The organism is Coprococcus sp. AF102-57, assembly GCF_027686195.1.
Classification (GTDB): domain Bacteria; phylum Bacillota; class Clostridia; order Lachnospirales; family Lachnospiraceae; genus Allocoprococcus; species Allocoprococcus comes.
Genome location: NZ_JAQCSY010000006.1, coordinates 1 through 115,343 on the forward strand (window position 1 = coordinate 1; position 115,343 = coordinate 115,343).

Consider the following 115,343-nt stretch of genomic DNA (forward strand, 5'->3'; position numbering starts at 1 on the left):
CGGTGGTTCGAATCCACCTCCGCCCATTGCATATTTAGAAAAAATGTGCTATAATGAGATATCATCGCGGGATGGAGCAGTCTGGTAGCTCGTCGGGCTCATAACCCGAAGGTCGTAGGTTCAAATCCTGCTCCCGCAATTCACACATTAGTGTGTATGCCCAGATAGCTCAGTCGGTAGAGCAGAGGACTGAAAATCCTCGTGTCACTGGTTCGATTCCGGTTCTGGGCACTGTCTTCGAAAGAAGGCAAGCTGTATAACAGATGGAGCATTAGCTCAGGTGGTAGAGCACTTGACTTTTAATCAAGTTGTCCGGGGTTCGAATCCCCGATGCTTCATGATTTAGAAGATGTAAATCCTGTATAAATTGGGTTTACATCTTTTTTCGTTTTATAGAAAATTTAATATGCACCAAGTAAATTTTTGCTAGTAAAATAGAATGATATCAGGGTCAAAAGGTCAGAAAGCCGATGCAAGCTTGCCTGCAAGAGGATTTTTGACATCTTGACCCCAACATCATAGAATTTGATAAGAGGGAGCAGGATATGAAATCAGCAGCAGAATTAGAAAAAAATTTGATGAGTATCAATCGAAGAAGCTATCCAGCTTACAAAGATTTGATAGGAAGCTATCAGTTTCAGGGATACCAGCTCAATATCGATCATGTACAAGGAGATCCATTTGCTTCTCCGTCAAAGCTGAGTATTCAGGTAAAGAAAATCCAGGCAGGATTTCCAGAAGAATATTATAAAGAAGAACACAGAAGAATTGCACTTCAGGATTATCTGACAAGACAATTCGGAAAAGCTGTTTCCAAATTCATTTTCCAGGCAAAGGGTTCCGGGAAAAGTGGATTGATTGGGATAAGCCACTGTGGACAGGAGGTTCTGGACAGGACTGCATTTGAAATTAAGGATGGAGATCTTCTGGTACGGTTTGAAGTTGGATTTCCGGCAAATGGACGGACGATCAATGCATTTGAACTGAGGAAGATTTTGTTTGAGTATCTTCCGGAAATAGTTGACAGATCTTTATATTATAAGAACCTGAATCAGCAGGAAGTGAAAAAGTGTATAGAACTTGCGGAAGATCAACATTATATAAGAAGAGAACTGACAAAGCGGAGACTTATTGCATTTGTGGCAAATGGTTCTATACTGCCAAGAGAAAGCGGTGTATCACAGAAGCCTATGAAAGGTGCAATTGCTTTTGAAGCACCGGAAAGTATGGAAGTAGAGATGGAACTTCCACACCGGGGTAAAATAAAAGGAATGGGAATCCCGGAAGGAATTACTTTGATCGTGGGTGGAGGATATCATGGGAAATCAACACTTCTGAAGGCACTTGAACAGGGAATTTACAATCACGTCGCCGGAGATGGAAGAGAATACGTGATTACTTCGGATACTGCGATGAAGATCCGGGCCGAGGACGGAAGATGTGTATCCCATATCAATATTTCACCGTTTATCAATGATCTGCCGAATAAGAAAGATACAGTAAATTTTTCCACAGAGGATGCCAGTGGTTCGACTTCGCAGGCTGCAAATGTGGTAGAAGCGGTACAGTCAGGTGCAAAATGTCTTTTGATCGATGAAGACACCTGTGCGACGAACTTTATGGTCAGGGATGAGCTGATGCAGGCTGTTGTATCCGGCGAACAGGAACCGATTACACCATTTACTCTTCAGGCAGGTAACCTGTATCAAAAGCAGGGAATTTCTATTATTCTGGTGGCCGGAAGTTCTGGATCTTATTTTTACATTGCTGATCATGTGTTGCAGATGGATAATTACCGAACGTACGATATCACAGAAAAAGTGAAAACGGTGATTGGTGAAAAAAGTGAGACCGGAGAGAAAAAGGTTCCGGTTGATGTAGATGTCTTATTTGATAAAGATCATCACAGAAGCTTAAAGGCCGGAAAAATGGAAAAGAAGAGAGATCAGGTGAAGATAAAACAGTTTGGTAAAGATTCATTTTCTATTGGAAGAGAAAATGTGGATCTGAAATATGTAGAACAAATCCTGGATGCAGAACAGACAACGGCATTAGCGTACTGCCTGAAGAATCTGCTGGAAGAAATGGAACGGAAGGAACAGGATGTTGATCTTTGCGTGGAAAAGCTTTGGAGTCAGATTAAGAAGCAGGGTCTGGCATCCCTTTGCAAAGGAAGTTATGTTTCTGTAGCGATGGCACAGATCCGTAAACAGGATATTTACGCATGCCTGAACAGATATCGGGGATTTATCGGATAAGATTAAAGAATTTGGAGGAGAAGATCCGTGAGGAGATGGAAGAAAATTTTAAGTGCATCGCTGGTGGCAGTGATGGTTGGAAGTCTTGGAATGACCGCATTTGCAGAAGATACATCAGTAAATGAACCAATTGATACAACGGTCAGCAATTATAATCTGACAGAGGAAGAGACTTCCGGAAAAAATCAAGAAGAAATTGAAGCCTTGCAGAAGCAGAAAATCAATGAAGTAACACAGCAGGCATATGATATGAAGATTGCCAGCAATGAGCTGGAGAACTGGCCGGAAGGACCGGCTACTTACGGAGAGGCTGGGATTGTCATGGAGGCAAAAAGCGGTGCGATCCTTTATGCGAAAAACATTGACGGAAAGGCTTATCCTGCCAGTATTACAAAGATTTTAACGGCACTTGTCGCATTGGAAAACGGCAATCTTGATGACAAGATCACGATTACACAGAATAGTGTGGATTGTGTAGCAGAGGGGGATGCTTATATCGGAATGATCGCGGGGGAGGAAATTTCTTTAAATGATGCGCTTCACGCACTTCTGATGGCATCTGCAAATGAAGTTGCTTATGCGATTGCTGAAAATGTGGGTGGTTTAGGATATGATGGCTTTATTGCAAAGATGAATGAACGCGCAAAAGAGCTGGGAGCAGTAAATTCTGATTTTGAAAATCCGAATGGGCTGAATGCGCAGAACCATTATACGACGGCACGTGATATGGCACTTATTACACAGGAACTGCTTGAAAATCATGAAGAATTCAAGACGATTGCCCAGACACAGCAGTATACGATCGGTGCAACCAATCTGGTAAATCAGGCGAGAACCTTTCAGCAGAGTGATCTGATGTTTTACGAGGGAAACGACTATTATTATCCAAAGACAATAGCCGGAAAAACCGGTTATACGGATGAAGCACTTAACACACTGGTATCCTGTGCAGCAGATGACAATCTGGAGCTGATCAGTGTTGTCTTGAAGACACATGGGAAAAATGTATACCCAGACTCCGTCAATTTACTGGAGTATGGATTTAATAATTTCGCAAAATATACGATTGCGGATTATGAAGACTCCGCAGATTTTAAAGAAATTGATCCGAATGCATATGTTGTACTTCCGGAAAATGTAAATTTCCAAAGCCTGGATTACGAAATTACGCAGGATGACACGAACAGCAGCACCGGAACAGTAACTTATACTTATCAGGGCAATCCGGTCGGAAAAGCAGCTGTGACATTAAGTGATGAATATCTGCAGAAGGATAACACAGAAAATGAAGCACAGGTGTCCGGCGATAAGTCAGACAGTGAAACACAAAAGCAGGCTCAGAGTACAATACCACGAGAGGTAATCCTTGTAATCTGTGTGATTGCAGCAGTACTCATTCTTATTATTGTATGGAGGGCTGTTCTGAAACATTTGAGAAAGAAGAAAGTGGAAACAAACAGAAAGCGCAGAAGAGAAGTTGACAAAGATTAACGTCTGGTCAGTCAAATATAAGGAAAGAATCACGAAATCCCGCAGAACCCCTTGACGAAGCAAGGGGTTCTTTATTATAATAACCTAGAAATGGTGAAAAAAGATCAAAAGACATTGACGAAGACAGTAAGGTTTATTTGAAAGGTAAAGCGAACCGGAGATGGTGGAAGACCGGTGCAAGTAGGGTAGATCTGAACATCACTTCCGAGTTGCAGTAACTGAAAGCAATCTGGCGAGTAAGTTCTGACGGTTATTTCCCCCGTTACAGGAAACTCATATGCTGGTATGCAGTAACAGGTGGTTAACGATGTACAGACTTTCGTCCTTTTACGGGTGAAAGTCTTTTTTAATTTTGCAGGAAATTCCAAGTACTTCCTGCAAAATTAAGGGCACTACATGCCGGGGCACATTTTTCTATATACCCAAAAATGCATACAAAGTCATTGATTCAGAAAGGAGCTTATCATGGCTAAGTACAAAAAAGTGGATACAGACCTGAAGTTTGTAGACAGAGAAAAAGAAGTTGAAAAATTCTGGAATGAAGAAGATATTTTCAAGAAAAGTATGGAGAACCGTAAAGAAGGAGAAACTTATACTTTCTACGATGGACCTCCGACAGCAAATGGAAAACCGCATATCGGACACGTTCTTACCCGTGTAATCAAAGATATGATCCCGAGATACCGTACAATGAAGGGCTACATGGTTCCGCGTAAGGCAGGATGGGATACTCACGGACTGCCGGTAGAGCTGGAAGTAGAAAAGCTGCTCGGCCTTGATGGAAAAGATCAGATTGAAAAATATGGTGTAGAACCATTTATCAATAAATGTAAAGAAAGTGTCTGGAAATACAAAGGAATGTGGGAAGATTTCTCTTCTACAGTAGGTTTCTGGGCAGATATGGAAAATCCATATGTTACTTATGATAATAACTTTATCGAGTCTGAATGGTGGGCTCTGAAGAAAATCTGGGATAAGGGACTCCTTTACAAAGGATTTAAGATCGTTCCGTATTGTCCACGTTGTGGAACACCACTTTCAGCACAGGAAGTTGCACAGGGATATAAGGACGTCAAAGAACGTTCTGCTATCGTTCGTTTCAAAGTGAAAGACGAAGATGCATACATCCTTGCATGGACAACCACACCTTGGACTCTTCCGTCTAATATCGCACTCTGCGTAAACCCGGAAGAAGATTACGCCAAAGTAAAATGTGCAGACGGATATACTTATTATATGGCATGCGCTCTGCTTGACACCATTCTTGGGAAATTTGCAGAAGAAGACAAACCGGCATACGAAGTTCTGGAAACTTACAAAGGAAAAGATCTGGAATACAAAGAATATGAACCGCTTTACCAGTGTGCATATGACTGCGCAGCAAAACAGAAAAAGAAAGCATTCTTTGTTACCTGTGATGATTATGTAACTCTGACAGATGGTACTGGTGTTGTTCATCTGGCACCAGCATTTGGTGAAGATGATGCGAAAGTAGGACGCAAATATGACCTTCCATTCGTACAGCTCGTTGACGAGAAAGGGGATATGGGCGAGACAACTCCATTTGCAGGACTTTTCGTAAAGAAAGCAGATCCGGAAGTACTTAAAGATCTGGATGCTCGTGGACTGCTCTTCGATGCTCCGAAGTTTGAACACAGTTATCCACACTGCTGGAGATGTGATACTCCACTGATCTACTATGCAAGAGAATCATGGTTCATCAAGATGACAGAAGTTAAAGATGACCTGATCGCAAATAACAATACTATCAACTGGATCCCGGAAAGCATTGGTAAAGGACGTTTTGGTGACTGGCTTGAAAATGTTCAGGACTGGGGTATCAGCCGTAACCGTTACTGGGGAACTCCACTGAATATCTGGGAATGCGAATGCGGATGCCAGCACTCGATCGGAAGCATTGAAGAACTGAAATCCATGTCAGACAACTGCCCGGATGATATCGAGCTTCACCGTCCATATATTGACGATGTAACAATCAAGTGTCCGAAGTGTGGAAAACAGATGCACCGTGTACCGGAAGTTATCGACTGCTGGTTCGACAGCGGATCCATGCCGTTTGCACAGCATCACTATCCATTTGAAAATAAAGAAGTATTTGAACAGCAGTTCCCGGCTCAGTTCATTTCTGAAGCCGTCGACCAGACAAGAGGATGGTTCTATTCTCTGCTGGCAATTTCAACCCTGATCTTCAACAAAGCACCATACCAGAACGTAATCGTTCTCGGACATGTACAGGATGAAAATGGTCAGAAGATGAGTAAATCCAAAGGAAATGCGGTTGATCCGTTTGATGCTTTGGAGACATACGGTGCAGATGCGATCCGCTGGTATTTCTATGTAAACAGTGCACCGTGGCTGCCGAACCGTTTTCATGGAAAAGCGGTTATGGAAGGACAGAGAAAGTTCATGGGAACACTCTGGAACACCTATGCATTCTTCGTATTGTATGCCAATATTGATGATTTTGATGCAACAAAATATGCACTTGAATATGACAAATTATCTGTAATGGATAAATGGCTCTTGTCAAAACTGAATACACTGATCAAGACAGTAGATAATCATCTTGCAAATTACCGGATTCCGGAAGCTGCAAGAGCACTTCAGGACTTCGTAGATGATATGAGTAACTGGTATGTAAGACGAAGCCGCGAACGTTTCTGGGCAAAAGGAATGGAACAGGATAAGATCAATGCTTACATGACTCTTTATACAGCACTCGTTACTGTATCAAAGGTTGCAGCACCGATGATCCCGTTCATGACCGAAGAAATTTATCAGAACCTGGTAAGAAGCGTAGATGAAAATGCTCCGGAAAGTATCCACCTTTGTGATTATCCGGTTGCAAATGAAGCTTATATCGATAAGACTCTGGAAGAGAACATGGATGAAGTCCTGAAGATCGTTGTAATGGGACGTGCATGCCGTAATACAGCCAACATCAAGAACCGTCAGCCGATCGGAAAGATGTTCGTAAAAGGTGCTTCCGATCTGCCGGAGTTCTATCAGGATATCGTGACAGATGAGCTGAATGTAAAAGAAATCGAACTTACAGATGATGTTCGTGCATTTACTTCTTATACATTTAAACCACAATTAAAGACAGTTGGACCAAAATATGGTAAATTGTTAGGTGGAATCAAGAATGAACTCAGCAATTTGGACGGAAATGCTGCTATGGACGAACTGAATGCGACAGGTGTTCTGAAGCTTCAGGTAAATGGACAGGAAATTGAACTTGCAAAAGAAGACCTTCTGATCGACATGGCACAGATGGAAGGATATGTATCTGAGAGTGACTATGGTATCACCGTTGTACTGGATACAAACCTGACAGAAGAACTTCTGACGGAAGGATTTGTACGTGAGATCATCAGCAAGATCCAGACTATGCGTAAGGAAGCCGGATTTGAAGTTATGGATAAGATCAAGGTAACTTACGACGGAAGCGAAAAGGCAGAAAAAGTATTTGCAGAGTATGCAGAGCAGATCGGACAGGAGACACTTGCGGTAGCAGTTGAAAAGGCTGAACCTGCAGGCTATGTGAAAGACTGGAAGATCAACGGTGAAGCTGTAAATATGGGCGTAGAAAAGCAGGGAGAATAATCCCTGCCGCTGCGCAAAAATGAGAAGGGAATATAGGCATGTACAGTAAAAGATTTGAAAAAGAAACTTTTAAAAATGATGTGAAAGAAAATGTGCGGACACTGTATCGTAAAGAGATTGAAGAAGCAACTCCGCAGCAGATTTTCCAGGCAGTATCTTATGCAGTAAAAGAAGCAATTGTAGATGACTGGCTTGCGACACAGAAAACATACGAAAAAGAAGATCCAAAGACCGTATATTATATGTCAATGGAATTTCTTATGGGACGTGCACTTGGCAACAACCTGATCAACATGACTGCATATAAAGAAGTAAAAGAAGCCCTTGATGAGATGGGCATTGATCTGAATGTGGTAGAAGATCAGGAACCGGATGCGGCACTTGGTAATGGTGGTCTTGGACGTCTTGCAGCTTGCTTCCTGGATTCACTTGCATCTCTTGGATACGCAGCTTACGGCTGTGGAATCCGTTACCGCTACGGTATGTTCAAACAGAAGATCAAAGATGGCTATCAGGTAGAAGTGCCGGATAACTGGCTCAAAGATGGCAATCCGTTTGAAATCCGCCGTGACGAGTATGCAAAGGAAGTCCGTTTTGGTGGTACCATTCGTGTACAGTATAATGAACAGACCAAGAAAGAAGATTTCATCCAGGAAAATTATGAATCCGTACTTGCTATTCCATATGATATGCCGATTGTAGGATATGGCAACCACGTAGTTAACACACTGCGTATCTGGGATGCACAGGCAATCACAGACTTTAAACTGGATGCATTTGACAGAGGAGAATACCATAAAGCGATCGAGCAGGAAAACCTTGCAAAAACGATCGTAGAGGTTCTTTATCCAAATGACAACCACTATGCAGGAAAAGAGCTTCGTCTGAAACAGCAGTACTTCTTTGTATCTGCCAGTCTTCAGGTTATGCTTGAAAAATATAAAAAGAAACACAAAGATGTACGCAAGCTGTATGAAAAAGTTACGATCCAGATGAACGATACTCACCCAACTGTAGCAGTTGCAGAGCTGATGCGTCTGCTCATTGACCAGGAAGGTCTTGGATGGGATGAAGCATGGGAAGTAACAACAAAGACGGTTGCTTACACCAACCATACGATCATGTCAGAAGCACTTGAAAAATGGCCGATCGATCTGTTCTCAAGACTGCTTCCGCGTGTATACCAGATCGTACAGGAAATTAACCGCCGTTTTGTAGAACAGGTTCGCCGTATGTATCCGGGCAATGAAGATAAAGTCCGTAAGATGGCTATCCTGATGGACGGTCAGGTAAGAATGGCACATATGGCTATTATTGCAGGCTACTCCGTAAATGGTGTTGCAAGACTTCATACAGAGATTCTGAAACATCAGGAATTAAAAGATTTCTACGAAATGATGCCGGAGAAATTCAACAACAAGACCAATGGTATCACACAGAGAAGATTCCTTCTTCATGGAAACCCGCTGCTTGCAGACTGGGTAACAGACCACATCGGAGACGGCTGGATCACAGATCTGTCCCAGATGTCAAAATTAAAACCGCTTGCAGATGATCCGAAGGCAAGAGCAGAATTTATGGATATCAAATACAAGAACAAAGAACGTCTTGCAAAATATATTCTGGAACACAATGGAGTAGAGATCGATCCGAGATCTATTTATGATGTACAGGTTAAGCGTCTTCATGAATATAAGAGACAGCTTCTTAATATTCTGCATGTAATGTATCTGTACAACCAGATCAAAGAACATCCGGAGATGTCCTTCTATCCGAGAACATTTATCTTTGGTGCAAAAGCTTCCGCAGGATATGTCCGTGCAAAAGAGATCATCAAACTGATCAACTCTGTAGCAGATGTGGTAAATAATGACCTGAGCATCAATGGAAAGCTGAAAGTCGTATTTATCGAAGATTACCGCGTATCCAACGCAGAATGGATCTTCGCGGCAGCAGATGTCAGCGAACAGATTTCTACCGCTTCCAAAGAAGCTTCCGGAACAGGTAACATGAAGTTCATGCTGAACGGTGCACCGACACTTGGAACTATGGATGGAGCCAATGTAGAGATCGTAGAAGAAGTTGGAATTGAAAATGCATTTATTTTCGGCCTCAGTTCTGACGAAGTTATCAACTATGAGAATAATGGCGGATATAACCCGCAGGAGATCTACTTCAATGACTGGGATATTAAGAGAGTCGTTGACCAGTTGATGGATGGAACTTATTCACATGGTGACCATGAGATGTTCCGCGACCTGTATAATTCACTTCTGAATACACAGGGTGGAGACAGACCGGACAGATACTTTATCCTGAAAGACTTCCGCTCTTATGCAGAAGCACAGAAGAAAGTGGAAGAAGCTTACAAAGATCCGGATCGTTGGGCTAAGATGGCACTTCTGAATACAGCAAGCTGTGGTAAATTTACTTCAGACAGAACCATTCAGGAATATGTTGATAATATCTGGAAACTGGATTATGTTACAGTTAAACCAGAAGCATAATCAGTCAAAACCTCTCATACAGTGGTATGGGAGGTTTTATTATGCGAAAATACTTCAGACAGGCAGGCTATTTTGCTGCCATTCTTATATTACTTCCGTATGTGGTTACGATTCTGCTGAATGGCAGAAGCAGTTTGGCGCAGGACAATGGGACAAGCCCGTATGTGACCGTAAAAAGTGACGAAAAGAACAGAAAAATTTCACTGGATGAATATGGGATCGGGATTCTGGCTAAAGAAATTGAGGGAGATGCGGAGGAGGAAGCGTTAAAGGCACAGGCAGTGTTGATCCGGACCAGCATTTACAAAAGCATCCAGGATGAGGGCACCAGCACTGTCCTGACGAAGGAATACTGGACCAGGCAGCAGATGGAGAGCAACTGGGGAGCAGATCATTATGGAGAATATTATGAGAAGATGAAAGCTGCGTGGGATGAGACAAGGGGACAGGTTCTGATGTATGACGGAAGGCTGATTCTGACACCGTATCACCGGTTAAGCAACGGAAAAACAAGGTCTGGAAATGAAGTGTTTGGTTCGGAAGAGTATCCGTATCTTCAGAGCAGGGAATGTCCCGAAGATGTGGAGGCAAAAGAGGAGATGACAGTGTCCATGATCCAGGGAAGCGACATGGAAGTGACAGGAACAGACAGTGCCGGGTATGTGACAGAGGTCCGTTGTGGCAGTGAAACAGTAAATGGTGAAGAATTCCGGAGAACCTACCATCTTGCCTCGTCATGTTTTGCGCTTCAGGATTATGACGGGAAGACAAGGGTTACGGCAAAGGGAATCGGGCACGGTCTTGGGATGAGCCAGTACACGGCAAAGAAGATGGCAGAGGAAGGAAAATCCTGTGAAGAAATTCTGCAATATTTTTTCACTGATGTCAGTCTGGAAGAGGTCACGGATATTGTGATCGAAAAAAACGAAAAGGGAGAATAAGTTAGTCAGTTTCTGGCAAAAATATTGTCAGAGGTGATAAAATATGAATAAAAAGCAGCAGTCCTCTAATAAGAGGAGAAAAAGAGCGTCGATCGGTCTTGCGGTCTGCTTTGCCGCTGCTATTGTGCTTACAGGAGCCTATACATGGAGAAATTACCGGGCAAATGTGAAGGATGAGCAGGCAAAGATCGAGGAAGAACAGCAGGCGAAAGAGGAAGAAATCAAAAGAAATACGGAAGAGACAACCAGTATTGCAAAGAAAGCGCTGGAAGATGAAGAACCTGTGACAAAAGAGGACAGCCAGGCTGCAAATACGGCAGTAGATGGAAGTACAGAGAACCGGATGGATACATGGGAGACGGACAGCACGCAGACCGCAGGAACGGCAATGAACCTGAATTTCGGGGAGGACAGCCAGCTTCTGTGGCCGGTGGACGGCAATGTGCTGATGAGCTACAGTATGGATAAAACCGTATATTTTTCTACATTGGACCAGTACCGATATAATCCGGCGATGATCATATCCGGTGCGGTGAACGATAACGTGATCGCAGCAGCACCGGGTCTTGTAAAATCCATTGATAACTTTGCGCAGACAGGAATCACGGTGACACTGGATATGGGGAATGGCTACGAGTGCATGTACGGACAGCTCAAGGAAGTGCAGGTGAAAGTCGGTGATTATCTGGAAGCGGGAAATGTGATCGGATATCTGGAGATTCCGACCAAGTATTACAGTCTGGAAGGCTGCAATCTGTATTTCGAGATGTTAAAAGATGGTCAGCCGGTCAATCCGATGGACTATCTGGCTGAAGAATAAGAGCAGAAGAAAGGAAGAGGGGCTTTTTGGTCCCTCTTTGAAGCAATGAATTATACATATATTTTAAAATGCAAGGATGAAACATTATATACTGGGTGGACGAATGATATTGAGAAGCGTCTGGAAGCGCATAATGCCGGGAAAGGCGCAAAATACACCAGATCCCGGAGACCGGTAGAGCTGGTATATCTGGAACAGTTTGAGACGAAGGAAGAGGCGATGCGGCGGGAGTATGCGATCAAGCATATGACGCGGAGGGCGAAGCTTGGACTGGTGATGAACTATAAAGAGACGGGGCAGTAAGGCATGAAACAGGAGAAGCAGATTAGCTTCTCCTGTCGGCATTTTGTGCAGAATAAAAAATTACTTTCGCAGCTTTAGTGGGGCGAGATTTCTGGATTTTTCGAGGATGCAAGGTTTACAATAAAGAATACATTACAACAAAGTGGCATGCACTTCCGCCCATCACGAAGAGGTGGAAGATTTCGTGGCTGCCAAAATTCTTATGCTTATTGTTGAAAATCGGAAGCTTCAGTGCATAGATCACACCGCCGATTGTGTAAATGATTCCGCCGGCGAGAAGCCATCCGAATTCTGTACGTGTCAGATTGTTGAGGATCTGACTGAATGCGAGGACACAGATCCATCCCATACTAATGTAGAGGACGGAGGATACCCATTTCGGGCAGAATACCCAGAACCCTTTAATAATAATTCCGGTGATTGCAATACCCCATACAAGTGCGAGCATGATAAGTCCGGTTCTGCGTTCCAGTACCAGCAGGCAGATCGGTGTGTAGCTTCCGGCGATCAGTACGAAGATCATCATATGGTCGATCTTTTTCAGGATCGTGTTGACACGTTCGGAAAGATCAAAGGTATGGTAGGTTGTGCTTGCGGCGTATAAAAAAATCAGGCTGATTGCATAGATTGCAAGCGAGATCAGGTAAATCCGGCTCGGTTCGTGGGCTGCTTTTATTAAAAGTGGAAATGCGGCGAAAATTGCCATCAGCATGCCGATAAAATGTGTGATTGCACTTCCTGGATCTTTAATATGTTTCTTTTTCATCACAAATCCCTCCTTAGAGATGAATAATTAAAACCATTACATGTAGTAATCAATACTACATTAAGTATATGAGTATATTATACCGTTTATGCATAAAATGCAAGTGAAAATTGACTTTTTAAAAATTATTTGTTAGAATATAACGCGAATGTTACGATGCTCTTTACTTGTATTGTCACCAAGTAAGGAGTTTTTTATTGTGCATTGCGACGGATAAGGAAGTTGGCGCAAGCGACCGCCGCAGGCGTGAGAATGCGCCCCGGCAGAGTTTATATGATGGAGTTTAAGGTCATATTTGTAATTGGTATTGTAGTAGAAAGGATAATGGATGGAAACAGTTAGATTTGAAGAAATGGGACTTTCGGAAGAGATTCAGAAAGCAGTAAGATACATGGGATTTGAGGAGGCTTCACCGATTCAGGCAAAGGCAATTCCGGCAATGATTAGCGGGATCGATTTGATCGGGCAGGCACAGACCGGAACCGGTAAGACCGCAGCATTTGGAATCCCGATTCTGGAAAAGGTAGACCCGAAGCTGAAAAAGCTGCAAGCGATCGTTCTCTGCCCGACCAGAGAGCTTGCAATCCAGGTGGCAGACGAGATCCGCAACCTGTCCAGATATATGCATGGAATTAAGGTTCTGCCGATTTACGGAGGACAGGATATCGTAAAGCAGATCCGTTCCTTAAAGAGTGGAACACAGATCGTCATAGGAACTCCAGGGCGTGTGATGGACCACATGCGCAGAAAGACGATGAAGCTGGATTTTGTACACACGGTTGTGCTTGATGAAGCAGATGAAATGCTGAATATGGGATTCCGTGAGGATATCGAATTTGTATTAAGTGGTGTTCCTGAGGAGCGCCAGACCGTGCTTTTCTCAGCAACCATGCCGAAGCCGATCATGGAGATTACGAAGAAATTCCAGAATAACGCAAAAGTGATCAAAGTTACAAAAAAGGAACTGACTGTTCCGAATATTGAGCAGTATTATTATGATGTAAAGCCGAAGAAGAAAGAGGAAGTTCTTTCCAGACTTCTTGATATTTATTCACCAAGGCTTTCGGTTGTATTCTGTAATACGAAGAAGCAGGTGGATCTTCTGGTAAATGCACTTCTCGGACGCGGATATTTTGCGGCAGGACTTCACGGGGATATGAAGCAGGAACAGAGAGACCGCGTGATGCAGGGCTTTCGGACCGGTAAGACAGAGATCCTGATAGCAACGGATGTGGCGGCCCGTGGAATTGATGTAGATGAAGTGGAAGCAGTATTTAATTATGATCTCCCGCAGGATGATGAATATTATGTACACCGTATCGGGCGTACCGGACGCGCAGGACGCGAAGGAAGAGCATTTTCTTTCGTATCAGGAAAAGAAGTTTACAAACTGAAAGAGATCCAGAGATACTGCAAGACGAAGATCTATGCACAGAAAGTTCCGTCACTGAATGACGTTGCGAATACTAAGATGGAAAATATTCTGGATGATGTGGAGCGTGTGATCGAGCAGGAAGATCTGGACATGATGATCAATGCCATCGAAGAACGTGTCAATAATTCTGAATTTACAGCAATGGATATGGCGGCTGCATTTTTAAAGATCTGCTGTGGAATGACAGAGGATAACAAAAATACAGAGGAAAATGACTGGGAATTTGGAGATACCGGTGCAGGTGAGGACGGAATGGTACGTCTGTTCATCAATATTGGAAAGAAGCAGAGAGTACGTCCGGGAGATATTCTTGGTGCAATCGCCGGGGAAAGCGGAATGGATGGAAAGCTGATCGGAACGATTGATATGTATGATAAGTATACATTTGTTGAGGTGCCGAGGGAATATGCCCGTGAGGTACTGAATGCGATGAAGAATGTGAAAATTAAAGGGAAGACGGTGGCTGTGGAGCCGGCGAACCAGAAATAGGAGGTCGAGCCAGCTCGAATGCGCTGCGCTACTTCTCGCTGTAGGCTGTCGCCTAATAGGGATAAATAGAAGAGCCCCTGGAAGAATGAATAAATTCGTTCTTCCAGGGGCTCTTCTATTTATCCCTGCTCGGCTTGTAGCTTAGCCAAAGTAGCGTTTGAGTAATCCTTCGAATGCTTTTCCGTGTCTTGCTTCGTCTCTTGCCATTTCATGAACTGTGTCATGGATCGCATCGAGGTTTGCAGCTTTTGCACGTTTTGCAAGGTCAAATTTGCCTGCTGTTGCACCGTGTTCTGCTTCTACTCTCATTTCAAGGTTCTTCTTTGTGCTGTCTGTTACAACTTCGCCAAGAAGTTCTGCGAATTTAGCAGCGTGTTCTGCTTCTTCGTGAGCAGCTTTTTCCCAGTAAAGTCCGATTTCCGGATAGCCTTCTCTGTGAGCTACTCTTGCCATTGCAAGATACATTCCTACTTCTGAACATTCACCTTCAAAGTTTGCTCTGAGGTCGGCAAGGATGTCTTCGCTTACGCCTTTAGCTACTCCAACTACATGCTCTGCAGCCCATTCTCTTTCGCCTTCTTTTACTTCTGTGAACTTGTCAGCGCCTACGCCACATACTGGACATTTCTCCGGTGCTGCTTCGCCTTCGTATACATAACCACATACTGTACAAACAAATTTCTTCATAATAATAATCTCCTTTTCTTTTTTTGATAGTATATTTGATTTCTTTTAGTTAGCAATATTAGTAACTGTTACTGATATTAAGATAACATATACATCCTTCTTTGTCAACTATAATTGATAAGTTTTTTCAAAATTTCTGAATTTATACTACATAGTCAGGATTTTCTTAAACAATCACCGCAGATACCGTAGAAAAGCATGGTGTGTGATTCAATCTGACCGTCGAAACTTTCGGATGCGAGATGGTTGATCTTATCCATGTGATCAAAATCCATATCAATCATTCGCTTGCAGCACTTGCAATAGAAATGATAATGCGGATTGGTACGTGCATCAAAACGATCGCCGCCATCGGGTGTTGTAATTTTAATTGCCTCGCCTATGTCGGCAAGCAGATTTAAATTGCGGTAAACGGTTCCGAGACTGATATTTGGAAATTCTTCTTTGATATGCATATATACAGTATCTGCTGTTGGATGTGTTGTAACAGAGGAAAGATAATCCTTAATTGCCTCACGCTGTCTGCTGTATTTTAAACTTGCCATTGATGTCACCTCCTACAAATAGATAATAATAATAATTACTAAAATCATATTATAATAATATTCTTATAATGTCAATAAAAAATTGTATATTGAATAAAAGAATAAAAAATGGAAATACTGTTAAGCGAGATGTAATAATTTGTAACAAATATGACGAAAAAACAAAGTGTATAAAGAACGGTGTAGAACTGTGTACTACGAAATAACTGAGGAAAACTTGACAATGTGAAATTTGATTGATATAATATCACCGTAACAAATGTAACAATTCTGTAATATTTACAAAAGATAAGAATACATGAAGGAGGGAGATTTATGCATTCAAATCTAAAAAAAGGATTGTTCCTGGTTACTTTTCTGGGGATGACAGTATCTCCGGGAATTTCGGTTATGGCAGCAGATGGAGACACCGCAGAAGCTGCAAAGATGCCGGGCGTAGGGATAGAAGCGGTATTGAATGATCTTTATTCTCAGAACAGGGAGATTAAAGCTGAGGATTATCTGGTACCGGAAAATAAGGGTGAGTATTTAGATATGGCATTTGCCAATGTAACAAGTTTTCTGTATGTCAGAAGCGAACCGACGAAGGAAAGTGAATATGTCGGAAAGCTGTATCCGGGATACGCGGCGAAGATCACAGGTCCTGTGGGAGAATGGACGGCAGTTGAATCGGGAGATGTCACCGGATATGTAAAAACAGAATATATACTGACAGGAGCAGAGGCGCAGACGTATGCGGAGAATCTGGTAACGGAAGCGCAGCAGGAAGGAAAAGAAGAAGCAGAAGCATTTAACTATGCAGTGTCCAGGGAATCCGAAGAAGCGCAGATGACGCAGGAAGTCCAGGGGAATGTACAGCAGACGGAGACTACAGAGGTTTCCGCACAACCGGCGTCAAATGGACAGGCGATCGTTGATTATGCATGCCAGTTCATTGGGAATCCGTATGTCTGGGGCGGCACAAGTCTGACAGATGGGGCAGACTGTTCCGGATTTGTACAATCAGTATTTGCGCATTTTGGAATCAGTCTTCCACGGACAACGTATGACCAGATTAATGCAGGCGTGGAGGTAAGCTATGATCAGGCGATGCCGGGAGATCTGATCTGTTATGATGGCCACATCGGAATTTATATTGGGAACGGTCAGATCGTCAATGCACAGAACCCGGAACAGGGAATCGGTATTTCACCGGCGACTTATACGACAATTCTTTCAGTAAGAAGAATCGTGTAAAAGCTTGGAAACACCAGTGAAAGCAGGCATTTGAAAAATGCGAAAATGCTGAATATCCGTGGGTTATCCACATTGTCCACATAAAAACATACGTTTTTTGTGGAAAACGGGGGAAAATATTTTACAAAAGCAAAGAAACCTTAATATCCGAGCAATACAGTCGGATATTAAGGTTGTTTTTTGGGATAAATGGTATTATAATAAGGGATACGAAAAGCAAAGGAGGAAGAAAGATGGCAGTCGAAGTAACAAAAACAATGACAATTGGCGAATTGCTTCAGGTAGCTCCACAGACAGCACCGGTTCTTATGGAAGTTGGAATGCATTGTCTTGGATGCCCGGCTTCACAGGGTGAGTCTCTTGAAGAAGCAGCAATGGTTCATGGAATTGATGCAGATCTTCTTATCGCAAAGATCAACGCACTCTTAGCAGCTGAAGCATAGACCGTGAATAAATAAAAGATATAATTTAACGGGGACGACAGATCATTAATCTGCCGTCCCCGTCTTTTTTCGCCAAGTTAAAAATTGTGGATTTGTCTATTATTTAAATGAAGTCAGAGTCTGTATTGCGTTTTTGGCAAGGATCATATCACAGTGTTCTTCCAGAAATGCAAGTGATATACCACCACCCTGTTCCGGTGAACCATACTCGGAGAGCATATTACAGATCCGGTTAAAATCAGAAGACGGATGCTCCCCCTGTGCAAGTGTCAGGATGTACATGTTCTCTGCTTCATCCTTGTAAAGTGTGTTCGGACCATCATACATCTCAGCTAAAAAATGACTGGCATGAATCACACTGTCAAGTCTTGAGAAAGAGAAAAGCCGGACCGGTGGAACAGAAGGTTCAGCAGGAGCTGCTTCTTTGGCTTCTGAAGCAGGAGCCTGTTCCTGGACCGGAGTATCGGCAAGTGCTTCCGGGTTCTCCGGGAGCTGGGATACAGCCTCTTTCATCTGGCGGAGAATGTCGAGAAAATCTTCGGCTCCGTCAAGTTTTTTCAGATGTTCCAACACGGATTTGTGCTTATCAGCAGCTTCGTCCGCAGGAGTAGGTGTGAATCTGGAAAAACGGGTATCCAGTTCATCCGGATCATCAACTTTGGTTATATTCAGAACGATAGAATCACCGGCGGTCGGGATTGCTTCGATCATCAGTGGCAGATTGTCGCTTTCGAATCCAAATTCAGAAGCGGCCTGCTGCATCATCTCGCGGAATAAAGACTTTGCCTTCTCGGAGCCGTAAGCAAGCTCGCTGAGCTTTAACTGTCTCTGGGCGAGATCATCACGGGTAAGTGTGCAGCGGATCTGATTATCATTTATCTTTTCTATCTTCATAAAGTATCACTTCCTATTCAATCAAAAATCTATCTGAACAATTACTAATAGTATAAACAAAAAACGGAACGATGTAAACAAAATAAAAAATAAAAAATGCTTGCTTTTTTATAAACTCTTTCTTATAATGGCGTTACAGGAAAATAAGACAGACCAGTCAATCGCACAAATCTTGAATTTATCATACGCATTTCGCACACAGCGTACAGAATCAAGTACATTCAGGTCATATCAGACGATTTATCAACAGAACCTAACAATTGAACCGAAGTATGGACAGTGATCATTTTCTTGTCATCGGAAAAAGCACAGGAGAAGTAATATATCACAAGTGTTGCCTTATGGTCGCTTTTTGCCGTAAAAACTGTCTGACTCAAGGGGGAAATATGGACGAGCAAGAGAAAAAGTATCAGGATTTATTTACGGAACTGACAAATTATGAGCGTAGCGGTGTCCGAATGCAGATGAATGGCTTTCCGGCAAGTCCGCTTCAGATCGTGTCAGCGCATATGGTAAGAGAAGAAAGTAATTATATGCGGGATTATATTCTGGATGAACAGGGAATGATCCGGGAACTGGATTTTAACAGTATAGAAACAGACCATTCACAGGTGGAATGAAAAAAGCAGAGCCCCCTCGCCAGGACATGACCTGTGGGGAATGGAAATAGTTTTCAGATGTGTACAAATGTCAGATATATGTGGTATAATAACCTAAAGTATGCGCATATTACAAGCTTAGTTAAGCTGTGAAAATATGCTGCAAACAGGAGGTGTCATGTGGACGAAAGAAGAATGACCAATGAGCAAAGGGAAAGAGAGCGCAGACGCAAAGCTGCGGCAGCAAGAAAAGCTGCTGCAAGATACGAGGATCCGGGCGTAGGTTATCAGAGACGGAGAAGAGCAAGAAAAAGACGTCGCCGTGTCAGAAACGTGTGTATTGCATTGCTGGTGATCTTTATAGTTGTCATTGGGCTTGCCGGTGGAACAATATACTGGATAAAGTATGGGCCGACAAAAGAAACATATGATTTGAATAAATATTTTGGAATTACGGCAAAGTCGCAGATGGGTGTAACGATCAACAACGAGGTACTGGATGCTCAGGCAATTACAGAAGGTGGAACTGCATATCTGTCTTATAACTTTGTACAGGATTATATCAGCGATCGTTTCTACTGGGATTCCAATGAGCATATACTTTTGTATACACTGCCGAGAGATATGGTAAAGGCAGCGGCAGACAGTAAGGACTATTCTGTTTCAGATACTGTGAACAGTGAGGATTATACAATTGTAAAGACAGAAGGAGATACAGCATATATTGCACTGGATTTCCTGCAGAAATATGCAAATTTTGACTACGAAGTTTATAAAGATCCGGCAAGAGTCGTGATCACCAGTAAGTTTGGAGAGCGTCAGACGGCAAAGGTTAAGGATGATTCCCAGGTAAGGATTCTGGGAGGTGTAAAAAGTCCGGTGCTCGAAGAAGTGAAAAAGGGAGATAAGCTTACGGTTCTTGAAGATGTAAGTGACTGGAAAAAAGTCTGTACAAAGTCCGGAATTGTCGGGTATATTCAGAAGTCAAAGCTGAAGGATGCCAAGAAAGAGACAATCTCAAGAGAATTTGAGGAACCGGATTATACAGGAATCAAGAAAGATTACAAGATCAATCTGGTATGGCATCAGGTCACAAGTGAAGCTGCCAACGAAGGGATTGAAGATGCGCTTGCAGCTACAAAAGGACTCAATACGATTTCCCCTACATGGTTCAGTGTAACGGATAATTCCGGAAATATCAGTTCCATTGCAAGTACAGACTATGTGGATTATGCACATCAGTGTGGACTGGAAGTATGGGCGCTGGTGGATAATTTTGACCAGAATGTAGACGATATGGAGCTGCTCAGTCATACTTCAAGCAGGGAGAATCTGGAGAATCAGCTGGTAAATGCAGCACTTCAGAATGGAATTGACGGAATCAACGTGGATTTTGAACAGATACCGACGGATGTCGGAGAGCATTACATTCAGTTTATCCGGGAGCTTTCTGTGCTGTGCCGGGTGAACAATCTGGTCCTTTCTGTAGATAATTATGTGCCGAAGGGTTATAACACACATTATCACAGAGAAGAACAGGGGGTTATGGCAGATTATGTGATCATTATGGGATATGATGAACATTTTGCCGGTTCCTATGAAGCAGGTTCTGTGGCATCTTACAATTATGTAAAAGAGGGAATTGAAGAAACCCTGCGGGATGTACCGGCAGATAAGGTGATCAATGCAGTGCCATTCTATACAAGGCTGTGGAATGAGACACCGAAGACGGACGAAGAGCGTGCGGAAGATCAGGGAACCGAGGCTGCAAGCTATTCAATGAAAGTTACCAGCGAAGCACTTGGCATGGAAGAAGCGGCACAGCGGGTAAGCGAAGCCGGAGCAACTGTGACATGGGATGATACGGCGAAGCAGAACTATGCAGAGTGGCAGGGAGATAACGATTCAACCTACAGGATCTGGCTGGAGGATGCTTCTTCACTTGAAGTCAAACTCGGACTTATGAAGGACAATAATCTGGCAGGAACGGCGGCATGGAAACTTGGATTTGAGACTTCCGATATCTGGGATCTGATTCAGAAATATGTAAACTGATTACATAATGAGAAAGGTATAGAAAAGAGCTTTCCATGCATATATTTGTAAAAATATATGCAGGAGGCTCTTTTTTTGAATAAAAAAATCAGTGAAATGGTAAAAAGGGGGAAAACTATTTTCAAGAGCAAAATAAAGTGGATTCTGGCTCTTATTTTACTGACGGGATGTATTTATGGCAGCTATACATTAAGCAGGTATACCGAGGCGGATCAGGTGGAGGCAAAGCAGGCTCAGGTAATCCTGGATGCCGGACACGGGGGAAGTGATCCGGGAAAAATCGGGCTGAATAACCTTCTGGAAAAGGATATCAATCTGGCGATTACTGAGAAAGTGAAAAAATGTCTGGAAAAGGAAAAGATAACAGCAGAGCTTACAAGAAAAGAGGATAAAGGGCTTGTAACAACAGGAGACGGAAGTAAAAAGACAGAAGATATGCAGGCAAGAGTGAAGATGATCAACGAGACGAAACCTGTCCTTACAGTGAGTATCCATCAGAACAGCTATGAAGACCCGGAAATTCATGGAGCGCAGGTGTTTTATTATAGCCATTCCCGGGAAGGAGAGGCTGTTGCGAAAATCCTGCAGGAAAGTTTGCAGGAGATTGATCCGGAAAATCACAGGCAGGCAAAAGCAAATGAGACCTATTATCTTCTGAGGCGTACAAAAGTGCCTACGGTGATCGTGGAATGCGGTTTTCTGACTAATCCGGAAGAGGCAGAAAAATTGTCGGGAGAAGAATATCAGGAGCAGGTTGCAGAAGCTGTTGCAAAAGGAATCGCAAAATGTCTGGAATACCTGAACGAGTATGGAAATTAAAATTGCCATGCCATGTGGATAATGCTATAATGAAACACATGGAAACAATAATAAAAAAAATAGACAGAAACCAAATAGATCAGGAGATTATGGAAGAAGCCGGTTCAATCCTGAAGAACGGCGGTCTGGTGGCATTTCCGACAGAGACAGTCTACGGACTGGGGGCAAATGCGCTTGATGAGGAGGCAGCGAAAAAGACCTATGCAGCAAAAGGACGCCCGTCAGACAACCCGCTTATCGTCCATATTGCGAGACTGGAGGATCTGGGTGCGATCGTTGAATCTGTACCACTTATTGTAGATGAGATCGCGGCACATTTCTGGCCAGGGCCACTTACGATGATTTTCAATAAGAACGAAAAAGTTCCGCTGGGAACAACCGGTGGTCTGGAAACGGTCGCTGTGCGTATGCCGGATGATGAGATTGCCCGTGAGCTGATCCTTGCAGGAGGCGGATATGTATCAGCACCAAGTGCCAACACATCCGGAAGACCGAGCCCGACGACAGCACAGCATGTGGCAGAGGATTTAAGTGGCAAGATCGAGATGATCCTGGATGGAGGAAGTGTAGATATCGGAGTAGAGTCTACGATTCTGGATATGACGGTGACTCCACCGATGATCCTGAGACCGGGAGCGATCACAAAAGAGATGTTAAGTGAAGTGATCGGTGAGGTGGCTGTGGATGAAACTTTGATTTCAGAGAACAGCACAAAAGCACCGAAAGCACCGGGAATGAAGTACCGTCACTACGCGCCGAAGGCAGAGATGATCATTGTTGATGGAGAGCCTGAAGAGGCTGTTCGGGCGATCAAGCAGATTGCTTACGAGCAGGTAAGACTTGGATATAAGGTGGGGATCATTGCGTCTAATGAATCGGTTGATCAGTATACGACCGGTGTAGTAAAATGCATAGGTTCCCGTGTGAATGAAAAGACGGTTGCGAGAAACCTTTATAAAGTCCTACGTGAATTTGATGAAGAGGAAGTTGATTACATTTACAGTGAAGCATTTCCGGAGGCAGGTATCGGAACTGCGATCATGAACCGGCTGGGCAAAGCAGCAGGACATCATGTACTGCAGGCATCTGAGATCACGAAGCTTCAGGATTACCGCAGGATCGTATTTGTGAGCAACAGCGCGAACTGTCGTGCTCCGATCGCAGCAGCAATTCTGAAAAAGCAGCCGCTTTTCCAGGAATACGAGGTGTGTGCGAGAGGACTTGTGGTTCTCTTCCCGGAGCCACTGAATCCGAGAGCAGAAGAACTTCTGGCGAGACATCATATTGAGACAGAAGGATATGAGACTGTTGCATTATCAGAAGAGGAATTTGGGGAAGATACGCTTGTTCTGGCAATGCAGGACAGTATCAAACAAAAGATACAGAATGATTATCCGGGAAAAGGACAGGTCTATACACTATGTGAATTTGTAAATGGAAGTAAAGAGATTCCGTCTGTATATGGTCAGACACAGGAACAGTATGAGCAGATGTATGAGCTGATCCAGGGGTATGTCAAAAAACTTGCCAATAAGTTAAACGAGGAGGCAAAAAACAAATGTCAAATGTACACGTAATGGATCATCCGCTGATCCAGCACAAAATCGGGATTATCAGAAGAGAGGAAACAGGTTCAAAGGATTTCAGAATGATGATCGGTGAGATCGCAATGCTGATGTGCTATGAGGCAACCAGAGATCTGAAATTACAGGATGTCGAGATCCAGACACCGATCTGCAAGATGACAGCAAAAGAGCTTGCAGGAAAGAAGCTTGCTGTTGTTCCGATCCTGAGAGCAGGACTTGGAATGGTAGAAGGTATGCTTGCGATGATTCCGGCTGCAAAGGTAGGTCATATCGGTCTGTTCCGTGATCCGAAAACTCTTGAACCGGTAGAATACTACTGCAAACTTCCGGCTGACTGTGAAGAAAGAGAAGTATTTGTAGTAGATCCGATGCTTGCTACGGGAGGATCCTGTATCGCAGCGATCCAGATGCTGAAGAACAGAGGCGTAAAAAATATCCGTTTTATGTGTATTATTGCAGCACCGGAAGGAGTAAAGAAGCTTCAGGAAGCTCATCCGGATGTTGAAGTGTATATTGGAGCATTGGATGAAAAGTTAAATGAACATGGATATATTGTTCCGGGGCTCGGAGATGCCGGAGACCGTATTTTCGGAACAAAATAGAGGAAACGATCATGAGTGGAAAAAGACAGGATTATATTTCCTGGGATGAATATTTTATGGGAGTTGCCATTCTCTCGGGAAGACGGTCAAAAGATCCGAATACCCAGGTGGGATGCTGTATCGTAAGTGCAGATAACAAAATTCTGTCAATGGGATACAACGGTCTGCCACGAGGCTGTTCGGATGATGAATTTCCGTGGGAACGGGAAGGTGAGGATCCGCTGAAGACAAAGTATGTATACACCGTACACAGTGAACTGAATGCAATCTTGAATTACAGTGGAGGAAGTCTTGAAGGAGCCAAACTTTATGTATCGCTTTTTCCGTGCAATGAATGCGCAAAAGCGATCATTCAGAGTGGAATCAAAGAAGTAATTTATGATTCAGACAAGTATGCAGATACAACTTCTGTAAAAGCATCTAAAATGATGTTTGACTGTGCCGGGGTGCGATACCATCAGTATCACCGGACCGGGCGAAAAGTGGAAATTGAATTATAAAAGATATGTGGAAGTGCCATTGGACTGCGAAGTGCAGACAGTGGCGCTCTTTTTTTCGTAGGAACTTCTTTTCAAAGGTAAAAAACATATCTGTGTGAAAAAGTTCATAAGATAGAGCAGGAGGTGGCGGAGCATGAAAAGAAGAGGATCATGGCAGATAAACTTTATTGTCAGGGCTTTGACAGGAATGGGCAGTATTTTTCTGGTTAATCAATGGATGGACTATAGAAACATTCCTGTTTCTGTCGGACTAAATGTCCTGTCATTTTTTGTGTCCGGATGTCTTGGAATTCCGGGAGTTGCCATGCTTTATGGGATTATGTTTTATCAGTTTATGTAGGTGTTGCGCAAAACGTTTTTTTCTGGTTTAAAGCTATGGACAAAGGGAAAAGTGGCGCATATAATACGTCTTACAAGAGAGGCAAAGCAATAAGTTAGAAAATCAAAAAATCAGTTTCAGCAGTATTTATATTCTGATAAATACTGTGTCAAAAAAGGAATGCAAACGTGTTCCGTCATATGCTATTCGGCATTTGATTCAAAGTTTGAAAGAAAAAGGGCGGACATGCCGGAAAGGAGCAGAGCAAAGAATCGACAGAGAAATTTTAATTTGTGATCCAGAAGAAGAGTATGTCAGAAGACTTGCGGAGGCGCTGCTTTTGAAAAAAGAGGTGACAGCAGGAGTGCGAATCTGTTCGTCGCCGGAAATGGTACAGGAGTTACTGAAGATTGGTCTGATAAAGGTATTGTTGATCAGTGAGGATGTTCCATATGAAAAAAGAAAGCAGATTTTTACCGGGAAGAGAATTATTCTGACGAGACAGCATTGTGTGGATCTGGGAGAGGAGGAAACGGAGCTTCGGAAATATCAGCCGGTTGACGGACTGATGACCGGGATTTTAAAAGGACTTCAGGAGGAGAAGTTTCCGGGATCGTGTGCGGATAACGGAAATGGAAGAATCCTTGGAGTATATTCACCGGTTCACAGAATTGGAAAGACAACGTTTTCACTGAAACTTGGGAAAGCACTGGCACAGTCAGAGGACGTGCTGTATCTGAATCTGGAAACCTATGCAGGCATGGGAGGATATTTCCGGGATCAGGATGCTCCTGATCTGGCAAATGTTCTTTATTATGCAAAACAGGAAAGAGATGATATCGGGATACGGATTGCATCCATGGTAAAAAGAATGGGTGATCTGGACTATATCCCGCCAATGAAAGTATGGACAGATCTTCGTGCTGTGCATACAGAGGAATGGAAAACTTTATTTGAAAGACTGATCAGCCAAAGTGTATACAGCGTGATCATTCTGGATATCGGAAATGGGATGGAGGATGTATTTCAGATGTTAAGGCTGTGTGACCAGATTCTCATGCCGTGTGCGGAGGATGTATATGCGATGGCAAAAATTGCGCAGTACCAGCATATGTTGAAGGTACTGCGGTATCAGGAGCTGGAGTCGCGTACCATGTATATCAATATGGGGAAAAATATGCGTCAGACAGTAAAAGAAACAGTTGAGTTATTAAAAGAAAGTACAGAAAAGAGGTTCTTCTATGCGGAGGGCAGAACAACTTCATGAAGAAATTCTGGCGCAGATGGATCTGTCGAAGGAAGCAAGCGATGAAGAGCTGCTGGAACTGATTCACAGGATACTGGAAGAAAAATCGAAAGAAGAGTTCATTCCGCTTGGAGAAAAGGCAATTCTCGGGAGAGAGCTTTTTAACGCGTTCAGGAAGCTGGATATCTTGCAGGAGCTGATCGAGGATGAAGAGATTACGGAAATTATGATCAATGGAACGCAGCCGATTTTCATCGAGCGTAACGGAAGGATTTATGAAACCGATAAAAAGTTTCTTTCAAAGGGAAAGCTTGAAGATGTGGTTCAGCAGATGGTAGCAGGCTGTAACAGGGTTGTCAATGAGGCAACACCGATCGTAGATGCGAGACTGGAGGATGGATCCAGAGTAAATGTGGTACTGCCGCCGGTTGCGCTCAATGGACCGATCGTCACGATCAGAAAGTTTCCGAAAAGCAGGATTACGATGGAGACGATGATCGATACAGGCTCTATCGGAAAAGAAGCGGCAGCAATGCTGATCCAGGCCGTGAAGGCAAAGTATAACATTTTTATCAGCGGAGGGACAGGATCAGGAAAGACAACCTTTCTGAATGTATTGTCGGATTTTATTCCGAAAGAAGAACGTATTATTACCATTGAGGACAGCGCGGAACTGCAGATCACAGGGATTCCCAATCTGGTGCGGCTTGAAGCACGGAATGCAAATGTAGAAGGAACAGGGGAGATCAATATCCGTGATCTGATCAGGACAGCGCTCCGGATGCGACCGGAGAGGATTATTGTCGGTGAAGTCAGAGGAGAAGAAGCACTGGATATGTTACAGGCATTTAATACAGGTCATGACGGGTCGATCAGTACCGGTCATGCGAACAGTCCGGATGATATGATGAGCAGACTGTCTACAATGGTACTGATGGGGATTAAACTTCCGCTGGAAGCAGTTATGCGTCAGATCGCTTCCGGAATCGATATCCTGGTACATCTGGGACGCCTTCGGGACAAGAGCAGGAAAGTATTGGAAATCATGGAGGTATTGGGATATGAAAAAGGAGAAATCAGGCTTCAACCGTTATTTTCCTTTCAGGAGACGGGAAGTAAGGATGGAAAAATCCAGGGGGAGTGGGTGAAAAGGTCCACACTTACACGGACGGAAAAACTTATGGCGGCAGGGTATCAGCCGGAAGGAGTATGCCCTGGCAATAACGGAAAGTATTCTTCTGGTGTTCCTGATCGCCATGCTGTTCTATTCAAGACTATGGATGATGGCAGTGCTTTTTCCTCTGGGAATGAAGTATTACGAAAGGATGATCTGTCAGGTGGAGGAAAAAGGGAAGAGACGTTTTGAAAGACAGTTCCAGGATGCGCTTCAATCACTGGAAGCGCAGCTGAATGTGGGATACTCTATGGAGAACGCGATCAAAGAGGTACAGAGAGACCTGCAGATCATGTATGACAGGCATACACTTATTGTACGGGAATTTACGTATATGGTAAGGCAGCTGAATCTGAACGTAACCGCGGAAGCTGCCTGGAAGGATTTTGCTGCAAGAGTAGCACTTCCGGAGGTGGATACATTTGTCACTGTATTTTCCCTGGCAAAGAGGAGCGGAGGCGACAGTATTCTGATCATTAAAAATGCGGTTAGACAACTTGGTGATAAAGCGGAAGTAAAAAGAGAAATCGATACCGTAATTGCAGCGAAAAAAATGGAATTTCAGATTATGTCAGTGATTCCTTTGGGAATTATTGGTTATATGCGTCTGAGCTTTCCGGAATTTATGGCGGGGTTATACGGGAATCTGCCAGGAGCGGCTTTTATGAGTATTTGTCTTGGAGCTTACATTGCTGCCTGGAGACTTGGATGCAAGATTGTGGAAATCGAGGTATAGAAATGTGGTTTTGTATCGGAATGTATTTCTTTCTCGGAGCTTGTGCATGGATGTATTTCAAGAAGAAATCACTTTTCAGAAAATGGGACAGGCTTCTCAGGCAGATATTTTTTTTGATGTTGGCGGTGACAAGTCTGGCATTTTTGTCGGAAATCGTGCAGAAGACAGGGACGGAAAACTCTGAAACCATGCAGATAAAGCGGAACGGGTACGGGGAAGGACAAAAAGAAGCGGCGCTTTCTATGCAGGTTGAAGGAGAAAAAAAGCAGGATATAGAAATTCGTGTGTCACCGAAGATTTACAGTGAAAAGCGGCTGGAAAAGGAGTTTCAGAAAGCGAGGAAAGAGCTTGCAAAAGTGATTTCCGGGGAAAATAAGGATCTGTCGCATATAAAGACAGATCTGAATCTGGTAACAGCATTAGACGATTTTCCGTTTTCGATTTCCTGGGAACTTAGCAGATATGATGTAATGGATTCGCTTGGGAGACTGGATCAGGAAAAAATCCGGGAAGAAGATCCGGAGAATCAGGGGATTGAGATGAATATTACCGGAGTTCTGCATTATGAAGATAAGGTATATCCGTGTGAGATGGATCTTGTTATTTTTGCAGGACAGGAGAAAACGCTTTCCACGAAAGAGCGGGTTCTGGAACTGGTAAGATTACAGGACAGTGCTACGAGGCAGAAAGCATATCTTACACTGCCACCCAGTCTGGATGGAAGAAAAATTGCCTGGACAGAAGAGAAAGATTCAAAAGTGATTCCGATTCTGATGCTCGGAATGGCGATAAGCATTCTGCTTGTCGGAAGAGAAATACAGAAAGAAAGCAATCGGAAGAAGACGAAAAAAGAGCAGATGATGCTGGATTATCCGGAAATTATCACAGAGTTTACGATGCTGACCGGTGCCGGAATGACAGCAAAAAATGTGTGGAAAAGGATTGCGGAAGATTATGGGATCACCAGGGGAAAAACGGGAAGAAAAAGAGAAGCATATGAAGAAATCTGGAAAACCTGGCAGGAAATGAAAAGTGGGATTCCGGAGATGGAATGTTATGAAAGATTTGCAAGAAGATGTGATCTGATTCCGTATATGAAAATGGGAGCACTTCTTTCACAGAATCTGAAAAAGGGTGCAAAAGGAATTTCTGAAATGCTTCGTATGGAGGCAGTACAGGCACTGGAGGACAGAAAGAGCAGGGCGAGACAGCTGGGAGAAGAGGCAGGAACCAGACTTTTGATCCCAATGCTTTTGATGCTGATCATCGTGATTACGATCGTAGTTGTACCGGCATTTTTGTCGATCCAGGTGTAGGAGGTGAGAGCATGAAGGCGGTAAAAAAGAAGCTGTGGACAGGATGGATCAGAATTCAGAAGATTCTGACGGAAAAAGACGGGATATCAACGGTAGAATTGATCCTTGTACTGGTCGTCATTATCGGTCTGGTTATCATTTTTAAGAAACAGCTTAATGAACTTGTAACTAAAATATTTGAAAAAATAACGAATGAAAGTTCAGGAATCTAAAATAAAAATTTTATTTCAGAAATGAGTGTGTACAGAGATGAAAAAAATGGTAAAGGGAGAGATTACTGTGTTTCTAAGCCTGGTCTTTCTTCTGCTTCTTACTCTGGTTGGGGCTTTGCTGGAAAGTGCCTCGATCCAGCTGGCAAAGAATGAGAGAAGAGCAGACGCAGGCAGGGCAGTGGAATCTGCGTTTGCAGAATATCAGAAAGATCTTCTGGAGCAATATGGTATTTTTGCAATAGAAGGCAGTTATGAATCCGGAACAATGTCTGAAGAAAATATTTTAAACCGACTGTCCTTTTATGGGGCAGAAAATATAGAAACAGAGATTGCGGCAATCCGTTATCTGACAGACCAGAATGGGAAAGAATTTCTGCGGCAGGCGGTTGAATACGAGAAAATGAAGACAGGAGCTGCGGCGATAGAGAATCTGACGGGAAAGGTATCCGAATGGAAGGAGCAGGAACTGAAAGCAAATGAATATGGGAAAGAGAATATAGAGACGAGTAAAGAACTTGACCAGATGCTGGAAAGTGAAAAAGGAGAACTTCCTGCAGAAAATAATCCATTGGCGGATATTGTGGATATACAGGCGCAAGCACTGTTAAATCTGGTCAGCCCGGAAGGATTTACGCTGTCATCGAAAGCTGTAAAGTCAGAAGAGACTGTATCGAACCGAAAGCTCAGGCAGGGATACGGAACCATGAAGGAAAAAGATAATGGAGCTGGAGATACCATTTTTTTCAATCTGTACCTTATAGATAAGTTTGGCAATGCTGCAAATAAGAAAAAGAATACGGTACTGGACTATGAGATGGAGTATTTGTTAGGAGGAAAGGCGAGCGACAAGGACAATCTGGAATACGTGATCGGGAGAATCCGAATCCTTCGATTTGCAGTGAATTATGGATATTTGCTGACCGATAAGGACATGCAAATGGAGGTGGATACCCTTGCAACGACACTGAGTGCGGTGTTTCTTTCACCGGAGATCGGACCTGTGATCAAGCATGCGCTGCTTCTTGCATGGGCTTATGGAGAAAGCCTTACGGATGTTAAGACGCTTCTGGCAGGGAAGAAGGTTCCGGCTGTAAAGAGTAAGGAGAGCTGGAATCTGACGTTGGATGGTCTGCTTGAACTGGCAAAGAACAGAAGTATTCCGGAAGGGAAGGAGACAGAAGAGGGAAATTCTTATGAGCAGTATCTGCAAATGATGCTGGTTTTAAAATCAAAGGAAGAACTGTCGATGAGAGCATTGGATCTGGTGGAAATGAATCTGCGATCCGGAATGGAGAAAACGTTTTTCCGGGCAGATGCCTGCGTATCAGGAGCAGACTTTGACATGACATGTTATCTGAGAAGAGGAATCCGGTATCAGTATCATATTTTATATCAATATCAGTAACAAAAAATGAAAATGTTAGGAGGTGGATACAGGTGTCTTTTCTGAGGACAATCGAAATAATAAATAAAATTCCTTTGATGATGTATAGAAAAATATTGAATTACAAACACATATTTGATATTCGCAGAAAGGAGGAAGGATTTGATTTTCTACCTGATTTGATCGCCATATCTTGTGTCAAAGAAAAGGCATCTGTATCTGCCTCGGTAACAGTAGAAGCTGTACTTTGTGTTCCGTTGTTCCTATATGCGGCGGTGAGTTTGATTTGGATGCTGGAACTCAGAAGCATCCAGTCTGCAGTAAGATGCGGACTGCAGAGTGCAGGAAAGCAGGTGGCAGAGAGTTTTGCAGAAATTCCGGTGCTGAACCCGATAAGTCTGCATGCAGATCTTGTAAATGCGGTCGGGAAAGAAAGAATGGATCGAAGTATGATTGTTGGCGGAAGCGGAGGAGTCAGCTGTAAAAGATCCTGGGCGATACCGGGAATGGGAGTGCTGGAACTGACGGCAGAATATGAAGTAGAATTGCCGGTTCCTGTCTTTCATATTCCGGTACTGCATTATAAAGAAAAAATGAGGATGAAGACATGGACCGGTTATGTAAAGACCTACGAAGCAGGAATTGGGGATAATGAACTTGTATATGTGACAGAAACAGGGATCGTATATCACCGGAATTATCAGTGCACTTATCTGGAACCGTCCGTGCGCAGTGTTGCGAAAACACAGTTAGGGGAACTGAGAAACAGCAGTGGAGGAATTTATCATTTGTGTGAACGGTGTGGATGGATGCCGGGAAATGATGGCAACTGCTATGTCACAGATTACGGGGATCGTTATCATACTTCATTATCATGCAGCGGACTGAAGAGAAAAGTTTATACAGTTCCGCTGTCAGAAGTAAAAGGAAAAGGAGCATGTTCGAAATGTGGTGGAAAATAGCAAAATTGGCAGGATTATTTTTTTTAGGATTCGGAGCAGCACAGGATATAAAATATCAGAAAATCTCGACAGAATATCTGCTCGCAGGAAGCTGTGCGGCGATTCTGTACCGTGCGTTATTTGGACGGATGCATTGGAGTGTATGGGTTGCCGGACTGGGATGTGGAATTGTATTTCTCATGATATCGAAATGGTCACAGGAGGGAATAGGGTACGGAGACAGCTGGATGATCTTGAATATGGGTATTTTTCTTGGGATCTGGAATCTGCTTGGAATGCTGATGCTTGCATTTTTTGTGGCTGCGATGGCAGCAGGAGCAGGTCTTTGGAGCGGAAAATGGAAACGGACGACAAGAATGTCATTTTATCCTTTTCTTCTGATCGGCTATCTGGGGACATTTATATGGTAAAGCTAAAAGGAAGTACAGTAGTTGAGATGGCGTATCTGATGCCGGTAGTATTGCTTTGTTGGATGGCAGTCATTTTCGCACTTTTTTATTACCATGATAAAAATATTATCGGTGGGGCGGCATATGAGACTGCGATTGTCGGAAGTGAAGAATGGCGATGGAAAAAGGAAATAGAAGATGGAAAAATGGAGCAGTATTTTCAGAAAAGAATTGAAAACAAACTGATATTTTTTGATACAGTATCGGTGGAAACTGCGGTAGTAAAAGATGAATTTGAAGTGACAGCAGGAGCGCAAAAGAGAAAAATGCGCGTATCTGTTAAACGCAGTGCGGCGCTGACCGTGCCAGAGGAAAAAATACGCAGGAAAAAAGTATTGCAGGAGATTGTAGAAAGGAACCAGGAGGAATGAGAGAAGAGTACGAAAGAGATTTACATCATGCCTGGATGATTCTGGAAACAGATGAGCTATATAAAGAAGATTATCAGATGCGGATGCTGATGGAAAATGCGATTCCCGGACTCTTGTCGGTAAGAGGGCAGGGAAAAGATGATAAAAGCCAGTACCGCTATGAGATCAGTGGGAAGATATCCGTGAAGGCAAAGGGAGAAAAAGAGCACTGGAAATTTGCAGATCTGGAAAATTTTATGAGACAGTTTATCCAGGTGCTTTATGCAGTGAAGAATTATCTGCTGGACGTGAACTGTCTGAGCCTGGATCCGGGACATATTTATGTATCGGATGAAATCTATTACTTTTGTTATTGCCCGGGACTGGAAGGTAATATTCTGGAAAAGTTTCATGAGCTTACAGAGTATTTTGTCAGGGAGACAGATTATGAACAGAAAGAGGCAGTCTATCTGGCATATGAATTACATAAGGCTTCAATGGAAGAAAATTATAATATTGAGTATGCGCTGGAGCGGATACTGGAGAAAAAGGAGAATGAAATGGAGAGTATACAGCCGGAGAAAAAAGCAGGATATGATCTGCAGGAGGAACTGATCCTGGATGACTGGATTGCAGAACAGGAAATGAAAGGGCAGGTTGTAAAGGACAGACAGAGCGTCTGGGGATTTCTGAATCAGCGCCTTCAGAAACGTAGAAAAAAACGGGAATCCCAATGGGATGAGATAATGGCGGATGATTCAGAGGAATAAGTAAGATAGGACATGTTTTTCTTTTTACTACATTTTCCAGTTTATGGAAAGAAGTACTTGTAAAACAATTACGTGTTTTTTATAATAAAAATGATTATGTAATTGGTAACAAAAGCAAAAAAGAAGTGCCTTTTCCACAGGAGGAAGTAACTGTTACTGTTCCGGCGTGAGCTGTGATTGTCCGGCTGACAATGGCAAGACCAAGACCGGTGCCGTCTGGTTTGTAAGTGACAAAAGGATCAAAAATCGTGTCGAGATATTCCGGTGAGATTCCACATCCGGTATCAGATATGGTAATCTGAAGTATTTGATCTTTGAGGACTGCTTCCAGACGGATTGAACCGGCAGACGAAATGGCTTCACGAGCGTTTCTTAAAAGGTTGAGAATCGCTTCATGCAGCTTTAATCTGTCGGCCGTCAGAGATGGAAGATCAGGGGCTATCAGAGAAGAGAATCCAATGTCGGTATCTACGCAGGAGGCGGCAAAGGATAGGCAGATTTGTCCCAAAAAGTCCTGTGCAGAAAACGTGCTCAGATGCAGATGTTCACTGTTATTATAGGCAGACAGCTCCTGCAGCAGAGAGATTGTGTATTCGATGTCTTCGCGAAGCTCTGACCAGTGGCTGAAATCTCTGGTTTCAGGGTGACTGGACTCTATGAGCTGAAAGGTACTGTAGATCAGCGTCAGTGGATTGCGAACTTCATGACTGATCTTGCTGATTGTATATTGCTGTGAATCTAGGAGTTTCTGAAGTAATTCACGAATTTCCGGACTGGAATTCATAAGCTGATGTAACTTTTCATAATCATTTGCAGTAAATGGCATGGTAACGACTATCCTTTCCATGATATAAAGTAGTTGTAGTTTATCATTGAAAGTCTGGTTCGTAAACAAATTCGAGATTAATCGAAGAAAATGTAGAAAGAAGGAAAAAACATGAGGGATGAGAACTGTATTTTTTGTAAAATCGCAAATGGAGAAATTCCATCTGCAACCATATATGAGGATGATGATTTCAGAGTAATTCTGGATCTTGGACCGGCGACAAAGGGACATGCACTGATCCTGCCAAAAGAACATGCGGCAGATATTTATTCTATTGATGAAGAACTGGCAGGAAAAGCATTTAAGCTTGCAAAGAAGATCACAACAAGATTAAAAGATGTACTTGGATGTGACGGATATAATATCGTACAGAATAATGGGGAAGTGGCCGGTCAGACCGTATTCCATTTCCATATGCATCTGATTCCGAGATATAAAAATGACAAGAGCGGATTCGGCTGGAAACCGGGTAAACTTACAGATGAAGATCGGGATGAAATCCTGGAAAAACTGAAAGAAAAATAAAATAGTGAGGTACTGGAGTGAGTTTTCAGAATAAGAATAAAAAGGAATTCGAGAACGTGTACCATAAAAATAAGTTCAACGTTTATCGGATAGCAATGGATTATTCTGGCAGTCACAAAGAGTCAGCGGAAGAGATATTCCAGGAGGTTTTTCTAAAACTATATACACACTTTGATACAGTGGATGAAGAATACATGGCAGCATGGCTGGTAACAACAACGAAAAATACAGCTATCAATTATATGAAGAAGCGGGCAAGAGAATGTCCGAAGGCAGATATTGAGCTGTTTTCGGATCTGTACTCGAAGGAATATGCGGAAAGTGCAGAGGAGCATGTATTCCACAAAATTTTACAAAAAGAAAAAGTGGGTTATGGATGGACGATTCTGGATGCATTGTACGAAGAAAATGAAAACTGGTACGAAGCAATTACCATGGTTTACTGTCTGGAGAGAAAACAAAAAGATGTGGCTGAATCTATGGGGATCAGTATCCAAGCACTGACGGGTGTACTGTACAGAGCAAGAAAATGGGTAAAGATACATTACAATTCTGATGATTACACAAAATAGCACCGATGGATATGTAAAGAAAACAGGTGTCGTTCCGGCACCTGTTTTTGAACAATGTAAATAACTGTTGTTAAAAAATTATTTGGAAGCAGCATCTTCGATCAGACCGATAATTGTCTTGATCGGATCCTGCTGAGAAGACTGATTCATTGCATTTATGAAGTCTTCACGGGAATCATAAAGCTTGTGGACAGCTGCGAGAAGCTTTTCATCTGTAAGCTCTTCTTCTTCCATAACCATACTGAATCCCTGACGTTCAAAAGAACGGGCATTCAGAATCTGGTCACCACGGCTTGCGTTAGCTGAAAGTGGAATCAGAAGATTTGGTTTGCGAAGAGCAAGCAATTCGCAGATTGCATTTGCACCTGCTCTTGAGATTACAACATCGGCAAGGGCGAAGAGATCTTTCAGTTCATCCTGAATATATTCAAATTGAACATAGCCGTTCAGACCGGTGAGCTTTTCATCGAGCTTGCCTTTACCACAGAGATGAACAACTTGGAAATCTTTTAAGAGTTCAGGAAGAATCTTGCGTACTGCGTTATTGACTGCAACTGCGCCAAGACTTCCTCCGACGATCAGGATAACTGGTTTTACTTCCTTGAAACCACAGAAAGCGCAGGCTTTTTCTTTATCTCCGGTGAAAAGCTCCTGACGGATAGGGGATCCGGTAAGGACAGCTTTATCCTTAGGAAGAGAACTTAAAGTTTCCGGAAAGTTACAGCATACTTTTGCAGCTGAAGGAATGGAAAGCTTATTAGCCAGTCCCGGAGTCATATCTGATTCGTGAATGATAACAGGAACATGGTTCTTCTTTCCGGCAATCACAACAGGAACACTTACAAATCCACCTTTTGAAAAAATTACATCCGGTTTTAACTGCTTGATCAGGCGGTTGGCTTCACTGAAGCCTTTCAGGACGCGGAACGGATCCGTAAAGTTCTGAAGGCTGAAATACCGGCGGAGCTTACCGGAAGAAATACCATGATATGGAATCCCCTGCTGTTCAACCAGCTGCTTTTCCATACCGTTGTATGAGCCGATGTAATGTATGTCATACTGCAGTTCCCGAAGACGGGGAAGCAGTGCAATATTAGGTGTAACATGTCCGGCAGTACCTCCGCCGGTCAGAATGATGCGTTTCATAATAAAAATCCTCCCATTGATGGTGCGAATTAAGATTCGCAGTTGATACAGGCAGAGAGACTGCCCTGATATCATAATATTAAACAGGTGAAGGAAAAAGGTCAAGTTAAAGGGAAAAGAAATCCAAAAGAATGAGGTTTAAAATGGAAAAACATGAAGATAATCTGGATAAGCTTTTAAAAGCTGAACTGGAAAAAGAAGCCGGGGAAATCATGGAAGAAATGGACTCGGACGAATCACTGCAGGACATTTCCTTTCCAGAAGACCTGGATGAAAAGATGTGGAGTAAAATCCAAGCATATGAAGAACAGCAGAAAGCATATGAAAAACTGTCAGATGCCGACAAGGAGGCAATCCGTCTCGGACGAGAGGTCCAGGCACTTCGCGGCGGGGAGAATACGAAAGATCATCTTAAGAAAGATGTGGAGAGTGACAGTTATATAGATAATGTTGTGCCAATTGAGCATGTGAAGCATGAAGCAGACAATAAAGCAAGTGACGACGGTACGAACGGAGAGACCGGGAAGGAAGCCGGGAAGAAGAAAGTTAAGAAGAGAAAACGGCACTGGAAGGTATATGGAATCGTGGCGATCGTGGCTGTGCTTGCTATGATGTGGAGTATGGTGAGTATTGGTGGGACGCCGTTCTTTGGAAAACTGTGGACGCAGACTATCGGAGATAGGAAGATGACACAGGTAGATACGGAGAGAGAGGATGGGGATAAAAATAAGGTTGATGGACACGATGAAGAAAAAGTATATGAAGAAATAAAGGAAAGTTTGGGTGTTGATGTTGTTAGATTAGAAGGAAAACCAGATAATATGTCATTAGTGCATAGTGATATAGATAAAAAATTAAACAGAGTATGTTTAATTTTTGCAAATGAAAATACAACGTTGGAATATCAAATTGTAGTTAATTATCAAGAACAGTCACATGGATATGATATAGAAGATGAAAAAATTAAAGAAGAGCTGATTAAAGAAGGCGGTAATGAAATTAGATTCACACAATATAAATTGCCTGATGAAAGTAAAGAGAATACAGCAGAATTTGTATATCAAGATGTTTTTTATACGTTAAATGCAGTTATGGATGAAGAGGATTTTAAAAAAATTTTAAAAAATTTGTATTTTTTCTAAAAATGGCGTAAGTTTTTTCGCTTTCAGTTGTCTATATAGTGTAGAGAGGAGGCGAAAGGTGAAAAAAAACAAAATTTTATCGTTGATTATGGCAATGGTTATGGTCTGTATATTGGCTATTAATGTACAGGGGGTAGCCAGTGCAGCAGATGATCAAGAATGTGTAGATGGATCATATCTTACACATGATGAATCATCGGAGGTAACGGTAGGTGCAATGTCAAGAGGAATCTATCTGAAAAGTGGTTCATCGACGATTACGAAAGCCGGACCAGGCATGATTGCAGCGGGGGGAAATACGGTAGGGCAGAGAACGGTTTCCAAGATTACGGTAGTCGTCAGGGTAGAAAGGCTAGTTAATGGTAAATGGGGAGAATACACTTCTTGGACGACAACAAATTATAATTCAATTTATGTAAGTTCAAGCAAGACATTATCTGTACCAACGGGATACTATTACCGAGTATATTGTACCCATTACGCAAACTCAGATGTAAGCGGATCATTTACCAACGGCATTTACATCTAAAAATCACAAACCAAACATCCCAACCCCTTACCCACTCTAACCCACCCCGCACCACCAAACCAAAAATATTTTTTATAAAATATTCATACGACTATCAACCGGTGCGGCAGTTAGCGGAAGTAAGGACGAGGGAACAATATGAGGGAGGGAGATGGGAAGATTCCTTTTAACACCTGTCTGAATTGCAGGTTGATAAAGTTCAACATCTCCGGTCTTGCAGACTGACAAGAGGGCGAACAGGACTGTAAAGATCACAACTAATAAACGTATTTTCTGATTGGACAGAAAGCATATGACCAAATAATACAACCCGGTCGTGAAGTATGTGAGTATGGAACATCAGAGCAAGCAAGAAGCCTAACTAATGTTAAACTGAATTAGACCAAAACAAGCAGGTCGGGATAATTCCTGACCTGCTTGTTTTGACGCAAAATTGCGAAAAAATTATTTGATTACTGGTTATTGTTTAAATATTCTTTTAAAGCAAGTGAAAGCTGATCTGGGCAGGATGTTGCTTTGTATCCGCATTTGATACCTTCGATACGTGAAATTGCTTCGTGAATATCCATTCCTTCAACGAGGCGTCCGATGCCCTGTAAGTTACCGTTACATCCGCCTGTGAACTCAACATTATGAATACGTCCAGCTTCATCTACTTCTAAGTGAATATTTTTAGAACAGACGCCGTGTGGTGTAAATTCCATGAGTATAGTCCTCCTTTATATTTATACTATTATTGTGCCTTATAAAATTGCTTCAATGATTATAACACAGCCTTATAAGAAAATGCTAGTGCATATTATAAGAAATCTGATATAATAGCTATTGTAATTTTGAAGGGAAATCTATAGATATAGATAAAAACAATATGTAGGGAAAACGGAGGATTTTCAAATGATAGGAATTATCGGAGCAATGGATGAAGAGGTTGCAATCTTAAAGGAATCGATGGAAGTTCAGGATATGATGGAACGTGCCGGAATGACTTTTGTCAAAGGTATTATGAGTGGCAAGGAAGTTGTAGTTGTAAGAAGTGGTATCGGAAAAGTCAACATGGGAATCTGCGCACAGATTCTGATTGACTGTTTTGGTGTGGATACGCTGATCAATACAGGTGTGGCAGGTTCTCTGGATGCAGATATCAACATCGGGGATATCGTGATTTCTACAGATGCAGTTCAGCACGACATGGATGTAAGTATGCTTGGTGATCCGGTAGGACAGATTCCGAGAATGGATACCTTTTCTTTCCCGGCAGATGAGAAGCTTGTGAAGCTGGCAGTGGAAGTAAACAAAGAAGTGAATCCGGACATTCAGACATTTACCGGAAGAGTGCTCAGCGGAGATCAGTTTATTTCCGGCAAGGAAAAGAAGGAATATCTGGTAAAGACATTTGATGGAAAGTGTGCGGAGATGGAAGGCGCAGCAATGGCGCAGACCGCATATCTGAATAAAGTTTCGTATGTCATTATTCGTGCAATTTCGGACAAAGCTGACAACAGTGCAACGATGGATTATCCGGAGTTTGTGAAGATGGCAATCACCCATTATGTAGGGCTTGTCAAAGGTCTTGTAGAAAGAATGTAATGCGTAAGGCAGCAAAGTAAAACAGAAAAGCAGCGTCATTTTCCAGACAGGATGTCGGATTGTGGCGAACGATTAGGGAATCCAAATTCGGAGGTTTACGGTATAATGACGGTAAATCTAAGAAGGAGGATTCTTTTTATGTTGGAAATGTTCGTGGTGAGAGAAACGGTATTTTTTCTGACGGGAGTGATGATCGGGATCGGCGCGATTGCAAGACTGATTACCGGGATTTCACTGAAAAAGCTGGTAAGAGCAGCAAGTAACATGAGTAAAAGCAATCATCCGCTGATGCGGCTTGTAAGGGCGAAATTTGAGCATGGGTGTATGGTGAGTGATAAAGTACAGAATGTTGGTGCATTTGTAGAGAAATATTTGTATGAATACCGGGTGCTTGGCGTGAGGCTGCATACCTGGAGGCAGTGGGCGAAGGGGAGCATCTGGCTCTGCCTTATCTTTGGAGCCACAGGAACAGCGCTTGCTTATGCAGCGGGGGAGAGGGAACAGGGACTTTACAGATATGGTATTTTGGGCGGTATGGGAGCTTTGGCGCTCTTTCTACTCCGGATGCTTGCGGATGATGCCTATCAGCTGGAGGCAGCGAAAACCTATATGGTAGATTTTCTGGAAAATACATATGCTCATCGTTATGAGAAGACCAATCAGAAAGAAATCCAGGTTACGGTTCAGAGAGCGGATGAGATTCCGGAGAAAGTGGATGCAGAGGAAAATGAAGCGGCGCATTCTGGTCAGGTGCAAAGACCATTTTCAGAAGAAACCGTGCCAGCAAGCGCAGCTACGGTAAATGCGGTTTCTGTGAACGAAAAACGGTATACAGAAGATGGACAAATGCAGCAGACCGTGCAGACAGTAGCAAAAGTGGGACAGGCGAATGCAAATCAGGCTGATGAAATGCGGGCGCAGCAGCCTGGAGCGCGGATGGAAGATACAGCCGGTTCCAGATTTAAGCAGGAAGATACCGGCGAAAAGCTGGAGCCGACAAAAGAGGCAAGAATCCGGGAAATTCTGGAAGAATTTCTTGCCTGACTGGTGTGGATAATCGCAAGTTAAGTGAAATCTGCCCAGTATATAAAAAAGTCTTTTTCGGGTAAAAAATGATTTAAAAATATAAAATACCGATATGTGGAAAAACTGATTCCAGATATCGGTATTTCTATTATTATCGGGCAGGTGGTACACTTTTACAATTTACAGTTTCACAGAAAAAACACAGAATGAACACAGATTGCCCCCAGAAGTTTCACAAATCATCCGTATAATTGAAAAACATGAAATTTTGTAGTCAGGAGGAACAACATTGATTGAGGTAAAAAATCTTGTAAAGAAATACGGCTCACATCTGGCTGTAGATCATTTGAATTTTACTGTAGATACCGGGCAGATCTATGGATTTCTGGGACCGAACGGTGCCGGAAAGTCCACAACGATGAATATTATGACCGGCTATCTTGGCGCCACAGAAGGTGAAGTGCTGATCAACGGGCACAATATACTGGAGGAACCGGAGGCAGCAAAAAAATGTATTGGTTATCTGCCTGAGATGCCACCGCTTTACACGGATATGAAGGTGAATGAATACCTGAGGTTCGTAGCGGAATTGAAGAAGATCCCAAAACCGGAACGGCAAGAGCAGATTGAGAAGGTCATGCTGATGGTGAAGATCATGGATGTACAGGACCGGCTGATCAAGAACCTGTCCAAAGGTTATAAGCAGAGAGTCGGACTTGCGCAGGCAATCCTTGGATTCCCGGAGATCATCATTCTGGATGAACCGACGGTCGGACTGGATCCGAAGCAGATCATTGAGATCCGTGAACTGATCCGAGAGCTTGCAAAAGAGCATACCGTGATCCTGAGCTCACACATTCTGGCAGAGATCCAGGAAGTCTGCGATTATATTATGATCATTTCCAAAGGAAAACTGGTGGCAAGTGATACACCGGAAAATCTGGAAAAACTTTTGACGAATCAGCAGACGGTGGAAATCCTGGCAAAGGGAAATGAAGAGACGGTACGGAAAGTTATCGGCACAATCGGTAATGTGCAGAAGGCATCCGTGGAACACGGAAAAGAAGAAGGAACGGTAAAAGCGAGTCTGTTCCCGAAGGATGGAAAAGATATCAGGGAAACAGTATTTATGGCATTTGCACAAGAGGGATGCCCGTTACTTATGTTGTATCACAGCCGCACGACGTTGGAGGATGTATTCCTGGAGCTGACGCAGGGAAGCACACCTGCAGCAGCAAAAGCGATGAAGGACGGCGAAAAGAAAGGCCGGATGGTAAAGCGGCGCAAGAAAAATGCGCAGGAAGAGGCAGAAGAGAACGAGCTGCCTGAGATGGATGAAGAGCCGGAAGAAAATGCCGTTCCGACAAGTGAGGATGAAAAGGAGGATCTCGAAAATGACAGCAATTTATAAACGAGAATTAAAATCCTATTTTCAATCAATGACAGGCTATGTCCTGATCGCCTTCCTTGTGATCTTCACGGGAATCTATTTTATGGCGTACAACTTAAATTCGGGATATCCCTATTTTTCATATGTTCTGATGAATATCAACTACGTGTTGATCATCATTATCCCGATGCTCACCATGCGTTCCTTTGCGGAGGAACGGAAGAACAAGACAGACCAGCTTCTGCTTGCCGCACCGGTAAAATTATTTGATATCGTGATGGGGAAATACCTTGCGATGGTGACAGTATTTGCGGTACCGTGCCTGATCTTCTGCATTTTCCCAATTATCATTAAGAGCTTTGGAACGGCGTATCTGAAGGTGGATTATCTGTCGATCCTGATGTTCTTCCTGCTCGGATGCGTGTATCTGGCAATCGGAATGTTTCTTTCGTCACTCACAGAAAGCCAGATCATTGCGGCAGTAACAACCTTTGGCGTTTTGCTTCTGATCTATCTCTGGGGAGGACTGATCGATTTCCTCCCGACATCAGCTACAAGCGGCATGATCGGTATTGTGGTATTCGTTACCATTGCGGCGCTGATCATTTACCGGATGACGGGAAACTGGATGATCGCAGGAATTATCGAAGCGATCGGAGTTGTTGCGGTTGTGATCGTAAGCTTTGTAAAATCTTCATTATTTGAAAATATTTTGGTCAACATCATGAAAAAGCTGTATCTTGCAGATGTATTTGACAACGTAGCATATAACAAGCTTTTCGATGTGAGTGGGCTGATCCTGTATCTGAGTGTGGCAGGTGTATTTATCTTCCTGACCATGCAGTCCATTCAGAAAAGACGTTGGAGTTAGGAGGGAGAAGACATGGAAAAAATCAAAAAAATGTTCAGCAGCAAGTCTTCCCGGAACGGAACTTACAGCGTAGGGCTTGCAGTGATCGTGATTGCAATCGCGATCGTGATCAATCTGGTGGCAGGACAGCTTACGGAAAAAGTAAGAAATATTGATATCAGCAGCAACAATCTGTACGATATCAGCAGCGTGTCCACAAAAATGCTGAAGAAGCTGGATAAAAAAGTAGATTTGAAAGTGATCGCAGAACAGGATTCTGTGGATACCAGGATCAAGACTTTTGTGAAAAAATATGCGGCGCTTTCCGGCAAAGTAAAAGTGGAATGGGTGGACAGCGTACTGCATCCGTCCGTTCTTCAGAAATATAATACCGATGGAAATGTAATCGTTGTGTCCTGTGATGCAACCGGAAAGTCTACAACGATTTCATTTTCAGATATTATCCAGTCGGATTATTATTCTTATTATACGACCGGAAGTGCCAGTGAAAGTTCTTTCGACGGAGAAGGACAGCTTACCAGTGCGATCAATTATGTAACCAGCGAGGAAACAAGCAAGATTTACCGAACCAGTGGTCACGGAGAATCGACATTTTCAAGTTCGGTAAGTGATCTGCTTACCAAGAATAATCTGGAGACGGAAGAAATCAACCTGAGTATGAATCCGGAAATCCCGGATGACTGTGACCTGTTGTTCCTTTATGCACCGACATCGGATATTACAGATGATGAAAAGACAATTATTGAGAAATATCTGAGTGATGGCGGAAAGGTTTATCTGATCCTTGGAGATACGACTTCAGACACACCAAATCTGGACGGAATTATGTCGGATTATGGACTGAAAAAAGTCAGCGGTTATATTGCAGATACCCAGAGATGCTACCAGGGAAATTATTATGCAATCTTCCCACAGCTTTCTCTGAGTGGTGATCTGGGAAGCGGCATCAGCAATCAGATGGTACTTCTACTGAATTCATCTGGTATGGAGAAAACAGATACGGATAATGATAATCTGACGGTTACTCCATTTATGCAGACATCAGACAGTGGATATGCAGTGACAGAAAATGACCAGACACAGGGACAGTATATCCTGGGAGCCGTTTCTACCAATGCGATTTCTGCGGATTCTTCAGATTCGGACAGCGAGGATGAAGACGATAAGAGTGATGCAACGGATACAGACACAAAGACAGCAAGACTTACGGTGCTTGCTTCTGCATCTATGATCAGCTCGGATATCACAGATCAGCTGACGACACTGGATAACCTGACGTTGTTTGTAAATTCAGTGACAGAGAATTTTGATAATGTAAACAATGTTGCGATTGAAGCGAAGAGTCTTTCAACTGAGACCAACACACCGATGCATGCAGGTGCATTCAGCATCCTTGTGATCTTTATTGTTCCGCTTGCAATTCTGATCCTTGGATTTGTGATCTGGATGAGAAGACGGAAAGCGTAAGAGGCAGGAGGAAAAAAGATGGAGAAAAAAACAAGGACAATAGGAATCCTTCTGCTCGTACTGCTTGCTCTGCTCATTACATTTTTCGGGCTGAAAAAATGGAATACATCTAAGTCAGAGGCAGAAGAGAAGAAAAAAGAAAACGCAGTGGTGCATATTTTTGAGACAGATTCGCTGGAGTCGATCGAGTATAAAGAAGCATCTGGGGAAGAAATGTCTTTTGTAAAAGAGGATGATACCTGGGAGTATGCGCCGGACACCACGATCGCACTGACGGAGAGCAGTATGCAAAATATGGAAGATGCATTTTCGGATATTCAGGCGGTAAAAGAGATCAAGAATCCGGATGACCTTTCGGACTATGGATTTGATTCACCGGAATATAATCTTACGCTGACCGGAAAGGATGGCGAGGCACATAAATTTCTAATCGGGAATGCTTCCGGAGAAAATTATTATTTCATGGAAGATGGAACAGAAAAAGTGTACACGGTATCGACAGATCTGATTTCGGAAATGGTATGGCAGCTTGCAGATGTTGCTGAAAAGGACAGCTTTGTAACAGTTACATCTGATAACTTTGTAAAAGAGACTGTGACAAAACCGGGTGACGAGGTAAAAACCTACGAAGCGGACAATGAGGATCAGGAAGATACTGTCACAAGTATTATGACAGCACTTTCCGGATTCTATTTTACAGATTGTGCAGATTATCATGTGACGGACGCGACGCTTGGTAATTACGGGCTTGCGGAAGATCAGCGGACGAAGGTGGAGCTGACTTACAAGGATACGTCGGATGATGATAAGGAAAAGACAGTTACATTCTATGTGGGAAGCAAGGACGACAGTGCGACCTACTATTATGTACAGATGGACGGTTCACAAAGAGTAAGCCGGGTACTGATCGATACGGTAGAGAAGGCGCTTGGATGGAAAGTGGACAGTAGTGCAGAGTAGAAGAATACAAAGAGAAAATTAAATAAATCTGCTAAGAAAGGAAAAGGGATGATGTCTTTTAGGAAAGGACAGAGTCCCTTTTTTGAGTGTACGTTTTTACAAATTTATCCGCAGGAATCATTGACGCTGAAAAACCAACAGTGATACTATACAGATAATACGGAAAAATGAACGTTATACAATACGGAATGAGGAGAAACGATATGCCAATCATATACAACGAAAAAACAAGAGAGTTTCATCTTTACAACCAGGAGATCAGCTATATCATCAAGATCCTTGACAACGACCAGCCGGGACAGCTCTACTATGGAAAACGCCTGACACATAAAGAAGATTTCAGCCATCTTTTTGAATATGCGATGCGTGATATGTCACCGTATGCTTTCGAGGGAAATTCTACATTCTCACTGGAGAATATCAAGCAGGAGTATCCGACTTTCGGCTGCGGAGATATGCGTTTTCCGGCATATGAGATCGAGCGGGAGAACGGAAGCCATGTAGTCGAGTTTGTATATAAAGAGCATAAAATTTATAATGGCAAACCAAAGCTTGAAGGACTTCCGGCGACTTATGTAGAAAGTGGTGATGAGGCGCAGACTCTGGAACTGGTTCTGGAGGATACAAGTATCAATACAAGAATTGTCCTTTTATATACGATCTATGAAGCATTTCCGGTGATCGCGAGAAGTGTACGTTTTGAATGTGATTCTGACGAAAAGATCACGCTTCTTTCTGCAATGAGCGCCTGTGTGGATCTGCCGGACAAGGATTATGAGATGATCGATCTTGCCGGTGTGTGGGCGAGAGAGCGCTATGTGAGAAGACATAAGCTGGATTACGGTATCCAGAGCATTTACAGTATGCGTGGATGCAGCAGCTATCAGTTCAACCCGTTCTTTGCGCTTGCCCGTGAAAATGCAGACGAGTTCCAGGGACAGGTTTACGGATTCAGTCTGGTGTACAGCGGCAATTTTCTTGCGCAGACTGAGGTGGATAACTATGATACCGCCCGTGTGCTGATGGGAATCCATCCGAACGGATTTAAGTGGACACTTGGAAAAGGCGAATCCTTCCAGACACCGGAGATGGTAATGATATATTCGGAAGCCGGACTTAACGGAATGAGCCAGACCTTTCATAAGCTGTACCGCACACGTCTGGCAAGGGGAACATGGAGAGATAAGGTTCGCCCGATCCTGATCAACAGCTGGGAAGCATTTTATTTTGATTTTGATGCGCCAAAGCTTCTGGGACTTGCGGATGCGGCAGCAGATCTTGGAATGGAGCTTTTTGTATTGGATGATGGATGGTTTGGAAAGAGAGATGACAGTACTTCTTCCCTTGGCGACTGGTATCCGAATGAGGAAAAGTTGAAAGGAACGTTAAAGGAGCTGGCAGAAAAGATCAATGACAAAGGTTTAAAATTCGGGCTCTGGATTGAACCGGAGATGACGAACAAAGACAGTGATCTGTACAGGGCGCATCCGGACTGGCTTCTTGCAGAACAGGGCAAGCGGATCTGCCACAGCCGGACACAGTATGTACTGGATTTTTCTAAGAAAGAGGTACGTGAATATATCGGGGACATGCTGGAAAATCTTCTTGCAGAAGTGCCGGTATCTTATATCAAATGGGATATGAACCGTACATTTTCAGAGGTGTTCTCCAATGGAAATGACAGAGAGTATCAGGGAAAGGTCTGCCACAAATATATCCTTGGTGTGTATGAACTGTATGAGCGCCTGACCAGCCGTTTTCCGCATGTATTGTTTGAATCCTGTGCAAGTGGTGGGGCAAGATTTGACCCGGGAATGCTTTATTATGCACCGCAGGGATGGACTTCGGATGATACCGATGCGATTGAACGTCTGAAGATCCAATATGGAACTTCTATGGTCTATCCGGTAAGCTGTATGGGAAGCCATGTATCAGCTTCACCGAACCATCAGACAAACCGTGTGACACCGATCGAGACAAGAGCAGATGTGGCTTACTTTGGAACTTTTGGATATGAGCTTGACCTTTTAAAGCTTGGCGAGGAAGATAAGGCAGAAATCCGCCGTCAGATCGCATTTATGAAGGAGAAGAGAGATCTGATCCAGAAAGGAACTTTCTATCGACTGAAGAGTCCGTTTGAGGGAAATGAGACCGCATGGATGATCGTATCGGAGGATCAGAAGAAGGCGCTGGTCGGTTATTACCGGGTAATGCAGCCGGTCAATGTTGGATTTAAGAGACTGAAGCTGAAAGGGCTGAAAGAAGATACCTGTTATAAGGTCAGCGGATATGATTATGACTGCTATGGCGATGAGCTGATGCAAGTTGGAATGATCCTGTCCGATTCTGCGTCCGGTATATGGAAGAAGGGCGTGAATGATAAGGGAGATTTCCAGGCGAAAGTGTTTGAGATTGTGGCTGTGTAAGCCGGAATATATGGAAAGGACGAAATGGGAGAACCGTTTCGTCCTCTTGCGTTTTCGGAAGAAAAATTATATGATGTTTCTAAAAGACTTAAAGAGGTATCAAATGGAACGACTATACGATAAATTAAAAGCATATTCCGAGAGCGATTTTTACGCATTTCACATGCCGGGACATAAGAGAAACAAGGCACTTCTTGGAATTGAACTCCCATACGATCTGGATATCACGGAAATCGATGGTTTCGATGATCTGCATCACGCAGATGGTATTTTAAAAGAAGAGCAGGAAAGAGCCGCAAGAGTATTTGGGGCAGAGGAAAGCCATTTTCTGGTAAATGGAAGTACTGCCGGAATTTTAAGTGCAGTGATGGGATGTACGCACCGGGGAGATAAGATTCTGGTGGCACGCCATTGTCACAAATCCATTTACCATGCAATCTATATGAATGGTCTTGTACCGCGCTATGTGTATCCGGAATTTGATATTTCCATGCATATGAACGGGGAGATCAGCAAAGAAGATGTGGCAAAAGCACTTGCTGCAGAGCCGGATATCAAAGCCGTTGTGATCGTATCTCCAAATTATGATGGCGTGGTATCGGATGTGAAAGGAATTGCAGAAGTGGCACATTCGTATAGGATTCCACTGATCGTAGATGAAGCACATGGACCGCATTTCGGATTTCATCCGGCATTTCCGGGGCGCGCAAATGATCTGGGAGCAGATGTGGTGATCAATAGTCTGCACAAGACACTGCCGTCTCTTACACAGACTGCAATCCTGCATATCAACGGAAAAATTGTAAACCGCAGAAGGCTCAAGAAGTATCTGGATATGTTACAGAGTAGCAGTCCATCCTATATTTTCATGGCAAGTCTGGATGCCTGTGTGGATTTTGTGGATGGAAAATGTGAAAATGCCTTTGAACTTTATGTGGAGAGACTACAAAAGTTCAGAGAAGAGCTGGAACCATTACAGCATTTACCGATTCTCCGTACAGAACATTATGATATTTCCAAAGTTGTGATTTCCACAGCAAATGCAAATATTACAAGTCCGGAGCTTGCGGAACGGCTGCGAAAAGAATATCATCTGGAAATGGAAATGACCGGAGGAACCTATGTACTTGCGATGACGACCGTGGCAGATACGCAGGAAGGACTGGACAGGTTAAAAGCTGCGTTACTGGAAATAGACGGTCAGCTGGAAGCAAAAACAGCCGTTTCCGGAAGCATAGAGATTTCCGGAGAGCTTCCTAGACTGGAGCAGTATTTTACACCGCAGGAGGCAGCAGACCGGGAAGAAGACGGAGAAGCAGAAGAGATTCCGTGGAAAGAAAGTGAAGGACACATTTCTCTGGAATACGCATATCTCTACCCACCGGGAAGCCCGGTTATCGTACCCGGAGAGCGGATCAGCCGGGAAGCAGTAGAACTTCTTTGTTATTATGAAACACAGAATCTCCAAATAGAAGGAATACAGACGGAAGGCAAGATAAAGGTGTGGAAACATGAGTAAAATATATTATCTGATGGGAAAAAGTTCAACGGGGAAAGACACAATCTACAAAGAATTGAGAAAAAGAATGCCACAGTTAAAAAATGTAACGATCTATACAACCCGTCCACGGCGTGAGGGAGAAAAAGAAGGCGAAGAATATTTTTTTACAGACGAAACTGAACTTGAAAAGTTCAAAACAGAAGGCCGATTGATCGAAGAACGTGCTTACAATACAGTTTATGGTATCTGGCACTATTTCACCGCTGATGACGGACAGTTCAATTTTGAACAAAAAAATCAGGATTATCTCATGATCGGAACCCTTGAATCCTATGAAAAATTGAAAACCTATTTTGGAAACGAAAAAGTAGTTCCACTTTACATCGAGGTAGAAGACGGAGAGCGCTTAACCCGCGCCCTCGCCCGTGAGAAAACCCAGAAAGAACCCAAATACGCCGAAATGTGCCGCCGTTTCCTCGCCGATTCCAAAGATTTCTCCGAAGAAAACCTCGCCCACGCCGGAATCACAGAACGCTACGAAAACACAGACCTTGAAGACATCCTCGAAAAAATCTGTAAAAAAATACTAAAAAAGCAGAGTCAGCTATAAACCATACAAAACTCAACCATTCATAAATAACACCGATCTCAACACCCCAGTGAGACAGGTCCACCTGTTCAGATGAATCCTGCATTGAGAAATTCTTGAAACTTAAATAAGATTTTATAATGTAGTGGAGTTAAGACACAGAAAAAGACAAAAATTATCCTCTGGATCTGCGAATTTTGCACTATGGAACCGAGACTTAATCAATTGTGGAAGCCATTGCTGACACAATTGATGCTTTCAAAGGCTCGGTGGAATGGTTAGTGCAACTGAGCATAGCCAGAGGATAATTTTGTCTTTTTCGTCTCTTTTACTACTACACGTATGACTCTAATTTAAGAAGTTCTCAATAATCACCCCTTCTGCTTCCTCTTCCGTCATTCCAAGAGTCCGCAGCTTGATCAACTGCTCATCATTGATCCTTCCGATTGCAGCTTCGTGGATAATAGCCGCATCCACATGCTTCGCATTGATCTCAGGAATTGAACTTACTTCTGCATGATCCATGATAATGGAATCACACTGAACATGTGCATGGCAACGGTTCTTTCCGACAGCCCTCGGATGGAAGACCTGTCTGGATTCGCCTTTTGCGACCGAACGGGATACGATCTGCGCAGAGCTGCCTTCTCCGAGCAGTTCCACCATCATATTTGAAGTAGCTTCCTGTTTTCCATGTGTCATCAGTTTTTCAATGACATAAAGCTTGGAACCGGCTTCCAGATGTACATTATTTTCACGAACCGTAGAATCGACTCCTTTGATCTGAGCAGTATCCAGTGTAAATACAGAATTTTCACCAAGATAAACTTCGGTAACAGGATTGAGTACACGGGTTCCGGTGCCTTCGCCCTCTCCGTAATGCTTTTCTACATAGCGTACATTTGCATTTTTTTCCACATGGAAAGTATGAATACCATCATGGCGGCTTTCGTTACATCCGCTGTTGTGGATACCACATCCGGCAACGATAGTTACATTTGCACCTTCTGCTACATAAAAATCATTGTAAACAACGTCCGTCATTCCGCTTGCATCAACAACAACCGGAATATGAACTTCTTCGCCGTCTGTTTTTCCATCGATGAAAATATCGATTCCCGGCTTGTCCTGTTTTTTCTTGATTTTAATATGCTCACTGTCTCCGTGGCAGAGAGCGATTCCATTATGTCGTAAATTGAATGCACCGGACTGTGTAAAACCGGTGTCATCGATCTGTGCTAATACTTTTTCTGTAATTTTATCCAATAAAGTCATTGTATGTTCCTCCCCTGTTATCTACATTTCAGACAGCTGTAAGAATCGGCTGTCTTTCCTAATAATTGTGGAAGGATATCAGCAGTCTGTCCGATCGAAGCAATCTTTCCGCCTTCGATCACCATGATCCGGTCAGCCATCTGGATGATTCTCTCCTGATGAGAAATAAGAATAAGACTCTGCTTTTTCTCTTTGTGCATTTTTTCAAACTGTTCGATCAGCATAGAAAAACTCCAGAGATCGATTCCGGCCTCCGGTTCATCGAAAATACAGAGTTTGTGCGGCTTTGCGAGAACGGTTGCAATTTCCAGACGCTTCATTTCACCGCCGGATAAGGTTCCGTCTACTTCACGTTCAATGTATTCGTTGGCACAAAGTCCAACGGTACTTAAAAGTCTGCAACAGACATCTCTTGTCAGATCTTCTCCAGCCGCAAGTGATAAAAGCTTGCTTACCGTCATTCCCTTGAAGCGCGGTGGCTGCTGGAATGCGTAACCGATTCCGGCTTCTGCCCTGTGATTGATATCATAATCACTGATATCGGTTCCGTCTAAGATGATCTGTCCGGCACTTGCCTGGTCAATCCCCATTAGCACTTTTGCAAGTGTGGATTTGCCACCGCCGTTCGGACCGGTGATCACCAGCATTTCTCCGTCTTCTACGTTAAAACTGATATTTTCTACAATGCTGCGTTCTATTCCGTTTTCATTCACCTGGAATGTAAGATTTTTTACTTCCAGCATGAGTTCATCCCCTTTCTGTGTAAGAAACTTATATAAAGTTTGTCTGGTTAAAAAATTTATATTCATAAATTGTATGATGTAAGTATCAAAAGAATAAATTGCGTAACAATAGAGCAATCTGATTACATCATTGGATACAGAATCTTTATATATTTATGTCTATTATAAAACATATCGAAAAAGTTGTCATCTTTTATTATTGAAAAGCATACCTGCAAAGCGAAATTCGCAGAATTTTCAGAAATAATTCAGAAAGACCACAGGAATTTGCTCTAGGTATCTGCATAAATTTATGTTATACTAATGGAATAGTAAGAAAGAAGAGGGTGATAATATGTCAGGATTTAAAGATGTCGTAGGACATAGCGAGATCATTCAGTATATACAGAACGCGGTTACAGAAGATAAAGTATCACACGCTTATATTCTGAACGGCGAGAAGGGATCAGGAAAGAAGATGCTTGCAGGTCTTTTTGCACAGACTCTGCAGTGCGAAAAGGGCGGAACAGAACCGTGCTATGAGTGCCATTCGTGCAAGCAGGCAGTCAGCGGCAATCATCCGGATATTATCTGGGTAACGCATGAAAAGCCGAACAGCATCAGTGTAGATGATATCCGGGTTCAGATCAATGGGGATATTCAGGTGAAGCCTTATAATGGAAAATACAAGATCTACATTGTGCCGGATGCAGATATGATGACTGTACAGGCACAGAATGCTCTGTTGAAGACAATCGAAGAGCCACCTGCTTATGCGGTAATTCTGCTTCTTACAGAGAATGCGAACAGTCTGCTCCCAACGATCTGCTCAAGATGCGTTATGCTGAAGCTCCGTAACATTAAGGATCAGCTTGTGAAAAGGTATCTGATGGAGCAGCTTCAGGTTCCTGATTACAAGGCAGACGTGTGTACTGCATTTGCACAGGGCAATATTGGAAAAGCTGCTATGCTGGCAGGCTCTGAGCATTTTAATGAAATTAAAGATGAGGCAGTTCGTCTGCTGAAGAATATCGATACCATGGAACTCGGTGATCTGGTGGAAGCTGTGAAACGGATTTCCGCTTACAAGATTGAGATCACAGATTATCTGGACATCCTTATGATCTGGTATCGTGATGTTCTGATCTATAAAGCAACAATGAATATCGACAGACTGATTTTCGGTGAAGAGATCGACAGTATCAGGGAGCGTGCGAAAAAGAGCTCTTATGAAGGAATTGAGACAATTCTGGAAGCACTTGAGAAAGCAAAGGCGAGACTGCGCGCCAATGTCAACTTTGATCTTGTCATGGAACTTCTTCTGTTGACAATAAAGGAGAACTAGGGAATGACAAAAGTAATTGGAGTCCGTTTTCGGACTGCAGGAAAGATCTATTTTTTCTCACCGGGCAAATTTGAGGTGAAGCGTGGCGATCAGGTAATTGTAGAGACTGCGAGAGGAGTAGAATTCGGTAACGTTGTGATGGGACCGAAGGAAGTGAAGGATGAAGAGATCACCCAGCCTCTTAAGACAGTGATCCGCCTGGCGACAGAGGATGACCGCCGTGTAGAAGAAAAGAATCGCAAAAAAGAAAAAGAAGCATTTCAGATTTGTCTGGAAAAGATCCACAAGCATGAGCTGGAGATGAAGCTGATCGATGCAGAATATACCTTTGACAACAATAAAGTGCTGTTTTACTTTACCGCAGACGGGAGAATTGATTTTCGTGAACTGGTAAAGGATCTGGCAGCGGTATTCCGTACCAGGATTGAACTTCGCCAGATCGGTGTAAGAGACGAGACGAAGATCCGCGGAGGAATCGGGATCTGTGGACGAGAGCTTTGTTGCCACACCTATCTGTCTGAGTTTGCACCGGTTTCAATCAAGATGGCAAAAGAACAGAATCTGTCGCTGAACCCGACTAAGATTTCAGGTGTATGTGGCAGACTGATGTGCTGCCTGACAAATGAGGAAGAGACATACGAGGAACTCAACAATAATCTTCCGTCTGTAGGTGAGTCAGTGACAACTCCGGAAGGCCTGAAAGGTGAAGTACAGTCATTAAGCGTACTGCGTCAGCTTGTCAGGGTTATTGTAACTCTGGACAATGATGAGAAAGAAATCCGTGAATATCCGGCAGCTGACCTGAAGTTCAAACCGCGCCGCCGGAAAAAGGATGTGAAACTTTCCAAACAGGAAATGAAAGAGCTTGCAGCTCTGGAGAAAGGTGAAGGAGCGTCAAAGTTAGATGACAAATAATCTTAAGCCGGGAGAACGGCTCGATGATTTACAGATAAAAGGCTATGAGATCATCCAGAGCCCGGGGCGGTTCTGCTTCGGAATGGATGCAGTGCTTTTAAGTGCCTTTGCCAAAGTAAAAGCGGGAGAATGCGTTCTTGATCTTGGAACAGGAACGGGAATTCTCCCGATTCTTTTGGCCGCAAAGACAAAAGGAAAACATTTTACAGGGCTGGAGATCCAGGAAGAGAGCGCAGATATGGCGCGCCGGAGCGTCCGGCACAACCAGCTTGAGGAGCAGATCGACATTGTGACGGGAGATATCAAAGAAGCGTCACAGATATTTGGACACGGTTCCATGGATGTGATCACAACGAATCCGCCGTATATGATCGGTGGGCATGGGCTTGCCAATCCGGAGAGTGCCAAGGCGATCGCAAGGCATGAAGTCCTTTGTACATTGGATGATATTATCCGGGAAAGTGCGCGGACTTTAAAAGCCGGAGGCAGATTTTACATGGTACACAGACCGTTCCGGCTTGCCGAGATCTTGACGGCAATGTGCGAGGCGAAGCTGGAGCCGAAGCGGATGCGCCTGGTGTATCCATATGTGGATAAGGAGCCAAACATGGTTTTGATCGAGGGAATCCGTGGCGCGAAATCGCGGATGACCGTGGAGCCGCCGCTGATCGTTTATGAGAAAGATGGCAGTTATACACGGGAAATCCTGGAACATTACGGAATGACAGGGACTGGAAAGGAGTAACTATGGCAGGAACATTATATTTGTGCGCAACGCCGATCGGCAATCTGGAGGATATGACGTTCCGGGTGATCCGGACGCTGAAAGAGGTTGACCTGATTGCAGCGGAAGATACCAGGAACAGTATTAAACTGCTGAACCATTTTGAGATCAAAACACCGATGACCAGTTATCATGAATATAATAAGATAGACAAAGGACATGCTCTGGTGGAGAAACTTCTTGCAGGGACAAATATTGCACTGATCACCGATGCCGGCACACCGGGAATCTCAGATCCGGGTGAGGAACTGGTGAAAATGTGCTATGAAGCCGGAATTACGGTCACTTCCCTTCCGGGAGCCGCTGCCTGTATTACGGCACTGACACTTTCCGGGCTTTCCACCAGAAGATTTGCATTTGAAGCATTTCTTCCAACGGACAAAAAGGAAAGACAGGCAGTCCTGGGTGAGCTTGTAGATGAGACAAGAACGATGATCGTTTACGAAGCACCGCACCGTCTGGTGAGAACCTTGAGAGAGCTTGGAGAAGTTCTAGGTGGGGACAGACATCTGACTGTGTGCCGGGAACTTACAAAAAAGCATGAGACTGTATTTCGCACCACATTTGCGGAAGCGGTTTCCTATTACGAGAGCAACGATCCGAAGGGGGAGTGTGTGCTTGTGATCGAGGGGAAGAGCCGGGAGAGCATTTTACAGGAGGAGCGCGCAAAATGGGAAGAAATGACGGTTCAGGAGCATATGGATTATTATATGAACCAGGGAATCGATAAGAAAGAAGCCATGAAAAAGGTGGCAAAAGACCGCGGAGTCGGAAAGAGGGACATTTATAAAGAACTGCTGTAAGGCTTTCGTCAATTTGTACACCTTCTTGAAAAATCTTTGTTCAACCCGGTCATAGACCGACGATGTAAAAAAAGATATACTTTATTTCAGAAACAAGAACAGCGACAGCGTGTGTAAGAATCGCACAAAGATTTAGGAGGAAAAATAAATGGCAAGCTTATCATTAAAGCATATTAACAAAACATATCCGAACGGATTTGAAGCAGTTAAAGATTTCAACCTTGAAATTGAAGATAAAGAATTTATCATTTTTGTAGGACCATCTGGATGTGGTAAATCTACTACACTTCGTATGGTTGCAGGTCTGGAAGAGATCACAAGCGGTGAACTCAAGATCGGTGACAAAGTGGTAAATGATGTAGAACCAAAAGACAGAGATATCGCGATGGTATTCCAGAACTATGCTCTGTACCCACATATGACTGTATATGATAACATGGCATTCGGACTTAAATTAAGAAAAGTTCCGAAACCGGAGATTGATAAGATGGTTCGTGAAGCAGCTAAGATCCTTGACCTTGAACCACTGCTTGACCGTAAACCAAAAGCTCTTTCAGGTGGACAGAGACAGCGTGTTGCTATGGGACGTGCAATCGTTCGTAACCCGAAGGTATTCCTTATGGATGAACCACTTTCCAACCTGGATGCTAAACTTCGTGGACAGATGCGTATCGAGATTTCCAAACTTCATCAGAGACTTGGTACAACAATCATCTACGTAACACATGACCAGACAGAAGCTATGACACTGGGAACCAGAATCGTAGTTATGAACGCAGGTGTTGTTCAGCAGGTAGATACACCACAGGTACTTTATGATACCCCATGCAACCTCTTCGTTGCAGGATTCATCGGATCACCACAGATGAACTTCCTTGATGCTGTATGCCAGAAGAAGGGTGACAAAGTTGTCCTCAAAGTTGGACCGGCTGATATTGAACTTCCACCGTCAAAAGCAAAGAAACTTATCGATGGAGGATATGAAGGAAAGACTGTTGTCCTTGGAATCCGTCCGGAAGATGTACATGATGAGCAGATGTTTATCACATCTTCACCGAATACAGTTATTCAGGCTAAGATCCGTGTATATGAAATGCTTGGTGCTGAAGTTTATCTCCACTTCGATTATGAAGGAGCTACAATGACAGCCCGTGTTGATCCTAGAACAACAGCAAGAACAGGGGATACAGTTACATTTGCATTCGATGCTGAAAAGATCCATGTGTTCGACAAAGAGACAGAAAAGACAATTACAAACTAAGATATGAAATTATTTGCCGGAGTTTCCGATTTTGGAGACTCCGGTTAAAATTTTCTTGACAATCGGGCTATTCGTGGTATATAGTTACGTTAATAAAGGGGAGTAACCTACGCAAGGGAATCCGCGTTTGTGGTGTCGTCAGTACGGTGGAAGCATCCGGTACCACAAGAAAATGGTGAGACTTTTATTGCATTATTTGTTGTGCAATAAGGGTTTCTTTTTTTGTACATTTTTATCGAAAGAGAGCTTCGTTGCATAAGAAATTCAGGAATGTGAATACTCAGAAACAGGAGGCGGAAAGGATGAAAGAAATTTATCAGTCATCGGTAAAAGAAGTGCTTGGACAGATGGGAAGCAGAGAAGAGGGACTTACGATAAAAGAAGTGGAAAAGTCCCGTGAAAAATGTGGATGGAATGAGCTTGCGGAGGGAAAGAAAAAAAGTGTGCTGCAGATTTTTTTGGAGCAGTACAAGGATTTCTTGGTGATTATCCTGATTGCATCGGCGATTATTTCAGGAATTTTAGGAGACGCAGAAAGTGCGGCAGTTATTGTGATCGTCATTACAATGAATGCGATTTTGGGAACCGTGCAGACGGTAAAAGCAGAGCAGTCGCTTCAGAGCCTGAAAAAGCTTTCAGGACCGGAGGCGAAGGTTCTCAGGAATGGTACAGTGACACCGATTCCGGCAAGAGAACTGGTAGTTGGAGATGTGATCCTTCTGGAAGCCGGGGATTATGTTCCGGCAGACGGACGACTGATCGAGAACGCAAGTCTGAAGATCGATGAAAGTGCACTGACCGGGGAAAGTCTTGCAGTTGAGAAGAGCCTGGATGAAATCGAAGAGGAAGTGCCGCTTGGTGACCGGAACAATATGTTATTTTCGGGAAGCTTTGTTACTTACGGACGTGGAAGAGCCGTTGTGACAAGTGTAGGTATGCAGACAGAAGTCGGAAAGATTGCCGGACTTTTGAAAGCAACATCTGAAAAGCAGACTCCGCTTCAGGTGAATCTGGAAGAGTTCGGAAAGAAGCTTTCGGTTCTGATCCTGGTATTTTGCGGAATCTTATTTGGAATCAGTGTATTTCGTGGAGAAAATATCGGAAGCGCGTTTATGTTTGCAGTAGCACTTGCGGTTGCAGCAATCCCGGAGGCATTAAGTTCAATTGTAACAATCGTCCTTTCTTTCGGAACGCAGAAGATGGCCAAGGAGCATACAATTATTCGAAAACTGCAGGCGGTAGAAGGTCTTGGAAGTGTCTCCGTGATCTGTTCGGATAAAACCGGAACTCTCACGCAGAATAAGATGACTGTTGAAGATTATTATATAGAAGGCAGAAGAATCCGGGCAGATGAGATCGATATGGTAGATCCGGCACAGAGATTTCTGCTTGATTGCAGCATTTTATGTAACGATTCTACCAATGAAAATGGAGTGGAAATCGGAGATCCGACAGAGACAGCGCTGATCAATCTGGGAAGCCGCTATGGAGTGGAAGCTGCAGAAGTAAGAGAAAGTTATCCAAGAGAAGATGAGATTCCATTTGACAGTGACCGGAAAATGATGTCGACGCTTCACCGGATAGACGGCGAAAACCGGATGATCGTCAAAGGTGCGGTTGACCGTCTCCTGGATCTGACAGACCGGATCTGGACAGAAAATGGAATACGGGAGATTACAAAAGAAGATAAAGAAAAGATTCAGAGCCAGAATCAGGAATTTTCAATGGAAGGTCTTCGAGTGCTGGCATTTACCTTCCGGGAGATTCCGGAAGAACATCTGCTGACCGCAGAGGATGAGGACCATCTGGTATTTCTCGGAATGATCGCAATGATGGATCCGCCGAGGGAAGAGTCAAAAGCTGCAGTAGAAGAATGTATCAAAGCAGGCATCCGTCCGGTGATGATCACGGGAGACCATAAGATCACGGCAGCAGCGATCGCAAAACGGATCGGCATTTTAAAGGATTTATCCGAAGCCTGTGAGGGCGCAGAGATTGAAAATATGAGTGACGAGGAGTTGCGGGGATTTGTCCCGAAGATTTCTGTCTATGCAAGGGTTTCGCCGGAACATAAGATCCGGATCGTCCGTGCATGGCAAGAGCGCGGAAATATTGTATCGATGACCGGCGACGGTGTCAACGATGCACCGGCTCTTAAGCAGGCAGATATAGGTGTTGCAATGGGAGTAACCGGAACAGAAGTTGCCAAAGATGCAGCGGCGATGGTACTTACAGACGATAATTTTGCCACAATTGTAAAAGCAGTGGAAAACGGACGAAACTTATACCGTAATATCAAGTATGCGATCCAGTTTCTGTTATCGGGAAACTTCGGTGCAATTCTCGCTGTTTTATATGCATCGATCACAGGACTTCCGGTTCCGTTTGCACCGGTTCATCTGCTTTTTATCAACCTGCTGACGGATAGTCTCCCGGCAATTGCACTGGGAGTAGAACCGCATACCAGTGATGTGATGAATGAGAAGCCAAGACCGGCAGATGAGTCGATCCTGACAAAAGATTTCCTGTCAAAGATTGGTCTGGAAGGACTGGTGATCGGTGTAATGACGATGATCAGTTTCCTGACAGGATATCATCAGGACGGTGCACTTCTTGGAAGTACTTATGCATTTGGAACGCTCTGTCTTGCACGGCTGTTTCACGGATATAACTGTAAATCAGATCATCCGGTGATTTTTACCAAACGGTTTTTCAATAATAAATGGATGCAGGGCGCATTTGCACTGGGCGCAATTCTGATCACGGCTGTACTTACAATTCCGGGGCTGCATCAGGTGTTCAAAGTAGAAACATTGAACTTTGAACAGCTTGGGACTGTCTACCTATATGCATTTGCCTGTTTTCCAATCATACAGCTTCTGAAGTGGGTACGTGGAAAATTATCTGAGTAACAAGAAGGGGAAATTCTTACTGGCTGTAAGGGGATTAACCATAAATATATTGTAGTAGAATGGAGAAAATAGTGGATTTTAGTAAATTATCTATAAAAAAAATCCGGGAATTGATCGTATTTACAGCGCTGATCGTAGTTGCATTGTGGAAATTTGATGTGGTTTTTGGCGTGATCAAGGCGGTATGGGGGATTATTTTTCCCTTCGCTCTTGGCGGTGCGATCGCGTTTGTGATCAATGTTCCGATGAGCTTTCTGGAGAAAAAATTATTTGGAAAGGCAAAAGAGAAAGGAAGTAAGGCGGCAGAAAAGCTTGCAAGACCGATCAGTCTTCTTCTTACGATCGTACTGGTAGTGGGGGTGATCGGGCTTGTCATGTTCGGTCTGATTCCGCAGCTTACGGCAACAATTGGAAGTCTGATGAACAGTATTGCAGAATTTATTCCGCAGATGCAGAGTTGGGTACGGGAATTTACACACAATAACCGGGAAATCATGGATCTTGTGAACCAGGTGGAGTTCAATCCGAATAAGGCAATCCAGTGGGGGATGAGTATTCTCGGAAATGGTGCGGGAAATTTTATGAATACAACGATGACAGCAGTTGGCTCCATCGTCAGTGGAGTTACTACATTTTTTATTGCCTTTTCCTTTGCCTGCTATATTCTTTTCCAGAAAGAAAAACTGCATGTGCAGGTGAGAAAAGTGTTTTTCGCGTTTATTCCAAAACGAAAAGCAGAAGTGATTCTTGAAGTCTGTTCCCTGACCTACCGTACCTTCGCAAACTTCCTTACCGGACAGTGTCTGGAAGCAGTCATCCTCGGAAGTATGTTTGTAATTACATTAAGTATACTGAAAATGCCGTATGCACTGCTGATTGGAATCATCATATCCTTCACAGCCCTGATCCCAATCTTTGGAGCCTTCATCGGCTGCGTACTTGGCTGCCTCCTAATCTTCATGGTGAGCCCGAAACAGGCAATCCTTTTCATCCTCGTATTTCTGATCCTCCAGCAGATTGAAGGTAACCTGATTTACCCACACGTAGTCGGCAGCTCCGTAGGTCTTCCTTCCATCTGGGTCCTCGCCGCAGTCACCATTGGCGGCAACCTTCTGGGAATCATAGGAATGCTCATATTCATCCCGCTGGTATCCGTACTCTACACCCTCTTCCGGGAATATGTATACTTACGCCTGAAAAAACAACATATTAAGAGAGTGACAAAAACAGAGGTAGAAGAATATACTGTAGAAGAAATTAATCGAATGAAAGAGTTATACAAAAAAGAACATCCTGAGAAAAATAATTGAATAAAGAAATGGTTTTCTACATATAAATGTATCGAAAACCGCAGCAAAAGCCTGCAACTTTGAGATGCAATCTCAAAGAGCAGGCTTTTCGACTCCTCATTTATAGTTTGGCGGAAAAGTATGACTTGTAGAATGTCAGCCGGGCGGAAAATAAATTGTGTTCAAATTCAATTTTTTGTGCAATGGAGACGAAACTCAGGAATCGTGGAAGCCATTGCTGAACACGATTCTCGCTCTAAGAGGTTCGTCGGAATGGTTTGCACAATTTGAATTTGAACACAATTTATTTTCCACCCGGCGTCCCCTTTCCCAACGTTTCCCCCATCCAAGAAAGGAGAAAAAATGCTCAACTACCTGTGGTCGGGAATGATTCTTATTGGCATCCTTTTTGCCGCTTTCTCCGGCAAAATGCCGGACATCACCACCGCCGCCTTAGATTCCTCCAAAGAAGCCGTCACCCTTTGCATCACGATGATGGGCGTCATGTCCTTTTGGACCGGACTCATGGAAATCGCAGAAAAATCCGGCATTCTGAAAACGGCAGCTGACTGCCTTTCCCCTCTGATCCATTTCCTCTTTCCAGAACTGCCAAAAGATCACCCGGCAGAAAAACCAATCGCGGCAAACATCATTGCAAATATCCTCGGACTTGGCTGGGCGGCAACTCCGGCAGGTCTTGAAGCAATGGAAGAGCTTCAGAAGCTGGAAGAAGACCGCCGTCTTGGAAAAGCGGCAGGACCGGTAAGAAAAAGAGGCGTTGCAAGCAATGAGATGTGTACCTTCCTGATCGTAAATATTTCTTCACTGCAGCTGATCCCGGTGTCGGTGATCGCCTACCGGAGCCAGTACGGAAGCGTGAATCCGACAGCCGTTGTTGGACCTGGGATTGCGGCAACGGCGGTCAGTACCGGGGCGGCGATTTTATTTTGCAGGATAATGGACCGGAAAAGCTAGAATTTCTGTAGCTTTTTGTAACATACCTTGACTAAAGTACAAAAAAACGCTATAATCAATATCACGGCAAAGCTTTAAACCATTGAAGTTTAAACCGCTAAAGTTTAAAGCTATAAAGCCAAAACGGAAAAAGTTTGTTCGAAAAGAACATAGATGGAGGTATGTTATTATGAAAGCAAGAAAAATTTTAGCAGTATCACTTACTGCAGCAATGACACTGGCACTTGCTGCCTGTGGCGGAAGTTCATCAGACAAAGAATCTTCTTCAAAGGATTCATCAGACAAGGTATATAAGATCGGTATCTGCCAGCAGCTTGAGCATGCAGCTCTTGACGAGGCAACCAAAGGATTTGAAGAAGCCTGTGAAGAAAAATTCGGAAAAGACAAAGTGAAGTTCGATCTTCAGAACGGACAGGGCGAACAGGCAAACTGCGCAACCATCGTAAACAATTTTGTGGCAGACAATGATGACTTGATCCTTGCAAATGCAACAACTGCTCTTCAGTGTGCAGCAGCTGCAACAAGCACGATCCCGATTCTTGGAACATCTGTTACAGATTATGCAACTGCTCTTGATATTTCTGACTGGACAGGATCAACAGGCATGAACATTTCAGGAACCTGTGACCTTGCACCGATCGATGAACAGGAAGCAATGCTTAAAGAGCTCCTTCCGGATGCAAAAACAGTAGGTATCCTTTACTGTTCAGCAGAACCGAACTCAGCATACCAGGCGAAGAAGTTTGAGGAAGCACTTGAAAAAGATGGAATTAAGTATAAAGAATACACAGCAGCAGATTCTAATGAAATCCAGTCTGTAGTGACAAGTGCAGTAGATGAGTGCGACGCACTTTACATCCCAACTGATAATACAATGGCATCTAACACAGAGATTATCAACAATATCTGTCTTCCGGCAAAAGTACCGGTAATCGCAGGTGAACAGGGAATCTGCTCAGGCTGTGGTATTGCAACTCTTTCTATCAGCTACTATGACATTGGATACAGAGCAGGTGAAATGGCTTACGATATCCTTGTAAATGGAAAAGATATCTCAACCATGGATATTGAAAGTGCACCGAATGTTACAAAGATGTATAACAAAACAATTTGTGACGAACTCGGAATCACTGTTCCGGACGATTACGAAGCAATTGAGGAATAATCAGTATAGAAAGAGGCAAGAACAATGTATTTAGCAGCTTTAGATCCGATGTCTCTTGTGCGCGCCCTTCCGGGAAATGTAGCGCAGGGGATCATCTGGGGAATTATGGCGCTTGGCGTTTATATCACCTTCCGCATTCTGGATTTTGCGGATCTGACGGTTGACGGATCGCTGGCTACAGGTGGAGCAGTTGCAGTTATGCTGATCCGCGGCGGTATGAATCCGGCACTGGCACTTCTTTTCGCATTTCTGGCAGGTATGGCAGCCGGATTTGTGACAGGTATTTTACATACGTTTTTTGGAATTCCGGGCATTCTGGCCAGTATTCTGACGCAGATCGGACTTTACTCGGTGAATCTCGGAATCATGGGAAAATCCAATCAGGCAGTCAATGTTATGCAGTATAAATTGGTTGCATCGCTTCGTTATGTGACCGGCGAAGGAAGTGAACTGTTTTTTGTAAAGCTGATCGTGGCAGCACTTATCCTGATCGCAATTATTTACTGGTTCTTTGGAACTGAGCTTGGCGCATCGATCCGTGCAACCGGATGTAACCCGCAGATGGCAAGTGCACAGGGAATCAATACAGGCTTTACAAAGGTTCTGGCGCTTATGATCTCCAACGGACTTGTGGGACTTTCCGGTGGGATTTACGCACAGTACCAGGGAGCAGCCGATGTTAATATGGGACGTGGTGCCATTGTAATCGGACTTGCAGCCGTTATCATCAGCGAAGTTATTTTTGGAAAATTCTGTGCAGGCAGAAAAGCAGCCTTTGCATTTACACTGGGTGCAATCTTTATCGGAGCGATTATTTACTATATTGTAATCGCACTGGTATTGTGGCTGAAGATGCCTTCTGATTATATGAAACTGTTCTCAGCGGTAGTGGTTGCATGCTTCCTTGCAGTTCCGTACATGAAGGGTAAATATTTAACAAAGAAACGGAGGACTGCATAATGGGATATATGTTGGAAATCCAGAATATTCATAAAACCTTTAATCCGGGAACGATCAACGAAAAAGTCGCACTTAACGGAGTGAATCTGAACCTCAATCCGGGTGATTTTGTGACTATCATCGGTGGAAATGGTGCAGGAAAATCCACCACACTGAATGCGATCGCAGGAGTGTGGTCTGTAGACGAAGGAAAGATCATCATTGACGGAGTGGATATTACAAAGCTTTCAGAGCATAAAAGAGCACTTTATCTGGGAAGAGTTTTCCAGGATCCGATGACTGGAACTGCGGCAACTATGTCGATTGAAGAAAATATGGCGATCGCAGCCAGACGTGGCGAGCGCAGAGGTCTTGGATGGGGCATTACGAAAAAAGAGCGGGAGCGCTATAAAGAAGCCCTGAAAGAACTTGATCTTGGACTGGAAGACCGTCTGAGCAGTAAAGTCGGACTTCTTTCTGGTGGACAGCGACAGGCGATCACTCTTTTGATGGCGTCTCTTAAAAAGCCAAAGCTTTTACTTCTGGACGAGCATACTGCAGCACTTGACCCGAAAACTGCAGCGAAGGTACTTGCCATCTCTGATAAGATCATTCAGGAGCATCAGCTTACTGCAATGATGGTAACACATAATATGAAAGATGCCATCGCGCACGGCAACCGCCTGATCATGATGCATGAAGGAAAAATTATCTACGATGTATCAGGAGAAGAGAAGAAGAATCTGAAGGTTGCAGATCTGCTGGCGAAGTTTGAAGAAGTCAGCGGCGGCGAGTTTGCGAATGACCGGATGATGTTGTCGTAGAGAATATTTTGAAAATGAAATAATAGTAGAAAACAGGAACGAGGTTTTACGATTGATGTAGAGCCTCGTTTTTTTCACGTCTTGTTTAAATGTACTATAAAAAACAGAGCGGATTCTGAAATGCTATAAAATTATAGAGAATACCTATTAGCAATATAGGATAGAAATTATCAATGAACCTCTTAAAAAATCCGGAATGGAAGAGAAAGAGGCAGAAGAAAGCCAAAGGACATTCCGTTGCATGCCATAGGGTGAAAGAAATCTTGTAAAGAAAATTGACATAAAAGTGTAAAGATGCTAGTATAATAAATAGAAAAGGTGCTACCGATGACGGTTCGCCTGATATTATTTGGTTATTAAAAATAACCGCTCATGTTTTCTCAGGACGATGGGCGGTTATTTTTGCGTCTTGGAATCATGCTTTCCACGCACATACCCAAGACTGTAAAAAGTCGCACACAGTGAAATAGCACCTTGAACTTATGGTAACAAACATAAAGAAGAAAATCAATATAAAATAAAATGACAGAATTGTCTAATCCATCAACTGCAATTCATACAATTTCTTATACAACCCATCCTTCACCAGCAGGTCCTGGTGGGTTCCAGATTCTTTTATTTCCCCGTGATGCATCACAATAATTTTATCTGCATGCTGGATCGTAGAAAGCCGGTGTGCGACCATGATCGTAGTTCTTCCATCCATCAGCCGTGCAAGTGCCTGTGTGATCAGTGTTTCGGTTTCTGTATCGATGTTGGCAGTTGCTTCATCGAGAACAAGGATCTTCGGATCATAAGCAAGTGTCCGTGCGAAGGACAAAAGCTGGCGCTGCCCGGCAGATAGAGTACTTCCGCGTTCTGTAACCGGTTCATCATATCCGTGCGGCAGTTTCTGAATAAATGGATCTGCATTTACAATTTCGGCAGCCCGTCTGACATCGTCCGGTGAGATTGCTTCATTATTCAGCGAGATATTACTTTTGATGTCTCCGGTGAAGATGAAGACATCCTGCTGAACCTGACCAATCGCACCGCGGAGTACATCCAGATCAATTTCATGAATATCAATCCCATCAATCAGGATCTGTCCCTTCTGGATATCAAAATATCTTCCGATCAGATTTAAAATTGTAGATTTTCCTGCCCCAGTAGCGCCGACAAAAGCAGCTTTTTCACCCGGCCGGATTACAAAACTTACATCTTTTAAAATATAATTTTCCTCTTCGTAGGCAAACCAGACATGGCGGAATTCAATTTCACCAAGAATATTGACCGGAGCCGGATCGGTCGGAGATACGATTTCTGGTTTTACATCAAGAACACTGAAAATCTTTTCTGCGGAAGCAATGGAAGACTGCAGGGTTCCAAGCTGTTCGGAAAGCTCCTGGATTGGCTCAAAAAAGGAGCTGATGTAGGTGATAAACACGAACAGGGTTCCGAGAGAAAGACTTCCATTTAACACAGAAAGGCTTCCGGTACGGATAACAAGGATCATGGCAATGACCGAAACCAGATAGATTGAAGGCCGGAAGATCGCAAAAGTCATGATCTCGCGGAAATTGGCACGGTACAGTTCCATAGATTTGCCTTCAAATTCACTGTATTTCTCTTTTTCGCGTGCAAAGATCTGGATCAGCTTCATACCGGAAATATGTTCGGACAGGAAGGTGTTCAGCTCTGTGATTTTATTTCTTGTGATCTGGTAAGCTTTTCTGGAGAGATGCCGGAAAACAAAAGTCAGGATTGCAACCAGAGGTAAAAGCAGGAAGGATATACCCGCCATTTTCACATTAATTGAGAGCATGACAACAGCGTAACCAATAATCTTTACAACGTTTTTAAAAAGTTTCACAAGAATGGTGGAAAACAGTTCGTTGACTGCTTCAGTATCGTTAGATACACGTGTTACGAGCTTGCCAACCGGTGTTATATTGAAAAAAGAAAGTGACAGGCTGTGTATATGTGTAAATGTTTCTTCACGCAGTTTGTACACGATCTGCTGGCCCATCTTCTGCAAAAGCCAGGTGTCGGCAAGGTTCAGGAAAAATCCGCTAAAAAGCAGCAGAAGAAACAGGATTCCGGCTTTTAAGATCCCCTTAAAATCATTTTGTCTTAAAATCTTCAGATCATTGGAAGTAAGCTTCTGTGCACCTTCTCTGACATAATTTTTTAAAACAGATGTATCGGCATTTTGCAGTGCAGTACATTCAGAGCGGGTGAGATTTTCTGCCATGTAATAGTGATCCTTCCAGAGAAAAATCTGATAAAAGGAAGCAGAATCCGCCTTAGATACTGCCTGGTCGCGCGACAGTACAAGACCGTTCCAGTTTATAGCGTCCGAAGCGGAAACGTCGGCTTCTACATACGGATGATAATAACCGTTGATATACTGGTCGATTGCATTTCCGATGATGATCGGGCGGTAAAGTTCCACAGCAATGATGAAGAGAACCAGGACAGTTGCCAGGGTCATTACCCATTTATGCGGTTTTAGATAACTTAAAAGTCGTTTCATCTTATTATGGCTACCTCCTGTTCTCCAATGGAAGCTTCCAACTGTTGCTTTTCAAACATATCTTTATAAATACCATTTTTCTGAATCAGTTCGGTGTGTGTTCCAAGCTCTTTCATTTCCCCGTTTTCAAGTACCATGATCAGATCGGCATGCTGTACCGTGGAAATTCGGTGTGCGATCAGGATTGTTGTTTTTCCTTTACGATCGTCCCTGAGATTATGTAGGATATGTTCTTCTGTATCGGTGTCGACAGCGGAAAGGGAGTCATCAAGGATCAGGATCGGTGCATTTTTTATCAGTGCGCGGGCGATGGAGCTGCGCTGTTTCTGACCGCCGGAAAGCGTAACGCCACGTTCGCCGACGATCGTATCATAGTTGTCCGGAAAATTTGCAATATTATCGTGAATGCAGGCTGATTTTGCTGCGGCGATAATACGGCTCATATCCTGTGATTTTGTACCGAATGCAATATTTGCTTTCAGAGTATCGGAAAAAAGAAAATTATCCTGTGGTACATAAGCAATATTTTCACGCAGAGTTTTCAGCGGAATTGTGTTGATATCATGGTCATCCAGATAAATCATGCCTGGCTCGGTGTTGTAAAGCCGGAGCAGGAGATTGACCAGAGTGGACTTTCCGTTGCCGGTGCGCCCGATGATGGCAAGGGTTGTCCCGGATGGGATGTCCAGATTGATATCATGCAGTACCGGAGAAGTATTTCCAAGGTGCGTAAAGGTCAGGTGATCAAAACGGATATCCCCGTGCAGGGTATCTAAAGTTGTGACAGAAGCAGTATCTTTTACATTTGTCTGTGCTTCCAGGATTTCCTGTACACGGCGGATGGATGCAGTTCCCTGGGAAAACATGACGGCAGCTTCCGAACAGGCGAGCATCGGCCATACCAGCATATTGACATACTGATTGAAAGCTACGAAGCGTCCGAGTGTAATCTGTCCGATCAGGGCGAGGTATCCCCCATAAAGGAGTGAGGCAAGACTGGAAAATCCGATGATCACATCCAGAAGCGGGATCAGGATGGCTTCCAGCTTTGCGATGCGCATACTTTTATCCATGGTGTCCTGGTTCTTTTTGGAAAAAGAAAGGATTTCTGCCTGCTTGCGAACAAAGGCCTTGATCACACGGATCCCGGAGAAGCTTTCCTGTACAAAGTCGGCAAGATTGGAAACACTGTCCTGACGTTCGGTGTAGAGGTCATCCAGTACCTTTCCGTAATGCATATAGCCGAGGCAGATGATGACCATCGGGATCAGTGCCAGAAGGGTCAGTTTTATATTGACATAATACATCATCTGGCAGACGACCAGGAGCGTCATGACTACGGAATCAAAGATGCAGATGACAGCAGGGCCAAGTGCCATGCGGACCGCATTTAAGTCACTGGTAAACCGGGTCATCAGATCACCTGTTTTGTGGTTGTTGTAGTATTCCACATCCATAGTTTCCAGATGGGAAAACATTTCATTACGCAGTTTACGCTCGATAATGCGTGCGGTTCCAAAAAGAAAATAACGCCACAAAAAACGGCCGACTGCAAGCAGAAGACCAATCAGAAAGATCCCAAGAAGACAGGTACGAATGGAATTCCACGTAATGCTGCGCGCGGTAAGACCATCGGTAATGATACCGGTAAGTTTTGGAATAAATACACTTGCTGCATCTACAGCAAAAAGAGTAAGGATTCCAGCAATATAGCGATATTTGTATCGTCTGACATATTGCATGATAAAGGGCAGTGGTTTCATATCAATGCCTCCTGAAAATGATAAATTTTTTCTATATTAACTATTATAGAGGATAGAATCTGGGGTGTCAAAGATTCCGTCAAATAAACGGAAAATACTTTGTGAAACAGGGGAAATTTCGTGAAAACGACAATTGCTATTTAAGATACATTTTTCTATAATGACGGGAGGTAAAATGTTAATGAGATAAACAGAGGGATTATATGAAAACATTACAGAAAGATTTGACGACCGGGAATCCGGGAAAAATTATTTTTAATTTCACACTGCCGATCTTCATTGGAAATGTATTTCAGCAGTTCTATAGTATGGCGGATACGATTATCGTAGGAAAGTTCGTGGGAACCAAAGCACTTGCGGCTGTTGGAAGTACGGGAACGATCATGTTTCTGATCAATGGATTTATTCTGGGAATGACGGCAGGATTTACCGTACTTACGGCACAGAAATTTGGCGCAGGTGATATGAAAGCAATGCGCAAGACTGTAGGAAATGCCGCGATTCTGGCGATTATTATGTCTCTTATTATGACTGTGCTCGGAATGATGGCAATGAAACCGCTTCTTGGGATTATGAAGACACCGGATGATATTTTCAAGGATGCCTATGCGTATATTATGGTAATCTGTGGTGGAATTGCGGCGCAGATGCTATATAACTTTTTATCCAGTGTCTTGCGGGCACTTGGTAACAGCAAGGTTCCGCTGTATTTCCTGATTCTTGCGGCGCTGCTCAACATTGTGCTGGATATGGTATTTATCATTGCATTTCACATGGGCGCAGCCGGTGCGGCATGGGCGACCGTGATTTCACAGGGGATTTCGGGAATCCTGTGTCTGGTATATATTGTGAAGGCGGTTCCGATCCTGCATTTACATAAGGAGGACTGGCGTCCGAGCGGACATCTGCTGAAGATCCAGCTTGCAGTCGGAATTCCGATGGCTCTTCAATATTCGATCACAGCAATCGGAACCATGATGGTACAGACTGCCCTGAATCTGCTTGGCTCCACACAGGTAGCAGCATTTACCGCAGCGAATAAGATCGAGCAGATCGTGACGCAGGCATATGTTGCGATGGGAACCACGATGGCAACCTATTGCGCACAGAATATTGGAGCTGGTAAGATCAAAAGGATCCGTCAGGGATTTAAGTCAATTACGATCATGGGAAGTATCTATTCAGTCGTAGTTGCGGCGATCATTATGACAGTTGGAAAATATATGACGTATCTGTTCCTGTCTGGGGATCTGACAGAAATTATGCATTCCGTGGATATTTACCTGAAGTGTGTCGGTACTTTCTTTATTCCGCTTACCGTTGTAAATGTTTACCGGAATGGAATCCAGGGAATGGGATATGGACTGCTTCCGATGATGGCTGGTGTGGCTGAGTTGGTTGGCAGGGGTGTTGTTGCCATGATCGCGGCAGGGCAGAAGAGTTACTTTGGAGTATGCATGGCAAGTCCGGCGGCATGGATCCTGGCAAGTGCATTGCTGATCGTGATGTATTATTATGTGATCCATCAGAATGAGAAGCGGTTTGCGAAGTATGCGGATGAGGAATAGAAAAGTTTTCTTTATAAAGCAAACGGAATGAATAACAGCTCCGGCGAATATACTTTTTAGTAAAGTGGTTCGCCAGGAGCTGTTTTTATGCGCCTTTTTTTATACATATCTGACTTTATAGTCCCTTTTATGATTTTGTCCATTCTTATATATGGAATTTTTGCAGGAGTGAATGTATATGATACTTTTATTCAGGGAGCAAAGCGTGGATTTTGGACGGTCGTGCGGCTGATGCCGACGTTGATCGGATTGATGGCAGCAGTGGGGATTTTGCGAGCATCGGGTTTTCTGGAATTTATATCGGAAATAATTGGAAATGTGACGGAGCAGATTGGATTTCCGGGGGCATTGGTTCCGCTTACGATTGTGAAAATGTTTTCGTCCTCTGCCGCAACGGGATTATTGCTTGATATCTATAAGGAATTTGGAACGGATTCGAGAAACGGAATGATCGCTTCAATTTCGATGGCGTGTACGGAAACGATTTTCTATACGATGTCTGTGTATTTTATGTCAGCAAAGGTGAAAAAAACCAGGTATACTCTTGCCGGAGCACTTATTGCAACATTTGCAGGGCTTGCAGCAAGTGTGTGGCTGGCAGCACTTGTATAAATAAAAGTTGTATATAAAAATTATCGAATGTTGTATTCAGATCTTTTTGAAAAATGTATATATCGCACAATAAAAATGACTACAATTAACAAAAAATGTGCAAAATCTTGACAAAGAATGGAGAGAAACATAGAATATAGTCTATAGATGGTTCGAATCCAATTTTTATACGAAAAGGAGCAAAACATGAACGCAGCAGAAATTATTAAAAAAGATTTGGATGCAATTTATATTGGGAATCTGAGCACAGTAGATGACGATCTTACACTTCCGGAGAACGGAAAATATGGTGCTCAATTTACCTGGGAGACAGGGGAAGAAAGATTTATTGACAATACAGGAAAGGTACATCGTCCGCTGCATGGCATGGGAAACCGTAAGGTTACACTGACGGTTACTGCAACATATGAAGGATGTAGTGAGTCAAGAGAATATGTGGCGACCGTATTGCAGGAAGCAAAAGAAAATATCGTAAAAGAAGTACGTAAAGTCGTCCTTAATGCACTGGTCGGTGAAGAAGCACATCTTCCGTCTGTTGTGATCGTATATACAGAAGATGGACGCCGCATGACAATGCCGGTGAAATGGAATACATATGAACCGGCAAAAGAAGAGACAGTGGTTGCAGTTGCAGGTGTGATCGATGGAACAGAAAAGGAAGCATCTGCAGAGATCCATTATAAAAAGGAAATAGTACCAGTAAAAGGACCGGAGAAAAAGGTGGATTATGTTCCACTTGGACAGGTTCGGTTGAAAGAAGGAACTCTTTATTATAAATACCAGAAGCTGATGGAAGAATATCTTCTTGGAATTGACGATGACCAGATGCTTTATAATTTCCGCAAAGCGACCGGACTGGATACCAAAGGAGCACCTCCGATGACCGGTTGGGATGAGGAAAGCTGTAAACTGAAAGGGCACACGACCGGACATTATCTGTCAGGTATTGCACTTGCATTTGCAGCAACCGGCAATCCAAAATTTTTAGATAAAGTCAATTACATGGTAGCAGAGCTGAAAAAGTGCCAGGATGCATTTGCGGCAACCGGCAAATATCACAGAGGATTTTTGAGCGCATACTCAGAGGAACAGTTCGATCTTCTGGAAGTATATACTAAATACCCGGAAATCTGGGCTCCGTATTATACTTTGGATAAGATTATGTCCGGATTATATGATTGTCATGTACTTGCCGGAAATGAGACGGCAAAAGAGATCCTGGACTTGATGGGAGACTGGGTATATGACAGACTTTCCCGTCTGCCAAAAGAAACACTGGATAAAATGTGGGCAATGTATATTGCGGGCGAGTTTGGTGGTATGCTTGGAACAATGGTAAAAGTCTATGAGCTGACCGGAAAAGAAAATCATCTGAAGGCTGCAAAACTTTTTGAAAATGAAAAGTTATTCTATCCGATGGAAGAAGAATGCGATACATTGGAGGATATGCATGCAAACCAGCATATTCCGCAGATTATCGGTGCAATGGATCTGTATCGGGCAACTGGTGATGAGATTTATTGGGAAATCGGAAAGAATTTCTGGAATATCGTGACTGGTGGACATACATATTGTATCGGTGGGGTTGGTGAGACTGAGATGTTCCATCGTGCAAATACAACGTGCTCTTATCTTACGGATAAGGCTGCTGAAAGCTGTGCAAGTTATAATATGCTGCGCCTGACCAGTCAGTTATTTGAATATACTCGAAGCGGCGATCTGATGGATTATTATGATAATACGCTGAGAAATCATATCCTGACATCAAGTAGTCATAAATGTGATGGTGGAACGACTTATTTTCTTCCACTTGGTCCGGGTGGCAGAAAAGAATTCTTCCTTTCAGAGAATTCCTGCTGTCATGGAACCGGTATGGAGAGCAGATTCCGTTATATGGAAAATATTTATGCGCAGGATGAAGATGCGCTTTACATTAACCTTCTTGTAGATTCCGTGCTGACGGACGAAAATGGAAAAACGATGATTGAACTTCAGAGTGTGGATGAAGAAGGTGTAATGGAAATCCGTTGCCAAAAGGATCAGAAAAAAGTTCTTAAAATCCATATTCCGGCATGGGGGCAGAAGGATTTTAACGTGTCTGTAAATGGAAAAGTTCTTGCAGATACAGCACTTCATGATGGATATCTGGTAATTGATGCAGATCCGAAAGCCGGAGATGTGATCCGACTGGAACTTCCGATGGAATTCCGTGTGTTGGATAACAAGTCTGATGCGGCATTTGTCAATCTTGCATATGGGCCATATATTCTTGCGGCACTTTCAGAGGAAAAAGAATTCCTTACAGCACCGGCAGTAGAAGAAATTCATATGGTTGATGGAAAATTACAGTTTGAAGCGAATGGAATGAAGATGATCCCTCTTCCGGAAGTAGATATGGAAGCTTATCATGTATATTTTCATAAAGAATAAAAATAAGAAATAAAAAGCAGGAGTGTGCAGTTAAAAAATGTACACTCCTACTTTTTTGTCATATCAGTTATATCATACTTTTGCGAAGATAAGAGATTTAAATAAAATCTTCTTGACGGATTCTGCAAAACAGTGGATAATATTGCACAGTAATCACATGTGACAAGACAGTAGATTATACACTAAAAGAATGACAGGAGCAGGAGAAAGTTATGAAAGAGTTTCTAAGAAAGAAAAATATTATCTTTTCAGCGAAGCGATACGGAATCGATGCGCTTGGTGCAATGGCGCAGGGACTGTTTGCATCGCTTCTGATCGGTACGATCATCAGTACACTCGGAGAACAGCTTGGTATAGGAATCCTTGTAACAGTAGGCGGTTATGCGAAAGGAGCAACCGGAGCTGCGATGGCAATCTCGATCGGAGTAGCACTTCAGTGTCCGCCACTTGTATTGTTTTCACTGGCGGCAGTCGGAATGGCAGCAAATGAACTTGGGGGTGCCGGAGGACCTCTTGCGGTTTTGGTCGTTACGATTTTTGCAGCAGAATTTGGAAAACTGGTTTCAAAAGAAACAAAAATAGATATTATTGTGACACCATTTGTGACGATCTGTGTGGGGGTTCTGCTTTCACTGGGATGTGCACCGGCGATCGGAGCAGCGGCAAGTACCGTAGGAACTGCGATCATGTGGGCGACTGAATTACAGCCATTTTTCATGGGAATTATCGTATCTGTGATTGTTGGTATTGCACTGACACTTCCAATCAGCAGTGCAGCGATCTGTGCGGCACTTTCACTTACCGGGCTTGCAGGAGGTGCTGCTGTAGCCGGCTGCTGTGCACAGATGGTTGGTTTTGCGGTTATGAGTTTTAAGGAAAATAAATGGGGTGGTCTTTTTGCACAGGGAATAGGAACCTCGATGCTCCAGATGGGAAACATTGTGAGAAATCCGAGAATCTGGCTTCCGCCGACACTGGCATCCGCAATTACCGGTCCGGTCGCAACCTGTATCTTCCATTTGAAGATGAACGGTGCGGCAGTGGCATCCGGAATGGGAACCTGCGGACTGGTCGGACAGATTGGTGTGTACACTGGCTGGGTAAATGATATTGCAGAAGGAACCAAAGCTGCGATCACCGGAATGGACTGGGCAGGTCTGGTGCTGATCTGTTTTATTCTTCCGGCAGTGCTTTCCTGGACGATTGCGATTCCGATGAGAAAATGTGGTTGGATCAAGGAAAATGATCTGAAACTGGATCTGTAGATTCAAGTGTAAATTATATAAAATGTGTTTGATGGGCTATCCTGTGGGAATGTTTCGGATTCTCACAGGATAGTTTTATTTTGTGTGAAATAGGATCAATCTAATAAATTTTTTTCCACCTCATCATATACGATCTCAAATGGCGCCGGCCCCACATCCAGTACCGCCCTGTGAAATTCTTTTTGGGAGAATTGATTTCCCAGAGTATCTGCCATCTCCTTTTTCAATTCATAAAATTTCAGGTATCCAATATAGTATTTCAGATAATTGGCAGGACTTCCAATAATCAGTTCGTAGACACTCTGTACTGCATTTGCATCATTGATTCCGTAATCGCTGAAAAAGCGGACTGTATCAGTTACAGACCAGCCGTCATAATGAATTCCCATATCTGCAAGTGCATAAAGTCCAAGAATGACAGAACTGTTTTTCTGGAGAAGCGATGCTTCCGTCTTAGAGAGAGGTGCAAGGTAGTAGGACATCATTTCCGCATAGGTGGCCCAGCCCTCAACGTATCCGCCAAAATCAAGAATGCTCCGAATAGGATCCGGCTCAGAAGCAGAAAAATAGACAGTCTGGTACAGATGTCCGGGATAGCCTTCGTGAGCAAGGGTCGTGTAGAGATTCAGCCCTGAGGCGGTCTGTCCGTTGTTAATATAGATGACATTTTCCGTCAGATTGTCAATGGCAGGGATCATATAGAAAGCGGGACTTAGATAATCCTGCATGGATTCCGGAACATATTTGACCTGGAAATCAACATCAGGAATTTCCGGGAATGTATCTGTGATTTTAGACCTGAGATCATCCAGCATGGAATCAGGAGGTGTCTGCTCCAAAACGGATGCCTGGGTAAGTGCTGCGTCGGCAGGGAAGAGAACCTTCTGCATGGCATTTAGATCTTCCAGTATCTGTGCCCTGGTCATCAGTCGCAGACGGGAAATGGATTCATTACAGCCGGTAGTCTGACGCACCAGATATTCATAGTATTTTTTTCCATAGAGGAAATGGCTAAGTCCCTGTTCATTTGTTCCTTTTCCTTTCAGCGATTTGATAGCGGTGATCAGATTTTGATAAGCTGGATAAATCTCTTCTGTTACAAGTTTTATATTTTCTTTCCGAAAAGAATCTTTTTTGTTTTCAGGTAAAAGATCCAGTGACGCGATCCGTTCGCTAAATGTACTGATCAGATAATTCTCTTTACCCATATCGATAAAAGACTGGCAGGTGTCCAGAACAGAGTCAGCCTGGTAATCCGGCATAAAAAGACCGGAAGCAGCTTTTTTCTGCTCAAACCGGATGACAGAATCAAAATAGGCAGGCGTTTCTTTTAAGAGAGCCAGATAGGTTTCTACATCCTGTGTGTCGTAAAAGCTGTATTCCGAGAGCAGAACAGGCAGCTGGGTATGAATGCCGGATACGGGGCCGAGAGGCTCCTGATAAAGCAGATAATCTGTTCCTGTGGATGCATTTTTAAGATAGGTATCCAGGATTTTAAAGGTTAGTGCATTTTCTGAAGAAAGAGTGCCGGGATCAAATTCCTGCAGAGAAGAGAGAACATTTCTGACAGAAGCTTTCGCTGCAACGGGATCAGAAGAAAGACTGCCATATGTAGCCGGGATGTCCGCGATTCCATAGTCAGAAGGAGAACGCAAGGTATAGTGAAGACTGATGGTATTTGCGGATACTTCCGTCTGGAAAAGGCTGCGTGTGAAGGTACGGAATTGCCGGTCGGAAGATTCTGCATGCAGAGAGTTCCAAAATGCATTGCCAGACAGAAAAGAAATCAGAATGACCAGCAGACAACAGGGAAGGATCAGAAAAATTTTTTTCCGGTGTTTAAGAATTAAATGAAACATAAAACTCCAGAAGAAATGATGTTGTTTCTATGTATATGATTTTGATTCTGGAAATATGTATCTCAAACGAAACTTTACAGAAATAAAACAAGTGTCTTGTCAGATGTAAAGTACGGTGCTATAATGGGCACTATGCTGAAAAAAGATCAGAGATGAGAAAAGAGTCAGTAAGGGAGGATCACGTTATGACAACGGTGGAAGAGATACAGAAGCTTAAAAAAGAGAAGAATGCTGTCATTCTGGCACATTATTATGTGCGGCCGGAGGTGCAGGAAATAGCAGATTATATAGGGGATTCTTTTTACCTGAGCAAGGTAGCGACGAAGCTCAAAGAAAAGACAATCGTATTTTGTGGCGTTTCTTTTATGGGGGAGAGTGCGAAGATCCTGAATCCGGAGAAAACGGTTCTGATGCCGGATATGACAGCAGACTGTCCGATGGCACATATGGCAGATGTGGAGACGATCCGGAAGATGCGGAAAGAGTATGATGATCTTGCTGTTGTCTGCTATATCAATTCAACGGCAGCACTGAAAGAATACTCGGATGTCTGTGTGACATCTGCAAATGCAGTGAAGATCGTAAAAGAACTTCCGAACAAGAATATTTTCTTTATTCCGGATCGGAATCTGGCACATTTTGTAGCCGATCATGTACCGGAAAAAAATTTTGTTTACAACAATGGATTCTGTCCGACTCATGAACGGATGGAACCAGAGGATGTAGCCGAAGTGAAAAGGAGACATCCGGGGGCACAGATCGTCGCACACGGAGAATGCCGTGCAGAACTTCTTGCGATGGCAGATTACGTGGGAAGCACATCAGGAATCATCCAGTATGTAACGGCAAGTGATTGTCAGGAATTTATTGTCTGTACAGAAGAGGGTGTGGGTTACAAGCTGAAGGAACAGAACCCGGAGAAGACATTCTATTATCCGGACAAGCTACCGGTATGTCCGAATATGAAAAAGAATACGCTGGAGAAGATATTGCATGTTTTGCAGACTGGTGAAAATGAGGTTCACGTAGATGCAAAACTTCGGGAAAATTCCAAAAAACCGTTAGAGAAAATGCTTGAGCTTGCTGCAAAATAAAAGAACTGGAAAATCAAAAATAAGAAACAACAGGTGACCGGCTAAGAGAACCGGAATTGGAGGGATAAAGTTGGAGATTAAGACAGATGTAGTGATCGTTGGAACGGGAGTTGGTGGAGCGTTTTCAGCACTGAATCTTCCGGAGGATAAACAGATCCTTATGATTACCAAGTCAGATCTGGAAAGCAGTGATTCATTTCTGGCACAGGGTGGAATCTGTGTACTTCGTGATGATGAGGATTATGAGGGATATTTTGAAGATACAATGCGCGCAGGTCATTACGAGAACAGGAAAGAATCGGTGGATATTATGATCCGCAGCTCGCAGGAAATTATTCATGATCTGATTGGATATGGCGTGGATTTTGCCAAAAAAGACGGAAATCTTGCATTTACAAGAGAAGGTGCGCATTCCAGACCAAGGATTCTTTTCCATGAAGATATTACAGGGAAAGAGATTACGAGTAAACTGCTCATGCATGTAAAGAAACGAAAAAATGTACAAATACACGAATATACAACTATGACAGACATAATTGTTAAAAATGGAAAATGCGCAGGTATTTTAGCGAAGACGGAAGACGGTGAAGAGATGAAGATCTATGCACAGGATACGATTTTTGCAAGCGGTGGAATCGGAGGAAGATACCAGCATTCTACAAACTTTCCACATCTGACAGGAGATGCGCTTGATATTTCCAGGAAGCATGGAATCCGTCTGGAGCATCTGGATTATGTCCAGATCCACCCGACAACTTTGTATTCTTCAAAACCAGGGCGAAGATTTCTGATTTCAGAATCTGTCCGTGGAGAAGGCGCAGTTCTTTATAATAAAGACGGAGAACGTTTTGTAAATGAGCTTCTTCCGAGAGATGTGGTGACAAAAGCAATCCGGGAACAAATGGAAAAAGACGGAACGGATCATGTATGGCTTTCCATGGAAAATATTGATAAGAATACGATCCTGGAGCATTTCCCAAATATCTGTGAGCGGTGCCGGGAAGAAGGCTATGACGTGACAAAAGAGTGGATCCCGGTTGTTCCTGCACAACACTATTTCATGGGAGGCATCTGGGTAGACAGCGACAGCAGAACTTCGATGGAGCATCTGTATGCGGTTGGAGAGACCAGCTGCAATGGCGTCCATGGGGCGAACCGTCTGGCAAGTAATTCTCTGCTTGAGAGCCTGGTGTTTGCAAAACGTGCGGCACATAAGATTTCCGGAGTGGAAAATGCAGTAAATCCTGTACTGTTCTGTAAAGAGGCAATATAAAAGAAAAAGATCTGTTTAGAATGAGGAAAAAAGAAATGAATAAGATTACGATGACATTGAATGTAGACCATCTGATAAAAGAAGCACTGCAGGAGGACATTTCCAGTGAGGACGTGACCACCAATGCGGTGATGAAAGAAGCGGTGACCGGAGAGGTGCAGCTGATCTGCAAACAGGATGGAGTAGTTGCCGGGCTGGATGTATTTCACAGAGTATTTGAAATTCTGGATGAAAATGTGAAGACAGATTTCTATTGTAAAGACGGTGACGAAGTGAAAAAAGGAGAATTGATGGGGATTATTACAGGCGATATCCGTGCGCTGCTCTCAGGGGAACGGGTGGCACTGAATTATCTGCAGAGAATGAGTGGAATTGCGACTTATACACATTCGGTTGCAATGCTTCTGGAAGGAACGAAGACGAAGCTTCTGGACACCAGAAAGACAACGCCGAATATGCGTATTTTTGAAAAATATGCGGTCCGTGTCGGTGGAGGATACAATCATAGATATAATCTTTCCGACGGAGTGCTTTTAAAAGACAATCATATCGGAGCGGCAGGAAGTGTGGCAAAGGCGGTGGAAATGGCAAAGGAATATGCACCGTTTGTCCGCAAAATTGAGGTAGAAGTTGAGAATCTGGATATGGTGCGTGAGGCTGTTGATGCGGGAGCAGATATTATTATGCTGGATAATATGTCGCCGGAGGATATGAAGGAGGCAATCAGGATTATTGACGGACGTGCAGAGACAGAATGTTCCGGAAATGTAACAAAAGAAAATATTGACCGTCTGACGTCTCTTGGAGTAGACTATATATCAAGTGGGGCACTTACCCATTCTGCTCCTGTCCTTGACATTTCGCTGAAGAATCTGCATGCTATTTAAGCCGGTCTGGATTCAGTAAGAGTGAAGACAGGATTTGGCAGACAGAAGAGGAAAGTCTGTAATACGTCAGGCACAGAGCAGAATTGCAGAAAAAGGAGAGTTATATCGGGATGACAGGTTCCAGACGAAGAGAAGAGATTGTCAGCAAAATAAAGAGCAGTGAGGTTCCGGTACCCGGGAAAGAACTGGCGAAGGTATATGATGTAAGCCGTCAGGTCATTGTACAGGATATTGCGCTGATCCGTGCAGCCGGATATGATATCATTTCAACCAACCGGGGATATATTCTGAATGCACCGCATACGGTAACGAGAGTGTTCAAAGTCAGTCATACGGATGAACAGATGGAGGATGAGCTTTGTTCAATCGTGGATCTGGGAGGCAAGGTGGTAAATGTAATGATCAATCACCGGATTTATGGACATATGGAAGCACCTCTTGATGTGGCATCGCGGAGAAATGTCAAAGAATTCATGGAAGGGATCCATAGTGGAAAGTCCAGTCCGCTTAAGAATATCACTTCCAACTATCACTACCACACAGTTGAAGCGGATTCAGAAGAGACACTGGATCTGATCGAGCAGGTATTGAAGGAAAAAGGCTATCTGGTGTCAAATACGCCTTGACAAGTTTCTGATATCTGTGATACGATTTTTTTGATATAGGAAAAGCGATGATGAAGAGAGTAGGTCTTTTGAATGTTTACAGAGAAGTCCCGCAGAGGCTGAGAGGGATGGCTGGAGAAGGACTGAAGATGGCTTCTGAGCAGCGCAGGTGAACATAAGGAAGCAACGAATCAGTTTCTTGTGCAAGCATGCGATGGGTTCCGCCCGTTACAGCGGCGAGTGCAGATATAGACTGCAAAAAGCAGCAGACTGTACCCGGTGAGATTCTTCCTGTGAGGGAAGGATGAAGAGAAGTGGTAACACGGTAATAATCCCGTCTTCTATATTTTATAGAAGGCGGTTTTTTATTTAACAGGAAGTTTCTGTTAAATAAAAGGCACTACGTGCCGGAGATGTGCACTTTTTTAATTTAAAGAAAAAGGAGATAAAGAATCATGGCAGACAAACCAAAATATTATATTACAACTGCAATTGCCTATACATCAGGCAAGCCACATATCGGTAACACATACGAGATCGTGCTGGCAGATGCAATTGCACGTTATAAGAGAAGTCAGGGATATGATGTTTTTTTCCAGACAGGAACTGACGAACATGGACAGAAAATTGAATTAAAAGCAGAAGAAGCGGGCGTTACACCAAAGGAATTTGTAGATAACGTATCCGGGGAGATTAAGAGAATCTGGGATCTGATGAACACTTCTTATGATAAATTTATCCGTACAACGGATGATTATCATGAGAAAGAAGTACAGAAGATATTCAAGAAACTGTATGACCAGGGAGATATTTACAAAGGACACTACGAAGGAATGTACTGTACTCCATGTGAATCCTTCTTCACAGAATCCCAGCTTGTAGATGGAAAATGTCCGGACTGCGGACGCCCGGTACAGCCTGCAAAAGAAGAAGCATACTTCTTCAAGATGAGCAAATATGCAGACAGACTGATTGAATATATCAATACACATCCGGAATTTATCCAGCCGGTAGCACGTAAGAATGAGATGATGAACAACTTCCTTCTTCCGGGACTTCAGGATCTTTGTGTATCCAGAACTTCTTTTAAATGGGGAATTCCGGTAGACTTTGATCCGAAGCATGTTGTTTATGTATGGCTTGATGCACTTACCAACTATATCACTGGTATCGGATATCACTGTGATGGTGAAAGCGATGAAATGTTCAATAAGAACTGGCCGGCAGACCTTCATCTGATCGGAAAAGATATCATCCGTTTCCATACGATTTACTGGCCGATCTTCCTGATGGCACTTGGACTTCCGCTTCCGAAGCAGGTATTTGGACATCCGTGGCTTCTTCAGGGCGATGGAAAGATGAGTAAATCAAAAGGAAATGTACTCTATGCAGATGAACTCGTAGATTTCTTTGGAGTAGATGCGGTCCGTTACTTCGTGCTGCATGAAATGCCGTTTGAAAATGATGGCGTAATCTCCTGGGAGCTGATGGTAGAAAGACTGAATTCCGATCTTGCCAATACACTTGGAAACCTTGTAAATCGTACCATTTCTATGACAAACAAATATTTTGGCGGTACAGTTACTGATAAAGGTGTGACAGAAGAAGTAGATGCAGATCTGAAAGCTGTGACAGAAAATACACCAAAGGCAGTAGAAGCAAAAATGAAGGAGCTGCGTGTGGCAGATGCAATCACAGAAATCTTCAATCTGTTCAAACGCTGCAACAAATATATCGATGAGACCATGCCGTGGGCACTGGCAAAAGAAGAAGACAAGAAGGATCGTCTGGAAACAGTTCTGTGGAATCTGATCCAAAGCATTTCCGAAGGTGCAAAACTGCTTGAATCTTTCATGCCGGAAACAGCTGAAAAGATCCTGGCACAGCTTGGTGGCGGACATGTGGTAGAAAAACCGGAAATCCTGTTCCAGAGACTCGACCTGGAAGAAGTCATGAAAAAAGTAGAAGAGCTTCATCCAAAGGTTGAAGAAGAAAAGAAAGAGGAAGAAGAAGGAATCGACATCGAAGCAAAACCGGAGATCACTTTTGAAGATTTTGAAAAGATGCAGTTCCAGGTAGGCGAGATCATTTCCTGCGAAGCAGTCAAGAAATCCAAGAAACTGCTCTGCTCACAGGTTAAGATCGGAAGTCAGGTAAAACAGATCGTTTCCGGAATCAAAGCACACTATACACCGGAAGAAATGGTAGGTAAGAAGGTTATGGTTCTTGTGAACCTGAAACCTGCAAAACTCGCCGGAGTGCTTTCAGAAGGTATGTTGCTCTGCGCAGAAGATGCAGATGGTAATCTTGCGCTGATGGCACCGGAGAAGAAGATGCCGGCAGGAGCAGAGATCTGTTAATTAAATGATTGGATAAATAAAAACGAGGAGAAGAATCCAGGATCTGGAAACTTCTCCTCAATTTTTAATGTTGAGAATTGTCTGATTTTTTTTCATCTGTGATACTTTCTTCGCTGTTCAGCTTTGATTCTAAACCTGTATTCTTTTCTTTCAGTGTGGCAAGCTGGTGATTCAGCTCCAGATTTTGTGAGTACAGTTTTTTGTTCGACTGTTTGAGTGTATGTATTCTGCACATCGAAAAAATAAGGAGAATAGCAAGTACAATAAGAGTAACATCTTTCCACATTATTTTATTTTTCATAAACCTTTCCCTCCCGTTGTATCCTTTTTGCTGTGTAATCATTATACATCAAACCCGAAAATTTACCACTGGCAAAGTGCTATATTTTGTAGAACAAATAGAGCGAAAATTAGTGAAAAAGAAAAGAACCGGATAATTTCCGATTCTCTTCTTTTGCAAGCAATCTTTAAGTTTACAGAATATCAATATATTCTCCGGCAAGTGCTTTGTTCATACTTCTTACAGCACAGAATTTTCCGCACATACTGCAGGTATCGCTGTGGTCGTCTTCTGGTTTACGACTGTCACGGATTGCCTTTGCTGTTTCAGGATCGAGAGCGCAGGCGTACTGTGCATCCCAGTCGAGAACACGGCGTGCATCTGCCATCTTGTCATCGATATCACGTGCATGCGGGATACCTTTTGCAATATCAGCGGCATGGGCTGCAATCTTAGAAGCAATGATTCCCTGTTTGGTATCTTCTACGTTTGGAAGAGCAAGGTGTTCTGCCGGCGTAACGTAGCAAAGGAAAGCAGCTCCGCTCATAGCGGCAACAGCTCCACCGATGGCAGCTGTGATATGGTCATATCCAGGAGCGATATCAGTAACAAGAGGTCCAAGTACATAGAACGGTGCGCCCATGCAGATACTCTGCTGTACTTTCATGTTGGCAGCAACCTGATCCAGCGGCACATGTCCAGGTCCTTCTACCATAACCTGTACATTATGATCCCATGCACGTTTGGTCAGTTCTCCGAGGCGGACAAGTTCTTCAATCTGGCATACATCTGTTGCATCAGCAAGACATCCCGGACGGCAGGCATCACCAAGAGAAATAGTTACGTCGTATTCTTCGCAGATGTCGAGGATTTCATCGTAATGCTCATAGAATGGGTTTTCTTCTCCGGTCATGCACATCCATGCAAAGACAAGACTTCCTCCACGGCTTACGATGTTCATTTTACGTTTATGTTTTTTGATCTGTTCGATGGTTTTTCTTGTGATTCCACAGTGAAGTGTGACGAAGTCCACGCCATCCTCAGCATGAAGACGGACAACATCAATAAAATCCTGTGCAGTAAGAGTTGCCAGGTCTCTCTGATAATGAATGACACTGTCATAGACCGGTACAGTTCCGATCATAGCAGGGCACTCGTGTGTCAGCTTCTGGCGGAATGGCTGGGTATTACCGTGGCTGGAAAGATCCATAATTGCTTCTGCACCGAGATTAACGGCACTCATAACTTTCTGCATTTCGATATCGTAGTCTTTGCAGTCGCGGGAAACGCCTAAGTTAACATTGATCTTGGTACGAAGCATGCTTCCGACACCTTCCGGATCAAGGCAGGTATGGTTCTTGTTGGCACAGATGGCAACCTTGCCTTCTGCGACAAGCTTCATCAGCTTTTCAACAGACATATGTTCCTTTTTTGCTACGGTTTCGATTTCCGGAGTCAGAATTCCTTTTCTGGCAGCGTCCATCTGGGTTGTGTAATTTCTCATGTTGTTTTGCCTCCGTTTCTTATTGGTTTGTGAGTATCACAAAAATCTGGCGTCAGCAAAACACGGACAGCGTACGCGAAAAAAACCAGACACAGCCTGATGGGTACACTTCCAGTTCGGAATGATAGAATTGCTAACGCCTTTGTCGGAAAATTTCCGGCAATGAACAGGATTTTATTTGAAAATCTCTGCCTTTTATTACGCGATACAAGGTGGTGTCCCCGGTGTAACGCGGTTTCATTTACAGCAGAGTGCTGTAAGAATGAATGATGATTATGCTTCTTTGATCTGTGACATAACGCCGCCTTTTTCCAGAACTGTGATCAGGATGAACGCAAGGATGCTTCCTGCGACAGTGGAAATAAGGAATGGAACGACATAAACGAAAAGTCCTGCCGGCGCAATTCCCATCAGATACAAAGCAACCGGATAAGCGGCAAGTGCGCCAAGGAATCCGGTTCCGATCGCTTCGGCAAGGCAGGTAAGACTTAAGATGTGGCATTTTTTGTAAACAAGACCACAGCATAAAGCACCGACCATGCTTCCAGGGAAAGCCATAAGGCTTCCGAGACCGAGCAGATTGCGGAGTAAACTTGCACAGAATGCAATGCCGACGCCCCATGCAGGACCAAGTGTTACGGCGGCAAGAATGTTGACCATATGCTGTACCGGAGCGCATTTGCTTCCGGCAACCGGTACACTGATAAAGCTTCCGACGATTGCAAGCGCGGTGAGAACACCGGCAAGTGCGAGTTTCTTTGTTGTATTATTTTGTTTCATAGTAGAGTTCTCCTTCCTTTTAAATAAAAAAGGAACTCCACACCTGAGTGGAGTTCCTGCTGTCCGTAATCACGGAACACGTTGTCAGCGTGTTCTGATCTGTCATGTAAAAAAATAAGAGATGCGGAGGCATCTCTATCAAATACATGGTATACATTCCCTCCGTTGGCATTATCCAAATCAGGTTACAGGTCGGGACAGATAAAATCCCCTCTCAGCCAGTTATCTCCAGCTCCCTGGTACATATGAACTTGTACAAGTAGAATTATAGCGCGGCAAGCCGGATTTGACAAGAGGAAATGAAAAAGTATCTCAGAAAAGACATTGTGCAGTTACTGTTCACTCCCGTGTCAATCACTCCGCTGATTGACACGGAGGATGCATGTTTTGGCTTGAATGCATCTCGCCCCATCGCCAAAGGCGATTTAAAATGGCGAGATGGGTTGCTGGTCGCACATCGTGTGAACAGTAACATTGTGCAGAATCAGAGTACATTTTTGTACAATAAAAGACGGACAGAAAGTTCTGCCCGTCCGGAATTTCATTACCGTCTTATGTAGAATACAGCAGAGATTAGCTGAGCTCTACTTTTAAAGCATCTTCCGGTTTGAATTCATTGTAAAGATCATAGATGTTGTGACCAGTAGATTCGCTGAGGACACGGCCTTCCAGAGAGTAGCAGCGGATGAAACGCTTTTTGTCGATTGCTGACCAGTGCTCTACATCCCAGCTCATGTATCCGTCTTCATCAGACTTCTTTTCTTTCAGGTATACATCAACCTGACGTCCGTCTACCATAATGTCTACAAGTTTCTTTGTGTCGGCTTCCAGCTCGACATTGTTTACAGTGTCAAATACTTTCATTTTAAAATCCTCCTATAATATCTGATCAGAATCTTCAGAAATATATTCCCCATACATTTGCAGATGTGATCTATTTGCACTATCTATAGTATACATAGAAGAAACCGGATAAGCAAGTAAAAAAAGTGACTATTCAGCGGCTAAGAATGTGTGGTATACTTAGAACATCTGAGAGCAGTCAGTAAAAAGAAAGCGAGACGAGGAAAATGATATTTGATACACATGCACATTATGATGATGAACAGTTTGACGGGGATCGGGATGAGCTTTTAAAATCTATGCCGGATCTTGGAGTTGGAACGATCGTGGATGTAAGTGCGACTTATGAATCCTGTGAGAAGGTTCTGGCACTTGCCGGAAAGTATCCATATGTTTATGCTGCAATCGGTGTGCATCCGGATGAGGTTGGAGAACTTAACGAAGATAAGATCCAGCACATGAAAGAACTCTGCCGTAACAAAAAAGTGGTTGCAGTCGGAGAGATCGGTCTGGATTATTATTGGGATAATGAATCACATGAGATACAGCAGAAGTGGTTTATCCGCCAGCTGGAGTTTGCGGGAGAAGTAAAGAAACCAGTAATCATCCACAGCAGGGAAGCTGCCGCAGATACCATGTATATCATGAAAAATTATGCACAGGGGCTTGGCGGAGTTATTCACTGCTATTCCTATTCGCGTGAAATGGCTGAAGAATATGTGAAGATGGGATTCTATATTGGAATCGGCGGAGTCGTCACATTTAAGAATGCAAAGAAATTAAAAGATGTCGCAACTGCGATCCCGATCGAGAAGATCGTGCTGGAGACAGACTGCCCGTATATGGCACCGGAGCCGTACCGTGGCAAACGGAATCAGTCTTCTTATATCCGGTATGTGGCTGAGAAAATTGCAGAGTTAAAAGAGATGAGTCCGGAAGAAGTGATCGCTGTGACAGAGAAAAATGCGAGAGATCTGTACGGCATCTAAGACGCAGGCAATGAATAATCAGGAGAATAACAGATGAAAACACCTACACTTGGAAATCCGCAGAATACCATTGAGGTTCTGCAAAAATATAATTTTAATTTTCAGAAAAAATTTGGACAGAACTTTCTGATCGATGAGCATGTGCTGGATAAGATCATTCGTGCAGCCGAGATCACAAAGGATGATTACGTGTTGGAGATCGGCCCTGGAATCGGGACGATGACACAGTACCTTGCCTGTGCGGCAAGAGAAGTAACTGCAGTTGAGATAGACCGTGCGCTGATTCCAATTCTTGAAGACACGCTGAAAGAATATGACAACGTATCGATCATCAATGAAGATATCCTGAAGGTGGATATTGCAGCACTTGCAAAGGAGAAGAACGGAGGACGGCCGATCAAGGTGGTTGCGAATCTTCCATATTATATAACGACACCGATCATCATGGGCTTATTTGAAAGCCATGTGCCGCTTGAGAGTATTACGGTTATGGTACAGAAAGAAGTGGCTGACCGTATGCAGGTAGGGCCGGGAACAAAGGATTATGGTGCACTTTCACTTGCTGTACAGTATTATGCAGAGCCGTATATTGTTGCAAATGTACCCCCGAACTGTTTCATGCCGCGTCCGGCAGTCGGCTCAGCAGTAATCCGCCTGACAAGACATCAGAAGCCTCCGGTAGAGGTTATGGATGAAAAGCTGATGTTCCGCCTTATACGGGCATCCTTTAATCAGAGGAGGAAGACTTTGGCAAATGGCCTTAAGAATTCAGGAGAGCTGAATCTTTCGAAGGAAGTCATTACTGCTGCGATAGAGAAACTCGGAAAAGGAAGCAGTGTCCGGGGAGAAGCACTGGATCTGGAAGAATTTGCCAGACTGACTAATATTATAAAGGAGGAAATGGAGCATGAGGTATGAAATCAAGGGTGATACCCTTCCGGTAGTGATCTGCCATCTGGAAGCTGGCGAGCGTATGATCACAGAGCGGGGATCCATGGCATGGATGTCTCCGAATATGAAGATGGAGACTTCGACAAATGGAGGATTTGGAAAAGCATTTGGAAGAATGTTCTCTGGAGAAGCGATGTTCCAGAATATCTATACCGCACAGGGCGGGAATGGACTGATCGCATTTGCATCCAGCTTTCCGGGTTCGATCAAGGCATTTGAAATCGGACCGGGGCAAGAATATATTTTTCAGAAAAAAGCATTCCTTGCTGGCGAACCTGGAGTAAATATATCTGTTCATTTTCACAAGAAAGTGGCTTCAGGACTATTTGGAGGAGAAGGATTTATCTTGCAGAAGGTATCCGGAAATGGAATTGTATTTGCAGAATTCGATGGACATGTGGTAGAATACGAATTACAACCGGGTCAGCAGATCGTGATTGATTCCGGTTATCTGGCAGCGATGAGTGTAACATGCCAGATGGATATCCAGACTGTGCCGGGACTTAAGAATATTGTCTTTGGCGGAGAAGGATTATTTAATACGGTTATTACAGGACCGGGACATGTATGGCTTCAGACAATGCCGATCAGCAGTGTGGCAGATTCATTGAGACCATATTTTCCAACAAGTAGTAAGTAGTTTACAAATAAGAAGAAGGGACGGGGGACGATGCTAAAAGTGCGTGTTTCCGTCCTTCATTCATACTTTCTGCAGTATTTGCAGAGTCTTTAACAGAAAGGAGTAGATGTATGACAAATTCAGTGAACAGTGCGAAAGATCTGGATAGCATTCTGTTTGATATTTCGCCGAAAATCAAGGAACTTGCCGGATTATGTGAAGCGAATACCGGGATCGACAAAGAACTTTTTGTAAAGCATGATGTAAAAAGAGGTCTCCGTGATGTAAACGGAAAAGGAGTCCTTGCGGGACTTACCAACATTTCCGATGTATGTGCCAAAAAGATTGTAAATGGCGAAGAAGTTCCGTGTGCCGGTAATTTGTATTATCGAGGCTATAACATCAAGGATCTGGTTCGTGGATTCTTGGATGCGGATCATTTTGGATATGAAGAAATTGCATATCTGCTTCTTTTTGGTGAACTTCCGACGGTTGTACAGTTGGATGGGTTTCATGAGACACTGACGGAGAGAAGGACACTTCCGCCGAATTTTGTGCGCGATGTTATTATGAAGGCACCGAGCCATGATATGATGAACAATATTTCAAGGGCGATTCTGAATCTGTATTCTTACGATGAAAAAGCTGATGATACTTCAATCCCGAATGTTCTCAGACAGTGTCTGAACCTGATCAGTGAATTTCCGATGCTGATGGTCTACGGATATCATGCATACAATTATCGTCAGGGTCAGGATATGTACATCTATGCACCGGATCCGCAGAAGTCCACCGCGGAAAATATTCTGATGATGCTTCGTGAAGACCGACAGTATACGGAGCTGGAAGCAAGGATCCTGGATATGGCACTTGTGCTGCATATGGATCATGGTGGTGGAAATAACTCTACATTTACTACCCACGTTGTCACTTCGTCCGGAACAGACACCTATTCTACAATTTCTGCTGCAATGGCATCGTTAAAAGGTCCGAAGCACGGCGGTGCGAACATCAAAGTGACGCAGATGTTTGCTGATATGAAAGAAGAGGTCAAAGACTGGGAAGATGACGATGAGGTAAGAGCATATCTGGAAGGTCTGCTTGCAAGGGAGAGGTTTGATAAAAAAGGTCTGATCTATGGAATGGGTCATGCGATTTATTCAGTATCTGATCCACGTGCTGAGATTTTCAAGAAATTTGTGGCTCAGCTTGCACATGAAAAAGGATACGATAAAGAATACGCACTTTATGAGAAAGTGGAACATATGGCACCGGAAATCATTGCCGAAAAAAGAAAGATGTATAAAGGGGTAAATGCAAATGTCGATTTTTACAGCGGACTGGTTTACCATATGCTTGGAATTCCGGAGCAGCTTTATACGCCGATCTTTGCCGCAGCGCGAATCGTTGGATGGAGTGCACATCGTCTGGAAGAACTGATCAATGTGGATAAGATTATTCGTCCGGCATATATGCCACTGGCAGAGTATCGAGAATATAAAAATTTAAATGACCGATAGTGTTGACAAACTGCTATGTAGTATGTAAAATAAAGAAACAGCTGATATATTCGAATGACATATCAGACATTTCAAAGAGACATTTCTCAAATTGTACGATATTGTGTAAACTAGACATCAGGAAAAAAGACTTGTGGAGGGTTGACCTATTATGGTACAGAAGAATATACGTTTTATGACTACAGGACAATTGATGACTTTTTGTAATGTCTGCCAGAAGATGAATGCAGATATTACGGTAAAGGATGTGACAGGACGTTTCGAGATCGATGCCAAATCGATCGTGGGACTGATGACGATAAGAATGGGAGAGAAGATGCATCTTCTGATCGAAGGCGAAGAGGAATATCTGGCCGACAGTTATTTTGAAAAATTTGACTGTACACCGGTTACGATTCCGTTCAGTTAAAGGCGGCACTGGATATGCCGGAGATATACGGAACAAGGAGCAGGAAGATGGAAGTTACCTATGATTATTACCGTATTTTTTATTATGCGGCAAAGTATAAAAGTTTCTCACAGGCGGCGACAATCCTGATGAGTAATCAGCCGAATGTAACGAGGGCAATCCACAATCTGGAAAGTCAGCTTGGATGCAGATTATTTATCCGGTCTAACCGGGGAGCAGAGCTTACACCGGAGGGAGAACGGCTTTATTCACATGTTGCAATTGCATACGATCATCTGCATGCAGCAGAGCTAGAGCTTGAAAATGAAAAGAAGCTGGAACAGGGAACCGTAACGATTGGGGTAAGTGAGATTGCATTGCATTTGCTTCTGCTTCCGGTGCTGGGAGAGTTTAGAAGAAAGTATCCTAAAATCAGACTTCGCATTTCGAGTTATACAGCACCACAGGCGATACAGACGGTTCGAAACGGACTTTCAGATTTTGCGGTAGCATCTACACCGGCAGAGGTGAAAAAGCCTTTAAAGGCAATTCCGCTTCTTTCATTTAAAGAAATTCTGGTTGCGAATGCGGCGTACAAAGATATGTTTAAAGAACCGGTAAGTTTGAAAAAGCTGGTGGAGTATCCATTTATCTGCCTTGGGAAAAACACGTCAACTTATGATTTTTATACCAGATTTTTTCTGGAGCATGGAATTGCAATGACGGCAGATACCGAAGCAGCAACCATCGATCAGATTCTGCCGATGGTAAGACAGAATCTGGGAATCGGGTTTATTCCGGAACCGCTTGCACAGGAAGTGATCGAGCAGGGCATTGTCATTCAGGTTCCACTATTGGAAGAACCACCGGTAAGAGAAATCTGTTTTGTGGAAGATAAGAGCAGCCCTCACAGCATGGCGGCAAACGTATTGAAAGAGATGCTGTTTCAGGCTGGAGAGAAAGAGTAAACTTTATAAGAAAGAATTATTTTGACCGGAACCAGGTGATCATCAGATCAACCATCCGGTCATAACTTTTTATCCCGTCACTTTGGCCATTTGCTTTCAGATAGTGGTCATTGATCTGACCAGATACTTCGGCGACCTTGTTGTCATATCGCTTCCAGAAGCTGCTGTTAGCCGAAAGATCTGCCTTTACATTGTCAGAAAGCCTGTTGTAGATTTCCTCAAAGGTGTCGTAATCGACTTCGTAAAGTTCATTGGTTGCGTAGATCCAGCCAAGAAGATAGCCGCTGTAGTTGAAGGCGGTATCGTCGGCATTTACACAGGCGAGAAAACCGATAAAATTTGCTTCTTCCTCCTGCATAAATCCACGCAGATGCGAAAGTTCGTGACAGATGGTAAATGGAAGATTGTAGGAAACCATTGCGGAGTTATAGTTTGCCTCAATGGTAAATGGTGAATAGATCCCGGAAAGATTCTGTACCGAGAGAAAAGCCGGAAATAAAAGACCTTTTGGCTGTGGATAGTATCCGGAAAGTTCAGGGTAGGTAGTACCGAGGGAGAACATAGCAGCTCGTGCACGATCCTGCAGATCCTTACCCATATCAGCAAGACCGTCAGAATCCCGGTCTAAAGAATCAGAAAGTGCATTTAACTGATCAGTCAGTTCGTTGCATAAAGAGGTCAGTTCAGCCAGAGTATACTGACCGGATTCCAGGTGATATTTTTCTGCAAATGAAGTATGTCCGTAGTTGATTCCGCAGAAAAAAGTATAAATGGTAAACAGACATCCGCAGAGAAGCAGGAGTGAGGAACCGTAGCCGAGCCAGGCAGGGTTCTTTTTTGGGGCATACATTTTGTAAATGGAGCTGACCAGCATCCGGATCAAGGAAAGAAACAGAAGAATGACAAAAATATACAATCCAATTTCAGAAACAGAAAATGGGAAGATTCCGAAAAAGCGTCCGATGGACGAAACGAAAAGCGGGTAAATGGTGGAAGAATACCAATCCGCGAATGCAGAGCTTTTGTGGCTGATGAAAAGAGCAAGGAAACTTATGGCAAATAAAAGAATTGAAAAAATCAGTTTATGTAAAGTAGGGCGTTTCATAATAAATCCTTTCCGGTAATTGAGGATAAAAAGTATGATGTACCAGAGAGACATTCGTGCAAGGTCGTAAAAGGTTTGAGTTCATTTGATGATGAATGGCCGTGACTAACGTTCTGTGCAGGTAGATATCCGGGCACACGGTACTGCATTTACAAATAAAATATGGGACGGAGGATAACCTTCGTCCCAGAATAATATTCTGTAAAAATCAAAGTGCGGCAATCGGGCATGCCCGATTGCGCTCACTTTATGAGGGGGGAGATAGTTGTTTCCCAACTATCCATTTATTACTATACGATGAAAATGTGTCAAAAGTGTTAAGAAATTATAAAATCTGATTAAAAATATAAAAATGATAGGTTTATAGAATATTAAAAAAATCCACAACGCAAGAACCTCTCCATAATGGAGAGGTTCTTGGTGTTTTTATTGTTATCTAAAAGGAATGAGGGATTATCGAACTGGTTTATATTGTGTTACAAAGTGTTGTAAAGCCCGGAATTACAGGCTTTTTTAAAATTGACTTACATATAAAGTGTTATATTTATTTATCCTGATTTGACCGAAATTTGCCCCGAGATTCTTTGTTTGGATTTGTTTGAAAATAGTTTGATAAAAATAAAATAGAATGAAATATTTGAAATAAACATAAAAAATATAGACAAAATAGGGAATAAGATATAATATTAAAGTAAATATATAATCTAAGGAGGAAGGATATTTATGAGAAAAATTTTTAAACGATTTGCTTCACTTTTGACAATCTTTATATTGACTATTATGTCAATAGTTCCTGTCCATGCATCGGAGAATACTTCTGTTGTAAATGTTACGGATGATTTGGCGATACAGATGGCAGAACGTTTTGCAAAGGGAATAGGAGAAAATAGCAATATTGTTGCTAATAATCCGAGAAAATTTTATGATACAACAGGTCAAGCTATTGGATATATTGTAAATTACAATTTAGAAAACAAACCATATGGATATGTAGTTTTTGATACTACGTGTGAATCTTTGATATCAGAATACTCATTTGGTAATAATTCAGCAAATCCATATGAGGTGATTTATCAAAGTGAAGCAAATGTATTTAGTGAAAAAGCAAATACCTCTGAAATATATAAAATAGCTCCGTTTGAATATGGTATTGTTGATAATTTGGGAAAGATTAGAACGAATTATGGTGAAACATTAGAAAAAACAGTACTGTCCTTGAATGAGAGTAGGGGAAAAGACCCAGCTACTTGGGATGAGGTTTTGCTAGATATTGATGAAGTTTATGAAAACTACACGCTTGTTTCAACAAATCATCTTCAAGAATTTATTTCCTTTAATGAGCCGTATATAGAAAGTGTAACAGGACATTATGCATGTGCAGTTAGTGCATTATTAGCATGTGGTGCATATTATAATGCTGTTGATTATACAGATATTGCAGGTGATTATATGGATATTTGGGATTCAACAGGAACGACAGTTTCATCGGAGAGTGGAGGAATAACATATGGTTCAACAACTATTGGCAATATTGGACCTGGATTTGTGGACTTTTGTGCTGGAAAGAATGTTTCTGTAACACAAAATACTGACTATAGTCCCAATTATAATTTTTTCACTAATTGCATTGATAGAGGAGATATAGCAGTTGTCCATTGTGGTATAATTAGCAGTGATACTGGAGAACGTGCGGGGCATTCAATGGCAGCAGAGGGATATGCAACTTTGCGAGCATATAATTCTGGAAATACAGTACATACATTGATGGTATTTGATGGATGGGGGGATACAGTACGTTATTTGAATTTTGATTTTGATAGTTGGACAGACATATCGGGGACTACATTTAATGGATAAGAAACGATTGATTTTGTTAATCATACTTTTGCTTGCAATAGTATTAATTGTGCTTGGCGTAAAAGGAAATGTTTTTAAGGAGAATCGTCAAAATATGGAGTTGCGTTCTAGTGGAGATGATAATTCTCATTGGTTTCATTTGAGTGGGGTTGTTGTAGAGAAAACTTTTGATACACTTTTAATAGAACTAAATGAGAAGGAAGAAAGTAGTCTATTTTTTGATACGACAAAAGTTAGTTTAGATTGTACTAAGTGTAAAGGTGATCTAGAACAAGTATCAGAAGGAAATGTTATTAAATTTTATTTTTTTAAGTATAATATTGATGGTGAAACGGTAAAAATTGAAAGAATAGTAAGATAAAAGTATAAGTAAGAGTTCTGCTATCAGAACATTATTATTAGTGAGGTAAAGGAACAAGGCGAAGCCGAGACGCCGTAGGGCAGTCCTTTACGGAACGGACACAGCCAATACCATCATGATACATAAGAGGACTTGAAAGGTCACAAACCTTGCAAGTCCTCTTGTTTATCTTATGGGTTACTTCTGTCGGATTGCATTTTCCGATAGACCGCTTCTTTCGTGGCTTCTCGGAAAAAGCTATCCTGTCTGGTATATGACAGATGTTCATTCTGGATATAAGCGTCTGATTCGCAATCATATTCGTAAGGGATTACCTGTGCTGTTCCCTGTTTTTCATCAATTCCATAGATAATTACTTTGGAATCTCTCAATGCCAGTCCGAGTGTCAGAAAGCCGGAAGTGAAATAATTGTTGTTGTGTGGAGCGGTTATGCTTTTCAGTGCATGAAAGAAGTCTGCTACTTCCTCAGTCTGTCCATTCTCAAAAGCCGGAATGATATGTAAGGTGTTGTTTGCCTTATCTGCATATGCCCGGCAGACCAGAACGGAAGAATCCGCTTTTTGTATGATACCGTCAAAATAATCGCCGGAGTATGCAGTTGGCTGATAGAAAATGGCGGTTTCTTTTGTTGTAAGGTTATGATAAGTCAGAAAGCCGTTTACAAGCCGGACAATCTCGATATCATCCCCGTAGGTAAATCCGTTCTGCTCTAAAAGAGAATAGAAAGTTCTGGTAAATTCTTCCGGCAGTTCAATCCCCAGTTTTTCTGTGATAAGCATATCTACATATTCTTTAAATGAACCATACAGAAGTTCATTCAGTGTCATATTGCCCAACGTGGCAATCTGCTTCAAGCGTTTCTCATTGGGAAGATTCACACCCTTTTCCCAACTGTTTACAGAGCCTTTCGGGGCATTATCTATGATTTCCCCAAACTTCTGCATACTGTAACCGTATTTCTTGCGTATCTGTAAAATTCGTTTTCCTACTGCTTCTTTATTCACAAACATATGCACACCTCGTTTCTGTTTTCATCATAACACAAGATAAGGATAAATGTAAGGGTAAAATTATAATAAGTTATAAAAAGATATAGTTAAGCGTTTGAAATACAAAAATAAAAAGTAAGGGAAAAAGTAAAATAATTGTTGACAAGAAGAAAAAACAGGTCTATGATGAGGTTAAGAGGTAAGGAGAAAAGTAATGAAATAAATATAGACGTGGATATGAAAAGGACTTGTCACACTTACCAGACACTCATTCACCATGATTTCAAAAAAGGAGAAATGTAGCATGCAGATTACATTGACAAAAGAACAGGTCAGAGAAGCGTTCGGGGAACTCCGTTACATGGGAGCAGACTACTGCTACAAGTATGATAAGGAAACCCGGAAGAAAACCGAGGAAGTGGAAGCATTGAAACTTCACCTCGGAAGCATGAAACTTGGAAACAGCGTAGATATCCGTCTGGAAGCAACAGAACTTCCAAAGGTAGAGCCTTACACAGTGGTAGAACTAGAAGAAGCGGTATATGCCCCTTATGTGCAGAGAGGAAACTTCCCGGTATTGGTTGACAGAATCTCCTGCAAGGGTATCCGTGTTGTTACCGGAAAAGGAAACGTGTAGAGACTGTTCCCGGAAATTCTCTGCGGACTGCTCCGTACAGCGTGAAAGGAGCAAAGGGAGTAGAGGAAGTTCCGGGAACGTGGCGAAAGCCACGGCATACTACGAAAGGCAGGGATGATGATAACAGAGGTAATGAAAATTTCAGAACCCCCCTATACTAACAGGGGGGTAACTCGTCAGAAAGAAGATTTGACAGCACTGATTGACTGGTGTCAGATTACTGTCAAAGGTGTAGACGTGTTCATAATCATAGAAGATATCTTGCGGATTCCACTGAGTTTTATGGAACTGCATGGTAAGGAAAAAGGAATTGCTGGACACGAACTGATAGCAAGATTTGACAATATCAAGATTCTGAAACCGACAGGAAATGCACAGTATGAGGGATTTCAGATTCTTATGAGTGGTTCGGGGTGCAGGAATTATGAAAATTTCCTTATGATGAATAAGGAAACATGGTTTGATTTTCTGGAAAGAGTTTGCAGATACCCGGTGAATTTTCCGAGGATAGACTTGGCAATCGACGATACAAAGCCTTATCTGTCTATCCCGGAATTGATTCGTCTGAAAAACGAGGGGCTGATATCTAGTCAGTTGCGTGATACAGCAGAGAATCGTTCTGATAGACTGAAAGAGGATGAAATAGAAGCGCAGGGAAAAACACTATATCTCGGCAGTAAACACAGTGATTTTCGGATTACATTCTATGAAAAGGGATATGAACAGGCAGAAAAGTTCGGAAAAGAACTCAACCCGGACTGGAACAGATATGAACTTCGATTCCGGCACAAAAAAGCGGTCAGATTAGTAGAAGAACTTCTGAAAGACAGGGATGTGGCACGGATTGCGTTGTCTGTATTAAACGAGAAAGTGCGGTTTTTACAGAAGCCGGAAAACAGCACGGTTACAAGAAAACGGCTTTATCCTACTTATCCCCCGTGGGAAGAACTCATGCAGGATGTAGGGAAGATAAAGTTGACCATGAATCCAGAGAAAAAGACACTGGAACGAACATGGCAGTGGCTGAACGTAGCAGTTTCGCCCTCTTTAAAGCTAATGGATAAAATCGGAAAACTGGATAACAGAGATTATATCCGCCAGCTAATAGAACGGGGGCAGATGAACGAAGAACAACAACGCATATATGAGGACTATAAAAAATCTTTCCTTTTGAGGGAAGAAGAAAGGAGAATCTTTGACAGAACATACACAGAAAACGATACAGACAAAGAAAGCCCTTACAGTGAATGAAGCGTCAGAGTATACGGGAATTGGAAGAAATAATCTGCGAAAGCTGATTACATGGCAGAAGATTCCGGTCATAAGGATTGGAAATAAGATTCTTATACGCTCTGAGGTTTTAGACCAGTTTTTGAAGAAAAACGAAGGGCATAATCTGAAAAATAAATATGAAGTAATTGCAGTATAAACACAAATAAGCATATAATACTGTCAGACCAGTTCTGATAGTCCTTGCACGGAAAGGAGCGTGCAGATTGGGCAAGGACTTAAAAGGAAATCCATTACCGCCGGGAATTATGCAGAGAAAAAGCGGAATTTACAGAGGGCGGTTTTATTACAAAGGAGAAACGTATACAAAAGATAATGCGGACTTAAAAAAGTTAGTTCAAGAAATGGAAGATTTACGCTATGAAGTCAAGCATGGGTTGAAAGGAAAGGGCGATAATATCACTCTGGATGCATGGTTTGATATCTGGCTGAATACCCATAAGAAGCGGACTATCAAGGAGAGTACACAAGTACGTTATGATGATTTTTACAGACGTTACATAAAGAAGCAGATAGGAAAACAACGTGTGGCAGATTTTAATCCGATTATTTTGGAACGTCTGCTTCAGAATATGGCAGATGATGATTACAGCACAAAGACTATACGGGATGTGTATAATATTCTCAATGCTATGTTCAAATATGCAGTGCATAACAGGATTCTTACATTCAACCCATGTGCAGGAGTGGAAGTTCCCAAAACAAAGACAAAACAGATACGGGTACTGACTGTGAAAGAACAACGGGAAGTATTGGAACACGCAAAGGAGAGAATACACGAGAATCTCATACAGGTAGCACTCGGAACGGGAATGCGTGGCGGAGAACTGCTTGGGCTTACATGGGATGATGTAGATTTTCGGAAACGGGAAATTTCTGTAAATAAAACGTTGGTGTATATCAAAGATAAGGAAACAAAGAAGTATGTATTCAAGTACCAGACACCAAAGACAAAGAACAGTATACGGACGATTCCCATGCAGGACAGTGTGTATAAGGCTTTAAAACGTCAGTGGATTCAGTTGAAAGAAATGCAGTTGTCAGCTAGTGAATGGCAACCATTAGAGGGATTTGAAAATCTTGTGTTTGTTGGAAAGAACGGAAAACCGATTACAGAACACACCTTTCAAGTGACGTTAGACTGGATAGAAAAATCTATCAATAAGGAACGAAAAAAGCAGGCAGAGAAAAACAAGACAGTGTTTATACCGATTCCGCATTTTTATCCACATGCACTTCGTCATACTTTTGCAACGCGTTGTTTTGAAGCCGGGATTGACGCAAAGGTAGTACAAGGATTCCTCGGACATTATTCCATAGCAATCACACTGGATTTGTATACGCACGTCACAGATGATAAAGCAAAATCGGAAATGGATAAATTACAGAATTTGTATAAGGAAATCATATAATCAGAACAAGAATAAGAAAGAGAATAGAAAAGGTGCAACATTTCTTTAGAAAATTATTTGACCGAGATTTGACCGAAGCGGATTTTGCAACAAGTACAGAACAGCGAAAACCCGCTAACCACAAGGGCTAACGGGCTTCGTTGTTTTATAGTTATCTAAAGGAATGAGAGTAAAGTGCAGCAATCAGAATTCTGACTGCTTCTACTTTATGAGGGGGAGATAGTTGCTTTATCAACTATCTGATTATTAGTATACAGATAATTTGTGACAGAAATATGTTCAAACTCTAAAAAAAATCAAAAAAATATGAAGAAGAAATAAACAAAACAGGAAAAAATAAAAAAGGTGGGTAGTTAAATTAATTGTCATTAGCGTCAGGTAGGTGTCTGCTGGTGTGGTGGAAGGTGAAGTAGAAAACAATTCCTTTGGTGATAGAGGTAATTGTAAGTGCCCACCATACACCATTCAGACCGAGGCTGGTTTGAGTGAGGATCATGGCAAGTGGGATTCTGGCACTGGTGAGGACAATGCTGATGATACTGCAAAGCTTTGTCATACCAAGACCGGAAAGTGCGCCGATGGTCATAAGCTCAATGGTCATAAAGGTTTCGCTGAATCCGATGATGATCAGATAGTTGATCGCAATCGCCAGAACATCTTTTTCGTGGAAGAAAAGGGAAGCAATCGGTCCTGGCAGGAATACGAAAGCACCGGTTACAATGAGTCCCCAGACAGCGAGGATTTTAAATGAAATATTATATCCTTTCCGAATACGGTCTGGTTTCTTTGCACCGTAGTTCTGACCAACGAAAGCATTTAACGCAGCAGCAAAGCCGTCAGCAGTGTTCCATGAAACAGATTCAATCTGTCCGCCGACTCGCTGTGTGGCAATGGCACCTGCCCCGAATGCAGAAACCATTCGTGTGAGAATCATGGAAATCATGCAGTAAATACTGCTCTGTACTGCTGTCGGAAATCCAATTTTAAAAATACTGATGTAGTATTTTGCAGGGAAACGCGACAGTACATGCATGTTTTGCAGAATATTTGGTTCCAGATCAGAGTGCATAATTCGAATCAGCATGACGATCAGAACCAGTATCTGCGAGGTCACGGTAGCAACTGCAGCGCCAACAACCTCAAGCCTTGGAAATGGTCCAAATCCGAGGATCAGAATCGGATCCAGGATCATATTACCAACCAGTCCAAGAAGATTTGCCATAAGCGGTGTCTTGGAATCTCCCTGCGCAGTAGAAAGTCCGGTCAGAGTTAGATTTAAAAATGAAAACAGAATCAGTCCGCAGGTGATCAGTGTATATAATTTCGCAGCGGTATAAGTTTCTGCATCTCCGAGGTTAAAAAAGCCGAGCAGCGGATGAATAAACACGATACATACTGCAGCAAATAAAATTCCCAGTAAAAATGTAAGTCGCAGAGCGGAAGCGGCATATCCCCTTGCCTGTTCATAGTCTCCGCGTCCACAGGCCTGTGCGACATTGACCTGTCCGCCCATTCGCGGAAGTGCCACGAGCCCTTGTGAGAGCCAGACGTACATTCCCCCAACGCCCACCCCGGCAACGGCTTTGGAACCCAGCATGCCGATCCATGCCATGTCCGTAATATTGTAGGCTGTCCCCAGCAGCGAGGAAGCCATGATCGGAAGTGCCAGCTCTGCCAGCGTCTTTAGAATCGGTCCGGAAGTCAGGTCGATTGTTTTTGTTTTACTCATTTTCTCAAATCCTTACCTGTAAAAATAATAAAATTCACCAATGCTGCAAATATGTCAGCATGGCGTACTATGATAAGGATAACTTATGAGGAGGGGAAAGTCAATCTGGAGAATTCGCGAAATAAGCATGCCCTTTCAAGGAAGGATGGAGAAGATAACCAGAATTCCAAAATAAAAGCCTTTGATTGCACGCCGCGTGCAGCTATAGGCTAGAAAGGGAAAGGAGGATATTATTGATGTGATCCGGGAAAGCGTGGATATTCTTGAGGTTATGAAACCAGTGTATAACTTTAAGGCATCCGGAGATGATGGACCTTGGAAGAAGAAAAACAGGAAAGCAGGGGAAGCTGATGGAAAAAATAATAGTACAAAAACTTCATGAAATAGAAGAAAAAGAGCATGGTAAAATATTACTGGCAGGTCAGTGGATTCTGGAGAGTGAAATAGCAGGATTGAGAGAGAAAGCGGGAAAATTAAGGAAAGAAAAAAAGGTAAGTTGGGAGAAATTGAATGAGATATTTTTGAAGGAAGTTCAATCAGACATACATCCCTTCGCCTTTGCATAGATTGTAAAAAAACAAACTATGCAGGGGTTTTTATGAAAGATTATATTGAGGAGAGAGCGGTTGAGATTGCTTATTATATTATTGAAAATAAGGCGACGGTGAGGCAGACGGCGGTGGCGTTTGGGGTAAGTAAGAGTACGATACATAAAGATGTAACAGAACGTCTTCTCCAGATCAACCCATCTCTTGCAGGTGAGGCGCGAAAGGTTCTGGATCTGAACAAATCGGAACGGCACATCCGGGGCGGACTTGCTACCAGAGAAAAGTACCTGCATCAGCACGCATAAAAAATCCTTTTCTTTGCAAAAAGATGGTGTATTACATTTTTACAGTATATAATAGAGAAAACGGGGATATACAAAAGAGAAGGGACAGGAAAAGAGAAGAATGGGGAAAACGAAACAAAAACAGGATCGAAGTCATTATCTGTTTTCCAATCGGGAACTGGCAAATCTGATCGGACCTTTGGTAATCGAGCAGTTATTGGCAGTTTTTGTTGGGATGGCAGATTCTATTATGGTTGCAAATGTTGGAGAAGCAGCTGTGTCGGGCGTGTCGCTGGTTGACAATATTATGATTCTGATCATCAATATTTTTGCAGCACTGGCGACTGGTGGAGCAGTTGTTGCCGGACAGTATATTGGCAGGAAAGATGAAAAATCAGCATGTAAAGCGGCTACACAGCTGGTATGGTTTGTGAGTCTTAGTGCGGTTGCGATCATGATATTGGTTTACTTCGGAAAAGATATAATTCTGAATCAGGTATTTGGTCACATTACAGCGGAAGTAAAAGGACATGCAGATATTTATCTGCTAATTGTAACAGCTTCGATTCCATTTATCGCGTTATATAATGGTGGGGCAGCAATTTTCCGTGCGATGGGGAATTCGCAGGTATCCATGCGGGTATCGCTTTTGATGAATGCAATCAATGTAACCGGAAATGCAATTCTTGTGTTCGGATTACGGATCGGAACGGCGGGTGTTGCAATACCGACACTGATTTCCAGAATGGTTGCCGCGATAGTGATAACAGTGTTGCTCTGCAATCAGACACGTATCTTGCATATTGAGCGGACACTGAAAATTCGGTTTGATGGAAGAATGATACGGAAAATACTTGCAATTGGGGTTCCCAATGGTCTGGAAAACAGTATGTTTCAGCTGGGCAAAATTTTAGTGCTGAGTCTGGTTTCAACCTTCGGTACTTATGCAATTGCGGCAAATGCAGTTTCCAATGCGATTGCGCTGTTCCAGATTCTTCCTGGAATGGCGATCTCGCTGGCAATTACGACAGTTATTTCCCAGTGCGTCGGCGCAAATGACTATGAACAGGTACATTACTATCTGAAAAAACTGCTTGCGATCATTTATGTGGCAATGGTGGGAACGGTAGCACTTATTTTCCTTACACTTCCATTGATTTTGAAAGCATACAATTTGTCAGATCAGACAGCTGCGGCAGCAACAAATATTATTCATTTCCATGGAATCAGTGCAATGATTATCTGGCCACTTTCATTTGCTCTTCCAGCAGCGTATCGTGCGGCAGGAGATGCAAAAGCCTGTATGTATACATCGATTGTGTCGATGTGGATTTTCCGGATCGGATTCAGTTATCTGGTAGGAAAATATATGGGACTGGGAGTATTTGGCGTGTGGGTTGCAATGGTGATCGACTGGGTAGTACGTGCAATCTGTTTTGTTATCCGGTACTTTAATGGAAAGTGGAAACATGGGGCAATTGTGTAAATACAGAAGAAAGTTGTCATTTGTAAGATGGTTAGAAAGATGATGCCTGAATATGAGTTTTAATTGCAGACCAGAGTTCAAACTTTGGTTCGGGCGATAGAAAATGCTTGTAAAACATCCAGAGCTCTACTATAATAAAATATAAAAGCAATAAATAGAAAAAGCGGTCTGAAAGGATCGTATTTTACAGGAGGAAAACCTTGAAGAACGAATTAGTGATTGTACTTGACTTTGGTGGACAGTATAACCAGCTTGTCGCAAGACGTGTCAGGGAATGTAATGTATATTGCGAAATTTATTCTTATAAGATTGATATCGAAAAGATTAAAGCAATGAACCCGAAGGGAATTATCCTGACAGGAGGACCGAATAGCTGTTACGAACCGGATTCACCGACTTATTCTGAAGAACTCTTTAAGCTTGGCATTCCGGTACTTGGTCTTTGTTATGGTGCACAGCTTATGTCTCACGTACTTGGCGGAAAAGTTGAAAAAGCTGACGTCAGAGAATATGGTAAGACAGAAGTCATCATCGACAAGAAAGATTCCAAAGTATTTGAAAATGTATCTGCAACAACAACCTGCTGGATGAGCCATTTCGATTATATTTCGCAGGTGGCACCGGGATTTGAGATTACTGCACACACAGCAGACTGTCCGGTAGCAGCAGCAGAAAATGCAGCAGAAAAGCTTTATGCAATCCAGTTCCATCCTGAAGTGCTTCATACACCGGAAGGAACCAAGATGATCAACAACTTTGTAAAGAATGTCTGTGGATGTGTCGGCGAATGGAAGATGGATGCATTTGTTGAAAATACCATCCAGGAAATCCGTGAAAAAGTTGGGGACGGAAGAGTACTTCTTGCGCTTTCAGGCGGAGTTGATTCCTCTGTGGCAGCAGGACTGCTTTCCAGAGCAATCGGCAAACAGCTTACCTGCGTATTTGTAGATCACGGTCTTCTTCGTAAGAATGAAGGCGATGAAGTTGAGGCAGTATTTGGACCGAAGGGTCAGTTTGACCTGAACTTTATCCGTGTCAATGCACAGGAAAGATACTACAACAAGCTTGCCGGAGTTACAGAACCGGAAGCAAAGCGTAAAATTATCGGAGAAGAATTTATCCGTATTTTTGAAGAAGAAGCAAAGAAGATCGGTGCAGTGGAATTCCTTGCACAGGGAACGATTTACCCGGACGTTGTAGAAAGCGGACTTGGTGGAGAATCAGCAGTGATCAAGTCTCATCACAACGTAGGAGGACTTCCGGAGTATGTTGATTTCAAAGAAATCATTGAACCACTTCGTGATCTCTTCAAAGATGAAGTCCGCAAGGCGGGTCTTGAACTTGGACTTCCGGAGAAGCTTGTATTCCGTCAGCCATTCCCGGGACCGGGACTTGGAATCCGTATCATCGGAGAAGTAACGGCTGAAAAAGTACGGATCGTACAGGATGCAGATGCAATTTACAGAGAAGAGATTGCAAACGCGGGACTTGACCGCAGCATCGGACAATATTTTGCAGCCCTGACCAACATGAGAAGCGTTGGTGTTATGGGTGACGAGAGAACTTACGATTATGCAGTTGCACTTCGTGCAGTGAATACGGTAGATTTTATGACTGCTGAGGCAGCGAAGATTCCGTATGAAGTACTTGATAAAGTAATGAGCAGAATTATCAATGAAGTTCGTGGGGTTAACAGAGTATTCTATGATCTGACGAGTAAACCGCCGGGAACGATTGAGTTTGAATAGTTGACGCTGGGCTACAAAGCCCGTAACCACGGGGCTTTGCGGCTTTGGGTGTTTGAAATTGCATTATCATTGCATTTTTATATTTCTTTGTGATACATTGCAGTATGCTGATTACTGGTATAATTAGCAATACTTTGAGAAGCTGACTGGTAGCTGAGAACCCCGGTCAGCTTCTTTGCAATCTCAATATTGGTGTTTGGATACAGATGACCATAAGTTCCTAGTGTCGTCTGTATTTTTTCATGTCCAAGACGCTCTTTAATCAGCAGTGGATTTTCGCCCATGCTGATAAGCAGGGAAGCATGCGAATGTCTCAGGGCATGAATTTTGATTCTGTGGACACCAGCTAAATTTGCCAATTTCTCTAATGCTCTTGGAAGCGTTGTTTTGCTGGTGGGTGTACTGTTATAACTCAGTACGAATCCACAATTTGGTAAAACCTTTGCCTGGACCGCCTTCCATTCTTGTAATTCCTTGATGGTATCAGCATCAATATAAATGGTACGGTTGCTTGCCTGCGTCTTAGGTTCAACGAATTTGTAGTCATTCATTGTTTTATAGTACAGTGTTTTACTAATAATCAGCATACCTGTTTCAAAATCAATATCATCCCACTGTAAGGCGGCAGCCTCTCCAATACGCATTCCAGTCATAAATAAAAGCCAGAACGAGATGAAGAGATAGTGCTCGTAGTAGTCACCTTTGTACAGCAGGGATATTACCTTCTGAAACTCCTCCAAAGTCCAGAAGTCGATCTTTACTTTTTTAGATTTGATATTGCCGATCATGCGGGCAGGATTCTTCTTTGCAAGTCCGAGGATAATCGCCCGGTCAAAAGCTAAACATAACATTCCCTGAACAATGCGTACATAGTTTGGACTGAATTGTTTTGCCAACTTGAGCTGCCAGGTCTGTACATTTATCGCTTCTATTTCGGACACTTTCTTCTTGTAGAAATAGGCAAAGTGTTTTTGAATGGTCGAGTAACGATTCTTGTAGGTACTTTCTTTCACCTGAGTTTTGTACCACGGAAGATAGATTTCTTCAATAAACTTTTTGAAGGTAATGTCTTCCTTCTTATCAGCTAATTCTTCCGTTGATGCAAGAATCAATTTGGAATACTCGGCACGGGCTTCTTTTTTTGTTGAGAATCCGCTGCGGTATTTTTGAATCTGTTTTCCGGTTACAGGATGATATCCGAGGTTGGCTCGAAAATAATAAGTGCCGTTTTCTGCTTTTTTAATTGGATCTTTTGCCATGATTTCACTCCTTACTAAAATGCAAAAAGCACGATCATTCTTGCTTATCGGGCAAAGTAATCCCTAATAATTCTTCAACGGCTTCTTTTGGAACCCTGTCTAATTTTCTGGATTGATAATAGGTATGCCCCTTTTCTACCATAAGTTCCTTTGCTTTTTTGATAATATCAGCAGCAAAGGAAGGACCGTAGCCTAATTCAATCAAATCCCTTTTTGTTACAGTTATCATGAATCTCCTTTCCACAGACAGGGAATCAACTTGATACCTGTCTATTATTATATCAAATTTTGAGTAAAAGTTCTCTAATAAAAGCGCTATAAGCTAAAATCCCAAAAGTCTATGTTATTCTTTCAGAAGCCAGTTCCTATGCCCGTTCCGGCCACGTAAAACGGTGTTACTTTGTAACTATTAAGCTGCAGTCGTGCGAAGATGCAAACTATCTGCAGTCACCTATATCAATCTCCCGAAAGATTTCTTTTGTTTTCAAGGTACGGCGAATGGATATATTACCCATTCAATTAAGGAATAGGGGGCTTTTCTTTAAGATTGAAAAATTTTAAGAAAAAATGATAAAAATAAAAGCTGCCTTGATTTGGCAGCCACGGAAATCTATTTGCGTTTTAGAGCCAGACGATTCAGCATGGAAATGAGCGCAAGCATATCCTCGTCATCGAGTTGTTTCATCAGATCAGTTGCTTTGTCAATCAGAGGAAGATTGTGCAGCTCTGAATCGAAGAACTGTTGAGGAGTGACTTCCAGATAGTCACAGATATCCAGAAAGCTCTGCATGGTAGGCAGAGAACGTCCGGAAGTGAGGGACTGGATGTAGCTTTTATTTTTGCCAAGATCCAGACTCATCTGATATTCAGATACATTTTTCTTTAAACGCAGTTCGCTGATGCGTTCTCCAATAAAGTTTTTATCCATACATTTACACCTCTCTTCCACATTTTAAACTATTTACTTACAGCAAATTACGGAATAAAATAGAGATATATTTGAAATATAGTGATTATTCCGTAATATAACCGTAATTTACTAAAATGATACAAAAAAAGAAATTATGGATGATAGAAAATGGATTTTGGGGTATGATGATAGCAAAGGAAGTGGATGTCTGTGCGGATTATAGGAAATGAGCAGGAAATTGAATGGGCGAAGGAAGCACTGCGGAATCAATGTAACGATTGTCCCTACTTGGACTGCTGTAATGAAAAGGCGAAAGAGGAGTCAAAGCAGTGTGGAACGGTTCGGTTTGGCTGCCGGGAGTATCTGAAAGAGAAGATTGAATTCGTAGTAGAAAAATAGATGTAGTATTTTGAACAAATATAAACACCATATATAGTATAAGCCTGAATTGACATGAGGAATATCTTGTGCTAGTATACTGATATAGTTTATTTTATGCACACCCTTTTTGGGGAGTTTCGGGATTCATAAGAATCTCCAAACTTACAGGAAACAGCAGGAGCTGATTCCTGGCATAAGTAGTTTATGTTTGTAGTGAGTGTCACGGTATGCCTTTTTTGGCTGCGTGGCACTTTTGTTTTTTCAGGAAGAAACCAGACTTTTAAGAATGAACAGAGAAAAGACTCTCTTTTCATTCTTTTTTTGTGCTTACATTTAGGTTTCGGCATAGTTGCATGCCACAACCAGCTTCGGCTGTTGATGGATAAATATTATTTTAAGAAAGGTGGAATAAGAACATGAATGAAGCAAGAGTGTATGCAGATGGATTTGAGAGATCCTTTGCAGAAGTAAAAGATCTGCTGGAGTTTCTGGCAGAGAGAGGAAGAAATGCCAAATGGATCAGAAAGCCAACGAATACGTTACGGCTGGCACCACTGGAAAAGGAGGCTCAAAATCTGGATGCGGCAGATGCATCCATGGAAGAAATTTTGGAGGATACAGAGAAGAATACGCAGCTTGTACTGAAAATGAGAGGAGAATCCTATCCGGTACGTGACTGTGCCATCCGCACCATTTTAAGCCGCGCAGGTGTCAATGGAGACGGGCTTCGCAAGCTGGATAAGGCAACATATGCGAAGGTAGTCAATTACTGCCTGCGGGTTGCAAAAGGGGATGCCCTGATTAAGATTGCGGACGGAAAGGTTTCCGCAGTACATGGCGGGGATAAACATGATTATTGCATCCTTGATATGAAAGCCATGTTTGAGACAACCTGCGAATATCTGAATCTGAATTTCAAAGGCAGTGTTTACATGGAGGGCTCTGGTATCTATGACCATTCCATTGTATCTGCCATGTGGAAGCTCGGAGGAAGTCAGGAACTTCTGGATACTTACCGAAAAGCACTGGATGCACACGGAATGGATGAGAAGATCCTGTCACCGGCACTTCGTTTTACCACATCTGACGTGGCAGCGAGCGGTGCAAATCTGTATCCGATGCTTTTGACAGACGGACCAAACGGCGTTATCAGTCTGGGAAGTCCAATCAAGCTGGCTCACGATAAAGGGGCAACGATTCTGGACTTCCGGAAAAATCTGGAGCAGGTATGCGCCCGCTATGTGGATGCGATGAAGAATCTTACTCAGCTTATGGACATTGAGATCCGTAATCCGGTGAACTGCCTGAAGCTGCTGATGAAGGAACTTGGCATTAAACAGAAGATCCGGAATGAGGTGGTGGAGCTATTTGTATCCCAGAACGGGGAAGGTGCCTGTACGGCACATGATCTTTATTATGCCATGAATGAAGCCTCCTTTTTTGCAGCCTGTGAAGGAATGTCCGGACAGGGCATCCTGAAGCTGGAGGAGGATATTACGAAGGCGCTTATAAAAGACTGGAAAAAATATGACGTTTATGGAGCAGTCAAATGTTAGGAGGAATTGGAATGAATAACAAAGCAGAGTATACACCGGAAAAGGTTGTGGATATCAGTAACCTGTCAAGAGAAGACTGGTTGGAATACCGCAAAAAAGGAATCGGCGGCAGTGATGTAGCGGCAATCATGGGGATCTCTCCATTTGCCACTATCCGGGATCTGTTTTACAACAAAACAGGTGTGCAGCCGGTCATTCAGGAGGAAGAGGAAAGCAACTGGGTTGCCAAGGAAGTCGGACACCGGCTGGAAGATCTGGTGGCAGAAATCTTTTCCAAAAAGACCGGACTGGAAGTATTTCCGGTACGTGTCATGTTCCGGCATCCATTATATCCGTTCATGCTTGCAGATGTGGATTTTTTTGTTCGTATGCCGGATGGGACATTTGCGATTCTGGAATGTAAAACCTGCAATTATAATGCGAAAGATAAGTGGGCTGATGAGGGTATTCCAGCTCATTATGTGCTGCAGGTAAGGCATTATCTGTCTGTGATGAATATGCAGAAAGCCTTTATCGCATGCCTGTATGGAAATAACGAGAATGAGTTTGTGTATCGCACCATTGAGCGTGATCTGATTGAGGAAGAAGACATCATTGATCAGGAAACGTATTTCTGGCAGGAACATGTATTGAAAAATGTAGTACCGCCGCATAACGGGAATTCCGATCTGGTTCTGGCAAATATCCGTAATTATGGTGGTTTTGCAGACAAATCTATTCCGGAAATTGTGCTTTCCGGTCTGGAATCAAAAAATCTTGAGAAGTATCTTACCCTTTCGGAGGAAAAGTCACAGTTGGAAAAACGGAAAAAGGAAATCGAAGCAGAACAGCGGGCAATCAGTGTTCCTTTTGTGGAACAGCTGGGGCAGGGCTGCAAGGCAGTGCTGGAGGACGGTACGAACCGTTACCGTATTACCTATAATCCGACCAGACGTACTTCGGTTGGGAAAGACCAGATGGAGAAGCTGAAAAACCAGCATCCGGATATCTATGAGGAATATACAAAAACAACGGAGAGCCGTACTTTCCGAATTAAGAAGGAGGCGGCGTAATGAGAAAACCAAATGAACGGATGCGGATAAAAAGCTGGAGGGATATAAACAATGAGGTGCAGATTTAAACATAAGATTTTCCAGAATGAGGAGAATGGGTATACGATTGCCATATTCACCACACAGGATACGTCTGTCCCCCTGTCAGCCAGAGACAAATATCTGGCATCCCGGAATATCATCGGCTTCTCAGCGATTGGATTCGGTCTTCCGCTTACAGACGAGATTGAGCTTGAGATGGAAGGCAGATGGGAGAGCGGAGAGCATGGAACTCAGTATCAGGTGGAAAATTTCATGGAGGTTGTACCACGGACAAAGGAGGGTATCTTAGGATACCTTTCTTCCGGTGCAATCAAAGGTATCGGTCCCAAGATGGCAGATACTATTTTCCGGAAGTTTGGGCTTCAGACACTGGAAATCATGGAAAACAACCCGCAGGAACTCTTGAAGATCCGTGGAATTTCCGAGAAGAAGCTGGCTGCTATTGTGGAGTCCTATGGAAAAAACCAGGTGTTCCGGGAACTGATGACGTTTCTGGCGCCTTTTAAGGTAACACCCAAAAAAGTGAATATGATTCTGAAGAAATTCGGAAATGAATCGGTGGATATTATCCGGCACCGCCCTTACATGCTGAGTGCAGTCAAAGGCTTCGGGTTTCTGACTGTGGATGCGATCGGAAGACAGTGCTGCTGTGCACTCAATGATCCCATGCGGATATCCGGGTGCATCGGACATATCATGAATCAGGCAATGAAAGAAGGACATCTGTTTAAGCAGCGTCAGGAGGTTATCAGGGAAGCACTGGAAATGCTGAACCGGGATCTGCAGGTCATGGCAGTATCGGAGCAGGATGTCAGTCAGGTGCTTTACCGGCTGGTGCTGCAAAAAAGCATTGTTGTGGAGGAAGAACGGATCTATTCTATCCGGCAGTATGAAGAAGAAACACAGACCGCTTCCATGATAGCCAGACGGCTTTTGGAGAAGCCGGTTTTGCTGTCCATTGAACCGGAGCTGGAAAAGGCACAGAAGACACTGGGGATCACGCTGTCAGAAACACAGAAACAGGCAGTGCGGATGGTGTTTGCACATCCCATCAGTATTATTACCGGAGGTCCCGGAACCGGAAAGACAACGGTTCTCAAGGTGATTCTCTATATCCATCAGGCGTTATGCAGGTCAGAGGTACAGCTTATGGCTCCGACCGGACGTGCGGCAAGACGTATGGTGGAGAGTACCGGCTGTGAAAATGCATCCACGATGCATCTGGCCCTGGGGCTTTTGGGAGATGATACGGATTTTGAACCGGATTTTGAGTACCTGTCTGCCGGATTTCTAAATGTAGATGAGGTGTCCATGGTGGACATGCATCTTGCCTATGAATTTTTCCGGCGGGTTAGCAGACATGCCAGAGTCCTTTTAGTCGGGGATAAGAACCAGCTTCCATCCGTAGGAGCCGGGGATGTGTTCCGGCAACTGATTGCCTGCGGGCTGATTCCGGTCACGGTACTGGATCTGGTTTACCGGCAGGGCGCTTTGAGCAGCATACCTTATAATGCAAAACTGATGCAGGAGAATAAGACTAATCTGAGCTTTGGGGAGGATTTTCAGTTCATTGCCTGTAAAGGAGCAGATGAAGCGGCAGAGATTGTCCGGAGGATTTATCTGGACGAGATTGCAAAAAACGGCATGGATCAGGTACAGATCCTGACTCCGTATCGGAAACGCAGTGCTGCCGGAGTGGATGAATTGAACAAATCTCTGGAGGATTTTGTAAATCCGCCAATCGCAGGGAAGAAGGAACTGCATATCGGCAGTCAGGTGTTCCGGGTTGGCGATAAGATTTTACAGAATAAAAATACCGAGATGGCGAGTAACGGCGATCTGGGCAGGATACTGGACTGTATCACGGATGAGGATGGAAATGCCAGGGCAGTGATCGGATTCCCGGATGGGTGGCAGGTGCAATATGAAGCTGACCAGATGGAAATGATCGAACATGCTAACGCAACAACCATCCATAAGGCACAGGGTTCCGAATGTCCGGTTGTCATCATCCCTTGGGTAAAAGCCTTTTATATGATGCTGAAGCGCAATATTCTCTATACCGGAGTGACCAGAGCGAAAAGCAAGGTTTATCTGGTAGGGGAATGGGCTGCAGTCTGTCAGGCAATCCATACGGATGACAGCGGGACAAGGAACACCATTCTGAGTGAGCGGATCGTACAGTATTACGATCAGTATCAGAGTGAACAGAAACCGGAAATGGAGCAGTTAAAACTTGTTGTTTAAAAATATTTTTCAATTTTTGAAATAAGCGGACTATTACTCTTATATAGGGGAACGTCTGCTTTTCTAAATGAAAGGAGCAGAGAATGAAAGAATTATTGTATAAGAAATCAGAGGCAGTTGCCGCTTTGAACCGTGTGGATGGCTTCCATCCGATGGAACTGGCAAGAAAGATTGGAGAAGAAGGGCAGGAGGAGCAGCTTTATCTGGATGTGAAATACCGGAAGCTATGGTTTCGTCTGGTCAATCCGGCAGGAAAGATCATCAGCCGGATTATCACTTTCACAGAGAACATGGCAGTTGTGGAAGCACGTATCTATCTGGATAAATGTGATCAGGAAGACAATTATGTAGCCAATTCCTTTTCGCAGAAATTCCGGAGCGATGACCCGAAGTTTGGAGACAAATTTCTGGAAATGGCAGAAACAGCAGCCGTAGGAAGGGCATTATCGGATGCCGGATATGGTGTGCAGTTTGCGGATGTGGGAGAGGAAAATGATCCTGCACAGGTAGATGCCGGAATTCCATATCAGAATCCACAGATGCCGGATTCAGGTGCCATGGAAAATGCAGCCATGCCGGATTCGGGTGTCATGCCAAATGCCCCTATGCCAACTTATGGAGAGATGCCAGGTCAGCCGGAATATGCAGGCCAGCAGATGATGAATCAGTTCTATCAGCAGGCACAGGCGGCGGGAAGCACCATTTACCATGGCAGTGGACAAATGCCTGGCTACGGTTCCGCTCCGGCTGCCTCTACGCCGCCAAAGACCGGACAGATGCTGCAGGGAGCATTACAGAATCTGGATACGTCCCTTCCGGTAGAAGAACTGATGAAACACATGAACTATGAAATGGCAGTCGGGACTGTGATTCCGGGAAAGGGAAAATACGGCGGAAAGACCATGGGACAGGTGGCAGTTGAAAGCCCGTCAACGATCCAGTGGTTTGCCGAGCAATATTCCGGACCGAACAATCTGGTTCCGGCGGCAGCAAAGGTAATTTTACAAAAAGCAATGCCGATGGCTGGTTAAGGAAGAACCCCGCAGAGAGCTTTTTTCTGCGGGGGAAAGGAGGAAGAGACCGGGATGTATTATGATATGTCTGGGTTTGATTATGGAATACTGGATGTGGTGCAGGTGCTGCATCTCAGAAAGCGGCGGGGAAACTATTATGACTGCCCGTTTTGTGGAGAGACGCATGGAAAACTGAATATCAATGTGGAAAAGAATGTATTCCGGTGCAACCGCTGTGATGCGTCCGGGGGGATGCTGAAGCTTTATGCGGATTTGCACAATGTTACACTCTCCGAAGCAAATCAGCAGATCCGGGAAGCATTAGGAAAAGGAGAATACCGGACGGATTATATCAAAGCAACGCCGGTACAGGAAGAAAAGGCAACGGCAGAGCTTGCACCCATAGAGGAAATCCACCGGACGTATCAGAGAATGCTGTCCATGCTCACGCTTAACAGGAAGCATCAGGAGGATCTGCAAAGACGAGGATTAAAACCGGAACAGATCGAAGCACAGCGTTACCGGAGTGTCCCGCTGTTTGGAATGAAGAAGCTGGTCAAAAGGCTGGCAGAAGAAGGATATATGGTGAAAGGCGTGCCGGGATTCTACCGGGATACAGACGGAAACTGGACGATTAACTTCAAAGCAGAAAACTCAGGAATCCTGATTCCCATAGTTTCTTTGGACGGGTTCATCCAGGGTTTTCAGATCCGGGTAGATCATGTGACTGACACGAAAAAATATATCTGGCTGTCCAGTGTCAATTATGACCAGGGAGTTTCCTCCGGAAGTCCGGTACATGTGATCGGTGATCTTGCCGCAGAACGTGTCTATCTGACCGAAGGAGCCTTAAAAGGGACCATAGCCCATTATCTGTCCGGCGCTACCTTTGTGTGCGTTGCCGGAGTGAACCAGTACCGGAATCTGAAACCGGTGCTGGAGCGGATGAAAGGATATGGGATGAAACAGCTTTTGGAGGCGTATGACATGGATAAGAAGATGAAAGTAGCCTGCAATAAGCATGACAGTAAGTGTGCGGTCTGTTTTGAGCGTTCCCCTGTTATCTGCCAGCATAAG

The 115,343-nt window shown here is 43.2% G+C and carries 104 protein-coding genes, 3 tRNA genes and 1 riboswitch (1 of these 108 running past the window's edge); of the genes, 85 read left to right on the forward strand and 22 right to left on the reverse strand.

Annotation, left to right across the window (positions count from 1 at the left end):
• The first annotated feature begins 65 nt into the window (after positions 1 to 65).
• The 10 genes from PGZ10_RS05135 (at position 66) to PGZ10_RS05180 (ending at position 11,947) form a co-directional block, all read left to right on the forward strand.
• Positions 66 to 139 (forward strand) — tRNA-Met (locus PGZ10_RS05135).
• A 19-nt stretch (positions 140 to 158) separates the two neighbouring features.
• Positions 159 to 231: transfer RNA gene (locus tag PGZ10_RS05140), tRNA-Phe, on the forward strand.
• Between the two features lie 34 nt (positions 232 to 265).
• Positions 266 to 338 (forward strand) — tRNA-Lys (locus PGZ10_RS05145).
• Between the two features lie 207 nt (positions 339 to 545).
• Positions 546 to 2,258, forward strand: coding sequence for an ABC-ATPase domain-containing protein (locus tag PGZ10_RS05150; protein ID WP_270540861.1), 1,713 nt, complete (start codon positions 546 to 548; stop codon positions 2,256 to 2,258).
• Between the two features lie 27 nt (positions 2,259 to 2,285).
• Positions 2,286 to 3,749, forward strand: coding sequence for a D-alanyl-D-alanine carboxypeptidase family protein (locus PGZ10_RS05155; protein ID WP_270540862.1), 1,464 nt, complete (start codon positions 2,286 to 2,288; stop codon positions 3,747 to 3,749).
• A 465-nt stretch (positions 3,750 to 4,214) separates the two neighbouring features.
• Positions 4,215 to 7,376: an isoleucine--tRNA ligase gene (ileS, locus tag PGZ10_RS05160; protein WP_270540864.1), complete on the forward strand. Its 3,162-nt coding sequence runs from the start codon at positions 4,215 to 4,217 to the stop codon at positions 7,374 to 7,376.
• Between the two features lie 38 nt (positions 7,377 to 7,414).
• The gene (locus tag PGZ10_RS05165; protein WP_117835326.1) at positions 7,415 to 9,883 is read left to right on the forward strand and encodes a glycogen/starch/alpha-glucan phosphorylase; all 2,469 of its coding nucleotides are present in this window, start codon (positions 7,415 to 7,417) and stop codon (positions 9,881 to 9,883) included.
• A 41-nt stretch (positions 9,884 to 9,924) separates the two neighbouring features.
• Positions 9,925 to 10,824 carry a SpoIID/LytB domain-containing protein gene (locus PGZ10_RS05170; RefSeq protein ID WP_270540865.1) on the forward strand — a complete coding sequence of 300 codons (900 nt, stop codon included), beginning with the start codon at positions 9,925 to 9,927 and terminating at the stop codon, positions 10,822 to 10,824.
• Between the two features lie 43 nt (positions 10,825 to 10,867).
• Positions 10,868 to 11,644: a M23 family metallopeptidase gene (locus PGZ10_RS05175; RefSeq protein ID WP_270540867.1), complete on the forward strand. Its 777-nt coding sequence runs from the start codon at positions 10,868 to 10,870 to the stop codon at positions 11,642 to 11,644.
• A 45-nt stretch (positions 11,645 to 11,689) separates the two neighbouring features.
• Positions 11,690 to 11,947, forward strand: a complete 258-nt coding sequence (locus tag PGZ10_RS05180) for a GIY-YIG nuclease family protein (RefSeq protein ID WP_173689179.1) — start codon at positions 11,690 to 11,692, stop codon at positions 11,945 to 11,947.
• Between the two features lie 115 nt (positions 11,948 to 12,062).
• Here PGZ10_RS05180 and trhA read toward each other — a convergent pair whose 3' ends face one another.
• Positions 12,063 to 12,713: a PAQR family membrane homeostasis protein TrhA gene (gene trhA / locus PGZ10_RS05185; RefSeq protein WP_270540868.1), complete on the reverse strand. Its 651-nt coding sequence runs from the start codon at positions 12,711 to 12,713 to the stop codon at positions 12,063 to 12,065.
• A 328-nt stretch (positions 12,714 to 13,041) separates the two neighbouring features.
• Between trhA and PGZ10_RS05190 the strand changes: the two genes are divergently transcribed.
• On the forward strand, positions 13,042 to 14,637 hold the full coding sequence (locus PGZ10_RS05190; RefSeq protein ID WP_270246425.1) for a DEAD/DEAH box helicase: 1,596 nt from the start codon (positions 13,042 to 13,044) through the stop codon (positions 14,635 to 14,637).
• 141 nt (positions 14,638 to 14,778) lie between these two features.
• On the opposite strand, the gene PGZ10_RS05195 is transcribed toward PGZ10_RS05190, so the two are convergent.
• Together PGZ10_RS05195 and PGZ10_RS05200 are read right to left on the reverse strand one after the other, a co-directional pair.
• A complete protein-coding gene (locus tag PGZ10_RS05195) occupies positions 14,779 to 15,324 on the reverse strand; it encodes an NADH peroxidase (protein WP_008375550.1) in 546 nt (181 codons plus the stop codon).
• A gap of 155 nt (positions 15,325 to 15,479) precedes the next feature.
• Complete coding sequence (locus PGZ10_RS05200; protein WP_117559496.1) at positions 15,480 to 15,869, reverse strand: Fur family transcriptional regulator; 390 nt, start codon at positions 15,867 to 15,869, stop codon at positions 15,480 to 15,482.
• Between the two features lie 315 nt (positions 15,870 to 16,184).
• On the opposite strand from PGZ10_RS05200, the gene PGZ10_RS05205 reads away from it, so the two are divergent.
• The gene (locus tag PGZ10_RS05205; protein ID WP_270203219.1) at positions 16,185 to 17,105 is read left to right on the forward strand and encodes a C40 family peptidase; all 921 of its coding nucleotides are present in this window, start codon (positions 16,185 to 16,187) and stop codon (positions 17,103 to 17,105) included.
• 233 nt (positions 17,106 to 17,338) lie between these two features.
• Positions 17,339 to 17,548: a DUF1858 domain-containing protein gene (locus PGZ10_RS05210; protein WP_022220329.1), complete on the forward strand. Its 210-nt coding sequence runs from the start codon at positions 17,339 to 17,341 to the stop codon at positions 17,546 to 17,548.
• 99 nt (positions 17,549 to 17,647) lie between these two features.
• Here the strand turns inward: PGZ10_RS05210 and PGZ10_RS05215 are convergent, their stop codons facing one another.
• Positions 17,648 to 18,442: an adaptor protein MecA gene (locus tag PGZ10_RS05215; RefSeq protein ID WP_008375545.1), complete on the reverse strand. Its 795-nt coding sequence runs from the start codon at positions 18,440 to 18,442 to the stop codon at positions 17,648 to 17,650.
• Positions 18,443 to 18,828: 386 nt separating this feature from the next.
• On the opposite strand from PGZ10_RS05215, the gene PGZ10_RS05220 reads away from it, so the two are divergent.
• The 17 genes from PGZ10_RS05220 (at position 18,829) to PGZ10_RS05300 (ending at position 33,521) form a co-directional block, all read left to right on the forward strand.
• Positions 18,829 to 19,062 (forward strand): hypothetical protein, encoded by a 234-nt coding sequence (locus tag PGZ10_RS05220; RefSeq protein ID WP_022220330.1) that lies wholly within the window; start codon positions 18,829 to 18,831, stop codon positions 19,060 to 19,062.
• Positions 19,063 to 19,236: 174 nt separating this feature from the next.
• Positions 19,237 to 21,096, forward strand: coding sequence for a glycosyl hydrolase family 18 protein (locus PGZ10_RS05225; protein ID WP_270246491.1), 1,860 nt, complete (start codon positions 19,237 to 19,239; stop codon positions 21,094 to 21,096).
• A gap of 75 nt (positions 21,097 to 21,171) precedes the next feature.
• Entirely contained in the window at positions 21,172 to 21,915 is a 744-nt protein-coding gene (locus PGZ10_RS05230; RefSeq protein ID WP_243034401.1) for an N-acetylmuramoyl-L-alanine amidase family protein, read from the forward strand.
• A gap of 38 nt (positions 21,916 to 21,953) precedes the next feature.
• Positions 21,954 to 23,492, forward strand: a complete 1,539-nt coding sequence (locus PGZ10_RS05235; RefSeq protein WP_173689193.1) for an L-threonylcarbamoyladenylate synthase — start codon at positions 21,954 to 21,956, stop codon at positions 23,490 to 23,492.
• The gene (upp, locus tag PGZ10_RS05240; RefSeq protein WP_117824705.1) at positions 23,474 to 24,103 is read left to right on the forward strand and encodes a uracil phosphoribosyltransferase; all 630 of its coding nucleotides are present in this window, start codon (positions 23,474 to 23,476) and stop codon (positions 24,101 to 24,103) included. The genes PGZ10_RS05235 and upp overlap by 19 nt, the downstream gene beginning before the upstream one ends.
• 11 nt (positions 24,104 to 24,114) lie before the next feature.
• Positions 24,115 to 24,603 carry a deoxycytidylate deaminase gene (locus tag PGZ10_RS05245; RefSeq protein WP_008375533.1) on the forward strand — a complete coding sequence of 163 codons (489 nt, stop codon included), beginning with the start codon at positions 24,115 to 24,117 and terminating at the stop codon, positions 24,601 to 24,603.
• 133 nt (positions 24,604 to 24,736) lie between these two features.
• On the forward strand, positions 24,737 to 24,943 hold the full coding sequence (locus PGZ10_RS05250) for a pro-sigmaK processing inhibitor BofA family protein (protein WP_008375529.1): 207 nt from the start codon (positions 24,737 to 24,739) through the stop codon (positions 24,941 to 24,943).
• 319 nt (positions 24,944 to 25,262) lie between these two features.
• Complete coding sequence (locus tag PGZ10_RS05255; RefSeq protein WP_270246427.1) at positions 25,263 to 26,189, forward strand: hypothetical protein; 927 nt, start codon at positions 25,263 to 25,265, stop codon at positions 26,187 to 26,189.
• Positions 26,164 to 27,534 carry a CpaF family protein gene (locus PGZ10_RS05260; protein WP_270246428.1) on the forward strand — a complete coding sequence of 457 codons (1,371 nt, stop codon included), beginning with the start codon at positions 26,164 to 26,166 and terminating at the stop codon, positions 27,532 to 27,534. Before PGZ10_RS05255 ends, PGZ10_RS05260 begins: the two co-directional genes overlap by 26 nt.
• The gene (locus tag PGZ10_RS05265; RefSeq protein ID WP_055248076.1) at positions 27,506 to 28,078 is read left to right on the forward strand and encodes a type II secretion system F family protein; all 573 of its coding nucleotides are present in this window, start codon (positions 27,506 to 27,508) and stop codon (positions 28,076 to 28,078) included. Before PGZ10_RS05260 ends, PGZ10_RS05265 begins: the two co-directional genes overlap by 29 nt.
• 2 nt (positions 28,079 to 28,080) lie before the next feature.
• Complete coding sequence (locus tag PGZ10_RS05270; RefSeq protein ID WP_270246430.1) at positions 28,081 to 29,394, forward strand: hypothetical protein; 1,314 nt, start codon at positions 28,081 to 28,083, stop codon at positions 29,392 to 29,394.
• A gap of 11 nt (positions 29,395 to 29,405) precedes the next feature.
• Positions 29,406 to 29,606 carry a Flp1 family type IVb pilin gene (locus PGZ10_RS05275; protein ID WP_022220442.1) on the forward strand — a complete coding sequence of 67 codons (201 nt, stop codon included), beginning with the start codon at positions 29,406 to 29,408 and terminating at the stop codon, positions 29,604 to 29,606.
• A gap of 37 nt (positions 29,607 to 29,643) precedes the next feature.
• Positions 29,644 to 31,011 carry a DUF5702 domain-containing protein gene (locus tag PGZ10_RS05280; protein ID WP_270246432.1) on the forward strand — a complete coding sequence of 456 codons (1,368 nt, stop codon included), beginning with the start codon at positions 29,644 to 29,646 and terminating at the stop codon, positions 31,009 to 31,011.
• A gap of 269 nt (positions 31,012 to 31,280) precedes the next feature.
• Complete coding sequence (locus PGZ10_RS05285) at positions 31,281 to 31,952, forward strand: pilus assembly protein (protein WP_270540872.1); 672 nt, start codon at positions 31,281 to 31,283, stop codon at positions 31,950 to 31,952.
• Positions 31,937 to 32,362 carry a prepilin peptidase gene (locus PGZ10_RS05290; protein ID WP_270203213.1) on the forward strand — a complete coding sequence of 142 codons (426 nt, stop codon included), beginning with the start codon at positions 31,937 to 31,939 and terminating at the stop codon, positions 32,360 to 32,362. The genes PGZ10_RS05285 and PGZ10_RS05290 overlap by 16 nt, the downstream gene beginning before the upstream one ends.
• Positions 32,356 to 32,772: a TadE family protein gene (locus tag PGZ10_RS05295; protein ID WP_055261909.1), complete on the forward strand. Its 417-nt coding sequence runs from the start codon at positions 32,356 to 32,358 to the stop codon at positions 32,770 to 32,772. Before PGZ10_RS05290 ends, PGZ10_RS05295 begins: the two co-directional genes overlap by 7 nt.
• Positions 32,769 to 33,521: a DUF6382 domain-containing protein gene (locus PGZ10_RS05300; protein ID WP_008374199.1), complete on the forward strand. Its 753-nt coding sequence runs from the start codon at positions 32,769 to 32,771 to the stop codon at positions 33,519 to 33,521. Before PGZ10_RS05295 ends, PGZ10_RS05300 begins: the two co-directional genes overlap by 4 nt.
• A 94-nt stretch (positions 33,522 to 33,615) precedes the next feature.
• Here the strand turns inward: PGZ10_RS05300 and PGZ10_RS05305 are convergent, their stop codons facing one another.
• Positions 33,616 to 34,347: an ATP-binding protein gene (locus PGZ10_RS05305; RefSeq protein WP_270540874.1), complete on the reverse strand. Its 732-nt coding sequence runs from the start codon at positions 34,345 to 34,347 to the stop codon at positions 33,616 to 33,618.
• 111 nt (positions 34,348 to 34,458) lie between these two features.
• Here PGZ10_RS05305 and PGZ10_RS05310 point away from each other — a divergent pair, with 111 nt between their 5' ends.
• Both PGZ10_RS05310 and PGZ10_RS05315 read left to right on the forward strand, forming a co-directional pair.
• Complete coding sequence (locus tag PGZ10_RS05310; protein WP_008374196.1) at positions 34,459 to 34,872, forward strand: HIT family protein; 414 nt, start codon at positions 34,459 to 34,461, stop codon at positions 34,870 to 34,872.
• Positions 34,873 to 34,889: 17 nt separating this feature from the next.
• Complete coding sequence (locus PGZ10_RS05315; protein ID WP_022220438.1) at positions 34,890 to 35,444, forward strand: RNA polymerase sigma factor; 555 nt, start codon at positions 34,890 to 34,892, stop codon at positions 35,442 to 35,444.
• Between the two features lie 78 nt (positions 35,445 to 35,522).
• Here the strand turns inward: PGZ10_RS05315 and PGZ10_RS05320 are convergent, their stop codons facing one another.
• The gene (locus PGZ10_RS05320; RefSeq protein ID WP_270540876.1) at positions 35,523 to 36,590 is read right to left on the reverse strand and encodes an undecaprenyldiphospho-muramoylpentapeptide beta-N-acetylglucosaminyltransferase; all 1,068 of its coding nucleotides are present in this window, start codon (positions 36,588 to 36,590) and stop codon (positions 35,523 to 35,525) included.
• Between the two features lie 143 nt (positions 36,591 to 36,733).
• On the opposite strand from PGZ10_RS05320, the gene PGZ10_RS05325 reads away from it, so the two are divergent.
• Both PGZ10_RS05325 and PGZ10_RS05330 read left to right on the forward strand, forming a co-directional pair.
• A complete protein-coding gene (locus PGZ10_RS05325; protein WP_270540877.1) occupies positions 36,734 to 37,732 on the forward strand; it encodes a DUF4367 domain-containing protein in 999 nt (332 codons plus the stop codon).
• Positions 37,733 to 37,790: 58 nt separating this feature from the next.
• Entirely contained in the window at positions 37,791 to 38,261 is a 471-nt protein-coding gene (locus PGZ10_RS05330) for a DUF6147 family protein (protein WP_270540878.1), read from the forward strand.
• Between the two features lie 452 nt (positions 38,262 to 38,713).
• Here PGZ10_RS05330 and PGZ10_RS05335 read toward each other — a convergent pair whose 3' ends face one another.
• Complete coding sequence (locus PGZ10_RS05335) at positions 38,714 to 38,965, reverse strand: TIGR03905 family TSCPD domain-containing protein (RefSeq protein ID WP_055261919.1); 252 nt, start codon at positions 38,963 to 38,965, stop codon at positions 38,714 to 38,716.
• A 190-nt stretch (positions 38,966 to 39,155) separates the two neighbouring features.
• On the opposite strand from PGZ10_RS05335, the gene PGZ10_RS05340 reads away from it, so the two are divergent.
• From PGZ10_RS05340 to PGZ10_RS05380, 9 genes are all read left to right on the forward strand, one after another.
• Entirely contained in the window at positions 39,156 to 39,848 is a 693-nt protein-coding gene (locus tag PGZ10_RS05340) for a 5'-methylthioadenosine/adenosylhomocysteine nucleosidase (protein WP_117835348.1), read from the forward strand.
• Positions 39,849 to 39,986: 138 nt separating this feature from the next.
• Complete coding sequence (locus PGZ10_RS05345; protein ID WP_270540879.1) at positions 39,987 to 40,892, forward strand: hypothetical protein; 906 nt, start codon at positions 39,987 to 39,989, stop codon at positions 40,890 to 40,892.
• 271 nt (positions 40,893 to 41,163) lie between these two features.
• The gene (locus PGZ10_RS05350; RefSeq protein ID WP_270540881.1) at positions 41,164 to 42,285 is read left to right on the forward strand and encodes an ABC transporter ATP-binding protein; all 1,122 of its coding nucleotides are present in this window, start codon (positions 41,164 to 41,166) and stop codon (positions 42,283 to 42,285) included.
• On the forward strand, positions 42,269 to 43,135 hold the full coding sequence (locus PGZ10_RS05355; protein WP_118218444.1) for an ABC transporter permease: 867 nt from the start codon (positions 42,269 to 42,271) through the stop codon (positions 43,133 to 43,135). Before PGZ10_RS05350 ends, PGZ10_RS05355 begins: the two co-directional genes overlap by 17 nt.
• Before the next feature lie 12 nt (positions 43,136 to 43,147).
• Positions 43,148 to 44,602, forward strand: coding sequence for a Gldg family protein (locus PGZ10_RS05360; RefSeq protein ID WP_270540883.1), 1,455 nt, complete (start codon positions 43,148 to 43,150; stop codon positions 44,600 to 44,602).
• Positions 44,603 to 44,620: 18 nt separating this feature from the next.
• Positions 44,621 to 45,562, forward strand: coding sequence for a DUF4340 domain-containing protein (locus PGZ10_RS05365; protein ID WP_270540884.1), 942 nt, complete (start codon positions 44,621 to 44,623; stop codon positions 45,560 to 45,562).
• Positions 45,563 to 45,765: 203 nt separating this feature from the next.
• Positions 45,766 to 47,988, forward strand: a complete 2,223-nt coding sequence (locus PGZ10_RS05370) for an alpha-galactosidase (RefSeq protein WP_270540886.1) — start codon at positions 45,766 to 45,768, stop codon at positions 47,986 to 47,988.
• Between the two features lie 103 nt (positions 47,989 to 48,091).
• On the forward strand, positions 48,092 to 49,507 hold the full coding sequence (locus PGZ10_RS05375) for an aminotransferase class I/II-fold pyridoxal phosphate-dependent enzyme (RefSeq protein ID WP_270540888.1): 1,416 nt from the start codon (positions 48,092 to 48,094) through the stop codon (positions 49,505 to 49,507).
• Positions 49,500 to 50,099 (forward strand): guanylate kinase, encoded by a 600-nt coding sequence (locus tag PGZ10_RS05380; RefSeq protein WP_117835359.1) that lies wholly within the window; start codon positions 49,500 to 49,502, stop codon positions 50,097 to 50,099. The genes PGZ10_RS05375 and PGZ10_RS05380 overlap by 8 nt, the downstream gene beginning before the upstream one ends.
• Positions 50,100 to 50,426: 327 nt before the next feature.
• On the opposite strand, the gene PGZ10_RS05385 is transcribed toward PGZ10_RS05380, so the two are convergent.
• Together PGZ10_RS05385 and PGZ10_RS05390 are read right to left on the reverse strand one after the other, a co-directional pair.
• The gene (locus PGZ10_RS05385; protein ID WP_270203203.1) at positions 50,427 to 51,353 is read right to left on the reverse strand and encodes a SufB/SufD family protein; all 927 of its coding nucleotides are present in this window, start codon (positions 51,351 to 51,353) and stop codon (positions 50,427 to 50,429) included.
• A gap of 17 nt (positions 51,354 to 51,370) precedes the next feature.
• The gene (locus PGZ10_RS05390; protein ID WP_022220430.1) at positions 51,371 to 52,096 is read right to left on the reverse strand and encodes an ABC transporter ATP-binding protein; all 726 of its coding nucleotides are present in this window, start codon (positions 52,094 to 52,096) and stop codon (positions 51,371 to 51,373) included.
• A gap of 334 nt (positions 52,097 to 52,430) precedes the next feature.
• On the opposite strand from PGZ10_RS05390, the gene holB reads away from it, so the two are divergent.
• From holB to PGZ10_RS05445, 11 genes are all read left to right on the forward strand, one after another.
• Positions 52,431 to 53,420: a DNA polymerase III subunit delta' gene (gene holB, locus PGZ10_RS05395; protein WP_117824643.1), complete on the forward strand. Its 990-nt coding sequence runs from the start codon at positions 52,431 to 52,433 to the stop codon at positions 53,418 to 53,420.
• 3 nt (positions 53,421 to 53,423) lie between these two features.
• Positions 53,424 to 54,335 (forward strand): PSP1 domain-containing protein, encoded by a 912-nt coding sequence (locus PGZ10_RS05400; protein ID WP_117558723.1) that lies wholly within the window; start codon positions 53,424 to 53,426, stop codon positions 54,333 to 54,335.
• Positions 54,325 to 55,080, forward strand: a complete 756-nt coding sequence (locus tag PGZ10_RS05405) for a tRNA1(Val) (adenine(37)-N6)-methyltransferase (RefSeq protein WP_117558725.1) — start codon at positions 54,325 to 54,327, stop codon at positions 55,078 to 55,080. The genes PGZ10_RS05400 and PGZ10_RS05405 overlap by 11 nt, the downstream gene beginning before the upstream one ends.
• Before the next feature lie 2 nt (positions 55,081 to 55,082).
• Complete coding sequence (gene rsmI / locus PGZ10_RS05410; RefSeq protein ID WP_118218430.1) at positions 55,083 to 55,922, forward strand: 16S rRNA (cytidine(1402)-2'-O)-methyltransferase; 840 nt, start codon at positions 55,083 to 55,085, stop codon at positions 55,920 to 55,922.
• Positions 55,923 to 56,070: 148 nt separating this feature from the next.
• Positions 56,071 to 57,183 carry an ABC transporter ATP-binding protein gene (locus tag PGZ10_RS05415; RefSeq protein WP_117558729.1) on the forward strand — a complete coding sequence of 371 codons (1,113 nt, stop codon included), beginning with the start codon at positions 56,071 to 56,073 and terminating at the stop codon, positions 57,181 to 57,183.
• A 302-nt stretch (positions 57,184 to 57,485) separates the two neighbouring features.
• On the forward strand, positions 57,486 to 60,095 hold the full coding sequence (locus PGZ10_RS05420; protein ID WP_270540890.1) for a cation-translocating P-type ATPase: 2,610 nt from the start codon (positions 57,486 to 57,488) through the stop codon (positions 60,093 to 60,095).
• A gap of 71 nt (positions 60,096 to 60,166) precedes the next feature.
• Complete coding sequence (locus tag PGZ10_RS05425; RefSeq protein ID WP_270540892.1) at positions 60,167 to 61,405, forward strand: AI-2E family transporter; 1,239 nt, start codon at positions 60,167 to 60,169, stop codon at positions 61,403 to 61,405.
• Between the two features lie 342 nt (positions 61,406 to 61,747).
• Positions 61,748 to 62,359 carry a nucleoside recognition protein gene (locus PGZ10_RS05430; protein ID WP_118199135.1) on the forward strand — a complete coding sequence of 204 codons (612 nt, stop codon included), beginning with the start codon at positions 61,748 to 61,750 and terminating at the stop codon, positions 62,357 to 62,359.
• A gap of 169 nt (positions 62,360 to 62,528) precedes the next feature.
• Positions 62,529 to 63,524, forward strand: a complete 996-nt coding sequence (locus PGZ10_RS05435) for an ABC transporter substrate-binding protein (protein WP_195479171.1) — start codon at positions 62,529 to 62,531, stop codon at positions 63,522 to 63,524.
• A gap of 24 nt (positions 63,525 to 63,548) precedes the next feature.
• The gene (locus PGZ10_RS05440) at positions 63,549 to 64,484 is read left to right on the forward strand and encodes an ABC transporter permease (protein ID WP_055155726.1); all 936 of its coding nucleotides are present in this window, start codon (positions 63,549 to 63,551) and stop codon (positions 64,482 to 64,484) included.
• 8 nt (positions 64,485 to 64,492) lie between these two features.
• The gene (locus PGZ10_RS05445) at positions 64,493 to 65,287 is read left to right on the forward strand and encodes an ABC transporter ATP-binding protein (protein ID WP_172679847.1); all 795 of its coding nucleotides are present in this window, start codon (positions 64,493 to 64,495) and stop codon (positions 65,285 to 65,287) included.
• 535 nt (positions 65,288 to 65,822) lie between these two features.
• Here the strand turns inward: PGZ10_RS05445 and PGZ10_RS05450 are convergent.
• Complete coding sequence (locus PGZ10_RS05450; RefSeq protein ID WP_270540893.1) at positions 65,823 to 67,802, reverse strand: ABC transporter ATP-binding protein; 1,980 nt, start codon at positions 67,800 to 67,802, stop codon at positions 65,823 to 65,825.
• Complete coding sequence (locus PGZ10_RS05455; protein ID WP_270540894.1) at positions 67,799 to 69,565, reverse strand: ABC transporter ATP-binding protein; 1,767 nt, start codon at positions 69,563 to 69,565, stop codon at positions 67,799 to 67,801. The genes PGZ10_RS05450 and PGZ10_RS05455 overlap by 4 nt, the downstream gene beginning before the upstream one ends.
• A 203-nt stretch (positions 69,566 to 69,768) precedes the next feature.
• Here PGZ10_RS05455 and PGZ10_RS05460 point away from each other — a divergent pair, with 203 nt between their 5' ends.
• From PGZ10_RS05460 to PGZ10_RS05475, 4 genes are all read left to right on the forward strand, one after another.
• A complete protein-coding gene (locus PGZ10_RS05460) occupies positions 69,769 to 71,133 on the forward strand; it encodes an MATE family efflux transporter (protein WP_055248143.1) in 1,365 nt (454 codons plus the stop codon).
• 87 nt (positions 71,134 to 71,220) lie between these two features.
• Positions 71,221 to 71,745 (forward strand): spore maturation protein, encoded by a 525-nt coding sequence (locus PGZ10_RS05465; RefSeq protein WP_008374123.1) that lies wholly within the window; start codon positions 71,221 to 71,223, stop codon positions 71,743 to 71,745.
• 186 nt (positions 71,746 to 71,931) lie between these two features.
• Entirely contained in the window at positions 71,932 to 74,175 is a 2,244-nt protein-coding gene (locus PGZ10_RS05470) for a beta-L-arabinofuranosidase domain-containing protein (protein ID WP_270540895.1), read from the forward strand.
• A gap of 212 nt (positions 74,176 to 74,387) precedes the next feature.
• The gene (locus PGZ10_RS05475) at positions 74,388 to 75,440 is read left to right on the forward strand and encodes a PTS transporter subunit IIC (protein ID WP_270540897.1); all 1,053 of its coding nucleotides are present in this window, start codon (positions 74,388 to 74,390) and stop codon (positions 75,438 to 75,440) included.
• 95 nt (positions 75,441 to 75,535) lie between these two features.
• Here PGZ10_RS05475 and PGZ10_RS05480 read toward each other — a convergent pair whose 3' ends face one another.
• Positions 75,536 to 77,299: a DUF885 domain-containing protein gene (locus tag PGZ10_RS05480; protein WP_270540898.1), complete on the reverse strand. Its 1,764-nt coding sequence runs from the start codon at positions 77,297 to 77,299 to the stop codon at positions 75,536 to 75,538.
• Between the two features lie 185 nt (positions 77,300 to 77,484).
• On the opposite strand from PGZ10_RS05480, the gene nadA reads away from it, so the two are divergent.
• The 5 genes from nadA to metG all read left to right on the forward strand — a co-directional run bounded on the left by nadA (position 77,485) and on the right by metG (position 83,518).
• A complete protein-coding gene (nadA, locus tag PGZ10_RS05485) occupies positions 77,485 to 78,393 on the forward strand; it encodes a quinolinate synthase NadA (protein WP_270540901.1) in 909 nt (302 codons plus the stop codon).
• Between the two features lie 70 nt (positions 78,394 to 78,463).
• Positions 78,464 to 79,666 carry an L-aspartate oxidase gene (locus PGZ10_RS05490; RefSeq protein ID WP_270540904.1) on the forward strand — a complete coding sequence of 401 codons (1,203 nt, stop codon included), beginning with the start codon at positions 78,464 to 78,466 and terminating at the stop codon, positions 79,664 to 79,666.
• A 35-nt stretch (positions 79,667 to 79,701) separates the two neighbouring features.
• A complete protein-coding gene (gene nadC, locus PGZ10_RS05495) occupies positions 79,702 to 80,553 on the forward strand; it encodes a carboxylating nicotinate-nucleotide diphosphorylase (protein ID WP_022220419.1) in 852 nt (283 codons plus the stop codon).
• A gap of 110 nt (positions 80,554 to 80,663) precedes the next feature.
• The gene (locus tag PGZ10_RS05500) at positions 80,664 to 81,179 is read left to right on the forward strand and encodes a transcription repressor NadR (protein ID WP_117558751.1); all 516 of its coding nucleotides are present in this window, start codon (positions 80,664 to 80,666) and stop codon (positions 81,177 to 81,179) included.
• A gap of 434 nt (positions 81,180 to 81,613) precedes the next feature.
• Positions 81,614 to 83,518 (forward strand): methionine--tRNA ligase, encoded by a 1,905-nt coding sequence (metG, locus tag PGZ10_RS05505; RefSeq protein ID WP_270540907.1) that lies wholly within the window; start codon positions 81,614 to 81,616, stop codon positions 83,516 to 83,518.
• A 64-nt stretch (positions 83,519 to 83,582) separates the two neighbouring features.
• Here the strand turns inward: metG and PGZ10_RS05510 are convergent, their stop codons facing one another.
• The 4 genes from PGZ10_RS05510 to PGZ10_RS05525 all read right to left on the reverse strand — a co-directional run bounded on the left by PGZ10_RS05510 (position 83,583) and on the right by PGZ10_RS05525 (position 86,946).
• Positions 83,583 to 83,819: a hypothetical protein gene (locus tag PGZ10_RS05510; protein ID WP_117558755.1), complete on the reverse strand. Its 237-nt coding sequence runs from the start codon at positions 83,817 to 83,819 to the stop codon at positions 83,583 to 83,585.
• A 172-nt stretch (positions 83,820 to 83,991) separates the two neighbouring features.
• Positions 83,992 to 85,302 carry a phosphomethylpyrimidine synthase ThiC gene (thiC, locus tag PGZ10_RS05515; protein ID WP_270540908.1) on the reverse strand — a complete coding sequence of 437 codons (1,311 nt, stop codon included), beginning with the start codon at positions 85,300 to 85,302 and terminating at the stop codon, positions 83,992 to 83,994.
• A gap of 273 nt (positions 85,303 to 85,575) precedes the next feature.
• Positions 85,576 to 86,082 (reverse strand): energy coupling factor transporter S component ThiW, encoded by a 507-nt coding sequence (gene thiW, locus PGZ10_RS05520; RefSeq protein ID WP_008374099.1) that lies wholly within the window; start codon positions 86,080 to 86,082, stop codon positions 85,576 to 85,578.
• 140 nt (positions 86,083 to 86,222) lie between these two features.
• A riboswitch (TPP riboswitch) is annotated at positions 86,223 to 86,331 on the reverse strand.
• A 324-nt stretch (positions 86,332 to 86,655) separates the two neighbouring features.
• The gene (locus PGZ10_RS05525) at positions 86,656 to 86,946 is read right to left on the reverse strand and encodes a hypothetical protein (RefSeq protein WP_022220418.1); all 291 of its coding nucleotides are present in this window, start codon (positions 86,944 to 86,946) and stop codon (positions 86,656 to 86,658) included.
• 206 nt (positions 86,947 to 87,152) lie between these two features.
• Here PGZ10_RS05525 and PGZ10_RS05530 point away from each other — a divergent pair, with 206 nt between their 5' ends.
• The 6 genes from PGZ10_RS05530 to PGZ10_RS05555 all read left to right on the forward strand — a co-directional run bounded on the left by PGZ10_RS05530 (position 87,153) and on the right by PGZ10_RS05555 (position 92,360).
• Positions 87,153 to 87,914 carry a TatD family hydrolase gene (locus PGZ10_RS05530; protein ID WP_270540913.1) on the forward strand — a complete coding sequence of 254 codons (762 nt, stop codon included), beginning with the start codon at positions 87,153 to 87,155 and terminating at the stop codon, positions 87,912 to 87,914.
• A gap of 33 nt (positions 87,915 to 87,947) precedes the next feature.
• Positions 87,948 to 88,832, forward strand: coding sequence for a 16S rRNA (adenine(1518)-N(6)/adenine(1519)-N(6))-dimethyltransferase RsmA (rsmA, locus tag PGZ10_RS05535; RefSeq protein ID WP_118199149.1), 885 nt, complete (start codon positions 87,948 to 87,950; stop codon positions 88,830 to 88,832).
• The gene (locus PGZ10_RS05540) at positions 88,822 to 89,505 is read left to right on the forward strand and encodes a TIGR00266 family protein (RefSeq protein WP_055248162.1); all 684 of its coding nucleotides are present in this window, start codon (positions 88,822 to 88,824) and stop codon (positions 89,503 to 89,505) included. Before rsmA ends, PGZ10_RS05540 begins: the two co-directional genes overlap by 11 nt.
• Positions 89,506 to 89,615: 110 nt before the next feature.
• Complete coding sequence (locus PGZ10_RS05545) at positions 89,616 to 91,004, forward strand: citrate/2-methylcitrate synthase (RefSeq protein ID WP_008374090.1); 1,389 nt, start codon at positions 89,616 to 89,618, stop codon at positions 91,002 to 91,004.
• A 151-nt stretch (positions 91,005 to 91,155) separates the two neighbouring features.
• Positions 91,156 to 91,413, forward strand: a complete 258-nt coding sequence (locus tag PGZ10_RS05550; protein WP_270540914.1) for an HPr family phosphocarrier protein — start codon at positions 91,156 to 91,158, stop codon at positions 91,411 to 91,413.
• Between the two features lie 47 nt (positions 91,414 to 91,460).
• Positions 91,461 to 92,360, forward strand: coding sequence for a LysR family transcriptional regulator (locus PGZ10_RS05555; protein WP_008374087.1), 900 nt, complete (start codon positions 91,461 to 91,463; stop codon positions 92,358 to 92,360).
• A 16-nt stretch (positions 92,361 to 92,376) separates the two neighbouring features.
• On the opposite strand, the gene PGZ10_RS05560 is transcribed toward PGZ10_RS05555, so the two are convergent.
• Positions 92,377 to 93,465, reverse strand: coding sequence for a DUF3810 domain-containing protein (locus tag PGZ10_RS05560; RefSeq protein WP_270540915.1), 1,089 nt, complete (start codon positions 93,463 to 93,465; stop codon positions 92,377 to 92,379).
• A gap of 723 nt (positions 93,466 to 94,188) precedes the next feature.
• Between PGZ10_RS05560 and PGZ10_RS05565 the strand changes: the two genes are divergently transcribed.
• Positions 94,189 to 95,322: a hypothetical protein gene (locus tag PGZ10_RS05565; protein WP_004844113.1), complete on the forward strand. Its 1,134-nt coding sequence runs from the start codon at positions 94,189 to 94,191 to the stop codon at positions 95,320 to 95,322.
• The gene (locus PGZ10_RS05570) at positions 95,315 to 95,683 is read left to right on the forward strand and encodes a hypothetical protein (RefSeq protein WP_004844112.1); all 369 of its coding nucleotides are present in this window, start codon (positions 95,315 to 95,317) and stop codon (positions 95,681 to 95,683) included. Before PGZ10_RS05565 ends, PGZ10_RS05570 begins: the two co-directional genes overlap by 8 nt.
• Positions 95,684 to 95,853: 170 nt before the next feature.
• Here the strand turns inward: PGZ10_RS05570 and PGZ10_RS05575 are convergent, their stop codons facing one another.
• Positions 95,854 to 96,693 (reverse strand): helix-turn-helix domain-containing protein, encoded by an 840-nt coding sequence (locus PGZ10_RS05575; protein WP_021865326.1) that lies wholly within the window; start codon positions 96,691 to 96,693, stop codon positions 95,854 to 95,856.
• A 283-nt stretch (positions 96,694 to 96,976) separates the two neighbouring features.
• Here PGZ10_RS05575 and PGZ10_RS05580 point away from each other — a divergent pair, with 283 nt between their 5' ends.
• The 4 genes from PGZ10_RS05580 to PGZ10_RS05595 all read left to right on the forward strand — a co-directional run bounded on the left by PGZ10_RS05580 (position 96,977) and on the right by PGZ10_RS05595 (position 100,011).
• Positions 96,977 to 97,309 carry a hypothetical protein gene (locus tag PGZ10_RS05580; protein WP_009244196.1) on the forward strand — a complete coding sequence of 111 codons (333 nt, stop codon included), beginning with the start codon at positions 96,977 to 96,979 and terminating at the stop codon, positions 97,307 to 97,309.
• 114 nt (positions 97,310 to 97,423) lie between these two features.
• The gene (locus PGZ10_RS05585; RefSeq protein ID WP_022431989.1) at positions 97,424 to 98,560 is read left to right on the forward strand and encodes a replication initiation factor domain-containing protein; all 1,137 of its coding nucleotides are present in this window, start codon (positions 97,424 to 97,426) and stop codon (positions 98,558 to 98,560) included.
• The gene (locus tag PGZ10_RS05590; RefSeq protein ID WP_004844108.1) at positions 98,553 to 98,738 is read left to right on the forward strand and encodes a helix-turn-helix domain-containing protein; all 186 of its coding nucleotides are present in this window, start codon (positions 98,553 to 98,555) and stop codon (positions 98,736 to 98,738) included. The genes PGZ10_RS05585 and PGZ10_RS05590 overlap by 8 nt, the downstream gene beginning before the upstream one ends.
• Positions 98,739 to 98,805: 67 nt before the next feature.
• Positions 98,806 to 100,011 carry a tyrosine-type recombinase/integrase gene (locus tag PGZ10_RS05595; protein WP_270540918.1) on the forward strand — a complete coding sequence of 402 codons (1,206 nt, stop codon included), beginning with the start codon at positions 98,806 to 98,808 and terminating at the stop codon, positions 100,009 to 100,011.
• 358 nt (positions 100,012 to 100,369) lie between these two features.
• On the opposite strand, the gene PGZ10_RS05600 is transcribed toward PGZ10_RS05595, so the two are convergent.
• The gene (locus tag PGZ10_RS05600; RefSeq protein WP_055155742.1) at positions 100,370 to 101,740 is read right to left on the reverse strand and encodes an MATE family efflux transporter; all 1,371 of its coding nucleotides are present in this window, start codon (positions 101,738 to 101,740) and stop codon (positions 100,370 to 100,372) included.
• Between the two features lie 305 nt (positions 101,741 to 102,045).
• Here PGZ10_RS05600 and PGZ10_RS05605 point away from each other — a divergent pair, with 305 nt between their 5' ends.
• From PGZ10_RS05605 to guaA, 4 genes are all read left to right on the forward strand, one after another.
• Positions 102,046 to 102,306 (forward strand): hypothetical protein, encoded by a 261-nt coding sequence (locus PGZ10_RS05605; RefSeq protein WP_270540921.1) that lies wholly within the window; start codon positions 102,046 to 102,048, stop codon positions 102,304 to 102,306.
• Positions 102,307 to 102,338: 32 nt separating this feature from the next.
• On the forward strand, positions 102,339 to 102,593 hold the full coding sequence (spoIIID, locus tag PGZ10_RS05610; RefSeq protein ID WP_055155744.1) for a sporulation transcriptional regulator SpoIIID: 255 nt from the start codon (positions 102,339 to 102,341) through the stop codon (positions 102,591 to 102,593).
• A 100-nt stretch (positions 102,594 to 102,693) separates the two neighbouring features.
• Entirely contained in the window at positions 102,694 to 104,058 is a 1,365-nt protein-coding gene (locus PGZ10_RS05615; protein ID WP_270540923.1) for an MATE family efflux transporter, read from the forward strand.
• 200 nt (positions 104,059 to 104,258) lie between these two features.
• Positions 104,259 to 105,806, forward strand: coding sequence for a glutamine-hydrolyzing GMP synthase (gene guaA, locus PGZ10_RS05620; protein ID WP_270540924.1), 1,548 nt, complete (start codon positions 104,259 to 104,261; stop codon positions 105,804 to 105,806).
• A gap of 77 nt (positions 105,807 to 105,883) precedes the next feature.
• Here the strand turns inward: guaA and PGZ10_RS05625 are convergent, their stop codons facing one another.
• The 3 genes from PGZ10_RS05625 to PGZ10_RS05635 all read right to left on the reverse strand — a co-directional run bounded on the left by PGZ10_RS05625 (position 105,884) and on the right by PGZ10_RS05635 (position 107,993).
• The gene (locus PGZ10_RS05625) at positions 105,884 to 107,065 is read right to left on the reverse strand and encodes a site-specific integrase (RefSeq protein WP_005333347.1); all 1,182 of its coding nucleotides are present in this window, start codon (positions 107,063 to 107,065) and stop codon (positions 105,884 to 105,886) included.
• Between the two features lie 34 nt (positions 107,066 to 107,099).
• Positions 107,100 to 107,294, reverse strand: coding sequence for a DUF3173 domain-containing protein (locus PGZ10_RS05630; protein WP_005333349.1), 195 nt, complete (start codon positions 107,292 to 107,294; stop codon positions 107,100 to 107,102).
• A gap of 381 nt (positions 107,295 to 107,675) precedes the next feature.
• Positions 107,676 to 107,993 carry a helix-turn-helix domain-containing protein gene (locus tag PGZ10_RS05635; protein WP_005333350.1) on the reverse strand — a complete coding sequence of 106 codons (318 nt, stop codon included), beginning with the start codon at positions 107,991 to 107,993 and terminating at the stop codon, positions 107,676 to 107,678.
• A 192-nt stretch (positions 107,994 to 108,185) separates the two neighbouring features.
• On the opposite strand from PGZ10_RS05635, the gene PGZ10_RS05640 reads away from it, so the two are divergent.
• The 6 genes from PGZ10_RS05640 to PGZ10_RS05665 all read left to right on the forward strand — a co-directional run.
• Positions 108,186 to 108,374 carry a 2-ketoisovalerate ferredoxin oxidoreductase gene (locus PGZ10_RS05640; protein WP_425458801.1) on the forward strand — a complete coding sequence of 63 codons (189 nt, stop codon included), beginning with the start codon at positions 108,186 to 108,188 and terminating at the stop codon, positions 108,372 to 108,374.
• 398 nt (positions 108,375 to 108,772) lie between these two features.
• Positions 108,773 to 109,912: a hypothetical protein gene (locus PGZ10_RS05645; RefSeq protein ID WP_005333353.1), complete on the forward strand. Its 1,140-nt coding sequence runs from the start codon at positions 108,773 to 108,775 to the stop codon at positions 109,910 to 109,912.
• A complete protein-coding gene (locus tag PGZ10_RS05650; protein ID WP_005333354.1) occupies positions 109,906 to 110,964 on the forward strand; it encodes a YqaJ viral recombinase family nuclease in 1,059 nt (352 codons plus the stop codon). Before PGZ10_RS05645 ends, PGZ10_RS05650 begins: the two co-directional genes overlap by 7 nt.
• 51 nt (positions 110,965 to 111,015) lie before the next feature.
• On the forward strand, positions 111,016 to 113,253 hold the full coding sequence (recD2, locus tag PGZ10_RS05655; protein WP_270540925.1) for an SF1B family DNA helicase RecD2: 2,238 nt from the start codon (positions 111,016 to 111,018) through the stop codon (positions 113,251 to 113,253).
• 83 nt (positions 113,254 to 113,336) lie between these two features.
• The gene (locus PGZ10_RS05660) at positions 113,337 to 114,284 is read left to right on the forward strand and encodes a hypothetical protein (protein ID WP_005333375.1); all 948 of its coding nucleotides are present in this window, start codon (positions 113,337 to 113,339) and stop codon (positions 114,282 to 114,284) included.
• Between the two features lie 54 nt (positions 114,285 to 114,338).
• Positions 114,339 to 115,343: the 5' portion of a CHC2 zinc finger domain-containing protein gene (locus tag PGZ10_RS05665; RefSeq protein ID WP_005333381.1), read on the forward strand. Its footprint extends 216 nt past the window's final position; only the first 1,005 of its 1,221 coding nucleotides appear in the window; the start codon lies at positions 114,339 to 114,341; its stop codon lies beyond the right edge, outside the window.

What these genes read in the sequence shown, in the direction of transcription:
- PGZ10_RS05150 (WP_270540861.1), top strand. Translation starts at nt 546, where the DNA reads ATGAAATCAGCAGCAGAATTAGAAAAAAATTTGATGAGTATCAATCGA.
- ileS (WP_270540864.1), top strand. Translation starts at nt 4,215, where the DNA reads ATGGCTAAGTACAAAAAAGTGGATACAGACCTGAAGTTTGTAGACAGA.
- PGZ10_RS05165 (WP_117835326.1), top strand. Translation starts at nt 7,415, where the DNA reads ATGTACAGTAAAAGATTTGAAAAAGAAACTTTTAAAAATGATGTGAAA.
- PGZ10_RS05170 (WP_270540865.1), top strand. Translation starts at nt 9,925, where the DNA reads ATGCGAAAATACTTCAGACAGGCAGGCTATTTTGCTGCCATTCTTATA.
- PGZ10_RS05175 (WP_270540867.1), top strand. Translation starts at nt 10,868, where the DNA reads ATGAATAAAAAGCAGCAGTCCTCTAATAAGAGGAGAAAAAGAGCGTCG.
- PGZ10_RS05180 (WP_173689179.1), top strand. Translation starts at nt 11,690, where the DNA reads ATGAATTATACATATATTTTAAAATGCAAGGATGAAACATTATATACT.
- trhA (WP_270540868.1), bottom strand. Translation starts at nt 12,713, where the DNA reads ATGAAAAAGAAACATATTAAAGATCCAGGAAGTGCAATCACACATTTT.
- PGZ10_RS05190 (WP_270246425.1), top strand. Translation starts at nt 13,042, where the DNA reads ATGGAAACAGTTAGATTTGAAGAAATGGGACTTTCGGAAGAGATTCAG.
- PGZ10_RS05195 (WP_008375550.1), bottom strand. Translation starts at nt 15,324, where the DNA reads ATGAAGAAATTTGTTTGTACAGTATGTGGTTATGTATACGAAGGCGAA.
- PGZ10_RS05200 (WP_117559496.1), bottom strand. Translation starts at nt 15,869, where the DNA reads ATGGCAAGTTTAAAATACAGCAGACAGCGTGAGGCAATTAAGGATTAT.
- PGZ10_RS05205 (WP_270203219.1), top strand. Translation starts at nt 16,185, where the DNA reads ATGCATTCAAATCTAAAAAAAGGATTGTTCCTGGTTACTTTTCTGGGG.
- PGZ10_RS05210 (WP_022220329.1), top strand. Translation starts at nt 17,339, where the DNA reads ATGGCAGTCGAAGTAACAAAAACAATGACAATTGGCGAATTGCTTCAG.
- PGZ10_RS05215 (WP_008375545.1), bottom strand. Translation starts at nt 18,442, where the DNA reads ATGAAGATAGAAAAGATAAATGATAATCAGATCCGCTGCACACTTACC.
- PGZ10_RS05220 (WP_022220330.1), top strand. Translation starts at nt 18,829, where the DNA reads ATGGACGAGCAAGAGAAAAAGTATCAGGATTTATTTACGGAACTGACA.
- PGZ10_RS05225 (WP_270246491.1), top strand. Translation starts at nt 19,237, where the DNA reads ATGACCAATGAGCAAAGGGAAAGAGAGCGCAGACGCAAAGCTGCGGCA.
- PGZ10_RS05235 (WP_173689193.1), top strand. Translation starts at nt 21,954, where the DNA reads ATGGAAACAATAATAAAAAAAATAGACAGAAACCAAATAGATCAGGAG.
- upp (WP_117824705.1), top strand. Translation starts at nt 23,474, where the DNA reads ATGTCAAATGTACACGTAATGGATCATCCGCTGATCCAGCACAAAATC.
- PGZ10_RS05245 (WP_008375533.1), top strand. Translation starts at nt 24,115, where the DNA reads ATGAGTGGAAAAAGACAGGATTATATTTCCTGGGATGAATATTTTATG.
- PGZ10_RS05250 (WP_008375529.1), top strand. Translation starts at nt 24,737, where the DNA reads ATGAAAAGAAGAGGATCATGGCAGATAAACTTTATTGTCAGGGCTTTG.
- PGZ10_RS05260 (WP_270246428.1), top strand. Translation starts at nt 26,164, where the DNA reads ATGCGGAGGGCAGAACAACTTCATGAAGAAATTCTGGCGCAGATGGAT.
- PGZ10_RS05270 (WP_270246430.1), top strand. Translation starts at nt 28,081, where the DNA reads ATGTGGTTTTGTATCGGAATGTATTTCTTTCTCGGAGCTTGTGCATGG.
- PGZ10_RS05275 (WP_022220442.1), top strand. Translation starts at nt 29,406, where the DNA reads ATGAAGGCGGTAAAAAAGAAGCTGTGGACAGGATGGATCAGAATTCAG.
- PGZ10_RS05280 (WP_270246432.1), top strand. Translation starts at nt 29,644, where the DNA reads ATGAAAAAAATGGTAAAGGGAGAGATTACTGTGTTTCTAAGCCTGGTC.
- PGZ10_RS05285 (WP_270540872.1), top strand. Translation starts at nt 31,281, where the DNA reads ATGCTGGAACTCAGAAGCATCCAGTCTGCAGTAAGATGCGGACTGCAG.
- PGZ10_RS05290 (WP_270203213.1), top strand. Translation starts at nt 31,937, where the DNA reads ATGTGGTGGAAAATAGCAAAATTGGCAGGATTATTTTTTTTAGGATTC.
- PGZ10_RS05295 (WP_055261909.1), top strand. Translation starts at nt 32,356, where the DNA reads ATGGTAAAGCTAAAAGGAAGTACAGTAGTTGAGATGGCGTATCTGATG.
- PGZ10_RS05300 (WP_008374199.1), top strand. Translation starts at nt 32,769, where the DNA reads ATGAGAGAAGAGTACGAAAGAGATTTACATCATGCCTGGATGATTCTG.
- PGZ10_RS05305 (WP_270540874.1), bottom strand. Translation starts at nt 34,347, where the DNA reads ATGCCATTTACTGCAAATGATTATGAAAAGTTACATCAGCTTATGAAT.
- PGZ10_RS05310 (WP_008374196.1), top strand. Translation starts at nt 34,459, where the DNA reads ATGAGGGATGAGAACTGTATTTTTTGTAAAATCGCAAATGGAGAAATT.
- PGZ10_RS05320 (WP_270540876.1), bottom strand. Translation starts at nt 36,590, where the DNA reads ATGAAACGCATCATTCTGACCGGCGGAGGTACTGCCGGACATGTTACA.
- PGZ10_RS05325 (WP_270540877.1), top strand. Translation starts at nt 36,734, where the DNA reads ATGGAAAAACATGAAGATAATCTGGATAAGCTTTTAAAAGCTGAACTG.
- PGZ10_RS05335 (WP_055261919.1), bottom strand. Translation starts at nt 38,965, where the DNA reads ATGGAATTTACACCACACGGCGTCTGTTCTAAAAATATTCACTTAGAA.
- PGZ10_RS05340 (WP_117835348.1), top strand. Translation starts at nt 39,156, where the DNA reads ATGATAGGAATTATCGGAGCAATGGATGAAGAGGTTGCAATCTTAAAG.
- PGZ10_RS05345 (WP_270540879.1), top strand. Translation starts at nt 39,987, where the DNA reads ATGTTGGAAATGTTCGTGGTGAGAGAAACGGTATTTTTTCTGACGGGA.
- PGZ10_RS05355 (WP_118218444.1), top strand. Translation starts at nt 42,269, where the DNA reads ATGACAGCAATTTATAAACGAGAATTAAAATCCTATTTTCAATCAATG.
- PGZ10_RS05360 (WP_270540883.1), top strand. Translation starts at nt 43,148, where the DNA reads ATGGAAAAAATCAAAAAAATGTTCAGCAGCAAGTCTTCCCGGAACGGA.
- PGZ10_RS05365 (WP_270540884.1), top strand. Translation starts at nt 44,621, where the DNA reads ATGGAGAAAAAAACAAGGACAATAGGAATCCTTCTGCTCGTACTGCTT.
- PGZ10_RS05370 (WP_270540886.1), top strand. Translation starts at nt 45,766, where the DNA reads ATGCCAATCATATACAACGAAAAAACAAGAGAGTTTCATCTTTACAAC.
- PGZ10_RS05375 (WP_270540888.1), top strand. Translation starts at nt 48,092, where the DNA reads ATGGAACGACTATACGATAAATTAAAAGCATATTCCGAGAGCGATTTT.
- PGZ10_RS05380 (WP_117835359.1), top strand. Translation starts at nt 49,500, where the DNA reads ATGAGTAAAATATATTATCTGATGGGAAAAAGTTCAACGGGGAAAGAC.
- PGZ10_RS05385 (WP_270203203.1), bottom strand. Translation starts at nt 51,353, where the DNA reads ATGACTTTATTGGATAAAATTACAGAAAAAGTATTAGCACAGATCGAT.
- PGZ10_RS05390 (WP_022220430.1), bottom strand. Translation starts at nt 52,096, where the DNA reads ATGCTGGAAGTAAAAAATCTTACATTCCAGGTGAATGAAAACGGAATA.
- holB (WP_117824643.1), top strand. Translation starts at nt 52,431, where the DNA reads ATGTCAGGATTTAAAGATGTCGTAGGACATAGCGAGATCATTCAGTAT.
- PGZ10_RS05400 (WP_117558723.1), top strand. Translation starts at nt 53,424, where the DNA reads ATGACAAAAGTAATTGGAGTCCGTTTTCGGACTGCAGGAAAGATCTAT.
- PGZ10_RS05405 (WP_117558725.1), top strand. Translation starts at nt 54,325, where the DNA reads ATGACAAATAATCTTAAGCCGGGAGAACGGCTCGATGATTTACAGATA.
- rsmI (WP_118218430.1), top strand. Translation starts at nt 55,083, where the DNA reads ATGGCAGGAACATTATATTTGTGCGCAACGCCGATCGGCAATCTGGAG.
- PGZ10_RS05415 (WP_117558729.1), top strand. Translation starts at nt 56,071, where the DNA reads ATGGCAAGCTTATCATTAAAGCATATTAACAAAACATATCCGAACGGA.
- PGZ10_RS05420 (WP_270540890.1), top strand. Translation starts at nt 57,486, where the DNA reads ATGAAAGAAATTTATCAGTCATCGGTAAAAGAAGTGCTTGGACAGATG.
- PGZ10_RS05430 (WP_118199135.1), top strand. Translation starts at nt 61,748, where the DNA reads ATGCTCAACTACCTGTGGTCGGGAATGATTCTTATTGGCATCCTTTTT.
- PGZ10_RS05435 (WP_195479171.1), top strand. Translation starts at nt 62,529, where the DNA reads ATGAAAGCAAGAAAAATTTTAGCAGTATCACTTACTGCAGCAATGACA.
- PGZ10_RS05440 (WP_055155726.1), top strand. Translation starts at nt 63,549, where the DNA reads ATGTATTTAGCAGCTTTAGATCCGATGTCTCTTGTGCGCGCCCTTCCG.
- PGZ10_RS05445 (WP_172679847.1), top strand. Translation starts at nt 64,493, where the DNA reads ATGTTGGAAATCCAGAATATTCATAAAACCTTTAATCCGGGAACGATC.
- PGZ10_RS05450 (WP_270540893.1), bottom strand. Translation starts at nt 67,802, where the DNA reads ATGAAACGACTTTTAAGTTATCTAAAACCGCATAAATGGGTAATGACC.
- PGZ10_RS05455 (WP_270540894.1), bottom strand. Translation starts at nt 69,565, where the DNA reads ATGAAACCACTGCCCTTTATCATGCAATATGTCAGACGATACAAATAT.
- PGZ10_RS05460 (WP_055248143.1), top strand. Translation starts at nt 69,769, where the DNA reads ATGAAAACATTACAGAAAGATTTGACGACCGGGAATCCGGGAAAAATT.
- PGZ10_RS05465 (WP_008374123.1), top strand. Translation starts at nt 71,221, where the DNA reads ATGCGCCTTTTTTTATACATATCTGACTTTATAGTCCCTTTTATGATT.
- PGZ10_RS05470 (WP_270540895.1), top strand. Translation starts at nt 71,932, where the DNA reads ATGAACGCAGCAGAAATTATTAAAAAAGATTTGGATGCAATTTATATT.
- PGZ10_RS05475 (WP_270540897.1), top strand. Translation starts at nt 74,388, where the DNA reads ATGAAAGAGTTTCTAAGAAAGAAAAATATTATCTTTTCAGCGAAGCGA.
- PGZ10_RS05480 (WP_270540898.1), bottom strand. Translation starts at nt 77,299, where the DNA reads ATGTTTCATTTAATTCTTAAACACCGGAAAAAAATTTTTCTGATCCTT.
- nadA (WP_270540901.1), top strand. Translation starts at nt 77,485, where the DNA reads ATGACAACGGTGGAAGAGATACAGAAGCTTAAAAAAGAGAAGAATGCT.
- nadC (WP_022220419.1), top strand. Translation starts at nt 79,702, where the DNA reads ATGAATAAGATTACGATGACATTGAATGTAGACCATCTGATAAAAGAA.
- PGZ10_RS05500 (WP_117558751.1), top strand. Translation starts at nt 80,664, where the DNA reads ATGACAGGTTCCAGACGAAGAGAAGAGATTGTCAGCAAAATAAAGAGC.
- metG (WP_270540907.1), top strand. Translation starts at nt 81,614, where the DNA reads ATGGCAGACAAACCAAAATATTATATTACAACTGCAATTGCCTATACA.
- PGZ10_RS05510 (WP_117558755.1), bottom strand. Translation starts at nt 83,819, where the DNA reads ATGAAAAATAAAATAATGTGGAAAGATGTTACTCTTATTGTACTTGCT.
- thiC (WP_270540908.1), bottom strand. Translation starts at nt 85,302, where the DNA reads ATGAGAAATTACACAACCCAGATGGACGCTGCCAGAAAAGGAATTCTG.
- thiW (WP_008374099.1), bottom strand. Translation starts at nt 86,082, where the DNA reads ATGAAACAAAATAATACAACAAAGAAACTCGCACTTGCCGGTGTTCTC.
- PGZ10_RS05525 (WP_022220418.1), bottom strand. Translation starts at nt 86,946, where the DNA reads ATGAAAGTATTTGACACTGTAAACAATGTCGAGCTGGAAGCCGACACA.
- PGZ10_RS05530 (WP_270540913.1), top strand. Translation starts at nt 87,153, where the DNA reads ATGATATTTGATACACATGCACATTATGATGATGAACAGTTTGACGGG.
- rsmA (WP_118199149.1), top strand. Translation starts at nt 87,948, where the DNA reads ATGAAAACACCTACACTTGGAAATCCGCAGAATACCATTGAGGTTCTG.
- PGZ10_RS05540 (WP_055248162.1), top strand. Translation starts at nt 88,822, where the DNA reads ATGAGGTATGAAATCAAGGGTGATACCCTTCCGGTAGTGATCTGCCAT.
- PGZ10_RS05545 (WP_008374090.1), top strand. Translation starts at nt 89,616, where the DNA reads ATGACAAATTCAGTGAACAGTGCGAAAGATCTGGATAGCATTCTGTTT.
- PGZ10_RS05550 (WP_270540914.1), top strand. Translation starts at nt 91,156, where the DNA reads ATGGTACAGAAGAATATACGTTTTATGACTACAGGACAATTGATGACT.
- PGZ10_RS05555 (WP_008374087.1), top strand. Translation starts at nt 91,461, where the DNA reads ATGGAAGTTACCTATGATTATTACCGTATTTTTTATTATGCGGCAAAG.
- PGZ10_RS05560 (WP_270540915.1), bottom strand. Translation starts at nt 93,465, where the DNA reads ATGAAACGCCCTACTTTACATAAACTGATTTTTTCAATTCTTTTATTT.
- PGZ10_RS05565 (WP_004844113.1), top strand. Translation starts at nt 94,189, where the DNA reads ATGAGAAAAATTTTTAAACGATTTGCTTCACTTTTGACAATCTTTATA.
- PGZ10_RS05570 (WP_004844112.1), top strand. Translation starts at nt 95,315, where the DNA reads ATGGATAAGAAACGATTGATTTTGTTAATCATACTTTTGCTTGCAATA.
- PGZ10_RS05575 (WP_021865326.1), bottom strand. Translation starts at nt 96,693, where the DNA reads ATGTTTGTGAATAAAGAAGCAGTAGGAAAACGAATTTTACAGATACGC.
- PGZ10_RS05580 (WP_009244196.1), top strand. Translation starts at nt 96,977, where the DNA reads ATGCAGATTACATTGACAAAAGAACAGGTCAGAGAAGCGTTCGGGGAA.
- PGZ10_RS05585 (WP_022431989.1), top strand. Translation starts at nt 97,424, where the DNA reads ATGATGATAACAGAGGTAATGAAAATTTCAGAACCCCCCTATACTAAC.
- PGZ10_RS05600 (WP_055155742.1), bottom strand. Translation starts at nt 101,740, where the DNA reads ATGAGTAAAACAAAAACAATCGACCTGACTTCCGGACCGATTCTAAAG.
- PGZ10_RS05605 (WP_270540921.1), top strand. Translation starts at nt 102,046, where the DNA reads ATGATGGACCTTGGAAGAAGAAAAACAGGAAAGCAGGGGAAGCTGATG.
- spoIIID (WP_055155744.1), top strand. Translation starts at nt 102,339, where the DNA reads ATGAAAGATTATATTGAGGAGAGAGCGGTTGAGATTGCTTATTATATT.
- PGZ10_RS05615 (WP_270540923.1), top strand. Translation starts at nt 102,694, where the DNA reads ATGGGGAAAACGAAACAAAAACAGGATCGAAGTCATTATCTGTTTTCC.
- PGZ10_RS05625 (WP_005333347.1), bottom strand. Translation starts at nt 107,065, where the DNA reads ATGGCAAAAGATCCAATTAAAAAAGCAGAAAACGGCACTTATTATTTT.
- PGZ10_RS05630 (WP_005333349.1), bottom strand. Translation starts at nt 107,294, where the DNA reads ATGATAACTGTAACAAAAAGGGATTTGATTGAATTAGGCTACGGTCCT.
- PGZ10_RS05635 (WP_005333350.1), bottom strand. Translation starts at nt 107,993, where the DNA reads ATGGATAAAAACTTTATTGGAGAACGCATCAGCGAACTGCGTTTAAAG.
- PGZ10_RS05645 (WP_005333353.1), top strand. Translation starts at nt 108,773, where the DNA reads ATGAATGAAGCAAGAGTGTATGCAGATGGATTTGAGAGATCCTTTGCA.
- PGZ10_RS05650 (WP_005333354.1), top strand. Translation starts at nt 109,906, where the DNA reads ATGTTAGGAGGAATTGGAATGAATAACAAAGCAGAGTATACACCGGAA.
- recD2 (WP_270540925.1), top strand. Translation starts at nt 111,016, where the DNA reads ATGAGGTGCAGATTTAAACATAAGATTTTCCAGAATGAGGAGAATGGG.
- PGZ10_RS05660 (WP_005333375.1), top strand. Translation starts at nt 113,337, where the DNA reads ATGAAAGAATTATTGTATAAGAAATCAGAGGCAGTTGCCGCTTTGAAC.